The organism is Prevotella sp. 885 (genome assembly GCF_002265625.1).
Taxonomy (GTDB): Bacteria; Bacteroidota; Bacteroidia; order Bacteroidales; family Bacteroidaceae; genus Prevotella.
On sequence record NZ_NOVE01000001.1, the window covers coordinates 115343 to 204446 of the forward strand.

Below are 89104 nucleotides of genomic sequence, written 5' to 3' on the forward strand. Positions count from 1 at the left end.
CGTGGATGGTAAGAGCCTGAATGCCACAGTCCTGCAGCGCCTCGGCGAGGTCGCAGATAACCAGTTGCTCCGAGTTCCAACCCAAGCGGGTCTTCACCGTCACCGGCGTCTTCACCGCCTTTACCACCTCACGGGTTATCTCAAGCAGCAGAGGGATGTTCTGAAGCATACCGGCACCGGCTCCCTTACCAGCCACTTTCTTCACCGGACAACCGAAGTTGATGTCTATAACGTCAGGCTTTGCCTGCTCCACGATGCGAGCCGCCTCCACCATCGAGTCGACGTCGCGACCGTAAATCTGTATGCCCACAGGACGCTCCTCGTCGCTGATGGCAAGCTTGCGCAGCGTGGCGTTGACGGAGCGCACAAGAGCCTCGGCGCTCACAAACTCAGTGTAGACCATCGCCGCGCCATAACGCTTGCAAAGATGGCGAAAGCCAATGTCCGTAACGTCTTCCATAGGAGCAAGGAAGAGAGGATGCGGACCAAATTCGATGTTTCCTATTTTCATTTCTTTTTTGTTTTTTTCTTAAATTTTCCTCTTACAAACCTCTCACACTCTCCGAGAATCTTCACTCTTGCCACCTTCATCACCACATAATAAAGCACGGCGGCTATCACCACTCTTGTGCCGAGGAGCGCCCAGAGGCTCTCTATGTGTCTTGTCAGCATATAAGCCACCCACATCACACCCGTTGCTGCTATGGCGAAAGGCAGGACGTCGCGGAGGAACATCAGATAGCCGTAGCCGGTCAGACGGCGGACGAAGAAGAGCCATACTGCCAGCCATAAGGTGTTGAGGAGCATGTATGCTATGACCATCATGTGGATGCCGAGCGGATAGAGAACCAGCATCAAACCTATCTGGACCACGCCAAGAGAGAACGTACACCAGAAGAATGTGCCAGAACGGCCCTTCGAGATAATCATGTTGGAGAACAATGTAGCCAATGGCATGGCGGCTCCAGACACACACAGAATCTGAATAAGCTCGGCGGAAGGTAGCCATTTGGCACCGAGAGCCAACTCTATGAACTCCGGCGCCACAAGTCCGAAGCCGAAAAGCAGCGGGAAAGTCACGAAGGACGTGAAACGCATCATCTTGCGGAATACGTCGAGCTGACGGCCAGGCTCGTTGCCAAGGCTCACCAGGACAGGCTGCGCCACCTGCGCCACCATGCTCTGTACGAGCGAGAAACACTTGGTGTTCCATTGGTAAGCCTGATTGTAGTAGCCCGTATCGCGGGGCGAGAAATAATGTCCCAAGAGAATATTCAGCACATTGTTGTTGACGCAGGTCATGATGGTGGTTGCAAGAATCTTGCATGAGAAACGCGCCATGCGCTTCACCGGTTCGAACGTAACGCCACGCAGCGAAGGACGCCACGGCGAGAAATGCCACTGAAGGAGCGTATTGATGGACACATACACGAGGCCCTGCGTGGCAAGCGACCAGTATGCCATGCCCATCGCTGCCATACCCACACCCACAAGGCTCGACGCGATAACGGCGAAACCGCCCGCAGCAGCCTGCTGCTTGGCACGAAGATTCTTGAAAAGATAAGCCGATTGGGCTGTGCCGAACGATGCTATGATAATGCTTAGGAAAGCATAGCGGCACAAGGGCACTACACGAGGCGTGTGATAATATTCGCCGATGAGCGGAGCGGCAAGAAACAATACCGCGTACAACGTGGACGCTACGATGATGTTAAACCAGAAAACGGAGTTGTAGTCCTCCGGCTTGGGGTCGGGAAGATTGGCGAGCGCAGTGCGGAAACCGCTGTCCTGCAATGCCGTGGCAACCAGCGAGAAAATGCTGATCATCGCCATCATGCCATAGTCGGAAGGGGCAAGCAGACGACCGAGAATGATGCCGAATGCCAAACCTACGACCTGCTGGACGCCACTGTTCAGACCGCCCCATAGCAAGCCTCTTGCCGTCTTCTCCTTTAATGTCTCCATACGTGTGTGATTATTTCCTAAATGAAGGGCAAAATTAGCTATTTTTATTGAATTATCCTAATCATTACTGCCCCAGCTGCTACGTGAAATGCTAAACTTGGGTAAAAAGTGGCAGCAAAAGGGCGCTAATCCGTCTTTTTCCACTACCTTTGCAGGATAGGCGCACACACGCATATATAAATAAGCACACACCCGTATATATTACGCATATATAACACACAAGATATATAAAAAAACACAACCAACGACAATGAATATAGCACTTATCGGCTACGGCAAGATGGGACACATGATAGAGACCATCTGCAAGGAACGCGGCCACAACATAGTTTGCATCATAGATGTGGATAACCAGCAGGACTTCGACTCTCCTGAGTTTGCCTCAGCGGACGTAGCCATAGAGTTCACTTCGCCCACAGCGGCTTACGCCAACTACCTGCGTGCCTTCAAGGCAGGCGTGAAGGTGGTGAGCGGTTCGACGGGATGGATGAAAGACCATGCCGACGACGTTAAGCGTATGTGCAAGGAAGAGGGCAAGACGCTCTTCTGGGCTTCCAACTTCTCCATCGGCGTGGCAATCTTCTCTGCCGTCAACCGTTATCTCGCTCGCATTATGAACAGCTTCCCGCAGTACGACGTACGCATGGAAGAGACTCATCACATCCACAAGCTCGACGCTCCTTCAGGTACAGCCATCACTCTCGCCGAAGAAATCATTGACGACCTCGACCGCAAGAAGGAATGGGTGAAGGGCGTGCAGCGCCATGCGGACGGCACAGTGACCGGCACCAACGACGTTCCTGTCGACGAACTGCCCATCGAGAGTATCCGCCGCGACGAGGTGCCTGGCATCCACAGCATCGTATACGACTCGGACGCTGACGCCATAACCATCACGCACGACGCACACTCAAGAAAGGGATTCGCCCTTGGAGCCGTTCTCGCAGCCGAATACACCAAGGACCACGAGGGTCTGCTTACCACAAGCGACCTCTTCAAGTTCTAAGCCTCAAGGCAATATCAAAGAGACAAGACAACAAAAGAACACTCTTACATACACATTACCGACAAACAACATGGCAACAAAAGAAAAAAAAGAGTTAAATCCACGCTGCCAGTGGACCAAATTCGCCGTCGCCACCATTCTGTATCTGCTCTTCCTCGTATGGGTGGAAAGCTGGTGGGGCCTCATCGTCGTACCCTTCATCTTCGACGTATACATCACAAAGAAGATAAAATGGCAGTGGTGGCGCGAGTCGCCTAACGATGCCACACGCTTCATCATGTCATGGGTGGACGCACTGGTGTTCGCCCTCGTAGCCGTCTACTTCATCAACCTCTTCTTCTTCCAGAACTACGTCATCCCCTCATCATCACTCGAGAAGTCGTTGCTGACCGGCGACTACCTCTTCGTTTCGAAGGTGAGCTACGGACCGCGCAAGCCGCAGACCCCGCTGACCATGCCGCTCACACAGCACACACTGCCCGTCTTCGACTGCGACTCGTACATCGAGTGGCCGCAATGGAAGTATGAGCGTGCCAAGGGATTCGGTCACGTAGAGCTGAACGACATCGTAGTGTTCAACTATCCAGCCGGCGATACCATCTGCACAGCTCCGCAATATCAGGCGCAGGACTTCTATCGCCTCGCTTACGGACTCGGAGAGGGTGCCTATGCACAGACGCACGGCGGCTACCTGCCCAACCTCAGCAAGATGACACTCCAGCAGCAGCGCGACTTCCTCGCACAGATGTATGCTGACGGACGCCACATCATCGACTCTAATCCTTCTGAATACGGACATATCAAGGCAAGACCTGCCGACCGCCGCGAGAACTACGTGAAGCGCTGCGTGGGTCTGCCGGGACAGACTCTCCAGATAAAGAACCGTATCATCTATCTTGACGGCAAGGCCAACAAGGAGCCGGACAACGTGCAGTATTCTTACTACGTGAAGCTCCGCAGCCAGATGCCGCTCGAACTTATGGACGAATTAGGCATCTCTATGGAGGACATCACCAGCCTCAACACATCCGGATATCTTCCGCTTACCAACGCTTCCGTAAAGGCGCTGAAGGCACGCAAGGACGTGGTGGAGAGCGTTACGCTCGTCAACGACCCGACCACATGGGACATCTATCCGCTCAACGGCAACAAGGGATGGACACGTGACAACTACGGACCGGTATGGATTCCGAAGAAGGGTGCCACGCTGAAGCTCACTATGAACAACATCGCCGTGTACGAACGTCCCATCCGCGTGTATGAAGGCAATGACCTTCAGGTGAAGGACGGAAAGATATACATCAACGGCAAGGAAGCGAAGTACTACACATTCAAGATGGACTATTACTGGATGCAGGGCGACAACCGTCACAACTCGCTCGACTCGCGTTACTGGGGCTTCGTGCCTGAGGACCATATCGTCGGCAAGCCCATCTTCATCTGGTGGAGCCACGACCCTGACCACTCAGGATTCTCAGGCATCCGATGGAGCCGTCTCTTCCGCTTCGTGGACAACATCAAATAAAAAAGCACAACATAATGACCTCGCCATACGAGAAGACAGCGCTACTGTCCTCCGCCTATTTCCCGCCCGTGCAGTGGATGCAGAAGCTCCACCGCTACGGGAAGATAACGGTGGAGGCACACGACAACTTCACGAAGCAGACCTATCGCAACCGGTGTCTTATTGCCACTGCCAACGGCGTACAGGCGCTCACCGTGCCAATAGAACGCTACGAGGGAACGAAGTGTCCGATGCGCGACATACGCATCTCCGACCACGGCTCATGGCGGCACCTACACTGGAACGCCCTTGTTTCGGCTTACGGGGAGAGTCCGTTCTTTATCTACTATGAGGACGACATCAGACCGTTCTTCGAGCGCAGATGGGACTATCTCTTCGACTTCAACATGGAAACCACGCTGAAGCTGTGCGAACTGCTCGACGTGGAGCCTAACATAAGCGTGACCGACCATTACGTCGACGCAGACGCCGCAGACATCGACGACTTCCGTGACGCCATACGTCCGAAGCATCCGTTGCCAGACCCCGACTTCACGCCGAAGCCTTACTATCAGGTGCATAATCTGAGACAGGGATTCCAACCGAACATGTCGGCGCTCGACCTGCTCTTCAATGAAGGACCGGAAGGAGTGTTACATCTATAAGAACGTACGTATAATAACGCGAAAGCATATAAAAACTAAAACATAAACGCAACTATATGCAACCAGAATACGTCTTTGAGACAGAGATGGAGGTGCGCGACTACGAATGCGACATACAGGGCATCGTCAATAACGCCAACTACCTCCATTACACCGAACATACGCGACACCTCTACCTCAAGTCGCTCGGCGTAAGCTTCGCCAAGCTGCACGACCAGGGCATAGACCCCGTGGTGGCACGCATGAACCTTCAGTATAAGGCGCCGCTCCACAATGACGACGTCTTCGTATCACGACTCGCCATCAGAAAGGAAGGACTGCGATACGTCTTCCTCCAGGACATCTATCGCAAGGAGGACAACCGACTGGCGTTCCGCGCAACCGTGGAACTGGTGTGCCTCGTCAACGGACGACTCGCCAACAGCCCCGAGTACGACAAGGCGTTCGGATTCATTAAATAACTGAACTAACGCAAGTTCAATTAAATAACAACAAACTGATTTAAAAAAATATATACAAGATACATGACTATAGAACAGCAAATCATCACCACTGCACAGCAGGCAGTGAAGACCCTTTACGGACAAGAGGTGCCCGAGAAGATGGTGCAGCTCCAGAAGACAAAGCGCGAGTTTGAGGGCAACCTCACGCTCGTAGTGTTCCCCTTCCTCAAGATTTCTCGCAAGAAGCCGGAAGACACAGCTCAGGACCTTGGCGAATACATCAAGCAGAACTGCGACGCCATCGCCGACTTCAACGTCGTTAAGGGATTCCTCAACCTCGTCATCGACAGCAAGGCATGGATTGGTCTGCTCAACGAGATGAACAGCAACCCGAAGTTCGGCGAAAAGCCCGTAACTGAGAACTCGCCGCTCGTGATGATAGAGTATTCGTCACCTAACACCAACAAGCCGCTCCACCTCGGACACGTGCGTAACAACCTCCTCGGTTGGTCACTCGCACAGATTATGGAGGCCAACGGCAACCGCGTCATCAAGACCAATATCGTTAACGACCGTGGTATACATATCTGTAAGTCGATGCTCGCATGGCTGAAGTTCGGCAACGGCGAGACACCTGAGACATCAGGCAAGAAGGGCGACCACCTTATCGGCGACTACTACGTGGCTTTCGACAAGCACTACCGTGAGGAAGTGGCAGAGCTTAAGGCCAAGTACGTGGCTGAGGGTATGGACGAAGAGGCTGCCACAGAGAAGGCAAAGGCTGAGGCTCCGCTCATCAAGGAGGCTCACGAAATGCTCGTTAAGTGGGAGAACAACGATCCTGAGGTTCGCGCTCTCTGGAAGAAGATGAACGACTGGGTGTACGCTGGTTTCGACGAGACATACAAGGCACTCGGCGTAGGCTTCGACAAGATCTACTATGAGTCGAACACTTACCTCGTAGGAAAGAAGAAGGTGGAGGAAGGACTCGCCAAGGGACTCTTCTTCCGCAAGCCGGACAACTCGGTATGGGCTGATCTTACCGACGAGGGACTCGACCAGAAGTTGCTCCTCCGTGCCGACGGTACCAGCGTCTACATGACACAGGACATCGGTACTGCAGAGATGCGCTTCGCTGACTATCCCATCGACAAGATGATTTACGTCGTTGGCAACGAGCAGAACTATCACTTCCAGGTGCTCTCCATCCTCCTCGACCGTCTCGGATTTAAGTGGGGCAAGGAGCTTGTTCACTTCTCTTACGGAATGGTGGAGCTGCCTAACGGCAAGATGAAGAGCCGCGAGGGAACAGTCGTTGACGCCGATGAGCTGATCGAGGCAATGGTGGACGACGCTCTCAAGACCAGCGAGGAGCTTGGCAAGTTCAAGGATATGAGCGAGGAAGAGCGTCGCGAGATTGCCCGCGTAGTGGGTCTCGGTGCACTCAAGTACTTCATCCTGAAGGTAGACGCCCGCAAGAACATGCTCTTCAATCCTGAGGAGTCAATCGACTTCAACGGCAATACAGGACCTTTCATCCAGTACACATACGCACGTATCCGTTCCATTCTCCGCAAGGCAGAGGCAGAAGGCATCACCATTCCCGCTTCTCTCGAGGCCAACATGCCGCTCAACGAGAAGGAGATTGAGCTGATTCAGAAGATCGGCGAGTTCGGTGCTGCAGTGGAGCAGGCTGGCAAGGACTATTCGCCCAGCGGCATTGCAAACTACTGCTATGAGCTTACAAAGGCTTTCAATCAGTTCTATCACGACTACTCTATTCTCGGTGCAGACACCAAGGAGGAGAAGCTCGTACGCCTTGTGCTTGCCGCTAACGTGGCAAAGACCCTGCGCAACGGCATGGCATTGCTCGGCATTGAGGTGCCTGAGAGAATGTAATCTGAATACTCAAGAAATGAATAATTGATAGATGCAGACGAGGAGATTGGTTCTTACTTACATTTATATATAGGTAATAGTCAGTCTTCTCGTTTTTTTTAACTCAAACAACAAATGAATTCGACATTACGTGGCACTATATGCGGCGTCGCTGCTGCCGTATTCTATGGCACCAATCCTCTCGGAGCCATGAACCTTTACCATGACGGCATAACCGCATACACCACATTGTTCTTCCGTTTCGGCATTGCTGCCGTTATGCTCGCTGTAATGATGTTAGTACAGCGCCGCTCCTTCGCGCTCACACGTCGTGAGCTGCTCACACTCATCCCGCTCGGCATCCTCATGGGAACGTCGTCCGCAACGCTCTATATCAGTTTCAATCACATGGATGTAGGTATAGCATCCACCCTTCTTTTCGTCTATCCAGTAATGGTGGCAGTAATTATGGCAGCCTTCTTCCGCGAGAAGGTCACCGCCGCCACCATCATCTCCATACTCCTCTCGCTTGCAGGCATTTCGCTGCTTAACAAATCCGGCGACGGTTCGTCGCTCTCCGTCCTCGGCGTCACCCTTGTGATGCTGTCCTCGCTGAGCTACGCCATTTACATCGTCGTTGTCAACAAGTCGAATCTGCGCCTTTCTTCCGTAAAACTTACGTTCTACGTGCTGCTCTTCGGACTCATCCCCATCCTTGGCGTAACCTTTGCAACGGGCGGCACGCTGCAGATGCTCGCCACTCCACGCCAGTGGATTTACGCCACGCAGCTGGCTCTCATGCCCACCGTGCTGTCCCTCGTGCTCATGGTGGTGGCAGTGCACGACATCGGCTCCACCCCCACAGCCATCCTCGGTGCCATCGAGCCAATTACTGCCGTAGCCATCGGCGTCGTCTGCTTCGGCGAGGCATTCACTCCGCGTCTTGCAGCCGGCATCGTCCTCATCCTTACAGCCGTGCTGCTCATTATCGGCGGCAAGCATCTCTCGCCGCAGCGCATCACCGTTGCCATCACCCGACTGGGACGCAAGGTGGTGAAGACATGGAGATGGAAATAAGACACCAGCTTATCCTATATCCTGACACCCCGCTTACATAATACTGACACAGTATGATAAAACTTAAAGACATCAACAAGACGTACCAGGGCGCTCAGCCCCTGCATGTGCTCAAGGGCATTAACCTCGACATCGACAAGGGCGAGTTTGTGTCCATCATGGGCGCGTCTGGCTCCGGCAAGTCCACCCTGCTCAACATCCTCGGCATCCTCGACAACTATGATTCGGGCGAATACTGGCTCGCTGATACGCTCATCAAGGACCTTTCCGAAACGCGTGCAGCCGAATATCGCAACCGCATGATAGGCTTCATCTTCCAGTCGTTCAATCTCATCTCCTTCAAGACTGCCGTGGAGAACGTGGAACTACCGCTCTACTATCAGGGCGTGTCGCGCCGTACACGCCATCGTCTTGCCATGGAATACCTCGAGCGCCTCGGTCTGACGCAGTGGGCGGACCATTATCCCAACGAGATGTCGGGCGGACAGAAGCAGCGTGTGGCTATAGCAAGGGCGCTGATTACGAAGCCCGAGATAATCCTCGCCGACGAACCGACCGGTGCGCTCGACTCGAAGACGAGCGTGGAGGTGATGCAGCTCCTTGCACAGCTAAACAAGGAGGAGGGCGTCACCACCATCGTCGTCACACACGAGAGTGGCGTTGCCAACCAGACCAACAAGATTGTGCATATAAAGGACGGACTGATAGGAAAGATTGACATCAACACCGACCATAACGCCAGCCCGTTCGGCATTAACGGAATAATGAAATAACTGAACTTACTATGCGCGACACCTTCAACGAAATACTCACCACCATACGCCATAACAAGCTCCGAACTGCCCTTACCGGATTCTCCGTGGCTTGGGGCATATTCATCCTCATTGTATTGCTGGGCGCCGGCAACGGTCTCATCAATGCCGTGTCGAGCAATTCCAAGAAGTTTCTCGCCAACTCCATGGTGATTTACGGCGGCGAAACGTCAAAGGCTTACGCCGGTATGGGAAAAGGCAGGACTGTGGAACTCAACGACAAGGACATGGCAGTGACCGATAACGGCTTCGCCGAAAACATCGAGGATGTGGGTGCCGAACTCGACCAGCCGTCGCAGACGCTTGTATATCGCGGCTCCACCACCACGGGCGTGAACGTCAGCGGTGTCTATCCCAATGATGTTGTGATAAACAAGCGCACGATGATGGTGGGACGCTTCATCAACGATCTCGACCTGCGCGACCAGCGTAAGAACATCGTCATCTCCTCCGACATGGCGAAGGAACTGTTGGAGCGTGCACCGCTCAATCTTATGGGACAATACATCAGCGCAGCTGGCATTGTTTATCAAGTGGTGGGCATATACGAGTCTGACAAGAGCACGATGGGCAATGATGCCTTCATTCCGTTCACGACGTTCCGCACCATCTATTCCAAGGGCGACAAGACGGGCAACATCGTCTTCTCCTTCCACGGACTAAACTCGATGAAGGAGAACGAGGACTTTGAGAACGCTTACCGCTCACGCGTCAACCGTCTGCACGATGCAGCTCCTGATGACGAAAACTCAATATGGATATGGAACCGCTTCACGCAGAACCTGCAGATGAACACGGGCACGACAATGATACGCACCGCGCTATGGATAATCGGCATCCTGACGCTCATCTCCGGCATCGTCGGCGTCTCCAACATCATGCTCATCACCGTCAAGGAGCGCACGCACGAGTTCGGCATCCGCAAAGCCATCGGCGCCAAGCCTTGGTCAATCCTGCGTCTTATCATCGTGGAGAGCATCTGCATCACCACCTTCTTCGGATACATCGGCATGGTGCTCGGCGTTGCCGCCAATGAATACATGGACGCCACCATCGGACAGGAAAAGCTGGACAACGGCTTCTTCACCCTAAAGGTGTTCGAGGACCCCACCGTTGGCATCGGCATCTGCATACAAGCCACCGTCCTCATGATTGTGGCAGGAACCATAGCAGGAATCGTACCGGCAAGAAAGGCTGCACGAACAAGGCCAATTGAGGCATTAAGAGCGGAATGAACTGAATTTTGAATTTTGAGTTTTGATTTAATATTTATGATAAAATTCGACATTGACCGCCTTCGGGAAATCACCGACACGCTGTCGCGAAACAAGTCGAGGACCTTCCTTACGGGCTTCGGCGTCTTCTGGGGCGTCTTCATGCTCGTGGGTCTTATCGGTGGCGGTGACGGACTGAAGCAGCTGCTGTCAAACAATTTCCAGGGTTTTGCCAGCAACTCGGCGATGATATGGGCACAGCCCACCACCAAGCCATACCACGGATTCCAGAAAGGACGAGTGTGGACGATGACGCGAACCGACATTGAGCGTCTCAGACACAACGTGCCGGAGCTGGACGCCATCACGCCCACCATAACACGATGGGGATCGAACGCCACGTACGAGGACCGCAAGTCGTCAGGTACGGTGAAGGGCATCACGCCGGAGATGCGAAAGGTGGTTACGCCCAACCTGCGCTACGGACGCTACATCAACGAAATGGACATTGCTCAGGGACGCAAGGTGTGTGTCATCGGCAAGCAGGTATATAAGAATCTCTTCACGAAAGGAGGCGACCCCTGCGGGCAGGTCATACGCATCGACTCGGTCTACTACAGCGTTGTGGGCGTCAACTACAGCGACGGCGGAATGCACGTCAACGGCAATGACGAAAGCTCCATCTTCGTGCCGCTCTCGCTCGTGCAGCAGGTGTATAACCGCGGCGCAGACGTCGATCTCCTTTACGTCACTGCCAAGCCAGGCATAACGATGAGCGACATCACCGACCACATACGCACAGTCATTGCCAACGGTCACGACGTCGACCCCACGGACGAGAAGGGCGTGATGATATTCAATACGGAGATGATGTTCGCGATGGTGGACAATCTCTTTAAAGGCATCAATCTGCTCATCCTCCTCGTCGGCATCGGAACGCTTCTCGCCGGAGCCATCGGCGTGTCGAACATCATGATGGTGACTGTGCGTGAGCGAACCGTCGAGATAGGCATCCGCCGCGCCATCGGTGCCACACCGCGCGTCATCCTCACCCAGATCATTCAGGAGAGCATCCTGCTGACCGCCATAGCAGGAATGAGCGGCATAGTGTTCGTGGTGCTCATCCTGCAAGGACTGGAGATGGCAAACACCACGGACGGCATACCGAAAGCCAACTTCCAGATAAGCTTCTGGACGGCCCTCGTAACCGTCATCGGACTGTCCGTCCTCGGAGTGCTTGCAGGACTTGCTCCCGCGCTCAGAGCGATGCGGATAAAGCCCGTCGACGCAATGCGAGACGAATGACAATAACCTGAACAATCACTGAATAAAAAACCATACAACGATATGAAACGATACTTCAAGTACATCATGATGGCCCTCGCCGCCGTCGTTTTCATCGGAACCTTCGTGTTCCTCTACATCAAGTCGCAGCCGAAACCGGTGGAATACAACGAGTTCGAGCCGAAGCAAATGGACATCCGCAAGACCACAGTCGTGACGGGAAAGATTGAGCCGCGTAACGAGGTGAACGTCAAGCCCCAGATTTCAGGCATCATCACGGAGATTCTCAAGGAGGCAGGACAGAAGGTGGAAGCCGGAGAGGTGATTGCCAAGGTGAAGGTCATCCCCGATATGAGCTCGCTCAGCGCTGCACAGGCCCGCGTCAGACTGGCTGGCATCAACGAGCGTCAGGCACGCACCGACTTCGAGCGTGAGAAGGCTCTCTTCGACAAGGGACTGGTGTCTGCCGACGAGTACGACAAGATAGCTCAGGCGCTGCGTCAGGCCCGTGAGGAATCAGCAGCTGCGCAGGACAACCTGGAGGTGGTGCGCGACGGCGTATCGAAGACCAACGCCTCTGCTTCGTCCACGCTTATCCGTTCCACAGTCACCGGACTCATCCTTGACATCCCCGTGAAGGTGGGCAACTCCGTCATCCTTGCCAACACCTTCAACGACGGCACCACCATCGCCACCGTCGCCAACATGAACGACCTCATATTCCGCGGCAACATTGACGAGACCGAGGTGGGACGCCTCACCACCGGCATGACGATGAAGATAACCATCGGCGCCCTGCAGGACCTCAAGTTCGATGCCCGTCTGGAGTATATCTCGCCGAAAGCCACCGACCAGAACGGCGCCAACCAGTTCGAGATAAAGGCAGCCGTAAACCTCCCCACCAGCAGCGAGCAGATACGCAGCGGATATAGCGCCAACGCCGAGATAGTGCTCGCCGAGGCACGCGGCGTCCTCTCCGTACCCGAGAGCGCCATCGAGTTCAGCGGCAACGACACCTTCGTCTACGTCGTTAAAGGCAGCGGCAAGGAGAAGACATACGAGCGCCGCAAGGTAACAACCGGTCTGAGCGACGGCATCAACATCGAGATTCGCAGCGGACTGAAGAAAGGCGAAACCGTTAGAGGACCCAAGAAGGTTGCAGGCGAAGAATAGATTTTGCTAAAGTACTGTATTTAATAGTTTTTAATAATATGTAGGAAAGTCTATCAGATAAAAGTCGTAAATTTGCACATTTGAAAAAAGACACATATATATAATTAAAACAATACACAAAAAGAATTATGAACAAACTTAGTTACGCCCTTGGTCTTGGCATCGGCCGCCAGCTCGCACAGATGGGAGCCGAAGACCTCAACATCGACGATTTCTCACAGGCAATAAAGGACATCCTTACAGGTAAGGAACCGCAGGTGTCTGACCAGGAGGCGCAGAAGCTCGTCACCACATTCTTCGAGGAGCAGGAGGCTAAGCAGCGCGCTGCTGCCGCAGAGAAATACAAGGACAACAAGGAGAAGGGCGAAGCATGGCTCGCCAACAAGGCTATGGAGGAAGGCGTAGTGGCTCTGCCTTCAGGTCTGCTCTATCAGGTGCTCAATGAGGGCAGCGGCAAGAAGCCGACAGCTTCCGACACAGTGGAGTGCCACTACGAGGGTCGCCTCATCGACGGCACCGTATTCGACAGCAGCTACAAGCGCGGTGAGAGCGCCACATTCCCCCTCAACGGCGTTATCGCAGGTTGGACAGAAGGCGTTCAGCTCATGAGCGAGGGTGCCAAGTATCGCTTCTTCATCCCCTACCAGCTCGCTTACGGTGAGCGCGGCGCAGGTCAGGCCATTCCTCCTTTCGCAGCACTCGTATTCGACGTAGAGCTTATCAAGGTGCTCTAATCCAAAAACAACATCAGCAAACAACAAAAACAACGATAATGAAAAAATTAACTTTCGTAGCCTTACTGGCTATCGCCGTTGCAAGCTTCGTAGCTTCTTGCGGCAAATCATCTTCAAACAATGCAAATCTGAAGAACGACGTCGACTCATTCAGCTATGCCATCGGTATGGCACAGACACAGGGTCTGAAGATGTATCTCACACAGATGGACATCGACACCACCTATATGGACGCCTTCATCAAGGGTCTTAACGAGGGTGCCAACGCTGGCGACAACAAGAAGAAGGCCGCCTACTACATGGGTATCCAGATTGGTCAGCAGATCTCTAACCGCATGGTTAAGGGCATCAATCACGAGCTCTTCGGCGACGACTCTACAAAGACCATCTCTCTGAAGAACTTCATGGCTGGCTTCGTAGCCGGCGTTAAGGGCAAGAAGGGCGCCATGACAATGGAGCAGGCTCAGGCTGTGGCTCAGGCCAAGATGATGGCCATCAAGTCAAAGAACATGGAGAAGACCTACGGCGCTTACAAGAAGCAGTGCCAGGACTGGCTCGCTGCCAATGCCAAGAAGCCGGGCGTAAAGACTCTGCCTTCAGGTCTGCAGTATAAGGTCATCAAGGAGGGTAACGGCGCTATGCCTAAGGACACTTCTGTAGTGGAGGTTAAGTACGAGGGTCGCTTCATCAACGGCAAGGTATTTGACAGCACAAAGAAGAACAACGGTGGCAACCCCATCCAGCTCCGCGCCAATCAGGTGATCAAGGGTTGGACAGAGGCTCTCGTTCACATGCCTGCCGGCTCTGTATGGGAGATCTACGTACCTTACGATCTCGCTTACGGCGATCGTGAGCAGGGCGATGTTAAGCCTTACTCAGCTCTGATCTTCACCATTGAGCTTGTCAGCGTTAAGTAAGCTGACAAGACAGACCGAACAATACTTTACATTATAACAAAATAATGAAGAAGATTTTCACTTTGGCTCTTGCTGCGGTTCTCGCCACAGCAAGCGCTACTGCTGCTCCTGCCAAGAAGGACAAGAAGCAGAAGAAGACTTGCAAGACTGAGTGCTGCCAGGCACCCGTCACTCTCACATCAAAGGCCGACACGCTCAGCTACGCAGCCGGTATGTTCACCACTCGCGGTCTTATGGACTACGTTAAGCAGCAGTTCGGCGTTGATTCAACCAACATCAAGGAGTTCGTTGCCGGCATCAAGGAAGGCATCGAGAAGCAGAACGACAAGAAGTTTGCTGCTCACGCTGCCGGTCTGCAGATTGCTCAGATGCTCGAAAGCCGTATCTTCCCCAACGTGAAGAACGACATCAAGCAGACTCCGTGGGCAATAGACAGCCTGAAGTTTAACGCTGGTTTCTTCGCAGGTGTCCTCGGCGACACCACCGTTATGAAGAACGAGGATGCCAACAACTACTTCACCACCACAATGACTGCTGAGAAGCGCCGTCAGGAGGAAGCCTACAAGAAGGACAACGCCAACTGGTTGGTTGAGAACGCAAAGAAGGAAGGTGTCATCACGCTCCCTTCAGGCCTCCAGTATAAGGTTCTCACTAAGGGCACCGGCGAGGTTGCTGGCAAGGAGGACAACGTAACCGTACGTTACGAGGGCAAGACCATCGACGGCAACGTGTTCGACAGCAGCTACAAGCGCAACCCGAACACCACAACTTTCCGTCCTGACCAGGTAATCAAGGGTTGGACAGAGGCTCTCACCATGATGCCGCAGGGCAGCACATGGGAGCTTTACATCCCGCAGGACCTCGCCTACGGTTCTCGTGCCGCCGGCAACATCAAGCCCTACTCTACTCTTATCTTCAAGGTGGAGCTGGTTAAGATAGACCGCAAGCAGGAGGCTCCTGCCAAGGACGTAAAGGCAGAGAAGCAGACTGCAAGCAAGAAGAAGGTTGCTGCAAAGAAGACTTCCAAGAAGAAGTAAATCCAACTAAACATTAATATAAAAAGGGGAATGGCTTTATATGGTCATTCCCCTTTTTTTGTCTGCTTATGGATTCGAGACGCCATAGCCTCCTATGTTTGCCTTGTCTGCTGTAATTCACAACTGAATAATTCAAAATCGCAGGCGAAGCCGAGAATAATTCCTAATTCAAAATTCAAAACTCCTAATTCGGACGCCTTGCCATCCGACACAATATTTGCATTTCTAACGCTCAATACTGCCAGCTGAGCGCACAACAAAATCTTTGGTGCGAAATTCTTGAGTTTTGAGCGTTTGGAGCCAATATGCTTATACACAGCATGTTATGAGGTTTTCTTACGAAGCGCAATGAAATCAGACTCGCAAACGAGCCGTTTTTTGCTGCAATAGCGCCACTTTTACACTCCAATAGTGGCACTTTTATCATGCAATAGTGGCACTTTTACTGTCTAATAGTGGCACTATTGGAGTGTAAAAGTGGCGCTATCGTTAAGCATGGGTGCTGTTTACACAACAAAACACCGTAAAAACAGCAATCTAAATCTCTAGAATCAATTTTTATTTTGTAACAAGTTTTTACTCTTTGTACGATATTTGCATAGCATAGCCACGCACCTACGGACGACAGCAGATTGAGCATTAGCTGCTGGTTCCGCGGAGCGGGACCTATATCAAGAAACCCACTGCAAGCTGCGAAGCAGCGCAGCTGTGGGTACGTACGATACTTCCACCCCATACAGTTCCGCGAAGGGGGACTGACATCTATCATTACGAAAAAACACAGCCAGCAACAATGTCGTGCTTGTTGTTGGCTGTGTTGTTTACTTAAGAAATCCCGTTCTTACTCGAAGTAATAGAGGAATGTGGCGATACCGCTGAGCGCCTTCTTGTTGGTCTCCTTAATCTCGATGCTGAACTTAATCTGCACCTTGGCGATGCCTCTGAGGTTCTCGATGGAGTGGAGGTCGGCTACGAGGCGTACTGACTCGCCAGACTTCACAGCCTGTCCGAACTTCATCTTGTCCATGCCATAGTTTACCATCATCTTCAGATTCTTCACCTCAATGATCTGGTTCCAGAGATAAGGCAGAACGGAGAGGGTGAGGTATCCGTGTGCTATGGTTGTCTTGAAGGGGCTTTCGGTAGCCGCACGTTCTGTGTCGACATGAATCCACTGGTGGTCCAGTGTGGCGTCGGCAAACATGTTGATGCGTTCCTGGCTCAGCTCTACGTAGTCGGACACGCCGATGTTCTTGCCGAGCAGAGCAGTGAACTCATGAAAACTGTTGATTATTACTTTACTCATATTTGTTAGTTAGATATTAGTCGCCGTCTGGTGCGTACATATAGTCGTGCAGAGGGTCGGGATATTCGAAGATTTCCTCCTTACGGAAGAATCGCTCCATCTCGATGGCTGCTGTCTCAGGTGAGTCAGAAGCGTGTATTATGTTCTCCTGTCCGCTCATCGAGTAGTCGCCGCGGATGGTTCCCGGAGCAGCCTTTCTGCCGTTCGTAGCGCCTACGATGTTGCGCACAACGGTCACGGCGCTGTTGCCCTCCACGCACATTGCCACAACCGGAGCCGACTTCATTGAGGCGATGAGCCACGGGAAGAAGGGGCGTTCGGTAAGGTGTGCGTAGTGTTCGTTGAGTATCTTGTCGTCCAGCTGCATCATCTTCATTCCGACGATGCGCAGACCCTTGCGCTCAATGCGGTTGATCACTTCGCCGATAAGACGGCGCTGTACTGTGCAAGGCTTTAAAAGCAACAATGTTCTTTCCATATTATGGTATTTTTAAAAGTGTGATGATTCAGTGTTATTGCAAAGTTAGCGATTTTTTTTCTTTGTGCTGTCACTTTGCCGTGGATATCATTCGTTAGACGAGAAAATATTGTTTTTGATAACGTCGTTGACGAGGCGCTGTCCGTAGACGTCCTGACAGCCCGAACGGTCTGTGCCGCCGAAGTCCATCATCACTATTCCTGCCCCGCCGCGTCGTCCTTCCGCTGTGCGTTCCTCCAAGAGCTTAGCCATGAGAAGGTTGGTCTTGGCGGCGTTGGCGCGATATCCCTCCGTGGTGGATACGGGTTCTTTGGTGTATTCCGTTGACGTGATGCAATATCCTGACGTGTGGTTTATCATCCACGTATAGCGTCCTGCCTCGTCCGCTTTCCTGCGTGTTCCGAGGAGGAAGAGCTGCTGCATGGCTTTGGTTTTCGCCTCCATGTCCGCTTCTTGGCTGGTGTCGTAGAGGTCCTGAACGAGCAGGCTGCCCTTTTGCGTGCATCCCTGTATGGTGGCAGGGTTGGCGGTGTCGATGATGCCGTCGTGACGCCATCCCTCAACGAATGCTCCGTGCGGCACGCTGTCATACTTGTCGCGCGAGAGCAGGAGTATGCGTCCTCTCAACTGTCCCACGGTGATGTCAGGACGGAAGTCGACGAGGAGGTCGCTGTTGAGCGCCAGTATATAGTCCATGCGGTCTGCCCAATGGCTGCTTTCGCGGTTGGGCGACGATTCGTGTCGCATAATGATGATGGCGAACTCCGACGGGTGAGCGCGGAGCGAGTCGCGCAGCATGCTTATCACGGCGGAGAACGTGGTGTTTGTGGCAAACTCGCCGTGGAACACCGTCATCTTCTGCATGCCCAATGAGTCGGTGGCGAGGTCTGGACGGAGGTCGAAGGCGCGTATGCCAGCCTCCCATTGCTTCGCCAGCGTCAGTTCCTGCGTGCGTGCTATGTAGTTGCCCGCAAGCGTATCGGCGTCGATGAATCCCTCTCCCGTAGCAGCGTCGTGCGTGCCGGGAATGGAGAGCCGGCATACGGGCATATCGTCGCTTATCCGTCCTAACCAGTCAGTGGCGTTGGCTGTGGTGGAAAGGATTGTGAAGAGCAGGGTTATGATGGTTGTGCGGTGGAGAAAATTGATGTTCATGAATGGTTAATGTATATTGTCTTAAGCAAAGTTACTATTTATATTTATGTTATCTGCCTAAAAATGAGTAATTTTGCAATCTGGTATACATTTAGATATATATTTACACCAAGATATGAATACGACAACAATAAAGGATTATGAGGTGATGGCTCCGGTGGGGTCGCGTGAGAGTCTTCAGGCTGCCATCCAGGCAGGTGCTGACAGCATCTACTTCGGTGTGGAGCAGCTCAACATGCGTTCGCATTCAGCCAATCATTTCACCATCGACGACCTTCGTGAGATAGCTGCCACGTGCGCCGAGCACGGCATGAAGAGTTATCTTACCGTCAACACCATCATCTATGACGAGGACGTGGAGCTTATGCACCACATCATAGATGCCGCTTATGAGGCGAAGATTTCGGCTGTCATCGCTTCCGACGTGGCTGTGATGACATACTGCAGGAAGAAGGGTGTGGAGGTGCATCTCTCCACACAGCTCAATATCAGCAACGCCGAGGCGCTGGAGTTCTACGCTCAGTTTGCCGACGTGGTTGTGCTTGCGCGTGAGCTTAACATGGACCAGGTGGCTTACATCCACTCTCAGATTTCGGAGCGAAACATCGTCGGACCAAACGGCGACCCCGTCCGCATCGAGATGTTCTGCCACGGCGCCCTCTGTATGGCTGTCAGCGGCAAATGCTATATGAGCCTTGAGAACACCGGACGCTCCGCCAACCGCGGTCAGTGTATGCAGATCTGCCGCCGCTCTTACACCGTCACGGACAACGAGACGGGTCATCAGCTCGAGATTGACAACAAGTACATCATGTCGCCCAAGGACCTGAAGACCATCCGCTTCATCGACCGCATGATGCGTTCAGGCGTTCGTGTCTTCAAGATTGAGGGTCGTGCCCGTGGAGCCGAGTATGTATATAACGTAGTGAAGTGTTATAAGGAAGCCATTGCAGCTGTCCTTGACGGCACGTTCACCGAGGAGCGCAAGGACGAGTGGGACGAGCGTCTTGCCACCGTCTTCAACCGCGGTTTCTGGGACGGATATTATCAGGGTCAGACCTTGGGAGAATGGAACAGCAACTACGGATCTAACGCCACCGAGAAGAAGGTGTACGTAGGTCGTGGCGTAAAGTATTTCTCAAAGCTCGGCGTAGCAGAGTTTACGTGTGAGGCATGCGAATTCTCCGTAGGCGACCGCCTTCTCATCACCGGTCCCACCACCGGCGTGATGTACGTAGACGTAGACGAGATACGTTACGAGCTGAAGCCCGTAGAGACAGCCCGGAAAGGCCAGCACGTCTCCTTCCGCGTCCCCGGAAAGATACGCCCCAGCGACAAGCTGTTTAAGTTAGTGAAAGTAGAGAACAAGTAAAAGAATAACCATGACAATAAATGAAGCACAGGACGAAGTCATTGAGCAGTTTCAGGACTTCTCCGACTGGATGGACAAATACCAGTTGTTAATCGACCTTGGTGGCGAGCTTGAGCCACTGGCAGACAAGTATAAGACAGAGCAGAACCTCATCGACGGCTGTCAGAGCCGTGTGTGGGTGCAGTGCGACATGACCGAAGAAGGCCATCTCGTCTTCACCGCCGACAGCGACGCCCTCATCGTAAAGGGCATCATTGCTCTCCTCATTCAGGTTTTAAGCGACCACACCCCCAAGGAAATCCTTGACGCCGACCTCTATTTCATCGACCGCATAGGTCTGAAGGACCATCTTTCACCGACCCGCTCCAACGGCCTCTTGGCTATGGTTAAGCAGATAAAGATGTACGCCTTAGCCTACGAAAGCAAGCACTAAAGATTATGAAGAAGCTCTTTTTCTCGTCCGTGGCAATGTTTGTGGCAGTTGTCCTTGCCTGCTCTTGCGCTTCCTGCAAGAATTCCGCAAAGACCTCTGCTGCTGAGGCGGACACCATAGCCCTTGTAGGCCCGACGTTCTCCGCCGACTCTGCCTACGCATTCACCGCTGCACAGTGTGCTTTCGGTGAACGCACAATGAACTCACGTGCCCACGACTTGTGTGGCGAGTGGATAATGAAGAAGTTTGCCTCCTACGGCATGACCGTTGAGGCTCAGGATGCTGACGTGAAGGGATGGGACGGCACCACGCTCCACTCCCGCAACATCATCGCACGATTCCGTCCTGAAGCCACCACGCGCATCCTCCTCTGCGCCCATTGGGACAGCCGTCCCTGGGCTGACAACGACCCCGACTCCACCAACTGGCGCAAGCCCGTCATGGCTGCCAACGACGGAGCCAGCGGCGTGGCTGTGATGCTCGAGATAGCTCGAGCCTTGCAGTCAGACACAACGCTGAAAGTGGGAGTAGACTTTGTCTGCTTCGACGCCGAGGACTGGGGCACACCGCAGTGGGCTGACGTGGCTGACGATGCCGACACATGGGCTCTCGGCGCACAGCATTGGGCTACGCACCTGCCGGAAGGTTACGAGGCACGTTACGGCATCCTGCTCGACATGGTTGGCGGTGCCGGCTCTAAGTTCTATCAGGAGGGCGTTTCCAAGCAGTATGCAGCCGAGATAGTCAACAAGGTATGGCGCACCGCTGCCGGCATCGGCTATGGTTCGTTCTTCCCGATGAAGGACGGCGGCATGCTCACAGACGACCACGTTCCCGTAAACGAGAAGGCAGGCATCCCCTGCATCGACATCGTTCCCTTCTTCCCCGACTGCCAGCAAAGTTCGTTCGGTCCGACATGGCACACCGTGAACGACACGATGGAAAACATCGACCCCAACGTGCTCAAGGCAGTAGGACAAACAGTATTGCAGGTTCTATATTCTGAGGAATAATCTAATTTTTGAATTTTGAATTAGGAGTTTTGACAAAAACCTTTTTCCACAGTCCGCTTATGGGCGCAAATCCTATCGGATTTAAATAAAAGGCTTTACATTAGGTCTTACGAGAACCCGTTCTCGACAACCTAATGTAAAGCCTTTTATTTGTGCATAGCACGCGCCCATAAGCGGAAAAAACAAACTGTCAAAGCCCTGCCTATCAATTTCTAACTCCTAATTGCGCTTTGCGCACTCGCGCATCACGCGGAGCCAGTTGCCACCCCATATTCTTGCCATATCCTCTTCTGAGAATCGGCGGCGCAGCAGTTCCTTAGTGAAATTTATTAGTTCTGAAGCATCGGCAAGTCCCGGTACGCCGCCGTCGCCGTCGAAGTCCGTGCCCAGACCGACGTGTTCTATGCCCATTATGCTGATGGCATGCTCCAGGTGGCGCATGGCATCGAGGACAGAAGCCTTGCCTTCTGCTTGCAGGAATCCGGCGTAGAGCGTTATCTGGCATACGCCACCCTTCTTAGCCATTGCCCTCATCTGGTCGTCCGTAAGGTTGCGTGGTACGTCGCACAGCGCCTTGGCGTTGGAGTGAGAGCATACGATTGGCGTCTTTGATATTTCCAACGCGTCGTAGAACGACTTCTCACCCGCATGACTAAGGTCCACCATCAGTCCCAAGCGGTTCATCTCGCCAATGACCTTCGCTCCGAATTCAGACACGCCGCCGTGAGTATTGGCGGAACGTTTGGCGGAATCGCATATTTGGTTGTCACCATTGTGACACAATGTTATATACACAATGCCGCGTCGAGCGAAATGCTCCACGTTGCGTATGTCGTCCTCAATGGCAAGTCCGTTCTCTATGCCAATCATGAGCGACTTCTTTCCTGCACGCTTGTTAGCCCAAAGGTCTTCCTCTGTTCGTGCCAGAGCAATAAGGCTTTTGTCTCTCAGCACCGTCTCGTCTATCTTGTCAAAGATAAGGTCAGCATACGCTTTCGGTCCGCTGACGGGGAACGGAGCTATCTCTGCGAACGTCTCTCCCGGCTTCGGTTGCGGCAGATACGCCACCATTGTCACGGCGTCAGTTCCACCTTCCGTCATCTTATGGAGGTCGTAGAGGATGCGTGGGTCGCGCTGCTCGAAGGCTATTCCTTCGGGGAAGAACATCGGCGTGTCGCAATGCGAGTCGAGTGTAAGGTGGCGTTCCTGGAAGCGTCGTGCCTCACGATAGAGACTTGCCTCTTTGGTAAGCCACTTGAAGAGGGGCTGTCCTTCGTCGCCGAGCCACTCAGGATGCCACTGAACGCCCATTACAGCCTTGTGCTCGCTGCTCTCCACAGCCTCGATGATGCCGTCCGGCGACGTTGCCACCACGCGCAAATGAGGCCCTGCAGCAGCCACCGCCTGATGATGGAACGAGTTGACGAAGAGGCTCTCCGTCCCGTAGATGTCGTGCAGCACAGAGTCCTTCTCTATATCCACGCTGTGCGTAGGTTCCGACTGGTCAGCGTCCTGCGAGTGCTGGAAGTTTGTGGCGATGTGCGAGATGTCCTGATGGATGCGTCCTTCGAGCGCCATTGCGAGCACTTGCACGCCGCGACAGATGCCGAGAATGGGTATCTGACGGTTGAATGCCAGACGAGTTATCATCAGTTCAGGCAGGTCGCGAACGGCATTGATGTGATGCAGCTTGGTGGAAGGCTGTTCGCCAGCCCACAGCGGGTTGACGTCTGCGCCACCCGTCAGTATTATTGCGTCCACGCGTTCCAGCGTTGACTGGATGACATCCGCGTCGTCTATTGGCGGAATAAGAAGTGGAGTGCCGCCCGCCTTGACTATCTGGTTATGGTAGAGTTCGCGTACGGTGACGTCAATGCCGCTATGATTGGTGGTAATGCCGATTACGGGGCGCTTCGATTCTTTCGGTGCCTGACCGTAAACGGCTTTCAGATGTTGTTCTAAGGAGAATGTCTTCATATTATAATATGTGTGTATATAAATGCCAAAGCGCCCTGTAAGCGCAAAAGTGAGCGGCACGTCAGTGTGTCACGCCTTTACTTTTGCCCTTACAGGGCGCGTCTTTTGGATGTCTTGTTGTGTGCGCCTCATTATTCCTCGTCCAGCATATCTTCCATGTGTACTGGAATTTCGCGTTTGATGCTTTGGTCGAGCGAGATGAGAGTCTCTGTAGAGACCACTCCCGGAATCATCTGCATCTTGCTGTTGAGGAGGTCCATGAGCTGCTCGTTGTCACGGGCATAGAGCTTGATAAGCATAGTGTAAGGACCGGTGGTGAAGTGACATTCCACGATTTCAGGGATGTCCATCAGACGTTCCACCACAGTCTTGTACATGCTGGCACGTTCGAGGTTGAGACCTACGTAGGTGCATGTAGTGTATCCGATGCTCTTCGGATTGACGTCGAAACCGCTACCGGTGATTACGCCGCCCTGGATGAGGTGTTGCACACGCTGGTGAATAGCAGCGCGCGATACTCCGCACTCAGCCGCTACGTCCTTGAACGGAATGCGTGCGTTCTTGGAGAGGATGCTGAGGATTTTCTTGTCAAGATTGTCTATCTTATCCATTCCTTTTTGTTTTTATGTTTATCCTTTACAATTTGTCAGCAAAATTAGCCATTATTATTGAGATATACAACAAAGTGAACAACGATTTTTGAATTATTGCACAAAATGACAGCGGAATGGTTGAATATTATCAATTATTGAGGTAACGCGAATCGTCATAAAAACAAATATTGTCACTAACATACGCACACAGCGGAATAACTCAAAATTCCTAATTCGTGCAGCGTCATATTGCTGCACGCTATCCTTTTCTTCCGAAATCCGCCGGCACTTCTCCCCATTTCCTTGTCTCCCACTTCACGATATGGTTCTTTATCTGGTGTGTTCGGAGCCAGTTTTCGGCGCGTGCAATTATCTGATAGAGCTGTTCGGTCTGCGGTGTGCGCAGCAGCTTGGTCTTGCATTGGCGCTTCTGCACCCATAGAATGGCGTTGTGCGAGTCGGAATAGATTGTCTTTCCGGTGACGCCCTGACGGTCAAGAAGGGCGAGGGCGTGAACTATGGCGAGAAATTCCCCTATGTTATTGGTGCCGTGAACGGGTCCGAAATGGAAGACCTGCGCTCCGGTGGCGAGGTCGATGGCTTGATATTCCATCGGTCCGGGATTGCCGGAGCAGGCTGCGTCCACCGCCCATGCGTTTGCTGTCACCTCCATAGGAAGCGGCAGAACGGTGTCGTTGCGGTAGTCAGGGGGATTGATGATATTGTCTGTCATGCGATGTCTTTAATGTTTATGCGTCAGCAAACCAACGTCATGATGATGATTTGCGCTATTACCACACGGATGAACATGCCGAGCGGATAAACCGATGTGTAGGCTACGGCGGCGCGGTCGCCCTTGATGGTCTCGTTGGCGTAGCTGAGTGCCATAGGGTTTGCCATGGCGCCGCAGAGCAATCCGCAGATGGTTCCGAAGTCGAACTTCTTGGTCTTCAATGCCACGGCGCCGATGATGAGCAGCGGCAGCATGGTAAGCACCAGACCGATGCCCACCCACATGAGTCCTTCGGGACGTACCACGGTGGAGAGGAAGTCCTTACCGGCTGAGAGACCGAGGCAGGCAAGATAGAGCGAGAGTCCGAGCTTGCGAAGCATCAGCGATGCGGAACGTGTGGTATAGGTGATAACGCGCAGACGCGAACCGAGAGCACCGACGATGATACCCATGATGATAGGACCTCCGGCGATGCCGAGCTTCACCGGCGAACTCATTCCCGGCAGGCTGATTGGTATCATTCCGAGAGCCAGACCCATGAGCAGTCCGAAGAAGATGGCGCCGAGGTTAGGCTCGTTCAGTCTGCCCATAGCATTGCCGAGGAACGCCTCGGCGTGGTCGATGTCCTCCGGTGTGCCCACCACGGTAAGGCGGTCGCCATACTGGAGGTGGAGCGAGTCGGTGGCAAGGAGCTTGATGTCGCCTCGCATTATGCGGCTTACGTTTACGCCGTAGGTCTCGCGCATGTGCAGCGAGCCGAGCGTTTTCGAGTTGAGCTTGGTGCGTGTCATGACGATGACGCGGCTCTCGACGGTGGAGTCGATGGCGTTCCAGTCAATCTTGTCGCGGTTCCAATCCTTCTCCACGTGTTTTCCGAAGAGAATGTCCATTACCGGCACCTCGTCACGTGTGGTGACTATGAGGATGTTGTCGTTCTCCATCATGACGGTCTGCGCCATCGGCACGATAACCTTGCCGTTTCGCCAGATGCGCGAGATGATGAAGTGGCGCTGTGATGTCTGCGCTATTTCGGCGATGGTCAGTCCCACAATGGCAGGATTTACCACCACGAACTGTCCGATATACGTATTGTCCTCGTCGCTGTGGCTGTGCGGAATGAGGTCTTCGGGCTTCACAAGGGTCTTGCGAAGCAATATCATAGCGAAGATGACGCCAACTACACCGAGCGGATAAGTGACGGCACAGCCGAGTGCGGCGCCGCTGCTCGATACGTGTGCGGAGATAAGAGCCTGCTGTGCGGCACCGAGAGCAGGCGTATTGGTGGTGGCACCGCAGAGGATGCCGACCATATCGGGGATGGTTATGCCCGTAACAAGACAGAGCACCAGAGCCATAACCGTTCCGAGGAGGATGATGGCGAAGCCCCATAGGTTGAGCGCTATGCCCTCATCGCGCATCAGTCCCACGAAGTTGGGTCCGACGTGCAGTCCGAGTGCATACACGAAAATGGATAGTCCGAATGTTTCGGCGAAGCTTGTCATCCCGGGGTCGGCTTCGAGGTGGAGACTACCAGCGACGATGCCCATGAAGAAGACGAAGGCCACACCAAGCGAAATACCTTTTATTCGAACTTTTCCCATGAAGACGCCTATCGAAACAATCAACGAAAGGAGGAAACATGTCTGCACGGGGGTGTGATCGATGAAGAGGGAGTTTATCCAGTCCATATCTTCTTTGTTTTACTTTCTTTTTACTTTCTTGTGTTTTTAGCTATTGAGTGCCGTACACAACGGCTTTGCAAAGTTACTGATAAAAAACGAGATACGGACCAGTAATAAAAACTAACTTCGCAAAATGCCGTAACAGATAATTTATGTCCAGTCAGATACAGACTTATATCTGACCTGCTTCCACTTGTCTTACAATGCGTTCCGTGTATTTGTCCACTCCCTCCGGATCGTACTTCTTCGTCAGCGAAGCGCCGAAGAGCGAGGCGAAAGCCTGATAGAAGCCGGCGCGGATCGGACCTAAGAATGCCTGGATGAGCTGGTATGACGACGAGTTGCACTCACGATATACCAGTTTGATGAGCAGTTTGCCCTGCGAATAGGTCAGCTTCTTCATGCGCGGCGTATATTCCTTGCGTATGCCTTTTTCCACGCGCTTCATGTGTTCGTCCTTCGACTTCTTGTCAGGCAGCGTCTGAAGGTATTCGTATGTCTCCACAATGATGGAGTTGACCTCCTTGGCGATGGGCAATACCTTCTTGATGTTAGCCACCAGTCGGTTGTATGCCTGTCGCTGTCTCTCGTCCTTGAACGTCAGTTTGGGGTAGACATAGAGCGTGTTAAGCTCCACGTACTGTATGCTGTCGTTATCGACAAGCGCCTTGCCCACCTTCACCATCGGCACGAAAACAGGCGAGTCTGAGCCCACCTCGCTGTCGTCAGAGGTGACATCGTCCTGTGCAGCCGCCGTCATACATGCCGTGAAGAGCAGCATGACGGTCATCATAAGTATGGTATTTATTCGTTTGAGCATAGCTTTTATTGTTTTAATTGACGTGCTGAATTAGCTTAGAACACCATTGCAACGTTCACTCCGGCTGCCTTGTCCTGATAATACGGCATGCCGAAGAATGCTGTACGCTTCATGCGCTTGCTGCAGTCCGACTTGCGGAAGAGTTTGGGATAGAGCCAGTAAGCGAACTTTGTGGAGAGCATGCCCACGGCAGCGCCAGCCAATACGTCGTTTGCCCAGTGGCGGTCATTGTGCATACGCAGGTAAGCCACGGCTGCAGAGAGTCCGTAAGCCGTGTATCCTATCCACGGATGGGTGGTGCGATATTCCTGATAGAGCATCTCTGCGCCCACGAAAGCCGTGGCGGTATGTCCTGACGGAAACGAGTTGCGCGATGACGAATCGGGGCGTTTCTCCTTAAAGGTATATTTAGCCACATTCACCACCGCTGCCATCGTTGCGTAAGACATCATCATTATGATGGCGCGATCCTTGAAGGCATGCTGTCCTTTCACGCCACAGAGTCCCAGTCCGAGCGTCAGCGCAGCCGGGGCGTACTGCATGTAGTTGTCGATGGATGTCTTGTTCAGTCCTTTCTGCGAGAACGTGTTGTGCAGATTCTTGCGCAGATTCTTTCCCCACGAAGCGTTCACGCAGATTGCGCCGAAGACTGCCACGCCTCCAGGAATCAGCCATTCGGCTGCACGGAAGTGGTGTGTCGGGTCTTCTTTGTCTTTGTAAGGATCGTAACTGAAGGCGCTGTCCAGATTTTCGGCAGCCCCGCCGTAAGGATATGTAGCCACGGCAGCCGTGTCCGCAGCTACTGTCTTCTCGTTGATAACGGAGTCAGCGGCGCTGAAAAGCGAGTCGCCCTCATAGTCAAAACCGTCTGCTGCTGTGCTGACCGTGTCGGCAGCGAAGCCCTCGTCATAGGATTTGGCGTTGGCGTTAAGCGAGAGGAGTGTCATGACAAGGCTCAAAGCCATCGTCATTATAGTGTTGTTCTTGTTCATAATCTGTTGGTTATAAAGTTGCAAAGTTAGCAAAAAAGTCTCAGACAGCGCAAATACAACAAAGGATATTCACAAACAGGCAGAACAAACAAAATAATTACGCTCAGACGCGGAAGCAACGAATAAAATATTGCCTTAGACGGCGAAACAAAGAATCTTATCTGTAACGAATTATTGGATTTGAATACAGCCAAAATTCGTAAATTAGAGATAAATTTCGTTGTTTCGCCGTCTAAGGCAATATATACTTAACTTCCTGTTTAGAAGTGGATGCCTAAATTGGCGAGTAATGCTCTTACAGCGAAGAACACCATTGGCATGAAGAGTGCGGGGAGAAGGTTGATGGTCTTGCAGTCCTTGATGTGCAATATGCCCAAGCCCGAAGCGGCAATGAGGATACCACCCACTACCGACACCTCGCAGATGAGTTCTTCGGAGATGAGGTCGCGCGAAAGGAGTGCCAAGCCGAAGATGGATGACATCCATATAAAGACAACCACACCGACGAGCGCGATGCCGAAACCGTAGGACGACGCCAGCACGAGGACAGTTACGAAGTTGAGCGTGGCGGCGGTCATAAGATATGTGTTATCGTTGTAAAGCGCACTCATCACGGGGCCCATCATGGCAAGCGTTCCGACGCAGCAGAGCAGCACACCGGTGGTGATGCCCTCTCCGAGGTTAGATCCCGAGATGCTTCGTGTGGCGTTTTCCATGCGCTGGTCCATCTTGAGGAGAGTTCCTATGAGTCCGCCAATGGACAGACAGAAGATGAAGAGCACTGGATACTGTGTTTTCTGCATACTTTCTATGGCGACGTTCATACCTAAGGTGATGGCACAAAGTCCCATAGCGGTGTTAAGCACATTTACGTACTTCTCGCTGATGCCTCTCTGAAACAAGGCTCCAAGGGCGCTACCAATAAAGATGGCTACTGCATTAAGAATGATTGCGAACATGTTGGGGTAAGTAATAGATTTTTCGTTAAACGTTAAAAAAACTTATGCAAAGGTAAAGTGAATGCCACAAACCACCAAATTTTAACAAACAAAAAACAGATATGTAACGAAAAAAGTCCTGCAAGTACCGTTGTCAGTACTTGCAGGACTTTTATATTATCCGAATTATCCGAACGAATGGTCGTCAGTCAGGATGTCTTACTCCTGCGGCAACATTGTCACGGTGATGTGGTTGTTGGCCTTGTTGAACTCCTTCATGAAGTTGCAGATATCCTGCGGTGTGAGAGCCTCTACAATCTTCTTGTAGTCTGAATGGCTGTCGAAGTTGCGGAAGTAGCTGTCAGCGATAACGCCCATCCAGTAACCGTTGGTCTTAACCTGGTCGTCAATCTGCTTGAGGACAAACTCCTTGCACTTCTGGAACTTGGCAGCGTCGCAAGTGTTGGCAAGCTTCTGTTCCTCTTCGTTCATGATCTTGATGGCAATCTCCTTCTTCTCAGGCTTCATTGGGCAGTAAGCGAAGATCTGGAACATGCGGTAGTTGTCCTCAGAGAATGTTGAGCTGCCTGAAGCGCCTACAGAGTAAGCAGCGCTTTCCTTTTCACGGATCTTGTCGAGATATTCCATAGAGAGCACCTGACCTGCGATGTCGGCGCAGATAGAGTTCTTCAGAGTGTAAGGCATTGTGGTGTTGTGCCATATCATGTATGAAGTGGCCTTCGGAGTCTCCTGCTTGCGTGTGAAGGTGTTGTCGATAACACCGGGAGCGATGTCCATTTCGCGCTTGCTCTTAACCACCTTGCCCTTTGCAGGCAGAGCGCCGAGATACTGGCAGATGAGGTTCTTGATGGTAGCCTCGTCATAGTTGCCTACGATGGTGAATGTCCATCCGTTAGCGTTGGCTGTACGCTCCTTAGCAATCTGGAGGATGCGGTCATAGCTGACGTTCTTGAGGCTGTTCACTGTGAGCGGAGCCACGCGCTTGTTGTGAGCGTAGATAGTGGCAGTGAGCGAGTCAGAGAGAGCCACCTCAGGATTGAGGTCGCGGTCCTTGAGCTGCACCTCATACTGGTTCATCAAGTTGTCGAACGACTTCTGGTCCTTGTTGATGTTAGTGAAGTAGAGGAAAACCATCTGGAGCATTGTCTCAACGTCCTTCGGTGTTGAGTTACCAGAGATAGAGGTATACTGCTGGCTTGTGAGCGAGAGGTTGGCGTTGGCAATCTTGCCTGCGAGAGCCTTCTGCAGTTCTGTTGCAGAGAATGCACCGAGTCCGCTTGCGCCGATTACGTCGTCAAACATCTGGAGGTTAGTGTAGTCTTTCTCGCCGTAGAGAGTCTGACCGCCGAATCCGCGACCGCTGAGGATCACCTGGTCCTTCTTATAGTCGGTCTTCTTGAGGTTAACGGTCACGCCGTTAGAGAGAGTAAGAGTGGTGTAGCCGAGTGTGGCGTTCTTTGTCTCCTTCTTCACCTTACCTGCCTTGGGGAGGTTTGTGATGAGCGGTTCGTTCTTCACGTTGTCCACGTAAGCCTGGATGTCAGCTGTGCGTGCAGAGTGGATGGCGTCAATGAGCTGCTCCTTTGTGGGATATACGTTGCCCTCAGCCTCGTTGCAGAATGCGAGCATCACCATGTTAGAGTCGTTCTCAGGAACGTACTGCTTCATCATCTCGTTGATAACCTCAACGGGAATGTTGGGTACAATCTGCTGCATAAGACCGTACTCTACGTCGAGAGACGGCATCGGGTCGCCGTCGAGGAAGTTGTCCTTCAACGGAGCGTAGAGAGCGTCGTTGGTGCGCTTGTCCTTGTTGCTGTATACCTTATCGAGCATGCTCTTGTATGTCTCCTGGAAGCGTGCATACTCTGTGGCTGTGAATCCGAACTTGGCAGCGCGGAGAGCCTCAATGTAAGCAGCCTTGAGAGCATCAGCCGACTTGGCGAGCTCCTTCGGAGTAACGCTGAGGCTGAAGGCGTCCTTTGTCTTTGCGAAGATGTAGTTGCCGTCGCTTGCTGAAGCGCCTACGTACGGGCAGTCAGCCTCAAGGCTCTTCTCCTGAAGACGGGTGCTGAGCATGTGCATGGCAGCGTTCTGGGCGTACTGATAGACGAGGTAGTTGGCTGTGTTCTTCATCTCCTCAGGGAAGACGTCATGCTTGATCATGAGGTCAACAGAGTTGGTGGCCTGCTCCTTGTCCTTGTCGATGATGATGATAGGCTCGGCATTGTCGGGCACCTGCTCTGCTACGATGGGAGCGGGGTTCTCAGGATTCTTGAACGATCCGAAGAGCTCCTTTATCTTCTTCTCTGTGTAGTCAACGTCAACGTTACCTACGACGATGATGGCCTGGTTTGTGGGATGATACCACTTCTCATAGTAGTCGCGGAGTTCCTTCGGCTTGAAATAGTCGATAACCGACATAAGTCCGATAGGATAACGCAGACCATACTTCGATCCGGGATAGAGAGCGGGGAGGTTGCGCTCGAACATACGGCTTGATGGGCTGGTACGCAAACGCCACTCCTCGTGGATAACGCCGCGCTCCTCGTCGATCTCCTTGGGGTCGAGTGTGAGACTGTTCGACCAGTCGCTCAGGATGAGCAGGCAAGAGTCGAGAGCCGACTGACGTTCTGTCGGCACGTTAGAGATATTGTATACGGTTTCGTCTATGGAAGTGTAAGCGTTGAGGTCACGTCCGAACTGCACACCGATGCTCTCGCAATAGCGGATGACACCGTTGCCGGGGAAGTGCTCTGTGCCGTTGAAGCACATGTGCTCAAGGAAGTGGGCCAGACCACGCTGTGCTTCTTCCTCCTGGATGGAACCCACCTTCTGCGCAATGTAGAAGTTGGCGCGGTTCTCCGGCCAGTTGTTGTGACGGATGTAGTAGGTAAGCCCATTGTCGAGCTTTCCGATACGCACGTCTGGATCGACGGGTAACGTAGGCATCTGCTGTGCCTGTGCCAGCCCTGCAAAGAAGAGAAGGGCTGCAACCATCAGTTTTCTTAATTTCATATTGTTGTTTATTTGGTTGATATTTCTTGTTTAAGGTTTAGTAGTCAGATTGCGGATTATACGGATGCAAAGTTATATTATATTTTCGAAATTAAAAGAATTATAGATATTATTTCGGCGAAAAATCTACTATTTATAAACAAAATAGAATTTTATTAACATATCACTTAATCCTAACTCCTGATTTCTATATCTGCGAATTTGTCCACTATTATGTCTGCCCCTGCTTCTTCGAGGCTTTCTTTTGTGCCGTTGCCGTAGGTTACTCCGACGGTGGTGCATCCGGCGTTGCGTCCCATGAGTATGTCGAAGTGGGTGTCGCCGATAACGATGGCGTCTTCGGGATTGAGATTAAAGTGACGGAGTGTCTTGATGACGGGTTCGGCATCGGGCTTGGCATGTGTGACGTCTTCGGCGGCGATGATGTAGGTTATGATGTCGTCAAGACGGAAGGAGCGGATGAAGTCGATGACAGACTGTCTGCCGCGGCTTGTGGCTATGGTGAGTATCATGCCGCTCCCATACATCTGTCTGAGCGTGTCTGCCACTCCGGGAAACATCTTCACGCCTATTCTGTCGTTCACTTCGAAGAAGAGACGGCGGTAGCAGGCTGTACATTCCGCTGCCTTCTCTGCGTCCATCGGCTCCAGTACGGGGAAGGCTTCCACGAGGGGCAGTCCTATTGTGGCGGCTATCTCTTCGTCTGTGTGCTGCGCCATGTGCATGGCGTCGAATGTGCGATGGAATGTGGCAAGTATGACGGGGCGTGTGTCGGCGATGGTGCCGTCAAAGTCGAGTATTGCGATTTTCTTCATTTTATGCTTATATTCTTAAAACTATTCTCTTATGCGTTTTATCGTCTGCAAAGTTAATTATTCTGCCTCAAACCGACAAACCTCATAAACACAAAAAAAGGAGCGAACCCCGAAAGGTTCGCCCCCATATTATTATAAGAATGTGAGATATGTCATTCTCTTACTTCTTGTCCCACCATACGCGGGTGTCGTTGAAGTCGTCCTCTGTCTGCAGGCCAAGACGCTGGAGAGCCTCCTTGTAGTTCTCAGTGTTGATCTGAACCTCGTCAGAAGGATAAGGCATACGACGAACGATGCCAGGACCCCAGTTGCCCAGTGTGTTGAAGTTGGTGTGCTTAGAGCAAGGCTCCTGAAGCTCAGGATAGCCTGAACGACGCCAGTTGGCGTACGACTCATACTCGTCGCAGAAGCAGGTGATCCAGTACTGAGTGTTGATCTGCTTCAGAGCCTCAGCCTCCTTGAACGGGTTGGCAGCGAGGTAAGCGTTGATGGCATCGTCAGTGAGGTACTTGCCACAGAGAGCCTTGGCGTTGGCACTCGGATAAGTGTTGAACTGCTTCATAGCGCAGCGAACACCTGCCTCATAGAATGCCTTTGCGTCACCGCTGATGTAGCCACGGTATGCAGCCTCTGCGAGCAGGAGGTTGGTCTGAGCGGCTGTACATACGAATGTAGGACCAGTCGGGTCGCCGTATGTTGAGCGGTTAGGCTGTGAGTAGACCTTCTTGTAGTACTTGTCGCTGCTCTCGTCAGAGAGAACCTCGTCTGTGAACTCCTCAGGATAATACTTCTTTATAGAATAGTCTGAAGATGCAGACATGCTGTAGAATCCCTTCATAGGCTTCTGCTTCTCAGGAGCAGAGTTGTCCATCTTGGCAGGATCGACGTCCTTTGTCATGTAGTCTGTAGGATAAACACACATGATCAGAGGAATACGCGGGTCGTTGGTGCTGCTGAGGACATTATAGAATGTCTCGTTGATGAAAGCCACACCCGGATCCTCGTGAACGAGAATCTTTGCGTACGGCTCAGAAGAGTCGTTGGTTGTTACACCGCCAGTGTGCATGAGGTAGCAGTCGTCAGCGTTGGTTGTGATTACGCCGTTGGCATAAGCCTTGGCTGCGTATGCCTTGGCTGTAGCCTCGTCCACCTTTGTCAGACGCATAGCCACACGGAGCATCAGAGAGTTGGCAAACTTCTTGAGCTTGGCAACGTCACCGTTGTAGAAAAGCTCCTGTGTGCCGAGTGATGCTGTACCAGAGCCGAGGTTAGCCTGAGCCTCGTCCAGCTCCTTGAGGAGGTCCTTATAGATGTCCTCCTGCTTGTCATACTTCGGATAAGCATACTCTTCCGGCTGACCAGCCTCTGAATAAGGGATGTCACCGTGAAGGTCAGTAAGACGCTGGAAGGTGTAAGCGCGGATGATACGTGCGATCTGATAGTTCTGCTGGTTGGCAGGATCGTCCTTCCACTTGCGGATTACTGTCTGGATGTCGCGGATAACGCCACGGCCGCCAGAACCAAGGGCTGATCCCCAGTAAGCGGCAGCATAACCGTTGGAGTAGCTGTTGATGCCGTAGCTCCACCACCAACCGCCGGCAGCGATGTGCTGATTCCACTGTGAGAGGTAGATCAGTCCGTCACGCCATACGTCCCAGTCAGAACCGAGCGACTGGTGCTGTGCGTTTGTGAATACCATCTGGTAGTTCACGTTTCCGGAGTTGGAGTGCTCCGGATCTACGTTGAGGTCACCGAAGTCACCGCAGCTTGAAGCCAGGGCGACAATGGAGAGCGCAGCGAGTGTATTTTTAATATATCTTTTCATAATCTTTATGATCTTATATTATGTTAGAATTTGAGGTTAACATTGAAACCGATGTTGCGAGTGTACGGATAACCGTTGAGCTCCAGACCCTGACCGTTGCTGTTGTTGTAAGCAGCCTCCGGATCGATGTTGTCTGTGTGCTTCATGATTGTCCACAAGTTACGTCCGATGACAGAGAGTGTCAAGCCCTTCACGTACTTTGTCTTTGCGAGAAGGCTCTTCGGGAATGTGTAGCTCAGCGAAACCTCACGCAGCTTGATGAAGCTTGCGTTGTATGTGAACTCCTCAGCGATGTTGTTGTCACAGATCTTACCGTAGTAGTTCTGTGCAGTAACAGCCACCTGGTTAGGCTTGCCAGTAGCCTCGTCGATACCCGGGAATACATAAGTCTGGTTCGGGTTCTCCTTTGTACGGCCTACGAGAGTGTTCTTGTGGAGACCGTTGCTGTAAGCCTGGTAGTTAGAACCAGAGAAGAGCTTAGCACCGAACTTGTAGTCGATGAGGAATGAGAGAGCGAAGTCGCGATACTTGAGTGTGTTGCTCCAACCGCCGGTGTACTTGTATACGCCGCAGCCAAGGCTAACCTGCTCGCCGTTGTTCTGTGGGAGACCGTCCTTCAGGAGCAGACGACCCTGAGCGTCACGCTTGTACTTGTAGCCGATGAGCTGACCGTAAGCAGAGCCTACTACGTTGTAGACACCTACCGAGCCCATACGTGATGTGGCACCCTCGATGGCAAGACGCTCAACGCCCTCACCAAGGTACTTAACCTCAGAGTTGTTTACAGAGAAGTTGAATGTGGTGTTCCACATGAAGCTCTTTGTCTTCACCGGTGTGGCGTCAACCATAAACTCGAAACCACGGTTCTCAATCTCACCTACGTTTACAACGCGTGAAGAGAAACCAGAAGCTGAAGAGTTAGAGATCATGGCGATATCGTCCTTCGTGTTCTTGATATAGTAAGCAAGGTCGAAGTTCAAGCGGTTCTGGAAGAATGCGAGGTTCAAACCTACTTCCTTCTCAGTAATGCGTACCGGCTTGAGGTTTTCGTTAGGATACTGTGATGTGTTCACTGTAGCAGCCTGAACGCCGTTGATCTTATAGTTCTGCACCTTGTAAGAGAGGAGGTTCTGGTAAGCTGATGTACCGTTAGATGCGAAAGCGTAGCCAACACGAACCTTACCGAAGTCGAACCACTGCGGCAGAGCCTCGCGGAATGAGTCGGTGAATACCCATGATGCAGTTACTGACGGATAGAAGTAGCTGTTGTTGTCCGGAGACAGTGTTGAGAACCAGTCGTTACGTCCGGTTACGTTCAAGAACACCTGGTTCTTCCATCCGAAGTCGGCTGTGAAGTAGAGCGAGTTAACGCGATACTTGGCGTATGTGATCTTGGCACGTGTGTCTGTCGGGTCAAGGTTGTTTACTGACCAGAGTCCGTTCACGATGAACGGACGACCGCCGTCTGTCGGGTAGTAGCCCTTAACGGTGTTGTCCTGCTTGTTACCACCGAATGTAGCTCCAACGCTCCAGTCCTCAGCGAATGTCTTGCTGAATCCGAGGAGGAAGTTGTAGTTCATCTCGTAGTAGTTCTTCATATACTCAGACATGAAGCCGTACGGGTCGGCAGCAGCGCCGGTGGGCTGTACGTTCTTGTTCTCGTATGTATAGCCGTCACGCTGGATTGATCCCTGGAGATAGAGCCAGTCTGTGATGTCCCACTTGAGGTTGATGGCGCCGGTGAAACGGTTACGTCTTGCCTCGTTGGTCTTGCGATACTGCAGCCAGTACGGGTTGTTGAAGTAAACGTTGGTACCGCCGATCATCTCCTTGCCGTCTACTGTAGTACCCCATGGGCTGTCAGCAGAGCCGCGCTCCATCCAACGGATGTCGAATGAGTTGGCATGCCAGAGCAGAGAAGCGTTGGTATTGCCGTTGCCGTCTGAAAGTGAAGAACGTCCGTTAAACTTCTCGAAGATGTAGTTGGCAGTTACAGTGGCTGTCAAGTTCTTGAAGAGGTTGTAAGTGGTGTTCATGTTGAAGCCCACCTGACGGTTATTGGCGTTAGGCAGGATGCCCTTCTCCTTGTTGTATGTAGCGCCGAGACGGTATGTAACCTTCTGGTCAGAACCAGAGATAGCCACAGATGCGTTCTCAGTTACACCAGTGCGATAGAAGTTGTCGAAGTTGTCAACGTAAGAATACTTATACTTGTTGCCGAGGAAGTTAACAGCCTCGCCACCGTCAAGTGCCTCACCCCAGTTGCTTGTCTCAGACTCCTGAGCGGCAACGATGTCCATAGGACGCTTGCCGTCCTTACCCTGACCGAATACCTTCTGGAAGTCGCGCTGGTCGTAGATGGTGTTGAATGTGAGGTTGTTGTTCACCTCGATGCTTACGGGCTGACCCTTCTTACCGCTCTTTGTTGTGATAAGCACGGCACCGTTACCACCGCGGTAACCATAAAGTGCAGAGGCAGCAGCACCCTTAAGCACCTGGATGCTCTCGATATCGTCGGCAGAGATGTTGCTCAGACCGTCACCCATATCGGTACCACCCCATGTGCCACCGCTACCCTGGCTACTGTTATCGAACGGAACGCCGTCAATAACGTAGAGAGGCATGTTGTTACCCGTCATAGAAGCGTTACCACGGATAACGACACGAGAAGAACCACCACCAGTGGCGCCACCTGCTACAGACACACCGGCAATCTTACCTGAGAGGGCGTTACCGAGGTTCGGGTCACGTGCGAGCTGGAACTCGTCGCCACCCACCTTTGTTGTAGAGTAGCCGAGCGAACGAGCCTGACGCTTGATGCCGAGGGCTGTAACAACAACCTCGTCGATGGCCTGGCTCTCGTCCTGGAGAGTGATGTTGATATTGTTCTTTCCGTCTACGGAAACTACCTGTGTCTGCGATCCCAAATATGAAATCTCGATCTTAGATTTTGGCGATGGTACTGTGATCTCATAGTTACCGTCGATGTCCGTGATGGCACCGCTCTTAGTGTCACCCTGAACCTTAATGGAGGCACCGATAACGGGTTCTCCAGTAGCATCCTTTACGGTACCTTTAACCACGGTACTCTGGGCGCTTGCAGCAGCAGCTGTCAGCACCAACGCACCGGTAAGGCACGCTCTCCTTAGAGAGTGCACATAGAAATTCTTTTTCTTCATTGTTCTAGGATTGTTGTTTATAATAAGGTTGTAATATTTTCGGTTTAGAATACTTATTATTACAAAACTCTTTTGACTTGTTCTCTTATGTTTTAATTACTATTTATCGTGGTTTGGGGTCAATTGTTATGACTCAATCGCAAAGTTATTAAAATAGATGTGAAAATGACATAACAAATGGTTAAATAAATGTTAACAAGCCTTACTTTTTACAAGTAAAGACGATAAATATCCTTTTTGTCTATGTGTTTGCCCCAACAACACGAAGCAAAACTGTGCTTTCTGTGTGTTGGGGCAAACCCTTAACGTGTGCTTACATATTGATGTTTTTCACCACTAAAGCCACTGTCTTCATTCTTACATAATCTTCCGAGAGATACATAAGACCTCCGTAGGGATTGGCTGTGCCCCAGGAGTTCTTGGCTATGTAGTAGCGTTGTCCGTTCTGGTCGTGCGCTATGCCGATGAGGCACATGCAGTGGTCGTCGGTGGTCTGACGTGTCTCGAAGGCTTTCTGTCGCTGCTGCTGCGAGCAGGGTGTCGAGTTGTCGCCTAACGTGGCTATGCCGTCCTTGAAGGAGAATCCCGCTTCGCTTGTGTCGCCCTCCCAGCATACGGGATGTCCTGCGCGCAGCGAGCGTTCTATGCGCTTCATGAGCACGTCTATGGGGACGTTATAGAACAGTTCGTCGCTGTAGTTGTCGGGCACTTCCAGTGCGAACGACTCGCCGAAAGGATGGTGCGAGAAGCTGGTGAGCGCTGTGTATTCGCCTTGCATATACACACTGTGGGCAAACTCTTCGGGCGTATATTCGGCTCCGAGCATATACACTTTCCTCGGCAATGCGCCTATGCGTTCGTCGAAGATGCGCTGACATTGCTCCTCCAGCTTGCTCATATCGGTGGACGCGTTGGAGAGCATCACCACGCGCTTGGCAAGTGCGTCGTAGTTTAGTCCGGGATGATTATACGAGTCGTACGGCATTACGCCGTATTCATTCAGCAGACGGAGCAGCTGCGGCGCTGTGCCGTGGAGCGTCACGCGGTCATAGCCGCTCGAGAGGAAGTGGCATCGTGCCTGCTCGGAGAGGAAGTTTCGCGCTACGTAGTCGGCAGAGAGGTTCACGGAGTCGCCCATCATGATGTGCTCTGTCTCTATGGTGGCAAGCATGGCGTACATCCAGCAGAGCGGGCTTATGCCCTGGTCTTTCACGGGCGAATAGCGCAGCATCACCTCATTGGTGAATTTCTTCTTCTGACCAGCCTTGCCGTTTGCTCCGAACGGCAGGTTGTCGCACGAAGTTATGGCTGCCATTACAGCCACAGCAATCATCGCTAAGACAAGCCTACGGTATATTATATGGTGACTTTGCTTTTGCATATAATATATATAATAATGTATATTATTAAGAATTGCTTACTTTACGATGGACGTAATCGGCGCCTTCACGCCCTTCATTCCCACGAGGAACGCCTTGGCTGATCCGAAACGCAGGAACATATCCAGACGTACGGGCACGTGATTGGCGTCGTCGGTGACGTAGAAGCGCACGATTTCCTTATACTTGCCGTTCTCCTTCTCCATGTAGGAGAGCTGTAGGCAGCGGTATTTGTGTCCGTTGTCCGCCTTCACCGTGGTCTTTCCCTTATATTCGAGCACGGCGGGGATAACCTTTGTGCCGTCGGTGATGGGGAAATGGATGCGGTTGCCCTTCTTCCATCCTTCGGGATTGAACGAGCGTGCTCTGAGGAAGATGCTCAGCATGTCGAAGGTACACTCCGTGGGCTTCGACTCGTGCCACACGTGTGTGCCGTTGTTCTTCTGCTGGTGCTGCTTGAGGTGTGTCTTTCCACCGGGATATGAGAAGAAAGCCTCGTCCACGGTGTATCGGTCGCCTTCACGTGCTCCCTTACGGAAGTAGAGCGGCTCCATCTGCAACGAGTTGTAGCAGAGCAGCGTGTCGCGCATCACGAAGAACTTGTCGGCATTTGCTGATGAGCGTGTGATGAGCGAAGAGCGGTATGCCGGCTTGCCGTGATACTTGCTCTCCACTGTCGACATCGACGCGTTGCCCACCTTCACCCATACGAACTTCCAGTTGAAGTAGAGGTTGTATGATAGGTATTCGCCCGACTTGAAAGCCGTGTTCCTGAACTTGCATTGTGCAGCAGACTGTGTCACGCCTGCCGCGAGGAGCAGGATGACGGCGATAATTACGTTTCTGAGTCTTTTCATAGCTTTAGTTGTTTTTCTTGTTTATATTTGGGTTAGAAGGGATAAACGATGCCCATCTTCTTCGCCCTTTCCATATTGCGTTTGGCAATCTTCTTCTGCTGTTCCGCCTTCTGCTTGGTTATGGCAGCTGGTTTCTGCTCGTTAAGCGGACGTGCGGTGGGGTCCCAGTCGAGCGTGATGTCCCACTTCGCCTTGCATTCCATCTCTTCCGGATAGTAATACATCTCCTCCGGTTGCTGATTCAGGCTATAGTTGCCGGTGTCCCAGATGCCGTTACGGTTGGTGTCAACGAAGAGACGTGCGTAATACTTGCCCGGCTTGATGTAGAAGAACTGTGCCGTGCCGTCTTCGGTGACCACTCTCTTCAACGGTGCGCCTTGCGCCGAGAGCAGCTCCACCACCGCCCTCTTGCCCTGCATGCCACGAAGGTTGAGCAGCAGCGTACCGTATTCGTCAAGCTGTCTTACCTTTATGCCGCGCTTTATGCTGCGCGACACGGTGCCGTAGATGTCGGTAAAGGCAGCAGAGTCAACCTCTAAGCTGTATTCGATGCCGGGTCGCCATTCCGCGCGGAACACATAGCTGCGCAGCGAAGGCACGGGCACAGAGTCGGTTGACAGCTTCTGCATGACAGGCTCGAAGCGCAGGTTGGCTGTATACCACAGCGTGTCATGCTTGGCGTAGAGGTGAATCTTGGACGTATCGACGCTTGCCAACGGCGTATCAAAGTCGAAGCGTATGTTGCGGTCGGGGTCGAGTGACGACTCTGCCGAGAGCTTCGGCTCGAGGCACGGCATCGGCATTATGGAGTCGTAAGGCTCGCCTTTCTTCTTTTTCTTGTCCTCCTGCTTCTTCCATTCCTCATATTCTTTCTGCGCCTGCTTCATGCGCTTGGCGTAAGGCTGCTTGGAGAGTATCTGCAGCGTGTCGTGCTGTGTCTGCAGCACGCCGAGCGTGTCGGTGGCAAGGTACGTAAGGGCCACGTCCAGCGTGTCCTGATTGACGAGCGTGGTGTCGCGAAGCCAGTAGGTTATGGTGTCGCCCTTCTCCGACGGTTCAATGATAAAGGCGTCTTTCTCGTTGAAGTTCAGCCCTTTAAGTACGGGCAGTTGGTCAGACCCGTAGCTATAAAAGAGCGAGAAGCGGTTGGCTTCGCTTCTTTCTGCCTTGAGGAACATACGGTCTGTCAGAGTTTCGTTGAACGCTCTCAGCACGATGTCGTCAGGCGTGAAGCGGGTGTATCCCTGACGGGTGATGTCCTTGATGTGGAGCGAGTCCAGCCATACGGTGTCCTGCCTTACGGCGTCCGTGAACGAAGGACGTATGGTGTCGTGCGAGAAGGCTATCTGTTCGCTCTTCTGCGAGAAGCAGTAGTTGCCGTCCATGTCGTTGAGGGCGTATATGCGGTACGTGCCCGGTGCCACGCCACGTATTACGAAGTGTCCGCGCGAGTCGGCGCGAGCCACGCGCAGCATCGGCATCTTGAGGAATGCCGAGTCGGCCATTTCCGCGTACAGACCCACGAGTATTCCCTTCACGGGTTCGAGGTTTTCTGCCTGCACCACGTATCCCGACACCTCCAATGTGTCAATCTCCTCTCCTGTGGAGAAGCTGTAGGTGTAGTTGCCGAGCGGATTGCCCTCATTGTTGTCGCTGATGGCGTCTGAGAAGTCCACGGTGTAGGTGGTGTTGGCCTTCAGCGAGTCCTTCAGTTCCACGCTGATGCGCTTTCCAGTAGCCTTTATCTCTGGCTGCTCCAGCTGCGGCGGCGACACCACCACCTTCTCCGACGCGTTCTCCAGCTTGATGAATTCGTCGAAGAAGATGTTTATCTTCTTTGCCTTGGCATTCACGCTGCCGTCGCCGGGTGTGGCTCCGATGACGCTGGGTGGCGTCTCATCATACCATCCTCCGTCGGGTCGTCCCATTCGTGCACAGGAAGCGACGAGGAGGGCGAGGAGCAATACGAGGACATGTGATATAATCTTGAATATATTCATATAACTGTGATATATGTCTCTTACTGTGCGTTCATCTCCAGCATTTCGTCTATGTTGGCGCGGTTGTTGGAGAGGCGCGGAATCTTGTGCTGTCCTCCGAGCTTGCCCTTTGAGCGGAGCCAGTCGTCGAAGAGTCCCTGACGTGCCTTCACTATCTCGAGGTGCTGCAGGGTGATGTCGTGGAAGCGCTTTGCCTCGTAGTCGGAGTTTATCTCCTGTAGGCGCTTGTCGAGGATGTCGGCGAAGGCGTTGAGGTCGGCAGGTTCCTTGGCGAACTCGATGAGCCACTGGTGGCGGCACTTCGCATTCTGGTCCATAAACACCGGTGCGGCTGTATATTCCCTCACCTCGGCTCCCGTCTGCTGGCAGGCGTAAGCCAGTCCCTTCTCGGCGTTGTCCTGGATAAGTTCCTCGCCGAAGGCGTTGATGAAGTATTTGGTGCGTCCTGTGATGACAAACTTGTATGGCTTGACGGACGTGAACTTCACGGTGTCGCCGATCATGTAGCGCCAGAGTCCGCACGAGGTGGAGATGAGCATGGCGTAGTTCTTGCCCACTTCCACTCCCTCGAGGGGTACGACGGTGGGATTGTCCGTGCCGAACTCGTCCATCGGCATAAACTCATAGAAGACGCCGTAGTCGAGCATGAGCAGCATGGACGGGTCGGTGGGGTCGTTCTGTATGCCGAAGAATCCCTCGGAGGCGTTATACGTCTCCATGTAGTGCATCTTGTCGCTCGTTATGATGCGCTCATACTGAGAGCGATACGGCGTGAAGGCGATACCTCCGTGGAAGAACACTTCCAGGTTGGGCCATACGTCGTTGATGTGCTCCTTGCCCGAAATCTCGAGCACGCGCACCAGCACGCTGAGCATCCACGAGGGGACGCCGGAGAGATTGGTAACGTTCTTCTTGAGGCATTCGTGCGCTATGCGGTCGCGCTTCACCTCGAAGTCGGAGAGCAGGGCTGTCTGCTTCTTCGGCACACGGACAAGATTGACGAGCGGATTGATGTTCTCGATGAGGATGGCACTGAGGTCGCCGACGAGCGACTCCGCCACGTTGTAGTTGGGCGAATGCGATCCGCCCAGTATCAGTCCCTTTCCGTCGAACATTCGGCTCTTGGGATTGTTCTGCAGGTAGAGCGCCACGACGTCCGTGCCGCCCTTGTAGTGTATGTCCTTCAGACCCTCCTGCGACACGGGAATGAACTTGCTCTTGTCGTTGGTGGTGCCTGACGACTTGGCGTACCATCTTACCACGCCGGGCCACAGCACGTCAGGCTCGCCGTGGCGCATACGGTCGATGTCGGCCTTCAGCTCCTCGTATGTGTTGACGGGTACGTTTCGCACGAAGTCGTCGTATGTCTTCGTTGTGCCGAAGAGATGGTTTCTGCCATACTCGGTGTCGGCTGCGGCGTCGAGCAGATGCTGCAGCACGTCGTGTTGCAGTTGCTCGGGTTGTGTGAAATGGCGTTCCAGCTTATGCTGTCGTGGTATGAACGCTCCTCTTATTATACTTGTCAGACTCATTGGTGTCTTGTTTGTTCACAATAGTTTATAGTAAACTGCAAAATTACCTAAAACAAGTGAGAGACAAGCCTTTTTTGTCACTATTTTTCTAAATTATGTCGTAAACCGACGTAATATAGACGGTTAGACGTGGATGTTTTTGACAAGAAGACATGAAGACAGGATTTTTTAGACATGAAGACAGGATTTAGGGACAAACCGAGGAGGCTATGGCGTCTCGCCGTAGCCACGCACCCTCCCATAGCAGAACTGGTGGTACAAAGTTACGTATTACAAGAATCCATCGCATCCCCTAAGATAAGCTAACTGTGTAATCAGCGCCGTGTCCCGAGGGGACACGTATCTATCAGAAACCCACTGCAAGCTCCGAAGGAGCGCAGCTGTGGGATAAGCAAATACTCCCCACCCTACCTTGGTTCCGCGAAGCGGGACCCTCAGCTCATACTCAATCTGCTGGTTGTTCGTATCCACCATGCAAATATCGTACAAAGAGTAAAAACTTGTTACAAAATAAAAATTGATTCTAGAGATTTAGATTGCTGTTTTTACGGTGTTTTGCTGTGCAAACAGCACCCAAGCCATACGATAGCGCCACTTTTACACTCCAATAGTGCCACTATTAGACAGTAAAAGTGGCACTATTGCATGATAAAAGTGCCACTATTGTAGTGTAAAAGTGGCGCTATTGCAGCAAAAAAACGGCTCGTTTGTGAGTCTGATTTCATAGCGCTTCGTCAGAAAATCTCATAACATGCTGTGTATAAGCATATTGGCTTCAAACGCTCAAAACTCAAGAATTTCGCACCAAAGATTTTGTTGTGCGCTCAGCTGGCAGTATTGAGCGTTAGAAATGCAAATATTGTGTCGGACGGCAAGGCGTCCGAATTAGGAGTTTTGAATTATGAGTTTTGAATTATTCTCGGCTTCGCCTGCGATTGTGAATTATTCACAATGCGCCTTGCGCACAATTCAAAAATCCTAATTAATCAGCTGTAGTAGGCAGGGCTTTGACACAAAATAGCCACAACTCTCTCATTCTGCAACATTTATACCCCACGTTTATTCTTTTTTTCGTAACTTTGCATAGTTATATACACACGAAACATACATATATATCATATAAATGAAGAAACTTTTCATTGAGACATACGGCTGCCAGATGAACGTGGCAGACTCTGAAGTGGTGGCTTCCATCATGCAGATGGCTGGCTACGAACTGTGCGAGAACGAGGCTGACGCCGACGCCATATTCCTCAACACCTGCTCCATTCGCGAGAATGCGGAGAACAAGATATACGGACGACTGGAGACTCTGCACGCTGAGCAGAAGAAGGGACGCCAGCTGATACTGGGCGTTCTGGGTTGTATGGCGGAGCGTGTGCGTGAGGACCTTATCAACAACCATCACGCCAACCTCGTATGCGGACCCGACTCGTACCTCAATCTGCCCGACATGATTGCACAATGCGAGAACGGAAACAACGCCTGCAACATCGAACTGAGCACTACGGAGACTTATCGCGATGTCATTCCGCAGCGCATCGGAGCAGGACGCGTAAGCGGATTCGTGAGCATCATGCGAGGATGCAACAACTTCTGCCACTACTGCATCGTGCCCTACACTCGTGGACGCGAGCGTTCGCGCGACGTGGAGAGCATCCTGCGTGAGGTGAAGGACCTGCACGACCGTGGCTTCAAGGAGGTGACTCTCCTCGGACAGAACGTCAACAGCTACGGTCTCACTCCTGCCGGTAAGCGCATGGAAGGCGGCGTATCGTTTGCCGAACTCCTCCGCAAGGTGGCTCAGAGCGTGCCCGACATGCGCGTGCGCTTCACCACATCCAACCCCGAGGACATGACGGACGACATCCTCCATGCCGTAGCCGACGAGCCAAACCTCTGCAAGCACATCCACTTCCCGGCTCAGAGCGGATCAAGCAAGATTCTGAAGCTCATGAACCGTAAGTATACGCGTGAGCAATACCTGGAGCGTGTGGCTGCCATACGACGCATCATCCCCGACTGCGGACTCTCCACCGACCTCTTCGTGGGCTACCATGACGAAACGCCGGAGGACCACGCCGAGACTCTCTCGCTGGTACGCGAGTGCATGTTCGACTCTGCTTTCATGTTCAAGTACAGCGAGCGCCCCGGTACATACGCCGCCAAGCACCTGCCCGACAACGTACCGGAAGAGGTAAAGATAGAGCGTCTGAACGAACTTATCCGCCTCCAGACCGAGATTTCAGCCGAGCAGAACCGCAAGGACATCGGCAAGACTTTCGATGTGCTCGTGGAAGGATTCTCCAAGCGATCACGCGAACAGCTCATGGGACGCACCGAGCAGAACAAGGCTGTGGTGTTCGACAAGAAGGGACATCACATCGGAGAGCGCGTTATGGTGAAGATTACTGACGCAACGTCGGCTACGCTGCTGGGAGAATGCGTTGAATAAGAAAGAATGATATGAAAGAATTCCTCCAAATACTGCGGCGTTTCATCCCGCCCTACAAGAAGTATCTGGCGCTGACGGTGGTCTTCAATATCCTCTCGGCGGTGCTCAACATCTTCTCGTTCGCAGCCCTTATCCCCATCCTGCAGATTCTTTTCCGCACGGAGGGAGCCGGTACTGCCACAGAGCTTATGCCATGGTCGCTGGACAACCTGAAGGAAGTGCTTGCCAACAACGCCGACTACTACGTCACGCAGCTCATCGGCGACGTGGGAGCCACCACTACGCTGCTGCTTATAGGTCTGTTCCTCGCCTTCGCGACGTTCCTCAAGACAGGAGCTTACTTCCTTTCTTCAGCCACCATCATCCCCATTCGTACGGGTGTGGTACGCGACATCCGCAACCAGCTCTACCATAAGATTACGTCATTGCCCCTCGGATTCTTCTCCGAAGAGCGCAAGGGCGACATCATTGCACGTATGACGGGCGACGTGGGCGAGATAGAGAGCAGCATAATGTCGTCGCTGGACATGCTCTTCAAGAACCCCATCCTCATCATATCCTACTTCACAGCCCTGATTTTCATATCGTGGCAGCTGACGCTCTTCACCCTCGTATTCGTGCCAATCTTCGGCTGGTTTATGGGATATGTGGGCAGAAAGCTCAAGCGCAAGTCAATAGCGGCACAGTCGCTGTGGAGCGACACGATGTCGCAGGTGGAGGAAACGCTCGGCGGACTGCGCATCATCAAGGCGTTCTGCGCCGAGGATAAGATGAACAAGCGATTTGACGGTATCAACTCCGAATACCGCGACTCCATACAGCGCGTCAACATCCGCCAGCAGATGGCTCACCCGATGAGCGAGTTCTTGGGTACGGTACTGATTATCATCGTCTTGTGGGTGGGCGGCATCTTAGTGCTCGACCAGCAGATTCTGTCCGGTCCAACATTCATCTATTATCTTGTGATGCTCTATTCCATCATCAATCCGCTCAAGGATTTCTCCAAGGCAAGCTACAATATCCCCAAGGGACTTGCCTCAATGGAGCGTGTAGACAAGATTCTGAAGGCAGAAAACACCATCAAGGAACCTGCCAATCCCAAGCATATAGCTTCGTTTGAGCATCAGATTGAGTTCCGCCACGTATCGTTCCGCTACGGCGAACAGTGGGTATTGAAGGACATCAATCTCGTAATAGAGAAAGGAAAGACAGTGGCGCTCGTAGGTCAGAGCGGATCAGGAAAGTCTACTCTCGTGGATCTTATCCCGCGTTATTACGACGTGCAGGAGGGAGAGGTGCTCATCGACGGCATAAACGTAAAGGATCTGGGCATCCATGACCTTCGCCAGCTCATCGGCAACGTCAATCAGGAAGCCATTCTCTTCAACGACTCGTTCTACGGCAACATCACGTTCGGCGTGGATTCTGCCACACGTGAGCAGGTGGAGCAGGCGGCACACATAGCCAACGCACACGAGTTTATCATGCAGACAGAGCACGGTTACGACACCAACATCGGCGACCGCGGCGGCAGACTCTCAGGCGGACAGCGCCAGCGCGTCAGCATAGCCCGAGCCATACTCAAGAATCCGCCCATCCTTATCCTCGACGAGGCAACGTCTGCACTCGACACGGAGAGCGAACGACTGGTGCAGGACGCCCTGGAACGCCTCATGAAGACGCGCACCACGGTGGCAATAGCTCACCGATTGTCCACCATCAAGAACGCCGACGAGATTTGCGTGCTGCATGAAGGCGAGATAGTGGAACGCGGAACGCACGAAGAACTGCTCGAAAAGGGCGGATATTACCGCAAGCTGCACGAGATGCAGAAGTAAAAGGAAACTGAAACGAAATACTGAACAATACACTACGTATGGGCAATAACACTCCTCAACAACATACAAACGAAAAGGATTCGAAAAGGGTGAGAGTCTTGCGAGTTATCGCAGGGCTCATGCCCTTTTGGTTTTTATACGCCATTAGTGACGTGGCGTTCGTCATACTTTACCATCTTGTGCGCTATCGCCGACGCATAGTAAGGCGAAACCTCGCCACATCCTTCCCCGAGAAGACTAAACTGGAGCGTCTGAAGCTGGAAAGACGCTTCTACAGATGGCTCTGCGATTACTTTGTAGAGACATTCAAGCTGCTGAACATCAGCGACAAGGAGCTACGCAAGCGACTCAAAATCGTCGGTGCGGAGGAGGTGGAGAAGTGCTTCCAGGAAGGACAGGACTGCTCTGCGTTCCTCGGACATTACTGCAACTGGGAGTGGCTCTCATGCACAGGCATCGCATTCCCAGAGAACCGTAAGATGGGTCTCATCTACAAACCGCTGCGTTCGGAATGGGCAGACAAGCTGTTCCAGAAGATCCGCACGTCGCAACCGTCAAGCATCGTCATCCCGAAGAACGAAATACTACGCCATATCGTTACTTTGCGACGCCAGAACATACGCTCTTTCTGCGGATATATAGCCGATCAGGGACCGCGTTACGCCAACATCCACTTATGGCTGGACTTCCTCAATCACGACACAGGAGTGTTTACGGGTGCAGAACGCATCATGCGAAAGATGAACAACGCCGTGTTCTACATCGACCTTGAACGACCCAAGAGAGGATATTACACAGCCACGCTCCACCTTATCACGCGCAATCCGGCAGAATGGAAAGAGCACGAACTCACCCGACGCTTCTTCCAGCTCCTCGAACAGACCATCCGCCGCGAACCAGCTTACTATCTCTGGACCCACAACAGATGGAAGCGTAGCCACGAACAGTTCGACAAAGAATACGTGATAGTGGACGGCAAGACCATGCCGCGCAAACAATAAAGAGCCCATAGCGCTAATAAAGAGACAACGTCAAGCAATCAGTTGACTTAAAATAACAATATCATGACAAAAATAGCATACGATGCCAAGCGACTCGTGCGCAACACTACCGGACTTGGCAATTACTCGCGCACTCTTGTCAACGACCTCTCCCGCACTCTTCCCGAAGCCTGCGAGATGCTCCTCTACACGCCTTCATACGGACGTGAAGACCTCAGAGAGCAGGTGAGCATGTCGCAAAGAATGAGATATGTTTATCCCAAAAGTGCGAAAAGTGGCATAGCGCAAGCCTTGTGGCGCTCCTGGGGCATCGTAAGCGACCTTAAGAAGGACGGCGTAAGCCTGTATCACGGACTGTCCGGCGAGCTGCCTATAGGCATCAGGAAGTCGGGAATAAAGAGCGTGGTGACCATACACGACCTCATATTCATGCGCCATCCCGAATACTATAATCCCATTGACGTGATGATGTATCGCGCCAAATTCCACCTTACCTGCCGCGAAGCTGACCGTATAATAGCCATTTCGCGCCGCACGGCGGAGGACATCGTGGAGCTTGGAGGCGTCAATCCAAAGCGCATAGACATCATCTATCAGAGTTGCGGCGTTCGCTTCGCCAACGTGGTAAGCGAGGAAGCGGCTGACGAGACACGCCGCAGATACAACCTTCCCGAACGGTTCGTGCTCAACGTGGGCACCATCGAGGAGCGAAAGAACGTGCTGCTCGCCGTGAAAGCCCTCAAATACCTTTCCGAAGACATCCATCTGGTGGTGGTCGGAAGACGCACGAAGTATGCTGACAAGGTGGAGAAATGGGCTGAGAAGAACAATGTGGCGCACCGTCTGCACATGCTTTCAGGCGTGGAAAACAACGCTCTGCATGCCATTTACCAGCTGGCAGAGTCGTTTGTCTATCCCTCTCGCTACGAAGGATTCGGCATTCCCATCATCGAAGCCATACAGAGCCGACTGCCGGTGGTGGCTGCTACGGGATCGTGTCTGGAGGAAGCGGGCGGTCCTGACTGCCTTTACGTAAACCCTGACAGCCCCGAAGAATGCGCCGAAGCCATCAAGCTGACCTTGCGCGGAGCCGAACAACGCGACCTTCGCATCATGCGTAGCCGCGAATACGTGAAGCGATTCGAGAACAAGGACACGGCAAAGCAGGTGATGGAGGTGTATAGGAAACTCGTCAATCTGTAGGCTATATATCATTTACGTATGGCTTTGCCGGCAAAATTCATATCATAATCATTCAGAAATGCTAATACTCTTCATACTCTTCGGGGTTGGACTGTTTGTCTTCCTGCGCTATAATATGGGACTGGCACGCAACTCGCGGGGTCAGCAGCAGCGACGTTACCTTCTCGCAGCGCTTCAGGCTGTCATCCCAATGGAGGCTGCTGTGCTGGCTGGACACAGCGATAACCTTCTGCGCGAAGCGTTGATCATGCCCTGCTCCACCGCCATCGCTGCCTCATTCCTTACGGCTTTGCTGTGGATGACGGTATATAACGTCACGTATGACCTTACCCACCGCTCATCTTCGCCCGACTATGACAACCACATGGACATCGCTTTCGGCATCTATCTCTTCGGTTGGCTGACGGCATTGCAGAACATCATAGCATGGTTCTCCCCCATTGCGGCTGCCATCGTGGTAGGAATAGTGGAGGCTGCGCTCGTCATCATACCACTCGCACAGGCAGTATATTACGCCGTTTATCGCACTTGCGTGGACGAAGCAGGCATGCAGCCGCTTGTAAACACTTACTGGAGCGAGGCACGCGAGTTCGTAAAGTCGTTCCCGATATGGAAGACAGCGCTGTCATTCGTCTCCATTGGTGGCATCATTGCTCTCTGCATAGCGGCAAACGCCTCTGCCCCAACCTTCCCTTTGCATGAGGCAGCCACGTCCATCGGTACGGCAGCGGCAGCCTTCTTCATCATCGCCATATTCATTTACTTCACCACATACATCTGGAAACCGCGCCACGGACTCTTCGTCCGCACCGGTATAATGACGCTCTACATCGACGTACGAACGTATAATCGCAGCACAATGGGTTATCGTACGGGCATGAAGCAGCGCCTTGAAACGCTGGAAGTGGAGAAGCTTAACGACAGCCCAAGACGCGGAAAGACCATAATAATGGTAATAGGCGAGTCGGCTTGCCGCGACTATATGTCTGCTTTCTCTCCCTCACAGCCTTGGGAAACAACGCCTTGGGAGACGCAGATGAGGAAGCAGAAGGATTCGGGATTCGTGTTTTTCCCCAACGCTTACTCATGTGCCATGCAGACCGTGCCCTCCTTGGAGCGCGTCCTGACCGAGCGAAACCAATATAATGACAAGCCTTTCGCCGACTCTTGCTCCATCATCGACATCGCAAGACGAGCCGGATACGTGACCAAATGGTATAGCAATCAGAGCTATATAGGCATCAACGACACCTCCGTGACGCTCGTGGCGCAGACCTCCGACACAGCCAAATGGGTGAAGAAGGAGGGCGGCATACAGCAGTTTGACGAGTCGTTGCTGAGCTTCCTGGACGAGATAAATCCTAAAGACGACAACTTCGTGGTGCTGCATCTCAAGGGTTCGCACTTCAATTACGAGAACCGATATCCCGAATCGTTCGCCAAAGAGCACGGACTGCGTACCGACGGGGGCGATGTGGAGTGTTATCGCAACTCCATCCGCTACACCGACCACGTGCTTGAGCGTATCTATAGTTACGCCAAACAGAAGCTCAACCTCCAGTCTATGATTTATTTCTCTGACCACGGAGGCATCCCCGACATGCGTCGTTCGCCGCGTTTCCTCGGCTTCAAGATGGTTCGCATACCGCTTTGGACGTATCTTTCTGACGAATACAGAAAGCAACATGCCGGCGTTGCAGAGGCATTGAAAGCCAATAGCGACCGCTATTTCACCAACGACCTCGTGTATGAGCTTGTCTGCGGCATCCTTGACGTACGGTCAAACCGATACGACCGGGCGCAGTCAATAGCCTCAACGTCATACAAATATAAGCGTAACGAGCTGCTCACATACGACGGACGCATCCGTATTGAGGACGACGACCTCGACACGAACCCTAAAACAATGCAATAATAAAAACAGAAGACAAATGATGTCAATAAGAATAGCCGACAAATACGCCCACCTCAGACCCTTCATCGAGTCGATACCGGAACGCATGGAGCATGAGGGCGAAACCATACACAACGGACGAAACCTCATAAAGGTGATGCAGACGCCGGACGGACTGACCGTGAACGTAAAGCGATATCACGCTCCGCACTTCCTTAACGCCATAATCTACTCCACCTCCCTTCGCACTCCAAAAGGACAAAGAGCCTACGAATACCCTTCCATACTGCTATCAAAGGGCGTGGAAACTCCCGAAGCTGTGGCTTACATTGAGAACCGTGTGATGGGAATACTGAAGGAATCGTACTTCATCAGCCTGCAATGCCCCTACCCTAACCGCTTCTACGAGGTGGTGAAGATGAAGGAAGAGGAGTGCCTACCGCTCGCAGAAGCCTTCGCACGCTTCACCGCTCACATGCATGAGGAGCAACTGCTCCATCGCGACTACTCGCCGGGCAACATCCTATGGCAGAAGGACGACAAGGGAGAATACCACTTCTCCGTTGTCGACATCAATCGCATGTACTTCGGCGAGGTTACAATGAAGGCTGGATGCGCCAATTTCGCCCGTCTTTGGGGCTCAAAGAAGTTCTTTAAAAGAATAGCTGAGGTTTACGCTAAGGAACGAGGCATGAATTATGAGGACTGCCTCAGCAATATAATGGAACAGCGCAAACTGTTCTGGACAAAATACTCGAAGCGACACAATATCTCGTTCGAGCTGGATTTATAACTTTTAGTTGAGATTTGAGAAGTGAAAGTTGAGAGTTATGATTACTTTTAGTTGAGAATTGAAAGTTGAAAGTTGAGAGTTATGATATCTCTTTTTAGTATATGATATTATCAATAATGGTAATCATAACTCTCAACTCTCACTTCTCAACTTTCAACTCTCACCCCTCAACCCTCAACTTATTTCTCCTTTCCGCACAAAATGTCGATGTAGAACTGCACGTATTCGTCTACGGCGCGGTCCCAACTGAACATTGCTGCACGCTGCTTCAGCTTCTCCGCCTTCTCCTCCGGTGCGCTGGCATAATCGGCAAGTCCCTTACATACAGTCTCAGCCATATCCTTTGCGTCCAGCGAATCGAAGTAATAGCTGATGTCGCCACCCACTTCTGGCAGCGATGTAAGGCGTGTGAGGAACGAAGGCTTGCCGAAACACATAGCCTCCACTACCGGCAGACCGAAACCTTCCGACATCGAAGGGAACAAAAGGCCCTTACAACGGCTCAGAAGCGCCGCTTTCTGCTCGCCCGTTACCTTGCCCACAACGGTGACATTCTTCAGCTGTAGGCTCTCTATGGTGTCGTAAACGAGCTTCTCAAACTTCTCCCCTGCCGTACCAGCAAGCACCAGATGCTCGCCAGGCAGATGCTTCATCATCTCCAGTATCAGAATCACGTTCTTCTTGCGCGACCAGCGTGAGATGTGGAAAAGGAAAGTCTTAGGCACTCCCATTCCCTCCAGCTCCTTGTCATACTGCTCCTGGGTCTTCGTATTGAGATTGGTAACGCCATTGCAAATCACACGGGCAGGCTGCTTGAAGTCATAGTAGCACTTGACATCCTGCTCTGTAAAGTTGGATATGAACGACAGATGCGTAGCCTGATCGAGGCGACGGGTGGTCACCATCAGCTTCTTACGCTTGTGCAAACCGGTTATCTCGTTGTGCATGAAGTTGAAGTCGTGCACCGTAACAAGTAGCTTCGGAGCAATACGAACTCTGAACTTATAGAACTGATTGGTCCAATGCACCATATCCACACTCGGCAGCAGCCAACGACGCAGCGGCGTGAACAGACTGTTCTTCAGCAATTCACGACGCACCTTGTTGATGACGTAGTAGTCGACATTGTCGCCGAAAGCTCCCACCATCTCCTTATCCACGAGAAACAGAAGCTTTATGCCATACTTATCGAGCAGCATCGGAGCCTTGTCTGCAAGGCGTATACCTATGCTTTTCTCAAACTCTCCAAGACCTGTATTCAGCAGATGTGAGTTGGTCATCGATACAGCAAGTGTCTTACATTTCATATTCTTCTCTAAATAGTTAAGTTGTTACCCAATTCGTTTCTTAATTATTCTCTCTCGTTATTGCTTATATAACGAATTTATACAGCTTATATTATAAGATCACGACCTTCCGGTCACGATTTTCTTTATCTCGTTCAGCTTGTTGAGCGCCTCCACGGGCGTGAGGTTGTTGATGTCCAGACCTATTATCTCGTCGCGTATCTGGCAGAGCACGGGGTCGTCCAGCTGGAAGAAAGACAACTGTACGCCTTGAACGGACGACTGGCTGGCGATGTTGCGCGTGGAGAGCTTGCCTCCCTTGCGCCTCTTTACGGACGTGACGGTAGTGGCTGCGGCGTTCTCTGAAGGAGCTTCTGCCGATGCCCCTGCCCCACTCTCGTCCACTCCCACTCCGGCATTGTCCGCCTCAAGCTGCTTCAGAATGGCGTTGGCGCGGTTCACTATCGACTTCGGCATACCGGCTATCTCTGCCACATGTATACCGAACGAATGTTCTGATCCGCCCGGCATAAGCTTGCGGAGGAAGATAACCTTGCCGTTCACCTCCTTCACGCTCACATTATAGTTCTTGATACGCTCGAAATGCTTCTCCATTTCGTTAAGCTCGTGATAGTGAGTGGCGAAGAGCGTGCGGGCCTGAGCGCCCGAATGCTGATGCAGATACTCCACGATGGCCCACGCAATGGAGATGCCGTCGTACGTGGAAGTGCCTCGTCCAAGCTCGTCGAAGAGCACTAAGGATCGCGGCGTCACGTTGTTGAGGATGTCCGAAGCCTCGGTCATCTCCACCATAAACGTCGATTCGCCCAACGAGATATTGTCCGAAGCGCCCACACGTGTGAATATCTTGTCCACAAGACCGATACGTGCCGAGTCGGCAGGTACGAAGCTTCCCATCTGCGCCATGAGCGTGATAAGGGCAGTCTGGCGCAGCAACGCCGACTTACCAGCCATGTTTGGTCCGGTGATTATCATTATCTGCTGCTTCTCCGTGTCGAGTTTTATGTCGTTCGGAACATACTGCTCGCCTACCGGAAGCTGTGTTTCGATGACAGGATGGCGTCCTGCCTGTATCTCCAACAGGGCGTCGTCAGCCACGACAGGACGAACATAACGATGCTCTTCCGCCGCCTTTGCGAAGGAAAGCAGACAGTCTATGCGGGCTATGATATTGGCATTGATCTGTATCTGTGGCACAAACTCAGCCATATCCGTAACCAGTTCGTTGAAGAGACGGCTCTCAAGGGCGAGAATCTTCTCGTCCGCACCCATGATTTTCTCCTCATATTCCTTCAGTTCCTGCGTGATATAGCGCTCCGCATTGGCAAGCGTCTGCTTGCGAATCCATTCCTGTGGCACGGCGTCCTTATAAGTATTGCGCACCTCAAGGTAATATCCGAAGACGTTGTTATATCCCACTTTAAGCGACTGGATGCCTGTCCTCGCCGCCTCTTCCTCCTGAATCTTCAGCAGATAGTCGCGGCCTCCACGCGAAATGGAGCGCAGCTCGTCCAGCTCCTCTGAGTAGCCGGAAGCTATTACATCGCCCTTCGCCACGAGCAAAGGCGGATCAGACTGAATCTCGCGTTCGATGCGGTCGCGCAGACTCTCGCAAAGATTGAGCCTGTCACCCATCGAACGGATTTCTTCGCAGTCAGAACTGAGACAGGCAGACTTCACAGGAACAAGCGCCTGTAGAGCCAATTTCATCTGAACCACCTCTCTTGGCGACACTCTTCCTACGGCCACCTTCGATATTATTCGCTCTATATCGCCTATGCGATGGAGCTGTTCGTCAATGACCTGGCGGAAGTCGGGCTTGCGGAAGAACGTCTCGACGACGTCAAGACGCTTGCCTATCGTCGCTACGTCGCGCAGCGGAAATACGGTCCAGCGCTTCAGCATACGCGCTCCCATCGCCGTTGTGGTGCGGTCGATGACGTCAAGGAGCGACGAACCGTCCTCCTGCATGCTGCCAAGCAGCTCCAAAGATCGGATGGTGAACTTGTCAAGACGCACATAACGGTCCTCCTCAATGCGTCGGAGCGACGTTATATGGCCTATATTGGTGTGCTGCGTCATCTCCAGATACTGCATGATTACGCCGGCAGCCACCACGCCAAGCGTGAGATGCTCCACACCGAAACCCTTGAGCGACTGCGTGCCGAAGTGCTTGAGGAGCTTCTGACGCGAACTCTGCTCCGTAAACATCCAGTCGTCCAGCTGGAACGTACACCACCTGTTGCCGAACCTGTCCTCGAATTCACGCTTCATCTGACGGTCGTGCAGCACCTCCTTAGGCTGGAAAGACACCAACAGCTTCTCCACGTAATCAGACGTGCCCTCCCCTACCAGGAATTCTCCCGTAGAGATATCGAGGAACGACACGCCGCATGCCGTCTTCGTCATGTGTACGGCAGCCAGAAAGTTGTTCTCCTTATAGTTCAGCACCGTATCGTCCATCGACACGCCGGGCGTCACAAGCTCCGTAACGCCACGCTTTACGAGGGTCTTCGTAAGCTTCGGATCTTCCAGCTGGTCGCAGATGGCAACGCGCTTTCCGGCACGGATGAGCTTAGGCAGATAAGTGTCGAGAGCGTGATAAGGGAAACCAGCCATCTCGCAAGCTGCGCCATTGGCGTTCTTTCCATTGGAGCGACGTGTAAGCGTAATGCCAAGAATCTTAGCCGCCTCCACGGCGTCATCAGCGTAAGTCTCGTAGAAGTCGCCGCAGCGGAAGAGCAATAAAGCGTCCGGATTGGCCTCCTTGAACGAATAAAACTGTCGCATCATCGGCGTAAGTCCATCATCCTTCTTTTTCTGAACCATATATTAGGATTGTTCTGTTTTTTATTTAATTACGTATCAATAACCATGCAGCCCCGATATAAATATAAAGATGTATCGGCTGCAACTTACAAAAGAAATAAAAAAAAACGGGATACGCAAATTTATGGTAATGAATTTAAGCTTCTCAAGCTATAGTTTAGTTGTTAATTATTATGTTTGGTACCGTTTTTGGTACCAAAACGGTTGCCAATATAAAATATAATACCTAACTTTGTGGCGTAAACATAAAGTAAAATAATCATGATGATAGTTAGCGCAAGAGATTTCAGAGCCAATCAGGGCAAATATTTCTCAATGGTAAATTCAGGTGAACACGTGATTCTGAAGTCACGTGAAGGCAGTTTTCGTCTTGTTCCTGTTACCTCTTCAGACGCCGTTACTGAAACAACACAAAACATAGCGGCTGATCTGAGAGGAGCACTTCGTGAACTAAAGGATGCTGTTGCCGGCAAGAAACAGCTGAATACACTTGATAAATTGATAAATGAATTATAGAATTACAACCTCAAGTTACTTCGATGCAACAGCGAAAAAGCTTGCAAAGAAATACCCTTCGTTCAAAGATGACTTGATAAACTTTGGTAAAACGCTTCTCGAGAACCCACTACAAGGAGCAGAATTAGCTCCAGGCATCCGCAAAATACGAATGGCCATAAAGTCGAAAAGCAAGGGAAAGTCTGGCGGAGCAAGAGTCATCACGTATAATTTCATCACGAAGGAGATGGAGGGAGAGATTGTTCTTCTACTCATTTATGACAAAGAGAATGCTTCAACCGCAAAGGTCAGTATTCTCAAAGAAATCATTAAAGAAGAGGGATTCCCTCTTTAATGAAACACATATTTAAATGACAAAACCGATGATACCATCTTTATTTGGTATCATCGGTTTTTTATGTTATCCACAATATCCTGTCAGTTATCTACACCTGTTTGTCAGTTATCTACAATAACAGGCATACGAAGTTATCCACAATTGTGGATAACCTGTGGATAACTCTGCAACAGGCTGATACACAATATGCAGTTATTAACAAAATGAGTTGAAAAGAGAGGATTTTTCTGCCTGTTTATCAACACCCAGAAATGACATACGCACACAAAAACGCTGCGTTACGCACACAGCAATTTCTGTTTATCGCACACACAAAATCCTTATTCACAAGTTATCCACACTCATGTGGATAATGCAAATATCGTACAAAGAGTAAAAACATGTTACAAAATAAAAATCAATTCTAGAGATTCAGATACGTGATTTTCTTGTCTTTCACGATTAAAAAGCAACCATCACTTATCAATAGAGCCACTTTTACACTACGAAAGTGCCACTTTTAGTCTCTAATAGTGGCACTATTGCATGATAAAAGTGGCACTATTAGAGTGTAAAAGTGGCTCTATGATGGCATAAAGTGGCTGTTTAAGGACGCAAATCATTGCACACATTATACAAAAACCGCATAAACGACTGACAATAAATAAGTTGACGCTGCACGCTCAAAACTCAAGAATTTCGCACCAAAGATTTCGTTGTGCGCTCAAGTGGCAGTATTGAGCGTTAGAAATGCAAATATCGTCTTCGGCGGAACCGTAGAAGAATTAGGAATCCTTGCTTAGGCAAGCGGCAAAGCCGAGCGAGGAATGTTGAATTATTCTCGTCTTCGCATACGAATGTAAGTTATAAACATTAGTGTTGGTAACTTTATAAATGATTGGTATACAGCAAATAGTTATTAACATACCTGTGTATAAGCCTGTTTATTCCGTTATAAAACAGGCAAACAAAAGCAATTCCTGTTCAGAAGCGCCAGTATTATCAACACACAGGATTATGAACAGGATTGTTGATAACTGACTTAACATACTGAAACACAAGGATAAGTTATTAACAATTAACGTTGAAAATCCTGTATATAACAGGAATATAGCCTGTGGATAACACTACGTATACACCAGTTATCCACACTCTATGAGCCTGTCTTGAATAATAGGGGAGGACAGGCGTAGGAATGGTATCAACAGATAGTTATCAACATACCTGTGGATAACTCTATAAGTATACTGATAATCAACGTATAGTTATTCTACAAGCATGTTTATATGATGAAAAACAGGCGGAAAAGGGTGGGGTAGGGGGCGCTTGTTATCCACAGGTTAACGTAAATTGTGGATAACTGCGTAAACGAATGATAATCAATATACTAATATTAACAATAGCATATCCTTTGTAATTATGTATAAGCAGTTAATACAAACTTAGGAGGCTATGGCGTCCCGCCGTAGCCATGCACCCATTAACGGTTAGCATAATAAGTTGTTTGATGTCAGGTATTGGAGGCTGCGTGGCTACGGCGAGACGCCATAGCCTCCTAAGTTACCAATATAACTAAACAAAAGTAGATGATTCAGCCATCGTGCCGCCTCCTGTTCATAACCCTGTGATACCTGTTAATAACCGTGTGGAGAAGCCTGTGGATAACTCGCCACTTATCAACAGGGGACAGGGAGTAGCAGTTGGGGTGTGGATAACTAACACTATTATTAAACTGATATTACAAAGTTTTCCACGATTATTAATCGAAAAAAGATATAAACTTATTAACTTTGCACGTGTCTACATCATATTGTGGATAACACGCCTATTACGCTTATAATCAACAGGAAGATGTTACGATTGCCTGTGGACAACAGGCTTTCACATGTTTATAACTTAACATGCAAGAAAAAGACAGGAAAGTTACCAACATACTAACAGTACATCATCCTAATAATATTTTTTTTCTTTTAAAAAAAAGAAAGAGAGAATATATATAGATGTTGTGGATAAGTGGTGGGAACGACCAAAAGAACGAAACGTATAAACAATAAAGCAATGAATAAAGAGTGGACTGAAAAGGGATTTGTCGACGAGCCTGTTGACGAGTCGATTGACCTTAAGAAAGAGATACGCCGTCTTTGCAAGGAGAAGGACGCCGTGCTGTTGGCTCATTACTATACGGTGGGCGAGGTGCAGGAAGTGGCTGACTTTATCGGCGACTCGCTGGCGCTGGCTCGCAAGGCGGCTCAGACAGACGCCAAGATGATTGTGATGTGCGGTGTGCACTTCATGGCTGAGACATGCAAGCTTCTCTCGCCGGAGAAGAAGGTGCTCTGCCCGGATCTGACAGCTGGTTGCTCGTTGGCTGACTCATGCAAGGCTGAAGACCTGAAGGAGTTTAAGGAGCAGCATCCCGGCTACAAGGTGGTGAGCTACGTCAACACTACGGCGGCTGTCAAGGCGCTCACGGATGTGGTGGTCACGTCAGGCAATGCGGAGAAGGTGATGGCTTCTTTCCCGAAGGACGAGAAGATTATCTTCGGTCCCGACTATAATCTCGGCAATTACATCAACAGCGTTTCAGGTCGTCAGATGCTTCTCTGGAACGGCGGCTGCCATGTTCATGAGAAGTTCTCCGTGGAAGCCATCGTGAAGCTCAAGGAGGAGCATCCTGAGGCTGTGGTAATGGCTCATCTGGAGTGTAAGGCTCCTGTGCTTGCCGTGGCTGACGTAAAGGGATCGACGGCTGCCATGCTCAATTATGCCAAGGCTCATCCCGAGACAAAGGAATATATCATCGCTACGGAGGCTGGCATCCTGCACGAACTGCAGCGCAGCTGCCCCGACGTGACGTTCTATCCTGTTCCGCCTGAAGTAAGCGAGGGTGGGGTAGGCTGCTCTTGCAACGAATGTGAGTATATGAAGAAGAACACGCTGAAGAAGATATATAACACGCTGCGCTACGAGTGGCCCTCTGTGGAGGTGGACCCCGAGATAGCACGCGACGCCGTGAAGCCGATAGAGCGCATGCTGGAGCTGTCTTAACAGGAGCGAAGACACACCTTCAAGGAATATATATGCTGAAAGACATGTTTTTCTGCCAAGACAGGAAAGCATGTCTTTGTTTTTATTACTTTATTATGAATCGCAATAACAAGAAGGACATACTTCTCGCTATGATACGTAAGGGAGCGCCGATGACGTTCTCCCAGCAGGCGAGGCTCGTGCTGAGTCTTGCCACGCCTGCCATACTTGCCCAGCTCACCACCACGATGATGCAGTATATCGACGCTTCGATGGTGGGCAGCCTTGGCGCTTCCGCTTCTGCTGCCATCGGACTGGTGGAGACCACCATGTGGCTGATGGGCAGCATCTGTTCGGCTGCGGCTGCCGGCTTCTACGTTCAGGTCAGCCATCAGCTTGGCGGCAACGACCCCGCACGTGCACGTGCCACTCTGCGCCAGGGTATCATGTCCGTGCTGGTGGTTAGCCTGCTGTTGGGAATGACGGTGCTTGCCATCAGTCCGTTCCTGCCAAGATGGTTGGGTGGGGGAGAGGACATCTGCAGCACGTCGTCCGTTTACATCGCCATCATCTCTTTGGGTCTGCCCGCCTTCCAGTTCTCGATGTTCGGCTACGGCATGCTCCGCAGTTCGGGCAATATGGTGGTGCCGAGCGTGATGAGTGTGGTGATGATGGCTTTGGACGTATTCTTCAATTTCTTCCTTATCTTCCCCACGCGCCCCATGGAAGTGCTTGGCACGCAGGTGATGATGCCCGGCGCGGGACTCGGAGTGGAGGGCGCCGCCATCGGAACGGTTTCGGCGGAGGCTGTGGCAGCCACGGTGACGATGTATATACTGTGCTTCCGCAAGGGCGAACTTTGTCTGCGTCAGGACAGCGGACGCTTCCTGCCGACGTGGAATGTGGTGAAGAACGCCATGCACATCGGACTGCCGATGGGACTGCAGCAGACCATTATGACGTCGGCTTATATCGTCACCACCATCATTATCGCTCCGCTCGGCACCATTGCCATCGCCGCCAACTCGTTCGGCATCATCGTGGAGAGCCTCTGCTATATGCCCGGTTACGGCGTTGCTGACGCTGCCACGACGCTCGTGGGACAGACCATCGGTGCCGGAAGGCACGACCTTATGAAGCGCTTCGCATGGCTCTCCGTAGGGCTTGGCGTAGCGATAATGTCGGTCATGGGCGTGGTGATGTACGTGGCGTCGCCGTTTGCGATGGCTATGATGACTCCCTCTTTGGAGGTAAGACAGCTGGGTGTGGAGGTGCTGCGCATAGAAGCCTTCGCCGAACCGATGTTCGGTGCAGCCATCATCTGCTACGGCGTGTTCGTGGGAGCCGCCAAGACCATAGCTCCGAGCATCATGAACCTCGCTTCGATGTGGGGCGTACGCATAACGCTTGCCGCGCTGCTCGCCCCGACGATGGGGCTGCGTGGCGTGTGGCTGGCGATGTGCCTGGAGCTTTGCTTCCGTGGCATGATATTCCTCGTGAAGCTGTGGACATGGAAGCTGAAGCCGCAGAAAAAGATTTAAAAATACAAAACCAATTATACTATTACGATTATGGAGAAAATTGCTAATAAGGTATTCGGTGGAGAGCGTCCTCTCTTCGAAATCCACAACACGGAACTCGACCACGTTCGCATCACGTTCGGCGAGTCGGGCGTAAAGGAATGCAGCAACATTGTCTGCCGCAACTGCTATTTCGAGGGCAAATATCCGCTCTGGCATGTCAAGGGATCGGACATCCGCAACTGTTATTTTGCGCCGGGTTCGCGCTCTGCTATATGGTATTCGGACGATATGCACATGGAGGACTGCGTCATCAACGGCCCGAAGTTCTTCCGTGAGATGAAGAATCTCTCGCTGAAGAACGTCACCATCAACGACGCCGACGAGACTTTCTGGGGCATTGACTGCCTGAAGCTGGAGAATGTGGTGCTGCATGACGGCACTTATCCCTTCATGCACTGCCGCAATGTGGAGGTGGACGGACTCGTTTCTGACTCGAAGTACGTGTTCCAGTACTCACGCGACATCGTCATCCGCAACGCCAAGATTGACACGAAGGACTCGTTCTGGGAGGTGGACAACGTCACGGTGTACGACTCGGAGCTTAACGGTGAGTTCCTCGGATGGCACTCGCGCGGACTCCGCCTCGTAAGATGCCATATCTCCGGCGAACAGCCGCTCTGCTATGCCAAGGATCTGGTGCTTGAGGATTGCACGTTCGATGCCGAATGCGACCGTGCCTTCGAGTATTCCACCGTTCAGGCTGACATCCGCGGACACATCAAGAGCATAAAGAATCCGATGTCGGGACGCATCACGGCGGATAGCATCGGCGAGGTGATAATAGACGAGAACATAAAGAAGCCGGCTGACTGCGTGGTTAGCATCAGAGAAAAATAATATAATTATGATTTACGACTTCTCTAAACCCACCTGCCGCCGTGGCACCAACTCGTACAAATGGGACTCGGCGACGGGTGATGACATCATTCCGCTGTGGGTGGCGGACATGGACTTCGAGACTTATCCCGGCATTACGGAGGCGCTGCGCCGCCGTGTCGACCATGCCATCTTCGGCTATACACGCGTGCCGGATGGTTATTATGAGACTGTATGCCGCTGGTTTGAGGAAAGACACGGGTGGCGCTTCCATCGGGACGACATCATTTACACCTCAGGCGTGGTGCCAGCCATATCAGCCATCATCAAGGCGCTGACGCTGACTGGCGACCAAGTGGTGGTGATGGGACCCGTATACAACTGTTTTTTCTCCTCTATACGCAATAACGGCTGCGAGCTGTCGAGTAGTCCACTCATCTATAATAAAGCGCTCCTGCGTTACGAAATCGACTTCCACGACCTCGAACAGCGCCTCTCGCACGAGCGTGCCCGTCTGCTGCTGCTCTGCAATCCGCACAATCCAGGTGGACGAGTGTGGAGCCGTGACGAGCTGGAGCGTGTGGCTGTGCTCTGCAAGAAGCATGGCGTACGGGTGGTTTCGGACGAGATTCATTGCGAACTGACGCTTGGCGACCACCGCTACACGCCGTTCGGCACGCTCCCCGACGATCTTTCGTACGGCTCCGTGACGTGTTGTTCGCCCTCTAAGGCGTTTAATATAGCCGGCCTACAGATTGCCAACATCGTCTGCCGCGACGCCGCTGTACGCGAAAGAATTGACCGTGCCATAAACATCAATGAGGTTTGCGACGTCAATCCCTTCGGCGTTCTGGCTCTTCAGGCTGCCTATTCGGACGGCGGCTACGATTGGCTGTGCCAGTTGCGTGCCTACCTGACGGAGAACTATCGCCGCCTCCGCAACTTCTTCGCCCGCGAATTGCCCCACCTCCCCGTTATGAACATGGAGGGAACATACTTGGCATGGGTGGACTGCAGCTCGCTCGGCGAGTCGTCAGAGCACATAGAAGAGCGCTTGATGCGCGAGAACCGCGTATGGGTGAACGCCGGAAGCATGTACGGCAAGGAAGGCGAAGGCTTCATAAGAATAAATATGGCTTGCCCGTGGAGCAGGCTGGAAGAGGGAATAAAGAGGATAGGGAAGTAAGGCATTTTGAAAATCAATGGATTGACAATGCCATACAATTCGATTTTTTTGTTTATATTTGCAAAAACAAAATCACTTATGCAAGAATATCAGTTGGACTTCATAACCTATTGTGTTGGCAATCTTGCTGACCGATTAAAGATGAGCGCAAGTAAAGTATATAAGATGTTGCGTTCGTCTGGACTCTTGGATGGATATATAGTGCCTTGCTATGATGTTTTACATACATTTGGAAAGGACTATATAATGGACGATTTGATTGGATTGTTGAAAAAGAAAGGGGCTTTGCCATGATACTATATCACGCCTCTAACTGTAACTTACGCTTTATTAAAGCGGAAGAAATAAAATTATAATATATGGAAGCTAACAAGACAATCCTTCAGATGAAATATGCTCGTGTGGTTAAACTCTTTGCTGAGTTGTCTGGGCTTTCTCTGGAAGACTCTTTGGAGGTCTTTTATGATTCTTATCTTTATAAGATGATGAGTGAAGGCATCGCTGACATGCATTGTCGTAGTGACCAATATTTGGTGAATTTGCTGATGGACGAACATAAGAATAAGTTATGATAGAGTGTTTCTCACTCAACAAAAAAAACTCCAGCCGCTGCATTTCTGCAATGGCTGGAGTTTTTTTCGTTTAAGTATTTGATAAGGTTATGTATTGTTTATAACCTCAATCGTGCTGTTTACTTCATAATCTTTACGGTCTTGCCGTCAGCGGTGCGGACGATGTTGATGCCGCGCTGCAGCTTCTGGAGCTTCATACCTGAAGCGTTGTAGATGCCGGTAACGGTGGTATTGGCGTTGTCCTCGATGCCGTTGATGCCGGTAGCGGGCTTGTTGCCGAATACTGCGAATACATCAATCACGTCCTCGCCAAGCTCAACGGGGAGCGTGATCTCTGCGTAAAGGTCGTCGTCCTTGCTCTGAGCTGCGAGCTTAATGTGCACCTTGCCACCGAGAGCCTCTGCTATTTCAGCGCCGTTGGTGATTTCAGCGTCCTGCTCAGCTGTGTAGACAGTCCATCCGTCCACCTCTGTAGCGGGTACGTTCTTGATGGTTACGTCGCCGATGAGGAACGGACCGAATGAGAACTGGTTGAGGCGGATGTCGTATGTGCCGTCCTCGTGCTGGATGGTAGAGATGGTTGCCTCTGCCGGATCCTGCTGCTCGCCGTTCAGAGAGATGGTGAGGTTGCCGGTGTAGTCCTTAGAAGGCTCAGCCACAGCCTCCTTCACCTTGAATGTGTAGGCGTTTACGGTCTTGAGGTCGCCTGATGTTACGGTTACGGTAACGGTGGCATAACCCTTCTCAGCCGGGCTGCGTGTGATGGTCTGGCTTATGTAAGAGCCGTTGCCCGTCTTCTCTACCTCTACGTCAGCGTCAGTAAGCTCGCCGTCGAATGTCAGACCGTCATAGTAATACTTGTTCGGCTCGAATGTGAAGTCAATGCCCTTGATCTTCACGTTGTTGAGCTGTGCGTTGTAGATAAGCTCGAGGTCGTCGATGTAGAGCACGTCAGGATTGTTTTCGTCGCTTGAAGCCACACCCGGCTCGGCGTTGGTAGAGAGAGTTACGAGGATGGCTTTCGGGTCGATGTTGTCCGAAACGTAGTTGAAGGGAACGCTGATGCGCTTCCACTCGTTGCCGGTCTCGGCTATCTCCTTGTTCTGGGCAGTAGCCACGATGGTCTTATACTCCTTGTCCATCGGGTCCTGAATCTTTGTGCCGTCATTGATGATGGCAGAGATGGTGGCGTAAGGATAATTCTTCTTGTCAGACTCAGAGAGCGTGCCCTGATTATACTTCACCCAAACGGCGATAGAGTCAGGACGTGAGCTGAGCGCTGAGAAGAACGGATCGTTGTTGCCGTCTACGTCGCTTGAAGAAGGATCAGACGTAGAGTTGTTGCCGGTGTCCTTCGGTGTGAAGCCGCTTGCCTGGAGACGACCGGTGGTGATGGTTCCGTTGGCAGGCTGCTTGATTCCTACGTTTACGATGCCTGAAACGAGCTTGAGGCTGGTGCCCTTGCCGCCGGGACGCACGTCGTCAGACTTGTATGTGTGTGTGTTCTTGCTTACGAAGCCGGTGAGAGTGCCTGATGCGCTCATGAATGAGTGCCATCCGTCAGGCTCGTCGCTGGTGTAGTCTTTCTTGGGTACACCTCCAGTGTATTTGGCTGTGTGCCAAGCATCGAAGTTCGAACCGAGAATCTGTCCGATGGTGTAGCGGTTCTCGCCGAATGTGGCCTTTATGCGGCGCTTGATGGCCTGGAAGGTGTCGAGGTTGAAGGCTGCTGTGAGCTTGTCGCCGCGCAGTTCAGCCTTGAAGATTACGGGCACACCGCCCTTGCAGAGAGCCGAGTAGCTGGGACCTTCCCATGTATATGTGTCGACGTCACCCTCTGTGATGTCCACGTTCTGGGCGCTTTCGAAGATAGTGACGTTGCCCACCTTGGATGTCTTCACGCCGTTGAGCACGATGTTGCCCACATAGTGCTTTGAGCCATACACCTCATAAGCGTAGTTATGGATGGTGACGGTGCTTGTTCCGTCCGCACCTTCCTCGATGCTTACCTTACCTTCCACGGTACTGGTCTGTCCTCCAGCGTTGTTGCTGTAGTTACCCAGGTAGTCGGTAGCGTTGGCAGTTAAGGCTATCGCAGCCATTGCCATTGTGAATAATGACTTTTTCATTCTTTTGTTGTTTTTATTTGTGTGAGTGTTTTCTGTTCGTTTATCTCTTAACCACCTTAGTCACAGTGCCGTCAGCATGGCGTACGATGTTTACGCCGCGCTGCATCTGTGTGGTGGCGATGCCAGAGATGGTGTAGATGTGCTTCACTGAGCCGTCAGCCTTCTTCACTGTGTCTACGCCAGTTACGTATCCGTTGGTTGAGAATGTGTATTCCACAGTCTCTGTGCCGTTGTTGTCCACGCTGAATGTGATGTTGGCGCTGACCTGGTCATTGTCCTCGCTGTTCTCGTCAATCTTCACTGTGATGCTGCCAGAGAGGCTGTTCACGGTCATGGTCTTATAGAAAGGATGTGCGCATTCTGTTGTTGCCTCCACCTTGCCTGAAGAAAGATTCATTGTGGCAGTGGCCTCGTCAGCCTCGTAAGCCACTGAAGGGATGGTGATGGTGCCGAGTGAGAGAGTTGTTCCGGGGAGTGTACCCTCGGTCATAGTGAGTGTGCACTTGCCTTCGCCCTCGTCAGTGATGGTCAGTACGGAAGGCTTTTGGTCTGATACGTCGCCGTCGTCAGTACGAGAGAAGCTTGAGAGTGTGCCTGCCATTGAGACCGGCTCGAACGGCTCTTCTTCCTCCTTGCCGAACTGCATCTCCACATTGAAGTTCTCGTCGTCCATGTCCACGAGCATGGCGTATACCATGAGGTTGCCGTCCACGTTGATAACGGCAGAGAGGTCGCCCTTGATGTTCTTTCCGTAGAGCGGTGAAGTCTCCTCGGTAGTGGCGTCCACGTAGCCTGAGATGTAAGTCTCGCCTTCCTCTTCCTCAAATCCAAGTCCGCTGAATGTGATGGCTCCGTAAGAAGCGTCAGCAGTCTCCACCGGCTTGAGTGTGAGCGAGTAAGTGTTGTCAGAATACTTGCTGAGGATAGCATTGGCGTTCTTTGTGGTCTTAGTGTCGCCGGCTGCTGTAGATGTGAGCAGGTCTGACGAAAATGTCTCTGTCTCGACGATGGTGGGTCCGTCGGGCTTGGTCTGCACCTTTGTGCCGTTAAACTTCACGTAGCGCAATGATGTAGTGCCGTAGTCGAAGTAGTTGGCTGTGAGCTGGAGGTTCTCTCCGTCCATAGTTCCCCAACCCTCGAACGAGCCTTTTGTCACGCCGCTCATATTGCCTTCGGTGATGTCGAAAGTGGTCTTGCTGCCCATAGAGAAGCTATATCCTGTTCCGTTCTGCTCGGTGGAGACATTGTTAAGCGTAATGGTTCCGAGAATGTCATTGCCGAATACGATGTTCTTCAGTACGATGGTGCTTGTGCCGTTGTCGTTTACGGTCACTTCCACATAGTTGTCGAAGCTCGGGAACGAGTTAGAGTTGTTCTTCCATGTACCATAGAAGGTGGTTTGTGCCATGGCTGTGAGTGATGCCATGATCACTGCAAGTAGTGTAAAGATTTTCTTCATAGACAATTGTTTTTCGTTATTAATATTTCTTACTTGAGCTTGTATGTCAGTCCGATGCTGCCGTAGATAGGGTAGAGCGACTGCTCGATGACGTGGAAGTCCTTGCGGAAAATCTTGGTCAGACCCCATGACAGTCCGGCGTATGCACCGAAGCGGTTGGAGAAGAACCAGTCTGCACCGAGGTCCAGTCCGAACTGCCAGTGACGCAGGTCTTCGGTAAAGTCATAGTCGCCGCGTTCTCCTTCGACGTGTCCCAGCTCCACCTTGTCGCCCGTCGGGTCGCCGACGCGCAGATATCCGTCGTAGGCATATCCGCTGAAGTTGTTGCTAAGTACGTAGGAGAAGTAAGGACCGAACTTCAGACGCAGGTTCGGCGACACGTTGTATGCCACCTGCAGCGGCAGCGTCACCATCCATTCGTCCACCTCCGTTACGACATTACCGGTGAAGAGTCCGCTGAGCGTCTCGTCTCCGCGTCTCATCTCCATGCTGTATCCCTTCACCTTTGCGTCGGTCTTCATGCCCTTGTTCTGGTAATAGAATCCTGCCTGCAATCCCCACTTCTCTGTCAGGGGCTTGTATGCGTCCAGTCCGAGGAGCGTGTTGTTGGTGGGCGTATACTTGTCGAGCGATCGGATGGTGGCTGGCATGCCTACCGGAGCCGTTCCTCCGAGGCTGTAGCCTAAGCGTACCATGTATCTGAGATCGCCGAAGATGTCGATGGCGAGCGTTTCCTGCAAGCCCACGAAGGCCACGAGGAGCAGTGTGATTATTGTTTTCTTCATATTGATGCGGTTGAATGTTATTTCTGCTGTGCGGCGGGCTTCTCGTATGCCACCTTCACCTTATCTATTAATAGCGTACTGCCGATGGCTCCCTCGAAGTGTGCTCCCTCGCAGCTGGAGGTGAAGACGATGGCTATGCTGTATCCGTAGTTGGCGAGCACCTGCGGGTCGGGCTCCGTGGTGTATTCGAATGGGATGTCGAAGAACTGCCATCCGTTCTCGGTGCGTGTGATGCGTCCGCTGAGCGCATTGCCGATAATCTGCGGGCTGGTCTTCACGTTGTCGCCGGTCAGATAGAAGGCGTTGCCCTGTTCGTCAGTGTTCTTGAACACCACGGCGTAGATGTCGCCCTCGTCAATGCGTCCCTCCACCGCCTTTCCGCTCTTGTCCATAAACTCGTCGCCCGGCGCATACTGATAATATCCGCTGAAGCTTACGGGCTTGACGTTTAGCTTGTTGGCAGCTCCGTCGCCGAAGTGTGTGGCAAGCAGCGGAGTCTTCGTGGCGATGGTCGACTCGAACACGCCTGTAAAGAGATTGCCTGCTGCGATGCGCATGTTCATCATTACGCCGAACGATCCCGTGGAGCTTGTCGTTAGCTTCACGCCGTTGCCGTCGTAACCCTCGGTCAGCGGTGTGGTGGGATATTCCTCAGGTGTGGCTTTCTTCTTTGCGATGGCAAATCCGGCGTTGCCCGTCGCCCAGTTGTCGGCGCGGTTGCCATTGTCGAGGATGTCGCTCCACATATAGTATTTCTGCGCCTTCTCCTCAAGGAAGAAGTTCTCGAAGTCGTATCTCATCGTGTCAGTCTTTGCCTCCGGTATCTCCGGTTCCATGGCAGTGATGTTTACGTTGTACGTGCGGTGCCACTGTCCGTCCTCTGACGTCACGGTGTAGACCACCGCACCTTGTGAGAAGTCGTGCACCGAACCGCTTGCTGGCGATATTGTGGCTCCCGGTGTGATGCGGAACTGCGGTGCCATCTGTGTCAGGTCAGCTCCGGGTCGGAGCGGACTGAAGTTGATGGTGGTCTGCGTTGCAATCACGCGTGTCAGCGAGTCGGACGGTTGGAAGAACATTGCCTGCGGGTCGTCGGCATGTATGAAAGCCTCTTCGATGTCGCATTCCATTCCGAGCGGTTCGTCCTTGATGCAGGAGCTGAACATGAGTGGAAGTGCGGCAAGTGTGATGATGATATATGGTCTTGTCATTGTCATTCTTATTTGTATGTGTATCATATCTTTATACACAGTTAAAATGCAAAGTTATGCTAATTTTGCGGAGGGTACAAATAATAAGTGTGAAAAAAAATTAGAGTATTCTTTTTGGAACATATTATAAAAAGAAAAGGACAAGGAGCGGACGCCTTGTCGTCCGACACAATATTTGCATTTCTAACGCTCAATACTATGAGCTGAGCGCACAACAAAATCTTTGGTGCGAAATTCTTGAGTTTTGAGCGTTTAGAGATAATGTGTTAATATACAGCGTGTTATGCGGTTTTCTGACGAAGCGCTATGAAATCAGACTCGCAAACGAGCCGTTTTTTGCTGCAATAGCGCCACTTTTACACTCCAATAGTGGCACTTTTATCATGCAATAGTGCCACTTTTACTGTCTAATAGTGGCACTATTGGAGTGTAAAAGTGGCGCTATTGTTAAGTATGGGTGCTGTTTGCACAGCAAAACACCGTAAAAACAGCAATCTAAATCTCTAGAATCAATTTTTATTTTGTAACAGCTTTTTACTCTTTGTACGATATTTGCATAGCGGACGGCATCCGCCGTCCGAGTTAGGAATTTTGAATTTTGAGTTTTGAATTGGTAGGACGTATTCAGCCAATTCAAAATTCGGAACTGCTTCCTGCAATGAACTGCTTTGCCACTTCCCAAATGACGATGCCGGCTGTTACGCTGACGTTAAGGGAGTGCTTGGTGCCGAACTGCGGTATCTCGAGGCAACCGTCAGCAAGGTCGACCACCTCCTGATGGACGCCCTTCACCTCATTGCCGAACACCACGGCGTAACGTCGGTCGGTGTCAAGAGAGAGGTTCTGGAGCTTTGTGGAACCCTCCACCTGCTCTATGGAATAGACGAAGACGCCCTCTTTCTGAAGCTCTGCCACAGCTTCGGTGGCTGTAGGGAAGTAGCGCCAGTCTACCGAATCTTCGCCGCCGAGCGCTGTCTTGTGGATTTCGGGGTGGGGTGGAGTGGCTGTGATGCCGCAGAGATACACCGCTTCCACGCGGAAAGCGTCTGATGAGCGGAATACGGAGCCGACGTTGTGGAGCGAGCGCACGTCGTCAAGAACGACGATGAGGGGGAGCTTCTTGGCCTCATGAAACTCGTCCACCGTGAGACGCTGCATTTCTATAGTACGGAGTTTACGCATTGTATGGTTTCTTTTATATGTGTTCTTATATGTTAAATGTAGGTGCAAAGTTAGTAAAGATTATGGACAAACTCCTCCTTGCGGGTTGTTTTATTGGCTGTAGAGTGGGGCGAACATCACAATCGTATGGCGAAATCTACCACTATTTATTGATATAAATCTACTAATTGTATTTTTATTGTTCTATAACTCTCTATGATTAACGTAAAAGTAAGATTTATTTTGCGGAATTAAAAATAGATAATATCTTTGCAACATTGATTTGAAACACAAAAGACATTAATATTTAAAAGAAAAAGTTATGAAGAAGATTTTTATGACTATGGCAGCTATGGTAATTGCTGCAAGCGCAAGCGCACAGGTTTACATCGGTGGTTGTGCAGGTCTTTCAAGCGTTAAGTATGGCAAGGCAGACTCAAAGATGCATTACGCACTCGTTCCTGAGATCGGTTATGAGTTCAACAAGAACTGGGAGGCTGGTCTTACCATCGGTTACGAGGGTGTAGAGGACGGCTACAACACATTCGAGCTCGCTCCGTACGCACGCTATACATTCTGCAACACAAAGCTCGTTGACCTCTTCCTCGAGGGTACTGTAGGCTACAAGCACTTCGGTGGCAACGGCAGAGATTATGATGGATTCGAGTTCGGCATCAAGCCGGGTCTGAAGGTTAACCTCTCTGACCACGTGGCTTTCATCACAAAGGTTGGTTTCTTCGGTTACCAGCAGGAGAACGAGGGTGCTGCTAAGGTTAAGGCATTCGGTGTTAACCTCGACGGAACAAACATCCAGTTCGGTGTTAACTACAAGTTCTAATAACAGAATAAGGACATCAATAACATAAAAAAGGCTGCAAGCACGTCGTTGCTTGCAGCCTTTTTCGTTGTTATTTGTCATTTAACTGAACTTGCGCAAGTTCAATCATTCAATATTTCGCAAAGCTTCTTCATTCCTTCGCTTGCTCCGCATTGCAGGTGCGTGAAGTTCTGTCTGCCTACGCCGAGCGACGGCTCCGGATCGATGAGATAAACGGGTACGGAGGGGCGCACGTAATGGATAAGTCCGGCGGCGGGATATACGTTCAGCGACGTGCCTATGATGACGAAGATGTCGGCTTGCTCTGCTGCTTCCGCTGCTACGCTTATCATCGGCACCGATTCGCCGAAGAACACGATGAACGGACGTTCCAGCGAACCGTCTCCGGCGAGTGTTCCGGGCTTCACCTCACAATCGTCTTCGGTAAGCTCACGCTGGTAACGCGGGTCGTCAACGTCGCGCGATGAGCACACCTTGGTGAGTTCGCCGTGCAGATGGATGACGTCCGTTGATCCTGCTTTCTCGTGCAGGTTGTCCACGTTCTGCGTGATGACGGTCACCTTATAGTCCTTCTCCAGGTCGTGGATGAGGCGATGACCCTCATTAGGCTGTGCCGCATAGAGCTTGTGGCGCAGCATATTGTAGAAGTTGGTGACGAGCGTCGGGTCTTTAAGCCAACCCTCATGCGATGCCACCTGGTCCACGGGATAGTTCTCCCACAGTCCGTCGTTACCACGGAATGTCTTGAAACCGGACTCTACGGACATGCCGGCGCCGGTCAGAAAAACGATGTGCTTCATACGTGCTGCCTTTTATTGTAAGCCCCGCACACGGGCGGGGCTTGTTGTTTTTACTTTGCCTTCTGGAGTGACAATACGGTCTTGCCGCTGTTGTCTGTGAGGTCCACACGACCTTCTCCTGTTGCCTTATATCCCTTTACGTGTCCGAGCGCGTCCAGCACGCTCTGCTCCGTAGTCATGTCGTGGCAGAGCATCATTGTGGCTCCCACCTGCGAGAGGTCGAGAGTCTGGCGTGACGTGTTGAGCTTCATTGTGCCGGTGATATTGTTGCATCCTGCACAGCCGTATACGTTGTTCTTGCTGGTCTCGAATCCGATAAAGGGACGAGCTTCTGTCTTTGTGGTGTCTACTACCTTACCGTTTACTTCTACGATGTCCCACTCACCGTTGAGGTCAGTGGCCTGTCCTATGGTCTTGGGGGTGGAGCAGCTACAGATGGCGAGCGCTGAGGCTATTATTAAGCTGAGATTCTTCATATTATTAATTATTAATTACTAATTCTTACTTGAGTTTCCATGTGGCACCGTCCTTGGTGTCCTTTACTTCAAAGCCGAGTTCGGCGAGTTCGTCGCGGATGCGGTCGCTTGTTGCCCAGTCCTTGGCAGCCTTTGCCTTTGAGCGGAGGTCCAGAACCATGTCCACCACCTTGCCGAAAGCTTCCTCACGATGAGATGACGAGCCTGCGTTGTCGGGACGCAGACCGAGGAGGTCGAAGGCGAAGAGACGCATTGTCTCAGAGAGTTCCTTGAGGTCAGCCTCAGAGATGGTGGCCTTGTGGTCGACGAGCTTGTTGACAACGGAGCATGCCTCGAAGAGGTGAGCGATGACGAGCGGAGTGGCGAAGTCGTCGTTCATGGCATCGTAGCACTTCTCGCGAAGCTCGCTTACCATCTTCTTTGTCTCTGCGTCGCTCTCAGCAGAAGCTGCGATGCGGTCAAGGTCGCTGATGCCGTTCATGAGTTTCTCCAGTCCCTTCTGCGATGCCTGGAGCGCTTCGTTAGAGAAGTCGACGGTGCCGCGGTAGTGAGCTGAGAGGATGAAGAAGCGGATGGTCATCGGCGAGTAGGGCTGTTCGAGGTTCTTGTTGTTGCCGGTGAAGAACTCCTCGAGCGTGATGAAGTTGCCGAGCGACTTGCCCATCTTCTGTCCGTTGATGGTTATCATGTTGTTGTGCATCCAGTAGTGCACCATTTGGTCGCCCTGCGAAGCCACAGCCTGCGCAATCTCGCACTCGTGGTGCGGGAATACGAGGTCCATTCCTCCTCCGTGGATGTCGAAGTGAGCGCCGAGATACTTGCGTCCCATGGCTGTGCACTCGCAATGCCAGCCGGGGAAACCGTCGCTCCAGGGGCTCGGCCAGCGCATGATGTGCTCAGGAGAAGCCTTCTTCCAGAGGGCGAAGTCAGCCTGATTGCGCTTCTCGCCCACGCCGTCAAGAGCGCGTGAAGCGTCCTTTACGTCGTCAAGGTTGCGACCTGAGAGGATGCCGTAATGATATTTCTCGTTGTATTTCTTTACGTCGAAGTATACGGAGCCGTTGCTCTCGTAAGCGAATCCGTTGTCCAGAATCTGCTTCACCAGTTCCTCCTGCTCGATGATGTGGCCCGTGGCGTGCGGCTCGATGCTTGGCGGGAGCACGTTGAGCGCTTCCATAGCAGCGTGATAGCGGTTGGTATAGTACTGTGCTATCTCCATCGGCTCGAGCTGTTCGAGGCGTGCCTTCTTCTCTATCTTGTCGTCACCCTCGTCAGCGTCGTGCTCAAGGTGGCCCACATCGGTGATGTTGCGAACGTAGCGCACCTTATATCCGAGGTGCTTGAGATAGCGGAAGAGGATGTCGAAAGTGATGGCGGGACGTGCATGTCCGAGGTGTGGGTCGCCGTAAACGGTAGGTCCGCAGACGTACATGCCCACGTTAGGCGCATGCAGCGGCTTGAACACTTCCTTTCTTCGTGTCAGGGTGTTGTATATCCAGAGAGCTTGTTCCATAGTTCTGTATATTGTGATGTTTTTATAGTGTTTTTGTATTAAGTGAATAGTGCTTCAAGGCACAAATTTACACATTTCTTGAGTCATACACAAGCATTTCACTTACATTTGTCTTTTAAGCATATACTGTGCCGTCTGTATCATGCTGAATACGTAACGGCGCAGCGGAATGAATGCTGCCGAGGGCTTTGTCTCCTTCAGACGACCGTCAGGTGTCGAGACGTAGCAGAACGCATTGCCCGTCTTCGGCTCGTAAATGTAGCAGAGATTGTGCGAACGTGCCACTATCTGATTGTCGGCAGAATAGAACACGAGGGGACGTTCGTCGTGTGTGAGGTCCACTCCGAAGCCGTCATACTCATAGCTGATGCCGAGCAGAGAGAGCAGCGTTGGCATCACGTCCACCTGCATGGCGAGCTTCTCCACCCTTCCGTTCTTCACGCCGGGACCGAAGACGATGAGCGGTATGTGATTATACGACTGCGGCAGCTCGCTGTCCACCTTTCCTACTATCTTGCCGTGGTCCGCCATGATGACGAAGACGGTGTTCTTATACCACGGGCAACGGCTGGCGCGGCGCAGGAAGTCGCCCACACACCAGTCTGCATACTCCACAATCTGCGTCTCAGGTTCTTTCGTTTTTGGCTTAAACCACGACGGAATGATGTATGGAGGATGATTGCTGATGGTAAGGAGCGTAGCCATAAACGGCTTCTTGCCGGCGTATTTCTTGCTCGTTTCGTTGATGCGGTCGAGGGCGTACGAGAAGAGGAAATGGTCTGAAACGCCGAACGAATTGACCACTTCTTCCTTCGGATACGACTCCTGCGAATAGATGTCGTCATAACCGTTGGTGGTGAAGAACGCCTTCATATTGTCGTACTGTGCCTCGTGTGTCATGAAGAACATGTTGTGATAGCCTTCCTTGTGGAGCACGGTGGGTATGCCGTCGCGGTGAGGCGTCACGGTTCCCTTCATGAGATTGCGGAACATCAGGGCAGGGAACGAATAGAGCGAGGCTGTCATGCCGTGATTGGTATGGATGCCGGCGCTGTAATAATGGTCGAAAGCCATTGAGTTGTTGTAGAGCGAGTCGAGCGTAGGAGTGAGTCGTTCCTTCTGTCCGAAGGTCTGCATAAAGCTTGCCGACATCGACTCCATCAGGATAACCACCACATTGGGCTTCTTTTTCCCTGCCACGGCGCTCTGGCTGTTGTCCACGTAGCGACGCAGGACGTGCGTTGAGTCGCACTTGCCGGTTATGCCAAGGCTCTGTCGTGCCTCGCTTATGGCTTCGGGATAAGGCATAAGATGTAGCTCACGGTTCTCCTTTCGCATGTCGTCGAGGGCAGAAGTGAGCAGATTGAATGCTGGATTGATGCCGAGCTGGTTGAGGAAAGCGTCATCACAATAATATGCCTCCGACACCTTTATGGGGTTATATCCTGTCCTTCCTCTGATGCCGAAGACGCAGAGAGCGGTCATGGCGGCGGCAATGCAGAGCCTGCCAAGAGACGCTGCGGCTTTCCTAAGCCCGTTGTCTCCCCCGATTATATGCGCAAAGCCTATCGGGTTGTTGTTCTTCTTGCCGATGAGCCTGTCGAACACGCGGCGCAGACGCACCATGAGATAGACGTAAGCGGCTGTGCATACGAAGAACATGGCAATATAGAGGAAGTACGACTTCTCTCCCGTCACCATTCCTGCCGTGGTGCCGGCATAGCCGAACCACTCGAATATGGACGAATTGATGTTCTTGAAGAAGTAAGCGAAGTAGGGGATGTTGGCTGCGGAAGCCATGAAAGCAATGCTTCCGAGTATGCCATACCACCAAACAGTGGCACGACGCATCCAGCGACGCGTCAGCGAGAAGGCTGCCGGGAGCAGCGTGAAGGCGAGCGGCACGACGGTTATGTAGCACGTAATGACGTTGTCAAACCACACGCCGCGCACGAAAGCCGTGAGCGGATTGGCGGACGTGCTTTCCACCATGCCGTGCAATGCCACGTATTCCGTCAGTCGGAACAGCGACAGAAAGGCGAGCGTGAGAGCATGAAGGCTCAATATCCACGCCGCAGAGAGAAGAAAACGGTTGTTCTTTTGCATAAATACAAAGGTACAATAAATATTTAGGAATTAGGAGTTTTTAGTTTTGAATTGTGCGCCAAGGCGCATTTTACCAACTATTGGGTATTGCGCAAAACATTAATATAGAGTAACTTTGCAAGCGTAATCAAACAAATAAGCCACTATTAAAATTCATAATGTTATTGTATAAAGAGCAAGGGGGATCGGCTGCGAAGTCGGTCCCCTTTTGGTTGTTACTCGTCAGAAAGTTTTTTCTTCATGTTTCGCGGGTGATGACACATTATCTCTTCGCGCAATGTGGTCATGTCTACGTGCGTATAAATCTGCGTAGTGGATATGTCTTCGTGACCGAGCATCTCCTGAATGGCTCGCAGACTGGCTCCTCCCTTCAGCAGGGCGGTGGCGAAGGAGTGGCGCAGGGTGTGTGGCGAGACCGTTTTCTCGATGCCAGCATCGCGTGCCGTGTTCTTTATCATTATCAATATCATGGTGCGTGTGAGGTGTGCTCCGCGGCGGTTGAGGAACACATACTCCTCTTCACCGGGCTTGATGTTCATCACGTTACGGTCGTACATCCATTTTTTTATTTCCTTCAGGGCGTTGTTAGATATGGGCACGAGGCGTTCCTTGCCACCTTTACCGACGATGCGCAGACAATGTTTCTTCTTGAAGATGTCGGCGAAGCGCAGCGTAACGAGCTCGCTGACGCGCAGACCGCAGGAGAATAGCGTCTCTATGATGGCGCGATTACGCTGTCCTTCCCATTTGGAGAGGTCGATGGCAGCCTCCATACGGTCCACTTCCTCCACGCTGAGCACCTCAGGAAGATGCACGCCGCGTGACGGCGACTCGAGCAGTTCGGACGGATCGTCCTCTATTTCGCCGTCAAGGACAAGATAGCGGAAGAAGCTGCGCACGCCGCTGATGATGCGTGCCTGGCTCCTGGAGGACACGCCGAACTCGTAAATGCGTGCGGCGAACTGTTCCAAGTGGGGCAGACGCACGTCCTCCACGGCGAGGTGTTCATCCTGGAGAAACTTAAGCAGATAGTCGATGTCGTGCGTATAAGCCTCTATGGTGTTGGGCGAATAGCCGCGTTCCAGCTTCAGATAACGCAGGAAGCGCCGCTTTAGTCGTTTTGGGTTAGACATTATTGTATGTGTAAGTAAGGTTTGGATGCATATTCAGGGAGTGTTTTGAAAGACAAAAGTAGCAAAAATATTTTCTTTGCCAATCGGTTCGGTCATAAAATAACGAAACCTCAGAATTCCTTTGGTTTTTATTGCTACCTTTGCACGCGAAACATTTTGTGAACCAACGAAAAGAAATTCCGAACCAAACGAAAATAAAATGAAGATAAAAGAGAAAAACATGCCGCTCATAGCGGTTATCGTAATCTCGTGTGTGATGCTCCTGCCCTTCCTCGGGCTTACAGACTTCAACACGAAAGGTGAGCCGCGTGAGGCTGTCGTGGCGCTTTCAATGCTGAACAGCGGCGACTGGATTCTGCCCGTCAACAACGGCATGGACATCCCTTACAAGCCGCCATTCTTCCATTACTGCATAGCTCTCGTGTCGTTATTGACGGGCAGCGTGGACGAATATACGTCGCGTCTGCCGTCGGCTTTGGCTCTTATTGCCATGACCGTAGGCTGCTTCGTCTTCTATAAGCGTCGCCGTAACGCTCAACAAGCGCTTATGGGAGCCTTGCTTCTGCTGACGTCCTTCGAGGTGCACAGAGCCGGTGTCAACTGCCGTGTGGACATGGTACTGACGGCTTGCGTGGTGGGCGCAATGCTCCTTTTCTATCGTTGGTGGGAGCGTGGCAGCAAAGGATTTCCGTTGTTGGCGGTGCTTTGCATGAGTGGAGCCGTTCTGACCAAGGGTCCTGTGGGCTTCGTTCTGCCCTGCTTTGTGATGTGGGTGTTCACGCTGATACGTGGCGGACGCTTCTGGCGCACCTCGCTGACGTACGGCGGCTTCGCATTGCTGTCGCTCATACTGCCGCTTATGTGGTATGTGGCAGCTTGGCATGAAGGCGGACAGCACTTCCTCGACCTTATCTATGAGGAGAACATCGGACGCATGACCGGCTCGATGAGCTACGAGTCGCACACCCATTCGTTCCCTTACAACTTCTTTACGCTCTCAACGGGATGGGCACCGTGGACGCTGCTCTTGATATTCTCGCTCTTCTCAAAGCCTTGGAAGAAATCGTCTGCCTCTGCTGAGGCCGCTTCTGCGTCTGAAGCCTCCGCTGCTTCCTCCGCGAAGTCGGCTTCTTCGGCGAAATCTTCGCTCCCCGGCGGTCTGAAAGGCAAGCTGATGAGATGGCAGATACGCCTTATGCAGGTGCCGCCGGTGATGCTCTTCACGTGGTTGGGCTTCCTGCTTGTGCTCCTCTTCTATTGCTTCCCGTCAAGCAAGCGCAGCGTTTATCTGCTTCCTTGCTATCCTTTCATGGCTATGATCATAGCCGAATACGTCGATTGGCTATGGCGTACGGGCAGAAGAGGCGCTATGAGAGCTTATGTATGTCTTATCGGTGTATTAGTATTGACGCTCACGGCGGTCTTTGCTTGCGTAAGAATGGGACTGGTGCCTGACACCATCTTCCACGGCAAGCATGCTGATACCAACATCGCCATGCTGCATGCCCTGCGCGATATGCCTATAGGAATACTGGAATTTCTCCTCTGTTTCCTTCCTGCTGCAGCTGCTGTGGACGCTATGCAGATGGTATTGCGCAAGCGAACATGCAACGATGGTCGACGTTTCCGCTACGCCTTGTTAGCCCCCGTCATCCTGCTTATGACTGCTCTCGACGGCCTTTATCAGCCTGCCGTTCTCAATGCCAAGTCGCTTCGTCCGATGGCGCAGACCATAGAGGAGAAGTTCCACGGCGAGAATATCTATCAATACATTAGCACTCCGATGCTCCATTTCTTCGGTGCCGACTTCTATCTCGGCGATAAGATGGACCAGTTTGAGAAGCCTGTATATGAAGAACGTCCCGATGGCAGCATCGAAGAGAAGACAGTTCTGCCGGAAAAGGGCGTGCTGATAGTTCCTACGGCTGACTTTGAAGAGTTGGCAAAGCGCCATCCCGAATACCGATTCCAGCACGTTATGACCACCAAAGAGCGTGTGTCAGAGGTGAAGGGAACCGTTGATTTCTATCGCTTTACGCGATAAACAGAATGATTTCTTTAAGTTGAAAGTTGAGAAATGAGAGTTGAGAGTTCTTGCTAAGGCAAGCGGCAAAGCCGAGCGATGATTTCCTTTGATAATAGCATTATGTAGCATATATTATCTAAAACAACATATCATAACTCTCAATTCCCAACTCTCAACTTTCAACTTATTTTATAATGATTTTCCTTACGCTTCCGTCCTCATATTTCACGATATTCACGCCGTGCTGAGGCTTGCTGATGCGCTGTCCGCTGATGTTATAGCGTGCCGTTTCCTTAGCTGCTGAAGCGTTTATGGCGTCTATGGCTGTGGGTCGTGGACGCGGCGTGATTATGATTGGGTCGGCATCGTAGCCTTCCACAAGATGCAGATTGATGACGGAGCTGACCTCTGTGGACGTTTCGCCCGTCCATCCGCAATGCTGCAGCACACCCGTCTGGATGCGGATGAAGTCGGCATGGGTTAGATTTACGGGATTGCCGTTCTTGTCAACTGCCCAATCAAGGTCGAAAGTGGTGTAGCGCTGGTCGTCGTTGGGTGCAGCATCGACGTAACCGTACGAGTCGGCAGCATAGCGATAAGTCACCCATAGCTGCGCATTCTCCGTATCATACTCGTCGCCACCGTAGTTGATGGCGTTGTTTGGCAGTCGTGCTCCGCTGAACGTCATCTCCTCCTTGTCCTCCCAAACGGGCCAGTAGGTCTGAGGATGAAACACGTTCTTCATCAGATAACCCGTCGTATCGCGCTTCGTGCCGTCAGCATCGTCCCACGTAGCGGTGAAGCGGATGTAGTTGTCGAAGACGGAATGCGACTTCTCGTGGTCGCCCTTCTCCGCCGTGGGCTTGTGGTAAGTGATGCGGAAGTTATGGCGTTCGGTGGTGTAATATTCCGAACCAGCCAGCTCATACCACGTAGCCGTTTCGGGAGACGTGCCCACACCGGCATATACAATGCCCGGTTCGACGCTTCCTCCGATTGTGGAAGCGCCGTAAACGGGGTCGTTCTGTGAATAGAAAGCATTGCCGAGAATGCGCAGATCAGATCCGCGCAGATTCTTTATAGGCTCGTCAAATCCGAACGTGATGTAGCCTCCGGCAGCGCCAAGGCACACCAGATTGCCGTCCTCTATCTGCTCTTGGCAAGCTTTCAGACGCTCCTCCGCCGACATCGCGGCGTCAATGGCGGGAAACGTGTTGATGAATTGTCCTGGTGCAGGACAGTATTCCAGCACCTTAACTGTTTGCTGTGATTGTGCGTTTGCCGACACTGTGAGCTGTAAGAGTGCGGCAAAGAGTATTGTGGTTGGTTTCATATCTAAATGGTTTGTTTTTAATTCTGTTGCCACGCCAGAAATCCCGAGGGATTCACTCCTCTTAGCAGATATCTGTTTAGCTGCTTGCCGTCGCGTCCGAACTCGTAAACGTAGCCGTTGGTGGCGTAGGCTCGGGCGTCGCTGGCGTAGAGGTGTCCGGTGTAGGGTGAGATATAGATGCCGTAGGGCGACTGCATCTGTAGAATCGTCGCTGTGGCAGCGTCGTACGCTGCCAGTCCTTCCTCCGCCTCCATAGAGGGCAAGGAGACGGTGTGGGCGGAGAAGGCGTAGGCTTCGGTGATGTATGAATAGGCTGAGCCGAGGATATAGAATCGTCCCTGATATGCGCAGCAGTACGTGGCAGGGAAGTCGAAAGTGCGGAACTCGTCGTTAGCCATATTCAAGATGATGCATTGCGGCGGCTGGTTATAGTAGTCGCCGGCGGCATTGATGCACAGATATTGTCCCCATTGCGCCGGCTTGCCATAGAGATTCTTGTGTCCAGTGTCGATGCGTCTCAGCTCGCGCATGGTCTGCGCGTCCACCACGGAGACCGTCTGTTCATAGTCGTGGTCCTTGGTCTGCGTGGCGTATCCGCCCGTGTTGGCTACATAGAGCCGTCCGTCGTAATAGGCTATGCCCTCTGGTTCGCGTCCCACGTGGCACGTGTCCACCACCTGCTTTGTCCGTAAGTCCACCTTCGCCACATAACCGTTGTCGGCATAAGACGTAACGTAAAGGAAGCCGTTGTGGTCAGTTGCAAGCCGGCGGTTGTTGGGAATGTTCTCCGTTGCTGCTATTGCCGTTCCGTCATGGCGGATGTATTGCACGATGTTCGACCAGTTGACGCTTATGGCTATCAGCGTGTCGTTCACCTGCAGAATGTCGTTGCCCGTATCGCCAAGATGCCGTCCTGGATTCTGCTGCTGAAACCATCGGTTGGTCAGCACGCCGTTATCGATGAGCGACAGCGACGAATTGTCCATGCCCCACAGTCCCTCGCAGAGCACGATGAGGCGGTCTGAGTCGGCTTTCGGCTCAGACGGAGTGGGGTAGTCGGCTGGTTGCAGTGAGCACGCTGTAAGGAGCGACACAGCAAGGAGCCACAGCAGACGGGCGTATATGTTCTTGTACGACATGTTAGAGTTGTTTTCTTTTATTTAGCGATTATCATAAAATGATTATCACTTTTTGATAATGAGGTGTGTTTTCGCTTTTACATCCTCCATTGCAGGGTCAGCTTCCAGTTGCGGCCCGGCATAGGATAGCGCTTCACCACTTCGTGTCTGGAGTCGGTGAGGTTGTTGCATTCTATGGTGGTCTGGAGGCTATGGCGGCTGACGGTGAAGGTTTTACTGAGCTTCAGGTCAACGGTCTGCCATGCGCCGAGCATGTCCTCCTTGTTGTTTGAGATAAGTGCGAAGCGGTCGCCGGTGTAGAGCCATGACGTGCAGGCTGACCATCCGTCATAGCCGAGGCTGACTATGAGGGAGGCGGAATGGAGGGGAGAGTAGGGGATGGTGTTCTTATATTCGGGGTCGGAGGGCGACGAGAAGTCGCGGTCACGCTGGCAGGTGTAGTTAGCGTTGGCGGACAGCGAGAACTTACCCCAAGTGCGGTCGTAGCCGGCGGTGGTGCTTATGCCTAACGACCTGACCAGTCCGAAGTTCACCATCGACCAGCGGAACTGGCATTTCATCGGTATGGCTACAATCTTGTCCTCTATCCGGCTCGTATAGAGGTCAACGGCGAGATGCAGGTGGCGGTCTTTATAGTCGACGCCAAGGTCCCATTGCGAGGTGTATTCGGGTCGGAGCTGTGCATTGCCCACGAGTGTATAATAGAGGTCGTTGAGCGTCGGGGCGCGGAAAATGCGCTTGTGGAATGCTCGTACGGTCAGCGGTCCTCTGTGCCATGAGGCGAGATACATGGGTGTGAGGCGGCTAAGGGGCGATGCTGCGCCACGTGTATGGTCGGAGATGTGGGTGTAGAGCAAGGCTATGTTTGCCTCGAAACCGCGGTATGAGGCTATGGCGGAGAGCAACGACTTCGAGTCGAGACGATAAACGTAAGCGAACTTATAGACGTCTGCATTGAGGTCGCTCCACCTGAGGTCGGTGCTTGCCGTAAGCGACACGTAGCGCGTGTTCCACGCCGCGGCTACTGAACCGTAAAGATCCTGCTGCGTATAGTGATTGTTGCAGTACATCGTGGCGGCATTGGTGCGTGGATCCTGAAGGTAATGCAGGTAGTCGTAAGAGTATTTCAGGTTGGTCTTCAGTCCGAAATGCTCCCACGAATGCTTGTATGATGACTGTATGAAGAAGTTCTGGTCCCATTGGCGGTCGGTGGAATCCCATTGGTCAGAGAGTCGTCTGATGACCGGTCCGGGCAGTCCGCGCTCCGAATTATAGTAATAGACGTGCGTGGAGAGTCCCTTATAGAATCCGGCTGCCTCAAGACGATAAAACGTAATGTCCGAGTTGTGGCGCGTGCCCACGGTGTCTTCCTGCTCCGAACGGAAGCGGAAAGCGTAGTCGCCGTCGCTGTGCTGGTATTCGGCGTCCACGAAGAGCAGGTTCTTCAGCGCGAAGTAGCCCTTCAGCTTGTTGAGGCCGAACGACCCGCAACCATATTCCATCGTGTACGTGGTCTCGGTAGGACGCTTTGTCTGCATGTAGACGGTGGCAGCCGAGGCATACTCAGATGCTGACTGTAGGCGTTCGTTGCGGTTGGCATTATAGAGCGACACCGACTCCATGTTGGAGAGTGAATAGCGTCCAAGGTCAATCTGACCGTTCTGCGCGTTGGTAATGCGTATGCCGTCCAGATAAACTCCCACGTGCTGCGATCCGAGCGAACGCACGTTCACGGTCTTCAGACCGCCCAGTCCGCCGTAGTCCTTTATCTGTACGCCGGAGAAATACTTCAGCGCGTCAGCCACGGACGTGGCGGAGAGACTGCGCAGCATGTCGCCGCGCAGGGTCTGCGAGGGAGTGAGATAGTGAGGCTTGACGCCCACCACGCTGACGTCGCCCAGAGTCTGCACCGAGTCAAGGCGCGACGTCTGTGCACCGGCGGTGGCGGCTATGGAGGCGAGAGCCACGCAAATATGTAGTTTACTGAATGTCCGCATTTACTCAAACTAATGATTTGGGCGTACAAAGTTACGCTTTTTATTGGTATTACGTGTAAAAAAAAGACGGCTGCGCGCATCACGCGTACAACCGCCCCAAATAATTACAAACCTGTTAAAAATAATGATATCTATTTCACTACTACCTTCTTGACTGTACCGTCAGAGAAGCGAACGACGTTGATGCCGGTCTGCGGCTTGCTGATGCGCTTGCCGTCGATGGTGTAACGTGCCACCTCATGAGCCTCTGCGGTTGTTGTGGCAGCGTCAATAGAGGTAGGAGCGCTGACGTTGATGCTGAGCGTCTTCTGTGTGCTGATGCCGTTAGAGCAAGCCTTGACGGTGACAGTGGTGCTGCCCTCCTTGAGTGCGTTAACGACCAGCTTGCCGTTCTTCACGCTGACCTCAGCCACGCTGTTGTCCTCGATGTTCTCCACGCTGATGACGATGGCGTGACGGTTGTTGTCGGCGTCAGTAACGTCCACGTCTGCTTCAGCCTGCTCGCCTACGCCAAGGTTAATAGCCTTAAAGTCAGCAAGTACGGGATCTTCTGTATCAGGGAATACGAACACCTCGGGGAACCAATAGTTAGCCTCCATGGTGTATTCTGCCAGCTGTGTGCCGTCGGCGCTGTACTTGCGAACGACGTTGTCGTTGAAAGTCCATCCCTTCACGAGGCTGGTGTAGATGCAGTCTGTCTTCGGGTCAACACGGAGCGCTGCACCGTAGAGCGCGCGGCCGTCAGCATCGGTGGTATAGTCGATGAAGAGCGAAGCTTCCTGCTTGTCGATGTCATACTTAAACACCTTGTTGATGGTCCACTCTGTCGATGAAGCCCAATAGATGACGTTGCTCTGAAGGCTTGCGCAGAAGCAGTCAGGATTCCATGCGCCGCTTGTCAGGACGGGCAGTCCGATGCCCTCGCCGAGTGTTAGAGGCTCAAGGTCGAGTGTTTCGGCGTTGAAGCGTGAGATGCCCTCCGTGGTGCTCACCCACAACGATCCGTCCTTAGCCATTACTACTGATGCTGCTGTGCAGGGAAGTGTCTTTACGACGGTGTTGTCAGCGCAGTTGATGACGAAGAGATTCTTGCCGTATTCGGTGGCAAGGACATAGTCGCCGAAGCGGACCATATTGCCGAACTGCGTGTTATAGTTCTCCGTAGAAAGCACCTTCTTGGTTATCTCCAGGTTGTCAAGGTCGAGCTCATAGATGCCCTCCGTGGTGCTTACGTAAGCGCGATGCTCGTCGATGCCGCAGAACGAACGTCCGTCCTCGTTGGCACCACCAATGTTCTCAATCTGCTTCAGAACGCGCATTGAGTTGGCGTCGCATACGGTGATGCGTCCTCCGCTTACCTCAGCGCCCTTGTCCTTAGGCTGCTTGGCGATGATGTAGTAGCGGTTTGCCCATGGTGTGGCGTAGCAACCGGTGGCTCCGATGTTGTCAGCGCAGCGGTATGTCCACTCGCCGTTCTCTGAAAGATGGTTGACGGAAGCGTTCTCCGTGCCGAACCATCCCTCGTTGAGGACGAAAGTGCCCGTAGAGTAGTCGGTCGTTGCAGGCAGATATTGGAGGTTGCCGTCGTATACGTTAGGCTCTGCGTCGGAAGCGAAATAGCTGAAGACGTAAGCGTCAACGCATCCGTCGGTAAGCGTACGTCCGGTGGCGCCGGTCATAGACATCTGCAGCTCGTCGTCCGCCTTGTCAGCAACGTAATAGCTCCAGAAGCCCGAATACCATCCGCTGTTCCAAGCGTCGCCATCGCCATAGTCGGTAGCAGCCGACGATTCGTACTCGTCAGAAGGCAATGTCACGAAGCCGCAGCGCGGATAAACCTCCTCGGTCATGGTGGTGACGCTCACGAAGCGGTCGTTGTCGGCGTCATAGCCGATGCCGCCGATGGTGAGTCCAAAAGATCCAGTGGAACCCATGAGGTAAAGGGCTGGGTCTGCCTTGGCGATGGCACGGATGAGATCCTCTCCGGTGGGGTTCTCCGTTGATTTCCAGCGATATCCCCAGACGAGAGTCTTGCCCTCGTTTTGTCCGTCAGCCCACTTCAGGGCAAGAGCGGCACGGCATTCGCCTTCGCCTGCCCAACGCTCTATCTTAGAGAAATCGATGCAAGTGGATGTTACTGCGTCGGCAGCCTTCTGGATGCGTGTGGCAACGGTCTGCGACACCTTTCGGGGTGCGCCCTGCACACGGATTGTGGTGGTCTGTGCGGCAGCAGAAAGGCTGATGCACAGAGCAAACATGATGGAAGTAAAGTTTTTCTTCATATATATTATTATAGTTGTGTAATCACTACAGAATACATATAATCACAACTGGGCACAATTATGGCTGTCAGCCAAATCCTACCTTCGGGTCGTTGTAATGGTTTCGTCGTTCGCACCCAATCCTCGAGGCGCACCTGAACAACCTTGGCAATACACGTTTCGGCAGGTCTTCTGACTCGCCACCCAGACGCGAACGCCTTCCCTGCCTTCTTCATTCCATCGTTAAAGGCAAGTGGCATCGTTGTTCGCACCCGATAATAAGGGCAGCTCACAGCTGCGGGACAGTCGGGGACTCTCACCCCATTCCCTTTTAATCGTCTCTTCCTGATAAGGGATAGGCAAACCGTTGCGTGTGCAAAGGTACTTAATTTTATTTAAATAAGAATATATGAGTGGATAATAATACGTAACTTTGTAGACGAAAATATAAAGTATTTACAGTCAGTAACATAAAACTTAGAGTGTATGAAAATCTACTTTAATCATAAAGAAGAGATATGGAACTCATGGTCGCACGGCGCGGGCATAATCCTCGGACTCGTTGTCGGTACGGCATTCCTCGTATGGTGCGGTTGGGCGCGAAACGGTTGGGCGACGGCAGGTATCATCCTTTATCTCTTCGGAATGCTGTCGAGCTACATCGCTTCGACTGTCTATCACGCCCTTTCTGCATGGTCGCCCTGGAAGGAAAGGCTGCGCAAGTGGGACCACGCCGCCATATATTGGCACATAGCCGGATCGTATTCGCCCATCACGCTTGTGGCGTTGCGCGAGTATAGCTATTGGGGCTGGGCGCTCTTCATCTTCATCTGGGTGTCGGCAATAGCCGGAACCGTGAAGAGTTTCATGGGACTCAAGAGCCATAGCTACGTAGAGACAATCTGCTACGTGGTGATGGGCCTGAGCGTGCTCGTGGCTTTCGGTCCGCTGCTTCATAGCGTCGGTCCGTCCGCCGTGATATGGATAATAGCCGAAGGCGTCTGCTACATCACCGGTGCCTTGTTTTACTGTCTCCGCAAGCGCCGCTTCATGCACACCGTCTTCCATTTCTTCGTCCTCGCTGGTTCCGTCTGCCACATCATAGCTGTGTGGGATATACTTATGAAGTGGTTGTAGAGGAAAGTGGCGGAGGTCTCCGGCCTCCGTTACACGAGGGTATACTCTATCTTTTGTGTTACGTTTGCTGTATTGCAACATAAGAAATGAACGCTCGTTTCAATTGATGTTTGGATTGGTATCATATTCTCGCACTCTTCGGTGATTCTGCCGATGACAATATTTGCATTTCTATTGCTCAATACTATGAGTTCGGCGCACAACAAAATCTTTGGTGCGAAATTCTTGAGTTTTGAGCGCTTGGAGCCAATATGCTTATACACAGCATGTTATGAGATTTTCTGGCGAAGCGCTATGAAATCAGACTCGCAAATGACTTAATACAGATTTGCTTTACACGGTTTTAACAATTCAAAAACAGTGTAAGTAATGAAAAAAGAGCGTAGACAACCTCGTCATTTTGACGATCAGTTCCGTTTGAGTGTATTAAAAGATTA

Annotated in this window: 69 protein-coding genes and 1 riboswitch (1 of these 70 only partly in view); of the genes, 33 read left to right on the forward strand and 36 right to left on the reverse strand. The window is 52.0% G+C overall.

The annotated features are described in order from the left end of the window. Positions 1–511, reverse strand: partial view of a tRNA dihydrouridine synthase DusB gene (gene dusB / locus CHL74_RS00420; RefSeq protein WP_094879153.1) — the 5' portion only. 494 nt of this gene lie to the left of the window's left edge; 511 of the gene's 1005 nt are visible here — the first part of the coding sequence; the start codon lies at positions 509–511; its stop codon lies beyond the left edge, outside the window. Further along, on the reverse strand, positions 508–1965 hold the full coding sequence (locus CHL74_RS00425) for a lipopolysaccharide biosynthesis protein (protein WP_094879154.1): 1458 nt from the start codon (positions 1963–1965) through the stop codon (positions 508–510). Before CHL74_RS00425 ends, dusB begins: the two co-directional genes overlap by 4 nt. Before the next feature lie 250 nt (positions 1966–2215). On the opposite strand from CHL74_RS00425, the gene dapB reads away from it, so the two are divergent. The 13 genes from dapB to CHL74_RS00490 all read left to right on the forward strand — a co-directional run bounded on the left by dapB (position 2216) and on the right by CHL74_RS00490 (position 15709). Next, a complete protein-coding gene (gene dapB / locus CHL74_RS00430) occupies positions 2216–2971 on the forward strand; it encodes a 4-hydroxy-tetrahydrodipicolinate reductase (RefSeq protein ID WP_094879155.1) in 756 nt (251 codons plus the stop codon). A gap of 70 nt (positions 2972–3041) precedes the next feature. Continuing rightward, positions 3042–4496 carry a S26 family signal peptidase gene (locus CHL74_RS00435; protein ID WP_094879156.1) on the forward strand — a complete coding sequence of 485 codons (1455 nt, stop codon included), beginning with the start codon at positions 3042–3044 and terminating at the stop codon, positions 4494–4496. Positions 4497–4510: 14 nt separating this feature from the next. Next, positions 4511–5140, forward strand: a complete 630-nt coding sequence (locus CHL74_RS00440; protein WP_094879157.1) for a WbqC family protein — start codon at positions 4511–4513, stop codon at positions 5138–5140. 56 nt (positions 5141–5196) lie between these two features. Next, entirely contained in the window at positions 5197–5601 is a 405-nt protein-coding gene (locus CHL74_RS00445; RefSeq protein ID WP_094879158.1) for an acyl-CoA thioesterase, read from the forward strand. A gap of 63 nt (positions 5602–5664) precedes the next feature. Next, the gene (argS, locus tag CHL74_RS00450; RefSeq protein WP_094879159.1) at positions 5665–7482 is read left to right on the forward strand and encodes an arginine--tRNA ligase; all 1818 of its coding nucleotides are present in this window, start codon (positions 5665–5667) and stop codon (positions 7480–7482) included. A gap of 114 nt (positions 7483–7596) precedes the next feature. Continuing rightward, positions 7597–8538 (forward strand): DMT family transporter, encoded by a 942-nt coding sequence (locus CHL74_RS00455; protein WP_094879160.1) that lies wholly within the window; start codon positions 7597–7599, stop codon positions 8536–8538. Positions 8539–8591: 53 nt separating this feature from the next. After that, positions 8592–9311, forward strand: coding sequence for an ABC transporter ATP-binding protein (locus CHL74_RS00460; protein WP_094879161.1), 720 nt, complete (start codon positions 8592–8594; stop codon positions 9309–9311). An 11-nt stretch (positions 9312–9322) separates the two neighbouring features. Then, on the forward strand, positions 9323–10585 hold the full coding sequence (locus CHL74_RS00465) for an ABC transporter permease (RefSeq protein ID WP_094879162.1): 1263 nt from the start codon (positions 9323–9325) through the stop codon (positions 10583–10585). Between the two features lie 39 nt (positions 10586–10624). Beyond that, positions 10625–11869 carry an ABC transporter permease gene (locus CHL74_RS00470; protein WP_094879221.1) on the forward strand — a complete coding sequence of 415 codons (1245 nt, stop codon included), beginning with the start codon at positions 10625–10627 and terminating at the stop codon, positions 11867–11869. Between the two features lie 42 nt (positions 11870–11911). Then, a complete protein-coding gene (locus CHL74_RS00475) occupies positions 11912–13021 on the forward strand; it encodes an efflux RND transporter periplasmic adaptor subunit (RefSeq protein ID WP_094879163.1) in 1110 nt (369 codons plus the stop codon). 128 nt (positions 13022–13149) lie between these two features. Next, positions 13150–13755: an FKBP-type peptidyl-prolyl cis-trans isomerase gene (locus CHL74_RS00480; RefSeq protein WP_094879164.1), complete on the forward strand. Its 606-nt coding sequence runs from the start codon at positions 13150–13152 to the stop codon at positions 13753–13755. A gap of 38 nt (positions 13756–13793) precedes the next feature. Continuing rightward, the gene (locus CHL74_RS00485; RefSeq protein ID WP_094879165.1) at positions 13794–14672 is read left to right on the forward strand and encodes an FKBP-type peptidyl-prolyl cis-trans isomerase N-terminal domain-containing protein; all 879 of its coding nucleotides are present in this window, start codon (positions 13794–13796) and stop codon (positions 14670–14672) included. Positions 14673–14716: 44 nt separating this feature from the next. Then, complete coding sequence (locus tag CHL74_RS00490; RefSeq protein WP_254923181.1) at positions 14717–15709, forward strand: FKBP-type peptidyl-prolyl cis-trans isomerase; 993 nt, start codon at positions 14717–14719, stop codon at positions 15707–15709. Between the two features lie 841 nt (positions 15710–16550). Here the strand turns inward: CHL74_RS00490 and CHL74_RS00500 are convergent. The 3 genes from CHL74_RS00500 to CHL74_RS00510 all read right to left on the reverse strand — a co-directional run bounded on the left by CHL74_RS00500 (position 16551) and on the right by CHL74_RS00510 (position 18648). Beyond that, complete coding sequence (locus tag CHL74_RS00500; RefSeq protein WP_094879168.1) at positions 16551–17015, reverse strand: MaoC family dehydratase; 465 nt, start codon at positions 17013–17015, stop codon at positions 16551–16553. A 16-nt stretch (positions 17016–17031) separates the two neighbouring features. Beyond that, positions 17032–17493 (reverse strand): nucleoside-diphosphate kinase, encoded by a 462-nt coding sequence (gene ndk / locus CHL74_RS00505; protein ID WP_094879169.1) that lies wholly within the window; start codon positions 17491–17493, stop codon positions 17032–17034. Between the two features lie 87 nt (positions 17494–17580). Beyond that, the gene (locus tag CHL74_RS00510; RefSeq protein WP_094879170.1) at positions 17581–18648 is read right to left on the reverse strand and encodes a hypothetical protein; all 1068 of its coding nucleotides are present in this window, start codon (positions 18646–18648) and stop codon (positions 17581–17583) included. A 115-nt stretch (positions 18649–18763) separates the two neighbouring features. Here CHL74_RS00510 and CHL74_RS00515 point away from each other — a divergent pair, with 115 nt between their 5' ends. From CHL74_RS00515 to CHL74_RS00525, 3 genes are read left to right on the forward strand one after another with little or no spacing between them, the layout of a single operon-like run. Further along, the gene (locus tag CHL74_RS00515; protein ID WP_094879171.1) at positions 18764–20020 is read left to right on the forward strand and encodes a peptidase U32 family protein; all 1257 of its coding nucleotides are present in this window, start codon (positions 18764–18766) and stop codon (positions 20018–20020) included. 10 nt (positions 20021–20030) lie between these two features. Then, positions 20031–20453, forward strand: coding sequence for a SufE family protein (locus CHL74_RS00520; RefSeq protein ID WP_094879172.1), 423 nt, complete (start codon positions 20031–20033; stop codon positions 20451–20453). A 5-nt stretch (positions 20454–20458) separates the two neighbouring features. Further along, the gene (locus CHL74_RS00525) at positions 20459–21466 is read left to right on the forward strand and encodes a M28 family peptidase (protein ID WP_094879173.1); all 1008 of its coding nucleotides are present in this window, start codon (positions 20459–20461) and stop codon (positions 21464–21466) included. A gap of 219 nt (positions 21467–21685) precedes the next feature. Here CHL74_RS00525 and CHL74_RS00530 read toward each other — a convergent pair whose 3' ends face one another. From CHL74_RS00530 to CHL74_RS00600, 15 genes are all read right to left on the reverse strand, one after another. Next, positions 21686–23443 (reverse strand): membrane dipeptidase, encoded by a 1758-nt coding sequence (locus tag CHL74_RS00530; protein ID WP_094879174.1) that lies wholly within the window; start codon positions 23441–23443, stop codon positions 21686–21688. A 131-nt stretch (positions 23444–23574) separates the two neighbouring features. Continuing rightward, the gene (locus tag CHL74_RS00535; RefSeq protein ID WP_094879175.1) at positions 23575–24054 is read right to left on the reverse strand and encodes an Lrp/AsnC family transcriptional regulator; all 480 of its coding nucleotides are present in this window, start codon (positions 24052–24054) and stop codon (positions 23575–23577) included. A gap of 241 nt (positions 24055–24295) precedes the next feature. Beyond that, positions 24296–24769, reverse strand: coding sequence for an RNase H family protein (locus CHL74_RS00540; protein WP_094879176.1), 474 nt, complete (start codon positions 24767–24769; stop codon positions 24296–24298). 23 nt (positions 24770–24792) lie between these two features. Next, on the reverse strand, positions 24793–26457 hold the full coding sequence (locus CHL74_RS00545) for a putative transporter (protein WP_094879177.1): 1665 nt from the start codon (positions 26455–26457) through the stop codon (positions 24793–24795). A 166-nt stretch (positions 26458–26623) separates the two neighbouring features. Next, positions 26624–27211 carry a DUF4294 domain-containing protein gene (locus tag CHL74_RS00550; protein ID WP_254923184.1) on the reverse strand — a complete coding sequence of 196 codons (588 nt, stop codon included), beginning with the start codon at positions 27209–27211 and terminating at the stop codon, positions 26624–26626. A 95-nt stretch (positions 27212–27306) separates the two neighbouring features. Continuing rightward, positions 27307–28263, reverse strand: coding sequence for a phosphatase PAP2 family protein (locus CHL74_RS00555; RefSeq protein WP_094879179.1), 957 nt, complete (start codon positions 28261–28263; stop codon positions 27307–27309). A gap of 260 nt (positions 28264–28523) precedes the next feature. Beyond that, on the reverse strand, positions 28524–29222 hold the full coding sequence (locus CHL74_RS00560) for a DUF554 domain-containing protein (RefSeq protein ID WP_094879180.1): 699 nt from the start codon (positions 29220–29222) through the stop codon (positions 28524–28526). A gap of 198 nt (positions 29223–29420) precedes the next feature. Continuing rightward, complete coding sequence (locus CHL74_RS00565; RefSeq protein ID WP_094879181.1) at positions 29421–32240, reverse strand: M16 family metallopeptidase; 2820 nt, start codon at positions 32238–32240, stop codon at positions 29421–29423. A gap of 173 nt (positions 32241–32413) precedes the next feature. Beyond that, positions 32414–33055 carry an HAD family hydrolase gene (locus tag CHL74_RS00570; protein ID WP_094879182.1) on the reverse strand — a complete coding sequence of 214 codons (642 nt, stop codon included), beginning with the start codon at positions 33053–33055 and terminating at the stop codon, positions 32414–32416. A 160-nt stretch (positions 33056–33215) separates the two neighbouring features. Beyond that, on the reverse strand, positions 33216–34880 hold the full coding sequence (locus tag CHL74_RS00575; protein WP_094879183.1) for a SusD/RagB family nutrient-binding outer membrane lipoprotein: 1665 nt from the start codon (positions 34878–34880) through the stop codon (positions 33216–33218). 23 nt (positions 34881–34903) lie between these two features. Then, positions 34904–38059: a SusC/RagA family TonB-linked outer membrane protein gene (locus CHL74_RS00580; protein WP_094879184.1), complete on the reverse strand. Its 3156-nt coding sequence runs from the start codon at positions 38057–38059 to the stop codon at positions 34904–34906. 313 nt (positions 38060–38372) lie between these two features. After that, positions 38373–39374, reverse strand: coding sequence for a C1 family peptidase (locus CHL74_RS00585; protein ID WP_254923182.1), 1002 nt, complete (start codon positions 39372–39374; stop codon positions 38373–38375). 102 nt (positions 39375–39476) lie between these two features. Beyond that, positions 39477–40295, reverse strand: a complete 819-nt coding sequence (locus CHL74_RS00590) for a DUF3108 domain-containing protein (RefSeq protein WP_094879185.1) — start codon at positions 40293–40295, stop codon at positions 39477–39479. Positions 40296–40327: 32 nt separating this feature from the next. Beyond that, on the reverse strand, positions 40328–42295 hold the full coding sequence (locus tag CHL74_RS00595) for an Ig-like domain-containing protein (RefSeq protein WP_254923183.1): 1968 nt from the start codon (positions 42293–42295) through the stop codon (positions 40328–40330). 20 nt (positions 42296–42315) lie between these two features. Further along, positions 42316–43827: a GH3 auxin-responsive promoter family protein gene (locus tag CHL74_RS00600; RefSeq protein WP_094879187.1), complete on the reverse strand. Its 1512-nt coding sequence runs from the start codon at positions 43825–43827 to the stop codon at positions 42316–42318. 1123 nt (positions 43828–44950) lie between these two features. On the opposite strand from CHL74_RS00600, the gene miaB reads away from it, so the two are divergent. The 6 genes from miaB to CHL74_RS00635 all read left to right on the forward strand — a co-directional run bounded on the left by miaB (position 44951) and on the right by CHL74_RS00635 (position 53011). Beyond that, a complete protein-coding gene (gene miaB, locus CHL74_RS00610) occupies positions 44951–46282 on the forward strand; it encodes a tRNA (N6-isopentenyl adenosine(37)-C2)-methylthiotransferase MiaB (RefSeq protein ID WP_094879189.1) in 1332 nt (443 codons plus the stop codon). A gap of 11 nt (positions 46283–46293) precedes the next feature. Continuing rightward, entirely contained in the window at positions 46294–48120 is a 1827-nt protein-coding gene (locus tag CHL74_RS00615) for an ABC transporter ATP-binding protein (protein WP_094879190.1), read from the forward strand. 38 nt (positions 48121–48158) lie between these two features. After that, the gene (locus tag CHL74_RS00620) at positions 48159–49121 is read left to right on the forward strand and encodes a lysophospholipid acyltransferase family protein (protein WP_094879191.1); all 963 of its coding nucleotides are present in this window, start codon (positions 48159–48161) and stop codon (positions 49119–49121) included. A 63-nt stretch (positions 49122–49184) separates the two neighbouring features. Then, positions 49185–50324: a glycosyltransferase family 4 protein gene (locus tag CHL74_RS00625; protein ID WP_094879192.1), complete on the forward strand. Its 1140-nt coding sequence runs from the start codon at positions 49185–49187 to the stop codon at positions 50322–50324. 58 nt (positions 50325–50382) lie between these two features. Then, the gene (locus CHL74_RS00630) at positions 50383–52239 is read left to right on the forward strand and encodes a sulfatase-like hydrolase/transferase (protein WP_094879193.1); all 1857 of its coding nucleotides are present in this window, start codon (positions 50383–50385) and stop codon (positions 52237–52239) included. Between the two features lie 16 nt (positions 52240–52255). Beyond that, a complete protein-coding gene (locus tag CHL74_RS00635; RefSeq protein ID WP_369597354.1) occupies positions 52256–53011 on the forward strand; it encodes a lipopolysaccharide kinase InaA family protein in 756 nt (251 codons plus the stop codon). Positions 53012–53190: 179 nt separating this feature from the next. Here CHL74_RS00635 and CHL74_RS00640 read toward each other — a convergent pair whose 3' ends face one another. Beyond that, entirely contained in the window at positions 53191–54318 is a 1128-nt protein-coding gene (locus CHL74_RS00640) for a glycosyltransferase family 4 protein (RefSeq protein ID WP_094879194.1), read from the reverse strand. Positions 54319–54417: 99 nt separating this feature from the next. Continuing rightward, a complete protein-coding gene (gene mutS / locus CHL74_RS00645) occupies positions 54418–57147 on the reverse strand; it encodes a DNA mismatch repair protein MutS (RefSeq protein WP_094879195.1) in 2730 nt (909 codons plus the stop codon). Positions 57148–57408: 261 nt separating this feature from the next. On the opposite strand from mutS, the gene CHL74_RS00650 reads away from it, so the two are divergent. From CHL74_RS00650 to CHL74_RS00685, 8 genes are all read left to right on the forward strand, one after another. Next, on the forward strand, positions 57409–57663 hold the full coding sequence (locus CHL74_RS00650; RefSeq protein WP_094879196.1) for a prevent-host-death family protein: 255 nt from the start codon (positions 57409–57411) through the stop codon (positions 57661–57663). Continuing rightward, the gene (locus tag CHL74_RS00655; RefSeq protein WP_094879197.1) at positions 57653–57997 is read left to right on the forward strand and encodes a hypothetical protein; all 345 of its coding nucleotides are present in this window, start codon (positions 57653–57655) and stop codon (positions 57995–57997) included. The genes CHL74_RS00650 and CHL74_RS00655 overlap by 11 nt, the downstream gene beginning before the upstream one ends. 2040 nt (positions 57998–60037) lie before the next feature. Beyond that, positions 60038–61027, forward strand: a complete 990-nt coding sequence (gene nadA, locus CHL74_RS00660; protein ID WP_094879198.1) for a quinolinate synthase NadA — start codon at positions 60038–60040, stop codon at positions 61025–61027. Between the two features lie 95 nt (positions 61028–61122). Next, positions 61123–62547 (forward strand): MATE family efflux transporter, encoded by a 1425-nt coding sequence (locus CHL74_RS00665; protein WP_094879199.1) that lies wholly within the window; start codon positions 61123–61125, stop codon positions 62545–62547. Positions 62548–62577: 30 nt separating this feature from the next. Further along, on the forward strand, positions 62578–63426 hold the full coding sequence (locus tag CHL74_RS00670; protein WP_094879200.1) for a DUF3737 family protein: 849 nt from the start codon (positions 62578–62580) through the stop codon (positions 63424–63426). A 7-nt stretch (positions 63427–63433) separates the two neighbouring features. Then, the gene (locus tag CHL74_RS00675; RefSeq protein ID WP_094879201.1) at positions 63434–64591 is read left to right on the forward strand and encodes a MalY/PatB family protein; all 1158 of its coding nucleotides are present in this window, start codon (positions 63434–63436) and stop codon (positions 64589–64591) included. Between the two features lie 78 nt (positions 64592–64669). Further along, positions 64670–64885: a DUF3791 domain-containing protein gene (locus CHL74_RS00680; protein WP_094879224.1), complete on the forward strand. Its 216-nt coding sequence runs from the start codon at positions 64670–64672 to the stop codon at positions 64883–64885. A 65-nt stretch (positions 64886–64950) separates the two neighbouring features. Continuing rightward, positions 64951–65163 carry a DUF3791 domain-containing protein gene (locus tag CHL74_RS00685; protein WP_094879202.1) on the forward strand — a complete coding sequence of 71 codons (213 nt, stop codon included), beginning with the start codon at positions 64951–64953 and terminating at the stop codon, positions 65161–65163. 119 nt (positions 65164–65282) lie between these two features. Here the strand turns inward: CHL74_RS00685 and CHL74_RS00690 are convergent, their stop codons facing one another. The 5 genes from CHL74_RS00690 to CHL74_RS00710 form a co-directional block, all read right to left on the reverse strand. Further along, positions 65283–67292 carry a calycin-like domain-containing protein gene (locus CHL74_RS00690; protein WP_094879203.1) on the reverse strand — a complete coding sequence of 670 codons (2010 nt, stop codon included), beginning with the start codon at positions 67290–67292 and terminating at the stop codon, positions 65283–65285. Between the two features lie 40 nt (positions 67293–67332). Further along, the gene (locus CHL74_RS00695; protein WP_176452133.1) at positions 67333–68751 is read right to left on the reverse strand and encodes a calycin-like domain-containing protein; all 1419 of its coding nucleotides are present in this window, start codon (positions 68749–68751) and stop codon (positions 67333–67335) included. A 29-nt stretch (positions 68752–68780) separates the two neighbouring features. After that, on the reverse strand, positions 68781–69536 hold the full coding sequence (locus tag CHL74_RS00700) for a porin family protein (RefSeq protein WP_094879205.1): 756 nt from the start codon (positions 69534–69536) through the stop codon (positions 68781–68783). Between the two features lie 17 nt (positions 69537–69553). Then, positions 69554–70747, reverse strand: a complete 1194-nt coding sequence (locus tag CHL74_RS00705; RefSeq protein WP_094879225.1) for a PCMD domain-containing protein — start codon at positions 70745–70747, stop codon at positions 69554–69556. A 633-nt stretch (positions 70748–71380) separates the two neighbouring features. Beyond that, complete coding sequence (locus CHL74_RS00710; protein WP_094879206.1) at positions 71381–71929, reverse strand: RNA methyltransferase; 549 nt, start codon at positions 71927–71929, stop codon at positions 71381–71383. A gap of 301 nt (positions 71930–72230) precedes the next feature. On the opposite strand from CHL74_RS00710, the gene CHL74_RS00715 reads away from it, so the two are divergent. Beyond that, positions 72231–72746 (forward strand): outer membrane beta-barrel protein, encoded by a 516-nt coding sequence (locus tag CHL74_RS00715; protein ID WP_094879207.1) that lies wholly within the window; start codon positions 72231–72233, stop codon positions 72744–72746. Positions 72747–72847: 101 nt separating this feature from the next. Here the strand turns inward: CHL74_RS00715 and CHL74_RS00720 are convergent, their stop codons facing one another. The 5 genes from CHL74_RS00720 to xerA all read right to left on the reverse strand — a co-directional run bounded on the left by CHL74_RS00720 (position 72848) and on the right by xerA (position 78774). Then, positions 72848–73546: an SIR2 family NAD-dependent protein deacylase gene (locus CHL74_RS00720; RefSeq protein WP_094879208.1), complete on the reverse strand. Its 699-nt coding sequence runs from the start codon at positions 73544–73546 to the stop codon at positions 72848–72850. A 50-nt stretch (positions 73547–73596) separates the two neighbouring features. After that, on the reverse strand, positions 73597–74022 hold the full coding sequence (locus tag CHL74_RS00725) for an META domain-containing protein (protein WP_094879209.1): 426 nt from the start codon (positions 74020–74022) through the stop codon (positions 73597–73599). 25 nt (positions 74023–74047) lie between these two features. After that, entirely contained in the window at positions 74048–75535 is a 1488-nt protein-coding gene (cysS, locus tag CHL74_RS00730) for a cysteine--tRNA ligase (RefSeq protein ID WP_094879210.1), read from the reverse strand. Between the two features lie 102 nt (positions 75536–75637). After that, on the reverse strand, positions 75638–77641 hold the full coding sequence (locus CHL74_RS00735; protein ID WP_094879211.1) for an LTA synthase family protein: 2004 nt from the start codon (positions 77639–77641) through the stop codon (positions 75638–75640). 215 nt (positions 77642–77856) lie between these two features. Then, positions 77857–78774 (reverse strand): site-specific tyrosine recombinase/integron integrase, encoded by a 918-nt coding sequence (gene xerA / locus CHL74_RS00740; RefSeq protein ID WP_094879212.1) that lies wholly within the window; start codon positions 78772–78774, stop codon positions 77857–77859. 199 nt (positions 78775–78973) lie between these two features. Between xerA and CHL74_RS00745 the strand changes: the two genes are divergently transcribed. After that, positions 78974–80818 carry an ArnT family glycosyltransferase gene (locus CHL74_RS00745; protein WP_094879213.1) on the forward strand — a complete coding sequence of 615 codons (1845 nt, stop codon included), beginning with the start codon at positions 78974–78976 and terminating at the stop codon, positions 80816–80818. A 166-nt stretch (positions 80819–80984) separates the two neighbouring features. Here the strand turns inward: CHL74_RS00745 and CHL74_RS00750 are convergent, their stop codons facing one another. The 4 genes from CHL74_RS00750 to CHL74_RS00765 form a co-directional block, all read right to left on the reverse strand. After that, a complete protein-coding gene (locus CHL74_RS00750; protein WP_141241184.1) occupies positions 80985–82133 on the reverse strand; it encodes a PKD domain-containing protein in 1149 nt (382 codons plus the stop codon). 17 nt (positions 82134–82150) lie between these two features. After that, positions 82151–83272, reverse strand: coding sequence for a YncE family protein (locus CHL74_RS00755; protein ID WP_094879215.1), 1122 nt, complete (start codon positions 83270–83272; stop codon positions 82151–82153). Positions 83273–83349: 77 nt separating this feature from the next. Further along, positions 83350–85269: a TonB-dependent receptor plug domain-containing protein gene (locus CHL74_RS00760; RefSeq protein WP_094879216.1), complete on the reverse strand. Its 1920-nt coding sequence runs from the start codon at positions 85267–85269 to the stop codon at positions 83350–83352. A 131-nt stretch (positions 85270–85400) separates the two neighbouring features. Next, a complete protein-coding gene (locus CHL74_RS00765) occupies positions 85401–87551 on the reverse strand; it encodes a DUF5074 domain-containing protein (protein ID WP_094879217.1) in 2151 nt (716 codons plus the stop codon). A 144-nt stretch (positions 87552–87695) separates the two neighbouring features. Beyond that, a riboswitch (cobalamin riboswitch) is annotated at positions 87696–87914 on the reverse strand. Between the two features lie 102 nt (positions 87915–88016). Here CHL74_RS00765 and trhA point away from each other — a divergent pair. After that, the gene (gene trhA / locus CHL74_RS00770) at positions 88017–88667 is read left to right on the forward strand and encodes a PAQR family membrane homeostasis protein TrhA (RefSeq protein ID WP_094879218.1); all 651 of its coding nucleotides are present in this window, start codon (positions 88017–88019) and stop codon (positions 88665–88667) included. The last annotated feature ends 437 nt before the right edge of the window (positions 88668–89104 follow it).

Excerpts from the sequence above, each read along its gene's own strand:
- CHL74_RS00480 (WP_094879164.1), top strand. The coding sequence starts at position 13,150 with ATGAACAAACTTAGTTACGCCCTTGGTCTTGGCATCGGCCGCCAGCTC.
- cysS (WP_094879210.1), bottom strand. The coding sequence starts at position 75,535 with ATGGAACAAGCTCTCTGGATATACAACACCCTGACACGAAGAAAGGAA.
- CHL74_RS00510 (WP_094879170.1), bottom strand. The coding sequence starts at position 18,648 with ATGAACATCAATTTTCTCCACCGCACAACCATCATAACCCTGCTCTTC.
- CHL74_RS00655 (WP_094879197.1), top strand. The coding sequence starts at position 57,653 with ATGAATTATAGAATTACAACCTCAAGTTACTTCGATGCAACAGCGAAA.
- CHL74_RS00580 (WP_094879184.1), bottom strand. The coding sequence starts at position 38,059 with ATGAAGAAAAAGAATTTCTATGTGCACTCTCTAAGGAGAGCGTGCCTT.
- xerA (WP_094879212.1), bottom strand. The coding sequence starts at position 78,774 with ATGTCTAACCCAAAACGACTAAAGCGGCGCTTCCTGCGTTATCTGAAG.
- CHL74_RS00620 (WP_094879191.1), top strand. The coding sequence starts at position 48,159 with ATGGGCAATAACACTCCTCAACAACATACAAACGAAAAGGATTCGAAA.
- CHL74_RS00670 (WP_094879200.1), top strand. The coding sequence starts at position 62,578 with ATGGAGAAAATTGCTAATAAGGTATTCGGTGGAGAGCGTCCTCTCTTC.
- CHL74_RS00525 (WP_094879173.1), top strand. The coding sequence starts at position 20,459 with ATGAAGAAGCTCTTTTTCTCGTCCGTGGCAATGTTTGTGGCAGTTGTC.
- CHL74_RS00475 (WP_094879163.1), top strand. The coding sequence starts at position 11,912 with ATGAAACGATACTTCAAGTACATCATGATGGCCCTCGCCGCCGTCGTT.
- CHL74_RS00715 (WP_094879207.1), top strand. The coding sequence starts at position 72,231 with ATGAAGAAGATTTTTATGACTATGGCAGCTATGGTAATTGCTGCAAGC.
- CHL74_RS00515 (WP_094879171.1), top strand. The coding sequence starts at position 18,764 with ATGAATACGACAACAATAAAGGATTATGAGGTGATGGCTCCGGTGGGG.
- CHL74_RS00555 (WP_094879179.1), bottom strand. The coding sequence starts at position 28,263 with ATGAACAAGAACAACACTATAATGACGATGGCTTTGAGCCTTGTCATG.
- CHL74_RS00575 (WP_094879183.1), bottom strand. The coding sequence starts at position 34,880 with ATGAAAAGATATATTAAAAATACACTCGCTGCGCTCTCCATTGTCGCC.
- CHL74_RS00545 (WP_094879177.1), bottom strand. The coding sequence starts at position 26,457 with ATGGACTGGATAAACTCCCTCTTCATCGATCACACCCCCGTGCAGACA.
- CHL74_RS00500 (WP_094879168.1), bottom strand. The coding sequence starts at position 17,015 with ATGAGTAAAGTAATAATCAACAGTTTTCATGAGTTCACTGCTCTGCTC.
- CHL74_RS00650 (WP_094879196.1), top strand. The coding sequence starts at position 57,409 with ATGATGATAGTTAGCGCAAGAGATTTCAGAGCCAATCAGGGCAAATAT.
- CHL74_RS00460 (WP_094879161.1), top strand. The coding sequence starts at position 8,592 with ATGATAAAACTTAAAGACATCAACAAGACGTACCAGGGCGCTCAGCCC.
- CHL74_RS00690 (WP_094879203.1), bottom strand. The coding sequence starts at position 67,292 with ATGAAAAAGTCATTATTCACAATGGCAATGGCTGCGATAGCCTTAACT.
- CHL74_RS00665 (WP_094879199.1), top strand. The coding sequence starts at position 61,123 with ATGAATCGCAATAACAAGAAGGACATACTTCTCGCTATGATACGTAAG.
- ndk (WP_094879169.1), bottom strand. The coding sequence starts at position 17,493 with ATGGAAAGAACATTGTTGCTTTTAAAGCCTTGCACAGTACAGCGCCGT.
- argS (WP_094879159.1), top strand. The coding sequence starts at position 5,665 with ATGACTATAGAACAGCAAATCATCACCACTGCACAGCAGGCAGTGAAG.
- CHL74_RS00535 (WP_094879175.1), bottom strand. The coding sequence starts at position 24,054 with ATGGATAAGATAGACAATCTTGACAAGAAAATCCTCAGCATCCTCTCC.
- CHL74_RS00585 (WP_254923182.1), bottom strand. The coding sequence starts at position 39,374 with ATGGCAGCCATAACTTCGTGCGACAACCTGCCGTTCGGAGCAAACGGC.
- trhA (WP_094879218.1), top strand. The coding sequence starts at position 88,017 with ATGAAAATCTACTTTAATCATAAAGAAGAGATATGGAACTCATGGTCG.
- CHL74_RS00735 (WP_094879211.1), bottom strand. The coding sequence starts at position 77,641 with ATGCAAAAGAACAACCGTTTTCTTCTCTCTGCGGCGTGGATATTGAGC.
- CHL74_RS00565 (WP_094879181.1), bottom strand. The coding sequence starts at position 32,240 with ATGAAATTAAGAAAACTGATGGTTGCAGCCCTTCTCTTCTTTGCAGGG.
- CHL74_RS00615 (WP_094879190.1), top strand. The coding sequence starts at position 46,294 with ATGAAAGAATTCCTCCAAATACTGCGGCGTTTCATCCCGCCCTACAAG.
- CHL74_RS00720 (WP_094879208.1), bottom strand. The coding sequence starts at position 73,546 with ATGAAGCACATCGTTTTTCTGACCGGCGCCGGCATGTCCGTAGAGTCC.
- CHL74_RS00465 (WP_094879162.1), top strand. The coding sequence starts at position 9,323 with ATGCGCGACACCTTCAACGAAATACTCACCACCATACGCCATAACAAG.
- CHL74_RS00755 (WP_094879215.1), bottom strand. The coding sequence starts at position 83,272 with ATGTCGTACAAGAACATATACGCCCGTCTGCTGTGGCTCCTTGCTGTG.
- CHL74_RS00485 (WP_094879165.1), top strand. The coding sequence starts at position 13,794 with ATGAAAAAATTAACTTTCGTAGCCTTACTGGCTATCGCCGTTGCAAGC.
- CHL74_RS00540 (WP_094879176.1), bottom strand. The coding sequence starts at position 24,769 with ATGACAGACAATATCATCAATCCCCCTGACTACCGCAACGACACCGTT.
- dapB (WP_094879155.1), top strand. The coding sequence starts at position 2,216 with ATGAATATAGCACTTATCGGCTACGGCAAGATGGGACACATGATAGAG.
- CHL74_RS00445 (WP_094879158.1), top strand. The coding sequence starts at position 5,197 with ATGCAACCAGAATACGTCTTTGAGACAGAGATGGAGGTGCGCGACTAC.
- CHL74_RS00700 (WP_094879205.1), bottom strand. The coding sequence starts at position 69,536 with ATGAAGAAAACAATAATCACACTGCTCCTCGTGGCCTTCGTGGGCTTG.
- CHL74_RS00435 (WP_094879156.1), top strand. The coding sequence starts at position 3,042 with ATGGCAACAAAAGAAAAAAAAGAGTTAAATCCACGCTGCCAGTGGACC.
- nadA (WP_094879198.1), top strand. The coding sequence starts at position 60,038 with ATGAATAAAGAGTGGACTGAAAAGGGATTTGTCGACGAGCCTGTTGAC.
- CHL74_RS00425 (WP_094879154.1), bottom strand. The coding sequence starts at position 1,965 with ATGGAGACATTAAAGGAGAAGACGGCAAGAGGCTTGCTATGGGGCGGT.
- CHL74_RS00550 (WP_254923184.1), bottom strand. The coding sequence starts at position 27,211 with ATGACGGCGGCTGCACAGGACGATGTCACCTCTGACGACAGCGAGGTG.
- CHL74_RS00745 (WP_094879213.1), top strand. The coding sequence starts at position 78,974 with ATGAAGATAAAAGAGAAAAACATGCCGCTCATAGCGGTTATCGTAATC.
- CHL74_RS00455 (WP_094879160.1), top strand. The coding sequence starts at position 7,597 with ATGAATTCGACATTACGTGGCACTATATGCGGCGTCGCTGCTGCCGTA.
- CHL74_RS00640 (WP_094879194.1), bottom strand. The coding sequence starts at position 54,318 with ATGAAATGTAAGACACTTGCTGTATCGATGACCAACTCACATCTGCTG.
- CHL74_RS00710 (WP_094879206.1), bottom strand. The coding sequence starts at position 71,929 with ATGCGTAAACTCCGTACTATAGAAATGCAGCGTCTCACGGTGGACGAG.
- CHL74_RS00625 (WP_094879192.1), top strand. The coding sequence starts at position 49,185 with ATGACAAAAATAGCATACGATGCCAAGCGACTCGTGCGCAACACTACC.
- CHL74_RS00630 (WP_094879193.1), top strand. The coding sequence starts at position 50,383 with ATGCTAATACTCTTCATACTCTTCGGGGTTGGACTGTTTGTCTTCCTG.
- CHL74_RS00600 (WP_094879187.1), bottom strand. The coding sequence starts at position 43,827 with ATGAGTCTGACAAGTATAATAAGAGGAGCGTTCATACCACGACAGCAT.
- CHL74_RS00725 (WP_094879209.1), bottom strand. The coding sequence starts at position 74,022 with ATGAAGAATCTCAGCTTAATAATAGCCTCAGCGCTCGCCATCTGTAGC.
- CHL74_RS00490 (WP_254923181.1), top strand. The coding sequence starts at position 14,717 with ATGAAGAAGATTTTCACTTTGGCTCTTGCTGCGGTTCTCGCCACAGCA.
- CHL74_RS00765 (WP_094879217.1), bottom strand. The coding sequence starts at position 87,551 with ATGAAGAAAAACTTTACTTCCATCATGTTTGCTCTGTGCATCAGCCTT.
- CHL74_RS00440 (WP_094879157.1), top strand. The coding sequence starts at position 4,511 with ATGACCTCGCCATACGAGAAGACAGCGCTACTGTCCTCCGCCTATTTC.
- CHL74_RS00560 (WP_094879180.1), bottom strand. The coding sequence starts at position 29,222 with ATGTTCGCAATCATTCTTAATGCAGTAGCCATCTTTATTGGTAGCGCC.
- CHL74_RS00750 (WP_141241184.1), bottom strand. The coding sequence starts at position 82,133 with ATGAAACCAACCACAATACTCTTTGCCGCACTCTTACAGCTCACAGTG.
- CHL74_RS00705 (WP_094879225.1), bottom strand. The coding sequence starts at position 70,747 with ATGACAAGACCATATATCATCATCACACTTGCCGCACTTCCACTCATG.
- CHL74_RS00595 (WP_254923183.1), bottom strand. The coding sequence starts at position 42,295 with ATGAATATATTCAAGATTATATCACATGTCCTCGTATTGCTCCTCGCC.
- mutS (WP_094879195.1), bottom strand. The coding sequence starts at position 57,147 with ATGGTTCAGAAAAAGAAGGATGATGGACTTACGCCGATGATGCGACAG.
- CHL74_RS00635 (WP_369597354.1), top strand. The coding sequence starts at position 52,256 with ATGATGTCAATAAGAATAGCCGACAAATACGCCCACCTCAGACCCTTC.
- CHL74_RS00590 (WP_094879185.1), bottom strand. The coding sequence starts at position 40,295 with ATGAAAAGACTCAGAAACGTAATTATCGCCGTCATCCTGCTCCTCGCG.
- CHL74_RS00685 (WP_094879202.1), top strand. The coding sequence starts at position 64,951 with ATGGAAGCTAACAAGACAATCCTTCAGATGAAATATGCTCGTGTGGTT.
- CHL74_RS00695 (WP_176452133.1), bottom strand. The coding sequence starts at position 68,751 with ATGAAGAAAATCTTTACACTACTTGCAGTGATCATGGCATCACTCACA.
- CHL74_RS00520 (WP_094879172.1), top strand. The coding sequence starts at position 20,031 with ATGACAATAAATGAAGCACAGGACGAAGTCATTGAGCAGTTTCAGGAC.
- CHL74_RS00675 (WP_094879201.1), top strand. The coding sequence starts at position 63,434 with ATGATTTACGACTTCTCTAAACCCACCTGCCGCCGTGGCACCAACTCG.
- CHL74_RS00760 (WP_094879216.1), bottom strand. The coding sequence starts at position 85,269 with ATGCGGACATTCAGTAAACTACATATTTGCGTGGCTCTCGCCTCCATA.
- CHL74_RS00680 (WP_094879224.1), top strand. The coding sequence starts at position 64,670 with ATGCAAGAATATCAGTTGGACTTCATAACCTATTGTGTTGGCAATCTT.
- miaB (WP_094879189.1), top strand. The coding sequence starts at position 44,951 with ATGAAGAAACTTTTCATTGAGACATACGGCTGCCAGATGAACGTGGCA.
- CHL74_RS00530 (WP_094879174.1), bottom strand. The coding sequence starts at position 23,443 with ATGAAGACATTCTCCTTAGAACAACATCTGAAAGCCGTTTACGGTCAG.
- CHL74_RS00570 (WP_094879182.1), bottom strand. The coding sequence starts at position 33,055 with ATGAAGAAAATCGCAATACTCGACTTTGACGGCACCATCGCCGACACA.